Source organism: Streptomyces sp. RG80 (assembly GCF_040446465.1).
Taxonomy (GTDB): Bacteria; Actinomycetota; Actinomycetes; order Streptomycetales; family Streptomycetaceae; genus Streptomyces.
In genome coordinates this window covers 259711-371345 of the sequence record NZ_JBEAAJ010000010.1, presented here as the reverse complement: position 1 = coordinate 371345, position 111635 = coordinate 259711, and the positions used below count along the sequence as shown (strand labels likewise).

Sequence of the window (111635 nt, the reverse complement as noted above, 5' to 3'; positions counted from 1 at the left end):
CGTGCCTCACGGTCGGCCTGATCCGCCGGAACGGACCTGGTGGCGGTGCGGAACGCGGAGGCTCCGGTGCCCTCGGCCAGCACCCACAGCAGGTTGTCGATCACCGTGTTGCCGGTGGTGAACACCTGCTCCTCGGCGACGCCCTCCTCGGTCAGATGCCGGGCCGCGGCCTCGGTCGGGGCGAAGTGCCAGCGGGCGATACGGCCGATGAGGCTGCGGTTGAGCTCCTCCGGAAAGGGGTTGTCGATGACACCGGTACGCAGACCGGCCTCGACATGGGCGACCGGGATCTTCTCGTAGAAGGCGGCCAGCGCGCCGGCCAGCGCGGTCGTGGTGTCCCCCTGCACCACGACCAGGTCGGGGCGCTGCTCGCGCATGACCCCGCCGAGCTCCCGGACCAGCCGGGCGGTGAGGTCGGACAGCTGCTGCCGGCTGCGCATCACGTCGAGCGCGATCCGTACGTCGACGCACAGCATGCCGAGCATCTGGTGGAGCATCTCGCGGTGCTGGCCGGTGGTGACGACGATCGGTTCGAACTGCGGACCGGCGGCCATCGCACGGGCCACGGGGGCCAGTTTGATCGCTTCCGGCCGGGTGCCGAGCACCAGCATGGCGCGCACGGGCACGGCAGACGGGTGTGTGGACATGGGTGCCCCCCTTGGGCATGCGTGATCGACACGACGATCACGTGAGGGTGATGAGAGGTACTGCGGTGATGGGAGACGAGGACCCGCGCGGGGATCGGGCGCGGCCTGAATGTCCTCAGGTGCGAGCGGTCTTGAGCCAGCCCCGCTGGCCGGTGAGCAGCCGCCAGAATCCCCACCAGCCGGCGGCGAACCAGATGTAGCCGTAGAAGACGAAGACATGGGCGAGCAGCACCGAGCGCACCAGCCCCAGTTTCCGCTCGCGCTTGGCGTACACGAAGCCGTACGCGTAGGCGGCGGTGAACGAGAGCAGGTAGGGGCCGAGCAGCCACATGGGCGAGACGAGGGGCTGTCCGGCCTGGACGGAGGCCACGGTGGTGGCGCCGACGGCGACGAGGAAGGACAGCGGCAGCAGCGAGGTGAGCAGGATGAGCACCGGGCTGGAGAGGTGGTACAGCAGGTCGAGCGCGGCCCGGGTGGGCACGTCCCTGAGGATGAGCGGGACGAGACCGGCCGACTGGAGATGGCCCTGGAACCAGCGGGAGCGCTGGCGGATCAGCCGGCGCAGGCTGAGCACGGCCTGCTGGGAGACCGCGGCGGTGGTGCAGTGCTGGTTGGTCCAGCCCTTGGCGATCAGCCGTACCCCGAGGTCGAGGTCCTCGGTGAGGCTGTCGCTCCAAGGCCCGTCCCCGTCCAGGGTGTTGAGCGCCGACAGCCGCATGAACTGTCCGTTGCCGCCCATGCCCACGCTGCCGATGGAGCGGCGGGCGCTCTGGAAGACGTCGCCGTAGACCACGAACTCCATGTCCTGCATGCGGGCGAGCAGTCCGAGGTGCCGGTTGTACATCCGGACGCAGACCTGGACCGCGCCGGTGCGCGGGTCGTCGAAGTACGGGTCGACCGACTGCACGACGTGCGGGTCGAGCCGGCCGTCCGCGTCGACCACGCAGAGGACCACGTCCGCGGGGTCGTGGCCGGCCAGCAGACCGGATTCCCGCAGGTGCCGTACCCCGTCGTTGAGCGCGGCGCCTTTGCCTCTGCGGGCGTTCGGCGGAGTGCGCCGGTGCAACCTGACCAGGGTCGGGTGGGCGGCCAGGGCGATCTCGGAAGTTCGGTCGTCGGAGCCGTCGTCGATCACCAGTGCCATGAAATTCCGGGCGGGCAGCGAAGTGATCCGCGCGAGGCTTTCGGAAAGCACTTTCTCCTCATTGAGGCAGGCGAGGAGAAATACATAGAACCGGTCTCTCCGGTCTGTTCGGGAACGGCGAATTCTGCGCCTGGACAGCAGATAGAGGCTGGTGTTGTAGCAGCCCGCCATTATGATCAAGGTGACGCTCGACCACAGGAGCAGTTCAGTGATCATGGTTGCTCCCGGCGGTGGCCTGCGCCTTTTGGGCCTGGCGGCGCAGCTTTATCCGGGCGAGCAATATCAGACAGGCGGTCAGGCAATAGAGTATGAATCCGGCCCCGGCCGTCGCCTGCAGGGCTTTGGCCAAAGGTAGCCCGGGCACGGCTTCTGGCGCGGCCATCGCCCCTGCTAGAGGCAGTAGAGCCCCCAGGGCGGGTCGTCCGTACATTGTCCCCCCACACATTTCACAGCGCGTCCCCATCGCGCGAAGGTGAACGTAGCAGACGTCGAGGGCGAGTCTGAAGACTATTCGGAAAAAGGACATGTCCGATCTTCCAGTAGCGTCACCTGGTGCTCCGGGAATTCACCCTTCTGCCCATTGACACCCTTCGTGGCCGTCATAAGAATCGGTGACTTCCTGTTGTGAAAAACCTTTGCCAAGGATTGGCAAAGTGGGGGGAATGATCGTGAGACCAATGATCCGTCCTCGGAGACGAGGATTCCCGAAGTTTTCCGTGATCCTTCTTCTGGTCGCCGCCCTGCTGAGCGGCACTTTCCTGGCCGCGGGCGCCCAGGCCGCACCCGGCGGGGACCGGCCCGGCCACGAGAACGTCGGTGGGAAGTCCGGACTGAGCCGCGTCGACCTCAAGGGCTGGGCGAAGGCGCAGCTCAAGGCCGACCGGGCCCGGCACACCAAGCAGCGGCAGAAGGCGTCTCCGGCCACGTTGTCGGCCGCGTCCGCCTTCCCGGTCCAGACCGCGTCGGCCGTGACCCGGCAGGCCACCCTGCTCGGGGCCGCCGACGTCGCCGCCGCGGCCGACCCGGCCACGCTCGTGCTCTACGACACGGCGGGCCCCTACGGGCAGTTGGGCGAGCTGTACGCCATGGCTGCGGCCAACCTCGCGGGCCACTTCGGCACGGTGACCGCCAAGCCCGTCCAGCAGTACACCGCCGGCATGGTGAACTCGTACGCGGCCGTGATCTACATCGGCTCGACCTACTACTGCTGCGACACCCCGGACGCCGTCCCGGCCGCCTTCTACCAGGACGCCTCCACCACGACCAAGCCCGTGATCTGGATGGGTGCCAACATCTGGAACATGGCCAACTCCGTCGGCGTAGCCCAGTTCACACAGAAGTACGGCTGGGACCCGACGACGTCGTACTACGAGGACGGCGGTTCGATCGGCACCGTGACACAGGTGACGTACAAGAACCAGGCCCTCACCCGGAAGATCCCGGCGGGCCAGGACGGTGGCGTGCTCCGCCCCAACGTCCTCACCGGGCCCGGCTACCCCGCCGTCACCAGGCTCGCGGAGGGACTGGACACCTCCAACACGCACACCTTCGGATGGGCCGTGCGGTCGTCCAACCTCACGTACATCGGTGAGATCCCCTTCGCGTACGTCTCCGAGAGCGACCGGATCATCGTCCTGGAGGACCTCCTCTTCGACGCCCTCGCACCGGCCACCACGGAACGGCACCGCGCGCTGCTGCGCCTGGAGGACATCAGCCCCAACTCGGAACCCTCCGAACTGCGGGCCATGGCCGACCTGTTGCAGTCGGAGAACATCGCGTACGGCATCAACGTCATCCCCGTCTACACCGACCCCAACGGCACCTACAACAACGGCGTCCCGGAGACGGTGACGCTCGCGCAGCGGCCGCAGGTGGTCAACGCCCTGAAGTACATGCTGGCCCGGGGCGCGGTCCTGATGAACCACGGCTACACCCACCAGTACGGCAACGTCGCCAACCCCTACAACGGGGTCACCGGCGACGACTTCGAGTTCTACCGGGCCCACGTCGACGCCTCGGACAACGTCGTCTACGACGGCCCGGTCGCCGGGGACTCCACCGCCTGGGCGCAGGGCCGGGTGACCAGCGCGCTCGCCGGGTTCGCCGCCGCGGGCCTGCCGAAGCCGACCCTGTGGACCACCCCGCACTACGCGGCATCGGCCACCGACTACCAGGTGTTCGCCGCCAACTACGCGGCCCGTCTGGAGCGTTCGCTGTACTTCTCCGGAACGCTCAGCGGCAACTCCGCCGGACCCAACGTGTTCATCGGCCAGTTCTTCCCGTACGTGGTGAACGACGTGTACGGAACCAAGGTGCTGCCGGAGAACATCGGCAACTACGAGCCGGACGCGTACAACAACCATCCGCCACGGCTGCCGGCCGACCTCATCGCCTCGGCCAAGGCCAACCTGGCCGTCCGCGACGGGTTCGCCAGCTTCTTCTACCACCCGTACTTCCCGACCCAGCCGCTCAAGGAGACGATCGACGGCATCGAGGCCCTGGGCTACACCTTCGTCAGCCCGACGAGCCTGTGAGGGCAGCCGCCCCGAGGAGGAGGGTCGTCGCCGCAGCCGCGGTGGCGACCCTCCTCGCCGCCGGATGCACCACCGTCGGCACGGATCCCAAGCCCGGCGAGGGGTCTGCCGTCATGCGCGGCATCACCCTGCCCTCCTGGTACCGCAGCGACTACGACAGCCCGGCCGCCGACCGCTATCTGCGCGGTATCAGGGCCACCGGCGCCCGCTGGATCACCCTCACCCCGACCTGGTACCAGAACCGCCCGACCGACTCCGTCATGCACACCACCGAGGAGACCGCGAGCGACGCGAGCCTGCGCCGGATCGTGCGCCGCGCCCACGCCCTCGGCCTCAAGGTGATGCTCAAACCGCACATCGACCTGCCCGGCGACCAGGACCGCGCCGACATCCGGCCCCGGGACCGCCGTGCCTGGTTCACCGCGTACCGCCGCTTCATCACCCACTACGCCGACCTGGCCGCCGGCACCGGCGCCGAGCAGCTCGCGGTGGGCACCGAACTCGCCGGGGTCTCCGGCGACCACACCGCCTGGAAGGGTGTCATCGAGACGGTCCGCGACCACTACGACGGCCCCCTGACCTACGCCGCCAACTACGACGAGTACCGCGCGATCCGCTTCTGGAGGTCCCTCGACCTCATCGGCATCGACGCCTACTGGCCGCTGTCCGACACCCCCACCCAGGACGTCGGCCGGCTGCGCCGCGCCTGGCGGCAGATCCGCGAGGAACTCGCCGCGTACGCCCACGACCAGGGCCGCCGCATCCTGTTCACCGAGGCCGGCTACGTCAGCCAGCGCGGCTCGACGACCGCCCCCTACGCCTGGGACGTCAGCACCCGCCCCGCGCCCGCCGAACAGGCCGCCGCCTACCGGGCGTTGCTGGAGACCTTCACCGGCCGCCGCTGGTGGGCCGGGGTGTGCTGGTGGATGTGGGACGACTGGCCCGACAGCGGCGAGACCCCGGCGAGGCTGGCGTACACCCCGCACGGCAAGCCCGCGGAGGAGGTGCTGCGGGCGAAGTGGGGTGCCTCCGCTACGGCACCCTGAACGTCTCCCCGTACACCTGCCACGTCAGCGGCGTCTGAAGGTCCAGTTTCCCGTCGTACAGGAAGCGCCGCTGGGCCGTGTCGACGCGGGTGGTGTCGATGTCCGCCTTCCTGCTGCGCATGGCCTGCTCGCGGATGTCCAGGAAGATGTCGAGGTAGGCCTTCTCGGAGCCGCCCTCGGAGGGCAGGTCGGCCTCGTGGAGGGCGCGTTCGCGCAGGCCGTAGAAGCTGGTGGCGTTGGTGCCGGGGCCGTGGAAGACCATCGCGTCGTAGTAGACGAACTGACCGAGCGTGCCCAGGCCGTCGAGCTTGGCGAGGCGGACCGCCGGGTCGAAGTAGACGCGGTCGCGTTCGGCGTCCTGGGCCTCGCGGAAGGCCGCCACCCTGGCCTCCGCCTTCCAGGCCTTGGTGAAGCCCGGGCCCAGGCCCTCGTGGGAGTCCGTGCCGTCGACCTCGCGCAGGGCGGGGAGGTAGCGGGCGAGGCCGTTGCCGGGGTGGGCCTCGGTGTAGCGCTCGACGAGGGTGAGCAGGTCGTGGGTGCCGGTGCAGAAGCCGATGATGCCCGCGGTGTAGCCCTGACCGTCCCCGATGTCCTCGATGTAGCCGTAGGCGGAACGCCAGTCGAGGGTGGAGTTCTCGGCGCTCGCCACGATCTGCTGGGCCAGCTCCTTCTTGGCGGGCGCGGCGAGCCCGGCCGGCAGCGCGGCGAGCGCCTTGTCGTCCGCCGCCCGCTCCTCCTCGGCCCTGCTCTTGGCCTCCTCGCGGGCCGACTGGGAGGCGGACACCGTGGGCCGCGCCGGGGCGTCCGCGGAGTCCGTGGGGCCGAGGAGGTACACCGCGGCCGTGACGGTCACCGGAACGGCGGCCGCGTACAGCAGCACTCGCGCTCGTCTCACTGGGTCAGCTCCGAGATTCTCCACACCGACAGGGCCACGAGCACCGCCAGCAAGGCCACGCACGCGGCCGCCTGGAGCAGACCGCGCTTCGGTCCCCGGGGAGCGTACGCGTAGGCCAGCGTCACCGCGCCACCCGTGAGCAGGCCGCCGAGGTGACCCTGCCAGGAGGTGAGGCCGGCGGAGAGCAGCAGCCACAGGAGCAGGATCGCGATGAAGCGGTTGACCGCCCGCATGTCGGCGTCCATCCGCCGGGCCATGACGTAGTACGCGGCGCCCAGGCCGAAGATTGCCCCCGACGCGCCCAGGGACTCCGTCCCGGGGTCGGCGAGGAGCAGCTCGGCCACGGAACCGCCGACCGTCGCCAGCAGGTAGAGCGCCAGATAGCGGACCCGGCCCAGCGTCGGCTCCACCACCCGCCCGAGCTGCCACAGCGCCGCCATGTTCATCACGATGTGCAACAGGCCGAACGTTCCCTCGGTCGGCTCCAGATGCAGGAACCCACTGGTCAGCAGCCGCTCCCACTGCCCCGCCACCACGCCCTCGGCGTGGAAGTCGGACGGGTGGGAGGACTGGTAGACGTAGTGGAGGCCGTCCGGGCCCACCAGACCGGCGGCCAGCATCGCGAAACGGTCCACGATCTGCGGGCGGACCACCTCGGCGACGTACGCCAGGACATTGAGCCCGATCAGGACGTACGTCACCAGCGCCACCGCCGAGACCCGCCCGCCGACGACCGTACGGGCCTGGCGGACGGACCGCGCGCCCTCCTTCACGCACTCCGGGCACTGGTGGCCGACGGAGGCCTCGCGCATGCAGTTCGGGCAGATGTACCGGTCGCAGCGGGTGCAGCGGACATGGGACTCCACCTTGGGATGGCGATAACAGGTGGTGAGGGTGGACTCGGGTTCCACGGCCGCGGCTCCTCGGGAGATGAGACGATCTGTGAGCCGGTGGGGACGGCGGCGAACAAAATAGCGAACGGCTGTGAAGAGAGCGAAGGCGGGGGAACATGGCGGCGATCAGTCTGACCAAGGTCGAGGAGACGGCACCCGCGCTGGTCAGCCTCTACAAGAGCGCGGGAGTCTCACTGCGCAAGCACGGGCTCGACGGGCTGCGGGCCGCGGTCTACCTCGTCGTCGACTACTCCGGGTCGATGAAGCCGTACTACAAGGACGGCAGTGTGCAGGCCCTCGCCGACCGGGTGCTCGGGCTGTCCGCGCATCTCGACGACGACGGCACCGTGCCGGTGGTGTTCTTCTCCACCGACGTGGACGCCGAGACGGAGATCGCGCTCGCCGACCACCAGGGGCGAATCGACCGGATCGTGGCCGGGCTCGGGCACATGGGCAAGACCAGCTACCACCTGGCGATGGACGCGGTCATCGACCACTACCTGGACAGCGGCTCGCGGGAACCGGCGCTCGTGGTCTTCCAGACCGACGGCGGGCCGATCAACAAGCTCGCCGCGGAACGGTACCTGTGCAAGGCGGCGAAGCTCCCGCTGTTCTGGCAGTTCATCGGGTTCGGGGACACCCGGAGCAAGCAGTTCGACTATCTGCGCAAGCTCGACGAGCTGTCCGTGCCGGACAAGCGGGTCGTCGACAACGCCGGGTTCTTCCACGCGGGGGCGGAACCGCGGAAGGTGTCCGACGCGGAGCTGTACGACCGGATCGTGGGCGAGTTCCCGAAGTGGCTGGTGGCGGCGCGGGCGCAGGGGATCGTCCCGCCGGGCGTCTGAACCGGCGCCTGAATCGGCCTCCGAACCAGCGGCCGGGAAGCGGCCCTTCCCGTTGGCTTGGCCGCGTCGTCGTGCCACTCTGAAAGTGATCCGACGACGGAGGCGACGGCCCATGGACGGCGCGCGATCGGTGAACGGGACACGGGGGCGGACCCCCGCCAAGGGCGAGAAACTCGCCGACTGGGCGGACGGGCGGCTCGGTCTGTACGGGCTGGCCAAGGCCAACATGCGCAAGGTCTTTCCCGACCACTGGTCCTTCATGCTCGGCGAGGTCTGCCTCTACAGCTTCCTCGTCATCATCCTCACCGGCATCTACCTCACCCTGTTCTTCGAACCCAGCGGCGTCGAGGTCGTCTACAACGGCTCCTACGAGCCCCTCAACGGCATCGTGATGACCCGCGCGTTCGAGTCCACGCTCGACATCAGCTTCGACGTGCGCGGCGGACTGCTGATCCGGCAGATCCACCACTGGGCGGCGCTGGTCTTCGTCACCGGGATGCTGGTGCACATGATGCGGGTGTTCTTCACCGGCGCCTTCCGCAAGCCGCGCGAGGTCAACTGGGTGTTCGGCTGGACCCTGTTGATGCTCGGCATCCTCACCGGTCTGACCGGCTACTCCCTCCCCGACGACCTGCTCTCCGGCACCGGCATCCGCTTCGCGCAGGGCGCGATCCTGTCGGTCCCGATCATCGGGACGTATCTCTCCTTCTTCCTGTTCGACGGCGAGTTCCCGGGACACGACATCATCCCGAGGCTGTTCCCGATCCATGTACTGCTGCTGCCCGGGATCATGCTGGGCCTGGTGGTCGCGCATCTGATCCTGGTCTTCTACCACAAGCACACGCAGTACCCGGGGCCCGGCCGCGACGAGAAAACGGTCGTCGGGATGCCCTTCCTGCCGGTCTACACGGCCAAGGCGGGCGGCTTCTTCTTCCTCGTCTTCGGGGTGCTGGCGCTCATGGGCGGCCTCGCCCAGATCAATCCCGTGTGGGCGTTCGGCCCCTACCGGCCGGACCTGGTCACCACGGGCGCCCAGCCCGACTGGTACCTCGGCTTCTCCGAGGGCCTGATCCGGGTGATGCCGGGATGGGAGATCAGCGCCTGGGGCCACACCCTGGTGCTGGGTGTCCTCATCCCCTTCTCGCTCTTCCCGCTGATCCTGCTCGCCCTCGGCGTCTATCCCTTCGTCGAGGCGTGGATCACCGGCGACAAACGCGAGCACCACATCCTGGACCGGCCGCGCAACGTCCCCGTGCGCACGGGCCTGGGCGTGGCCTGGCTGAGCCTGTACGTGGTGCTGCTGATCGGCGGCGGCAACGACATCGTGGCCACCCATCTGCATCTGTCCATCAACGCCATCACCTGGTTCGTCCGGGTCTCCTTCTTCGTGGTGCCGGTGCTCGCGTTCCTCGTGACGAAGCGGATCTGTCTGGGACTTCAGCGCCGGGACCGGGACAAGGTGCTGCACGGCCGGGAGACGGGCGTCATCAAACGGCTGCCGCACGGGGAGTACGTCGAGGTCCATGAACCCCTCGCGCAGGAACAGCTGCACACCCTCACCCAGCACGAGCAGAACCCGCCGTACGAGATCGGCCCCCTGGTCGACAGGAACGGGGTGCGGCGGCCGGTGACGGTCTCCCAGCGGGTGCGGGCGCGGCTGGCGTACGTGATGTTCGGGCCTCAGACACGGATCGCGAAGCCGACGGCGGAGGAGTACCGGCAGCTCACCAGCGGCGACCACCACTGAGGAGGACGGCGGCCCGGCACTCGTCCGGGGTGCCCCAGGCGGTGCGCAGGGCGCGGGCCTTGGTCAGCCACAGCGACAGGTCGTACTCCGCGGTGTAGCCGATCGCGCCGTGCAGTTGGAGCGCGGTGCGGGCGGTCCGGTACGCCGCCTCGCACGCCGTGACCTTGGCCGCGGCGACGTCGCTCTCGGTCAGCGTGAGCGCGGCGCCGAGGACGAGGGGGCGGGCGAACTCCAGGGCGATCTTCGCGTCGGCCAGTTGGTGCTTGACGGTCTGGAACGAGCCTATGGGGGCGCCGAACTGGGTGCGCTGCTTCACATAGGCGACCGTTCTGTCGAGCAGGGCCAGGCCCACGCCGAGGGCCTGGGCGGCGGTGGTGAGACCGGCCAGGAGGAGGGCGGAGGCGAAGGGCGGGTCGACGGCGAGGAGTTCGCCGGTGCGGGGAGTCTCGTAGAGGCGCCGGGCGGAGTCGAGGGAGGGGTGCAGGGGGCCGGGCGGGGGAGCGAGGCGGAGTTCGGCGGGCGCCGGGTGGGGCGGGAGGGTGAGGGTCAGCCGTAGGTCCGCCACGTCCGCGTCCAGTGCGTACGGTCCGGTCGCCAGGGTCGCCGTCGACTCGCCCGACGCCAGCGCGGGCAGCAGGCGCTTGGCCGGGTCCTGGTCCTCCAGTCCGGCCAGCAGTGTCGCGACCGCGACCGTCTCCACCAGCGGGCCGGGCACCGCGTGCCGCCCCAACTCGATGAAGGACAGGGCGAGTTCCACAGGGCGGGGCCCCAATCCCCCGTGCGCCTCCGGCATCGCCAGCGCGAAGACGCCCGCCTCGGCGACACGGCGCCACAGCGCACGGCCGCTCCCGTGCTCGCCGCGGCTCCAGTCCCGGATCACCGACGGCGTGTCCGAGGACGTCAGGAGTGCGTCCAGCGAGGCGGCGAAGGCGCGTTGCTCGGCGTCGAGGAGGAACCGCATCACCGGCGTCCCTTCGGCAGACCGAGCAGGCGCTCGGCGATGATGTCGCGCTGGATCTCGTTGGTGCCCGCGTAGACGGGGCCGGCGAGGGCGAAGACGTAGCGCTCGGACCAGTCCGTGTCCGCCAACTCGCCCTCGGGGCCCAGGAGGTCGAGGGCCGTCTCGTGCAGCGCTATGTCGTACTCCGACCAGAACACCTTGTTCAGGCTGGACTCCGGGCCGAGCAACTCGCCGTCCAGGACGCGGGAGGCGGCGGCGTAGGTGTACAGCTCGTAGGCGCGGGCGCCGATCAGGGCGTCGGCGACGCGGGCGCCGGTGTCGTGGGGCCGGTCCTCGCCGATCCACAGCGCCGCGAGTCGGTTCGCCGCCGCCAGGAAACGGCCCGGTGAGCGCAGCTTCAGCCCCCGCTCGTTCCCCGTCGTCGACATCGCGATCCGCCAGCCCTGGCCCGGCTCGCCGATCACGTCCTCGTCCGGCACGAACACCTCGTCGAGGAAGAGCTCCGCGAAGGCCGGTTTGCCGTCCAGGCGGGCGATCGGGCGGACCGTGACACCGGGGGCGCGCAGGTCGAACATGAGGTACGTCAGGCCCTGGTGGGGCTTTTGGGTGTCCGGGTCGCTGCGGAACAGGCCGAACGCGCGGTCCGCGAAGGCCGCCCGGGACGACCACGTCTTCTGGCCGCTCACGAGCCAACCGCCGTCCGCGCGGATCGCCTTCGAACGCAGGGACGCCAGGTCCGAACCCGCCTCCGGCTCCGACCAGGCCTGCGCCCAGACCGCCTCGCCGCTGGCCATCGGCGGCAGCACACGCGCGCGTTGCTCCTCCGTGCCGTGGTCGAAGAGCGTCGGGGCGAGGAGGCTGACGCCGTTCTGGTTGACGCGGCCGGGGGCGCCCGCCGCGTAGTACTCCTCCTCGAAGAGCAGCCAGCGCACCAGCCCCGCGTCCCGCCCTCCGTACCGCGTCGGCCAGTCGACCACCGACCAGCGGTTCGCGGCCAGTTCGGCCTCCCACGCGCGGTGCGCCGCGAATCCCTCCTCGGTCTCCAGGGAGGGCAGTGGCTCCGGCGGCACACGGTCGGTGAGCCATGCGCGGGCCTCGGCCCGGAAGGCCTCCTCTTCCCGCGTGAAGGCGAGGTCCATCGGCGGCAGCCCTTCGACGATGCTTCCCTAACAAGTGTTTGGTAGGTTAGCGTGGCCCTATGACAGGCGTCGAGAGTCCGGCGTACGAGCCGGGGCGCGGGCTGCTGAGCGGGCGCACCGCCGTCATCACCGCGGCGGCCGGTGCCGGCATCGGCGGTGCCACCGCGCGGCGGTTCCTGGAGGAGGGCGCGCGGGTGCTGATCAGCGACGCGCACACACGCCGGCTCAAGGAGTACGAGGCCGAACTGGCGGCCGAGTTCGACGCGGGCTCGGTGACCGCGCTGCCCTGTGACGTGACCGACGAGACCCAGGTGCGGGCGCTGTTCGAGGCCGCCGTGGAGGAACACGGCCGACTGGACGTCGTCGTCAACAACGCGGGGCTCGGCGGGACCTCGGACCTCGTCGACATGACCGACGAACAGTGGTCCCGGGTCCTCGACGTCACACTGAACGGCACCTTCCGGTGCACCCGGGCCGCGCTGAGGTCGATGCGGGAGACCGGCGGCGGCGTGATCGTCAACAACGCCTCCGTCGTCGGCTGGCGCGCGCAGGCGGGACAGGCGCACTACGCCGCCGCGAAGGCCGGCGTCATGGCGCTGACCCGGTGTGCGGCGATGGAGGCCGCCGCGTACGGCGTGCGCGTCAACGCGGTCGCGCCGAGCCTCGCCATGCACCCGCACCTGGTGAAGGTGACCACTCCGGAACTGCTGGAGGAACTGACCGCGCGGGAGGCGTTCGGGCGGTACGCGCAACCCTGGGAGGTCGCCAACGTGATCGTGTTCCTGGCCTCCGGCTACTCGTCGTACATGACCGGTGAGGTCGTCGCCGTCAGCAGCCAACATGCCTAGGGCCAGAATGATGTCGTGCCGACCAAGAAGAAGCCGCAGGTGACCCCCGCCGCGCCCGCCCGTCGCCGGGAACTCCTCGACACCGCCGCCGAGGTCTTCGCCGAGCAGGGCTACAACGCCACCACCGTCCGGAAGATCGCGGACCACGCGGGCATGCTCGCGGGCAGCCTCTACTACCACTTCGACTCCAAGGAGTCGATGCTCGAGGAGATCCTGCGGACCTTCCTCGACGAGCTCTGGGACGGCTACGACGGCGTCCTCGCCGCCGAACTCGGGCCCCGCGAGACGCTGGAGGCCCTGGTCACCGAGTCGTTCCGGGAGATCGACCGGCACCGCGCCGCCGTCGCGATCTACCAGAAGGAGAGCAGACAGCTGGTCGCGCAGGAGCGGTTCGGCTTTCTCGCCGACTCGCAGCGCAAGTTCGAGAAGGCGTGGCTGTCCACGCTGGAGCGCGGGGTGGCCGCCGAGGTGTTCCGGGCCGACCTCGACGTCCGGCTCACCTACCGCTTCGTGCGCGACACGGTCTGGGTCGCCGCGTCCTGGTACCGGCCCGGTGGACAGCACAGCCCGGAGGAGATCGCCCGGCAGTACCTGTCGATGGTGCTGGACGGGATCGCCGTACGTGAATAGCCGTTGATGTGCCCTTAACCGCAAGGGAGTTGCTGCCATGGCCGAGGCCTACATCGTCGAAGCGGTCCGGACGCCCGTCGGGCGGCGCAAGGGAGGACTCAGCGGGGTACATCCCGCCGACCTCGGCGCGCATGTGCTCAAGGAACTGGTCGCGCGGGCGGGGATGGACCCGGCCGCCGTCGAGGACGTCGTCTTCGGCTGTCTCGACGCCGTCGGGCCGCAGGCCGGGGACATCGCGCGGACCTGCTGGCTGGCGGCCGGGCTGCCCGAGGAGGTGCCGGGCGTGACCGTGGACCGGCAGTGCGGCTCCTCGCAGCAGGCCGTGCACTTCGCGGCGCAGGGCGTGCTGTCCGGTACGCAGGACCTGGTGGTCGCCGGTGGTGTGCAGAACATGTCCCTGATACCGATCGCCTTCGCGACCCGGCAGGCCGCCGAGCCACTGGGGCTCACCCAGGGCCCGTTCGCCGGGAGCGAGGGCTGGCAGGCGCGGTACGGGGGCAAGCCGGTGAACCAGTTCGTCGGCGCCGAGATGATCGCCGCGAAGTGGGGGATCAGCCGGCAGGACCAGGAGGAGTTCGCGCTGCGGTCCCACCAGCGGGCGGTACGGGCGATCGACGAGGGGCGCTTCGGGCGGGAGACCGTGGCCTACGGGGACGTCACCGTCGACGAAGGGCCGCGCCGGGACACCTCGCTGGAGAAGATGGCCGCGCTGAAGCCGGTCGTGGAGGGCGGCACGGTCACCGCCGCGTGCTCCTCGCAGGTCTCCGACGGGGCGGCGGCCATGCTGCTGGCCTCGGAGCGGGCGGTGCGCGAGCACGGGCTCACTCCACGCGCGCGCGTGCACCACCTCTCCGTGCGGGGCGAGGACCCCATCCGGATGCTCACCGCGCCCATCCCCGCCACCGCCCACGCCCTGAAGAAGACCGGCCTGACCATCGACGACATCGACCTCGTCGAGATCAACGAGGCCTTCGCCCCGGTCGTCCTCGCCTGGCTCAAGGAGACCGGGGCTGACCCGGAGAAGGTCAACGTCAACGGGGGCGCGATCGCGCTGGGGCATCCGCTGGGCGCGACAGGGGTCAAGCTGATGACGACCCTGCTGCACGAACTGGAGCGCACGGGCGGGCGGTTCGGACTCCAGACGATGTGCGAGGGCGGGGGCCAGGCGAACGTGACGATCATCGAGCGGCTCTGAGGCTCTCCATCACCTCCTCCGCCTCCTTCATGATCCGCTCCACCAGCTCCGCGCACGACGGCAGGTCGTCGATCACCCCGGCGACCTGCCCGGAGGCCATGACCCCGAGATCCGTACGGCCGTCCACCATCGCCGACCTGAGCAGCATGGGCGTGTTCGCGGCGAGGAGGACCTGGCTCCAGGTGAGGTCCTTGCCGTGTCTGAGGGCGAGGCCGTCGCGGAGCATCCCGCGCCAGGTGAGTCCGGACAGACGCCGGAAGCCGGCCGCACGGCGGATCGCTCGCAGCAGGGACCTCGCGCGGCCGGAGCTCTCCAGCTCGGCCACCAGATCGGTGCGGAGCATGCGGTGCGGCAGCCCGTCGACCGCCCGGGTCACCGTCACGTCCCGCACCGTCGCCGCGAGGTAGCGCGCCTTCACCGCGTCCGGCACCGTCGAGTCCGACGTCAGCAGGAACCGCGTACCCATCGCGACCCCCGCCGCCCCGTACGCCAGCGCCGCGACCAGGCCCCGCCCGTCGAAGAAGCCCCCGGCGGCCACGACCGGGATGTCCACCGCGTCCACCACCTGCGGCAGCAGTACGGTCGTCGCCACCTCGCCGGTGTGCCCGCCGCCCTCTCCGCCCTGCACGATCACCGCGTCCGCCCCCCACGCCGCGACCTTCTCGGCGTGCCGGCGGGCCCCGACGGACGGGATCACGACGAGGCCCGCCTCCTTGAGCTCGGCGATCAGCTCGGCGGAGGGCGCGAGGGCGAAGGAGGCGACCCGTACGCCTTCCTCGATCATCAGGCGCACCCGGTCGCCGGCGTCCGTCGCGTCGGCGCGGAGATTGACCCCGAAGGGCGCCTCCGTACGGGACCTGACCTCGCGTACCGCCTCCCGCAGCTGGTCGAGGGTCATGGTCGCCGAGGCCAGGATGCCGAGCGCGCCCGCGTTCGCCGTGGCCGACACCAGACGGGGGCCCGCGACCCAGCCCATGCCGGTCTGTACGAGCGGATGGCGGACGCCGACCAGCCGGGTCAGTGCCGTGTCCATCAGACGGCGACCTCCCTGACGCGGACGCCGGCCGGGTCGAGCACCTCTCGGATCAACTTCAGCTCGTCCGTGCTCGGTTCACGGGTGTACGGCACCTCTTCCGGGACGGTCAGGGCGAAACCCGTGGCCTCCGCAACCTGTTCGACGCTCACCCCCGGGTGCAGCGAGGCCAGCCGCATCGAGTGGTCCGGCGTGGCGAAGTCGAAGACGCCGAGGTCGGAGACGACCCGGGGGATGCGGTGATGGCGGGCACCGATGCCGGCCGCGTGGTCGTAGCCGACCCCGCAGACCATGTCGACCTTCTCCACGAAGACCCGCCGGGAGTGCCGGGGCACCCAGTAACTCGTCGGGTTGTTGAGGGTGTTGACGGGTGCGCCCCGCACCCCGAGCAGCTGCCGCTTGGGCTGCGCCCAGTCGCCGATGCAGGAGATGTTCTGGTTGCCGTAGCGGTCGATCTGGCTCGCGCCCATCATCACGTGCCGCCGGCCGCGCGTGACCAGGGCCAGGTGCTGCCGGTAGGGCAGCCAGCCCTCCACGGTGCCGTCCGGGCGGACCAGCAGTGCCTCGCCGTCGGTCAGCAGCAGGTCCGGTGCGAAGGTGAGCCGGGCGAGGCGGGCCCCGACGGAGGGGATCAGGCCCATGGGGCTCGCCAGGATCTCGCCGCCGTCCCGCCAGGCCTCGGCGCAGGCGATCACGCAGTACTCGGCGCGGGTGGGCGCCGCAAGGGAAGCGGTCACGATCCCTCCTCCAGGTACCGCGCCGCGAACTCCGGCCACGGGGTGGTGGCATACGCCTTCTGTGCGGCCTCGTCCCGGCCGTAGTCCGGCGCGCAGGACGTGAAGTGCGCCCCGTTCGGCGCCTCCACGACTCCGGTGACGGTGTGCCGTTTGATCAGCAGGGACTGCGGTGCCGCCTCCTTCGTCAACTCGGCGGTGTCGACGAGCCGTTCGCACGAGACGTACGCCGTGTCCGCCGCCTCGCAGAAGAGGTCGTCGAAGTACGGGTCCGGGCCCAGGTACTGACCGTTGCCCAGCCGGTCGGCGCGGTTGACGTGGACCAGGGCCGCGTCCAGGCGCAGGGCGGGCATCGCCACGAAGGACTCCCCGTCGTCGTACGGCGAAGTCACCGTCCGCAGGCCGGGGTTGACCCGCATGACGTCCGAGCCGAGGCCCGCGCGCACCGGGAGGAAGGGCAGGCGGTGCGCGGCGGCCCGCAGCCCCCACATGAACATGGCCTCGTCGATCTCCGTCAGCTCGAAGTCGCCGCGCTCGCGGGCCGCGCGGTAGTGCGGCTCCAGGGGGATCGAGTCGAGGGTGACGAAGGCCGCCACCAGTTTCCGGATCCGTCCGGCGGCGGCGAGCATGCCGACGTCCGGGCCGCCGTACGAGACGATCGTGAGGTCGGTGATCTCCGACCGCAGCAGGGCCCTGACCAGGGCCATCGGCTTGCGGCGGGAGCCCCAGCCGCCGATGCCGAGGGTCATGCCGCTGTGCAGCCGGGACACGGCCTCCTGCGCGGTCATGGTCTTGTCGCCCATCTAACGGCCCTCCTTCCCGAACCTGTCGCGGATGCGGTCGGCCACCCCGGAGGTGCTCGCCTCGTAGGTGAAGCCCTGCTCGAAGCGGTAGCTGCGATGCACGTCGACCGGGTCGACGCCGTTGATGGCGGCCTTGGCGAGACGGAGCAGCTCTCCGTCCTTGGCGGCGATCTCGCGCGCCAACTCCAGTGCCGCCGCGTGCAGTTCGGTACGCGGTACCACCCGCCACACCGACCCGTGCGCGTGCAGCTCGGCCGCGGTCGCCGTGCGCGAGGTGAAGTACAGGGCCCGCATGAGGTGTTGGGGGACCAGTCGGGCCAGATGGGTGGCCGCGCCGAGCGCGCCCCGGTCCAGCTCGGGCAGTCCGAAGGTGGCGTCCTCGCTCGCCACGATCGCGTCCGCGTTGCCCACCAGGCCGATCCCGCCGCCCAGGCAGAAGCCCTGCACCGCGGCCACCACGGGTACCTCGCAGTCGTACACCGCCGAAAAGGCCGCGTAGCAGCCGCGGTTGGCGCCGACGAGAGCCGAAGGGCCCTGTGCCTGGATCTCCTTGATGTCCACGCCCGCGTTGAACCCCCGGCCCTCGGCGGCCAGCACCACGCACCGCACCCGAGGGTCACGGCCCGCCGAGCGCACGGCGTCGGCGAGGGCGAACCAGCCGTCCACCGGCAGGGCGTTCACCGGTGGGAAGTCGACCGTGACGACGGCGACGCCGTCCTTTTCGGACCCCTTTTCCGGGGACGAGGTGGAGACACTCATGGAAGCATCAGCTACCTTTCCACCAAACGTTTGTTAGGTGGAGGGTAGCGGCGAATGGAGCTCAAGGGGAAGGTCGCGGTCGTCACCGGCGGTACGCGGGGAGTGGGTGCCGGGATCGCGCGGGCGCTCGCGGGCGCGGGGGCGCAGGTCGTGGCGTGCGCGCGCCGGGCGCCCGAAGTGCCGCTCGACGGCGTTGAGTTCGCCCCGCTGGACGTGCGGGACCCGGCCGCCGTACGCGCCTTCTTCACCGCGCTGCCCCGCCTCGACGTCCTCGTCAACAACGCGGGCGGCGGACCGTACCGGCTCCTGGCGGACGCGGACGCCGAGCGGCACGCGCGGGTCGTCGAGCTCAACCTCCTCGCCCCGCTGACGGTCTCCCTCGCGGCGTACGAGCACCTGAGGCGGTCGACGGGCTCGGTCGTCATGATCGGCAGCGTCAGCGGCAGTCGTCCGTCGCCCGGATCGGCGGCGTACGGGGCGGCGAAGGCCGGACTGGAGAACCTCGCCCGGTCGATGGCGGTGGAGTGGGCGCCGGACATCCGCGTGAACACGCTGGTCGTCGGCATGGTGCGCACCGAGCTGGCGCACCTCCACTACGGCGGCGCGGACGGGGTCGCAGCCGTGGCGTCCACCGTCCCGCTCGGACGGCTGGCCGAGCCCTCCGACATCGGCGCCGCCGCCGTCTTCCTCGCCTCGGACGCCGCCGCGTACATCACCGGGTCCTCGCTGCTGGTGCACGGGGGCGGGGAACGGCCGCTGTTCCTGGACGCGGCAACTGCCAACAAGGAGACGTGAGATGAGCGGAATCTGCGACGGCCGGGTCGTCGTCGTCACCGGAGCGGGCCGGGGCCTCGGCCGGGCCCACGCGCTCGCCTTCGCGGCCGAGGGAGCGCGGGTCGTGGTCAACGACCTCGGAGTCGGACTGGACGGCTCACCCGGCGCCGACAGCCCCGCCGCCCAAGTGGCCGCCGAGATCCGGGCGGCGGGCGGCGAGGCCGTCACCCACGGCGGCGACATCGCCACGACGGAAGGGGCCCGCTCCCTGATCACCGCCGCCCTGGACACCTACGGCCGGCTCGACACCCTCGTCAACAACGCCGGATTCCTACGCGATCGGATGCTCGTCAACCTCGACGAGGAGGACTGGGACGCGGTGACGCGGGTCCACCTGAAGGGCCACTTCCTGCCGCTGAAGCACGCCGCCGCGTATTGGCGGGCCGAGGCGAAGGCGGGGCGCATGCCGGTGGCGCGTGTGGTCAACACCAGTAGCGGAGCAGGGCTGTTGGGGTCGGTCGGGCAGGGGAACTACAGCGCGGCCAAGGCGGGAATCGTGGGCTTGACGCTCGTCGCGGCCGCTGAGTTCGCGCGGTACGGCGTCCAGGTCAACGCCATCGCCCCGGCGGCCCGGACCCGGATGACGGAGCGGGCGTTCGCCGAGACCATGGCGGCCCCGGACTCGGGCTTCGACGCGATGTCCCCGGAGAACGTCTCGCCGCTGGTGGTGTGGCTGGGGTCGGAGGCGAGCGCGGGGGTGACGGGGAGGGTCTTCGAGACGGAGGGCGGCCGGATCACGGTCATGGAGGGGTGGAGGGCGGGACCGAGCGTGGACAAGGGGGCGAGGTGGACACCGGCGGAGGCGGGGGAGACGGCACGGGAACTGCTCGGCCGGGCGGAAGCGCCGGGACAGGTCTACGGGGCTTAGGGGGACTGACTCAGGGGCGCGGGGAACTGCGCGACCAGCCCCCACGAGCCCGCGGACAACGACGCACCTCTTACGTGTCGCACTCCAACACCGTCCGACACAACCCACACCGCGCCCGAACCCGCCCCCGCACCGGCACCCTGATCTTCTGATGACAGGTAGGACAGGGAAAGGAAACCCGCAACCCCCCGGCACCCCCGTCGGGCGTGAACGCATAGGACGCCCCGGACTGCGGAACATGAGCACGCCGATCCCGCGCATACCGCCGCCGCCCAGCCCAGCCGGCAGCGGTGAGCGGAGGCTGCTGCTCGTCCTCCCGCGCCTTCGCCATCCCCTTCACATACGCTGTGTAGGCCTGCGGACTGGTGAACCAGACCGACGGATCCTCGCCGAACACCAGCGCCCGCTTGGCCAGCACGTACCCGAACTCCTCCGGCGTCAGATACCCCAGCTTCTGCGAGGACGCCGAGTCCTCCCGGTACGCGTCCAGCAGCAGCCACCCGGCGCCCAGGTACGTCGTCGCCGTGTCCGTGAGGATCTCGTTCTCCGGGAGCCCCGGGAACGACAGTCCGAGCCGGTGGAGGTAGACATGCATGACCTCGTGCGCCAGCGCCGCCCCGATGTCCCGTCGATGGGTCCGGAAACGGTCGTTCAGCTCGACGAAGTACTCGGGCCCCGCGGCCAGTTCGACGTTGGCCGCGTGGGTCATCTCTCGGAAGCCGACGATCAGCCGGGCGTCGGGGAGCCGGTAGTGCCGCACCAGCTCGCGGGCGACGCGCTGTGCGCCCAGATGGAGATCGTCGGTGTCGCAGAAGGCCACGTCGGCGGGGGCCACGCTGGTCGAGAACGTCTGGACGGTGTCGTAGGACAGCCGTTTCCAGAGCGCGGTGATCGAGGCCCGCACCGTCTCCAGGTGCGGGTAGCCGTGCTCGACCGGTCCGTCGTTCGCCACGCCCGTACCCCCAAGACGCCCTGAACCCGCTTCCACTCTACGAGGGTGCGAGCGGATTTTCCCCGGTCGGACGGCCGGCCTGGCATACTCCCGGCCGTGATCATCGAACCCGGAGCTTCTTTGACGGTCGGCGGCAAGGACGATGCCCTGGAGCAGCGTCTCGACGACGAGCTGACCGCCTTCAACGCCGAGGCGACCGGTGCCGGGACCCCGGCGCCGCTCACCGTCCGGGTCAGCGACGCCGACGGGGAGCTGGTCGGAGGGCTCACCGCGTGGATCTGGGGTGCCTGCTGTGCCGTGGACATGCTCTGGGTGCGCACGGACCAGCGGCACGCCGGCTGGGGGAGTCGGCTCATGCGCGCCGCCGAGGAGGAGTCCGTGCGGCGTGGCTGCACCGAGATGATCGTCTCCTCCTTCACCTTCCAGGCCCCGGACTTCTACAAGGGGCTCGGTTTCCGCGAGACGGGCCGTACCGAGGGCATCCCCGGTGGGCACCAGGACGTGCATCTGCACAAGGTCATCGGCTCCTGAGGTACGGCGCTCGCGTGGCCGTTCCCGAGAGCTCCAGCACCCACACGTCGTTGCCGCCCTCTCGCAGCACCGGGCCGGGGACGTACAGCGTGTGCTGGGGGCCCATGGACCAGTAGCGGCCCAGGTTGAAGCCGTTGATCCAGACGAACCCCCGGGTCCAGCCCGGTAGTTCGAGCACCGCGTCACCCACGCCCCGCACGGTGAGGGTGCCGCGGTAGAGGCCGGGAGCGCCCTGACCGTCGTACGGCTGGAAGGGCACGCCCGAGATGTCCTCCAGCGCGTCCAGCCGCAGCCCACGCGCGCGTACCCCGTGCAGATACTGCCGTTCGTGCAGCAGGCCCCCGGTGATCCCCTTCGGCTCACCGGTCCGCGGGCCGTAGTTGACCCGCCCCAGGGACTCCACCCACAGCTCCACGCGCGCGTGCCCGGCGACGGGCTCCTCCAGCCGCTCGTCCTCCTCGGTGAGCACCCCGGCCCGCTTCCCGTCGACGTACACCACTGCCAGGTCGCGCAGCCCGCGTGCGATCAGCGGGTACGGCTGCCGGGGCCCCGGAACCGTCACCTCGTACCGCACCAGGCCCCGGTCCACGTCCAGTTCCTCGAAGGTGGGCGGCACGGGGGTCGTGGTCTCCGGGCCGCCGAGTGTCGCCAGTACGTCGGTCAGGGGGGCCCAGCCGGTCAGGTCCATCTCGGCCGGGGTACCCAACTGTGCGGGGGCCGGAGGGAGTTCCGGCAGTGGGTCGTCGGCGTACTCGGCGAGTACCTCACGAAAGCGCCGGAACTTGTCGGTGGGGAGGCCGAATTCGTCGATCGGCGCGTCGTAGTCGTACGACGTCACGTCCGGCTCCAGCGGGCCGTCGTGCAGATCACCGCCGCCCCGGTTCGCCCCCGCCCACCCCGCGAAGCTCGTCCCGCCGTGCGCCATGTAGAGGTTCACGGAGGCCCCGCACTCCAGGATCTCCCGCAGGGCCGCCGCCGCGTCCCCCGGATCCCGTACGACGTGCTCGGCGCCCCAGTGGTCGAACCAGCCGCACCAGAACTCCATGCACATCAGCGGGCCGTCCGGGCGGTGCCGGCGCAGGGTCTCGAAGGCCACGCGCGCGTGGGAGCCGAAGTTGACCGTGGCGAGGACACCCGGGAGCGAACCGCCGGTCAGCATGTGGTCCTCGGGGCCGTCGGAGGTGAAGAGCGCAGCCGTGACGCCCGCGTCCCGCAGGAGGTCGGCGAGCCATCGCAGATAGGCCGCGTCCGAGCCGTAGCTGCCGTACTCGTTCTCGACCTGGACCATGATCACCGGACCGTCGCGGTCGATCTGCCGGGCCACGACCTGGGGCAGCAGCCGGCGGAACCAGCGTTCGACGTGCCCCAGGTACTCCCGGTCGCCGGTGCGTGGCCGGCCCGTCAGCCAGTGCGGCAGGCCGCCGTTCTCCCACTCGGCGCAGATGTACGGCCCCGGCCGCACGATCGCCCACAGCCCCGCCTCCCGGGCCGCGTCCAGGAAACGACCGAGGGCCTCCACATCGTCGTAGGCGCCCGGTCGCGGCTCGTGCAGGTTCCACGGGACGTAGGTCTCCACGCAGTTGAGGCCCATCGCCCGCAGCATCGCCAGCCGGTGTCCCCACTGCGCCTCGTGCACCCGGAAGTAGTGCAGCGCGCCGGACAGCAGCCGCACCGGCCGCCCGTCCAGCAGGAAGTCCGTGTCCCCCACCGTGAACTCGCTCATACCCCTCACCCTCGCCTCTGGCGCAGGTCAGGGTCCATGGACAAAGATCGGCGCAGCTTGGACGGAAGGAAACGGAAGGGGGCCTTCGATGTATCAGACCTGGATGCGGTTCCTCACGCCCGGCCCCGCCCACCACCGCCTCGGCCTCGTCTGTCTCGGCGTGGGCCTCCAGTACGGCGCCCTGCCCACCGTGGGACCGCGCACCCTGGACCACCATGTCGCCGTCGTCATCAGCGCCGGCGGCGGCTGGTACGAGGACGCGCGCGGCCGGCGTACCACCGTGACCGCGCCCGCGCTGCTGTGGCTCACCCCCGGCGTCCCGCACCACTACGCGCCCGACCCCGGCACCGGCTGGGACGAGGGGTTCGTCGACTTCACCGGGCCCGCCACCGCCACGTACACCGAACTCGGCTACATCGAGCCCGACCGGCCCGTCGTGCCCCTCTCCGACGCCGCCGGACCGCGTGCCGTCATCGGCCGTATGGCCCGCGCCGCGCGCCGCGACAATCCCCTGCTGGAGGTCGAGACCGGCGCCGCCGTGCACGAACTCCTCGTGGCCCTGCGCCGCGCCCGCGCCGACCTCGCCCCCGACGGCCACCAGGTCCTCAAGGCCCTCGCCGACGACGCCTGCAAGCCGATGACGGTCGCCGACCACGCCGCCCGGCACGGCATGACCCTCGCCGAACTGCGCACCGCCGTCCGCCGCGGCGCCGGATGCAGCCCCAAGGACTACCTGCTCGGCATCCGCCTGGGCCGCGCCAAGGAACTCCTCGCCGCCACCGAACTCCCCGTCGCCGCCGTAGCCCGCCGCGTCGGCTACGACGACCCCGCCTACTTCTCCCGCCTGTTCACCCGCCGCGTCGGCACCGCCCCCGTCCGCTTCCGCGCCCAACAGGGCCGCACCGTCCCCGGTGGCTGGAGCGACCGGGTACCCGACCCCGACGATCCACCCCGGCTGCCCGGGACCGGTGCCCCGTGAGGGGCCCGCTGTCGGCTGTGCTGGTCCGGTGCGTGTTCGGGCCTGGTAGGGCCGAGCCGTGTCCGGGGGCGGTCGGAGTGGCCGGGCGCTGGCTCCGGGCAATTCGCCGCGGTTGCCGCCCAGGTGCGCTTCGCGTTCAAAGGCGGTGTCGTGTCCGGCGTCCGGAGCGACCGGGCCCCCGGCTCCGACGATCCGCCCAGGATCCCCCGCACCGGTCCACGTAGGCTGGTCCGCCATGACCACCAGCAACAACGGAACCGGTGACGTCGACCCCGCCGTGCGCGAGGAACTCGTCCGGCTGCGCGACAGCATCGACAACATCGACGCCGCCGTCGTCCACATGCTCGCCGAGCGCTTCAAGGCCACCCAGCAGGTCGGCCTCCTGAAGGCCAGACACCAGCTGCCGCCCGCCGACCCGGCCCGCGAGGCCCGGCAGATCGAGCGGCTGCGCAGCCTCGCCGAGAACGCCAAACTCGACCCGGCGTTCGCTGAGAAGTTCCTCAATTTCATCATCGCCGAGGTGATCAGGCATCACGAGCGGATCGCCGAGGACGCCGTCAACGGCGGCCCGTCACAAGGGGACTGACCTCGGTCGACGGCATGGGGGAGTGACAGGCGGGCCCGCGGGAGGCATGCTGCGCTGTGCACTCCTTGTCAGCTGGCGAGCACTCCCCGTCAGCTCTTCGGACATAAGCTGGTTGTCCCATGCGGGAGGGACGTCGGGCCATGCCGTCGGATGCCAAGATCCTCATCGTCGACGACCACGAGGACACGCTGTACGCGCTGGAGAGCGCCCTCGCCCCGCTGGGGTACCGGCTCAGCCGCGCCACCAGCGGCGACGAGGCGCTCAAGCAGGTGCTCCGCGGGCAGGTCGGCCTGCTCCTCCTCGACGTACGGATGCCCGGCGTCAGCGGCCTCGACGTGGTCCGCTACATGCGCCGCCTGGAACAGACCCAGCACATCCCCGTCATCCTGCTCACCGGCTTCGGGACCGACCACGAACTGACCTCCACCGCCTTCGGGCTCGGCGTCGCCGACCTGATCATGAAGCCCATCGACCCCTGGGCGCTGCGCACCAAGGTCCGCTACCTCTACGACGGCTACCGGCGACAGCTCGCCCTGGAGGAGGAGATCCGCGAACTGCGCGCCCTCGTCAAGGACCACGGCGAGGCCCACGACCGCCCCGTACGCCCCGCCCTGCCCCACCCGGACACAAGGGTCCCGCTCCAGCGCGCGGAAGGGGCGCGAGGGGGCAGTCTCGAACAGGACCGGACATAGGCCGCGTACCGATCCGCCCCTGTGCCCGACCGGTCCCATCAGGCAGCATGTCCTGCATGTCCGTACTGACGCGCGACGAAGCGCAGACCCGTGCCAAGCTCCTCGACGTCCACCGGTACACGATCGACCTCGATCTGACGACCGGGGACGAGACCTTCGACTCCCGCACCGTCATCCGCTTCACGGCGCGCACGGACGGGGACACCTTCGTCGAGCTCAAGCCCGCGGAGCTGCGTTCCGTCACCCTCGACGGACAGCCCCTCGACCCGGACAGCCTCGACGCCGAGCGGCTGCCCCTGAAGAACCTCACCGCCGGCGAACACGAACTCCGCATCGACGCCGCCATGCGCTACTCCCGCACCGGCGAGGGCATGCACCGCTTCACCGACCCCACCGACGGCGAGACCTACGTCTACAGCAACCTCTGCATGGACGACGCCCCGCGCGTCTTCCCGGCCTTCGACCAGCCCGACCTCAAGGCCGTCTTCGAGCTGACCGTGCAGGCCCCGGAGAACTGGACCGTCCTCGCCAACGGCATCGCCGAACACCTCGGCGAGGGCCGGTGGCGGACCGCACCCACCCCGCTGATCTCCACCTACCTCGTCGCCGCCGCGGCCGGCCCCTACCACTCCGTCACCACCGAACACCGCGGCCTGCCCTTCGGCCTGCACTGCCGCCGCTCGCTCGCCCCCTACCTCGACGCGGACGCCGACGAACTGTTCGAGGTCACCAAGCAGTGCTACGACCGCTACCACGAGAAGTTCGAGGAGCCCTACCCCTTCGACTCCTACGACCAGGCGTTCGTCCCCGAGTTCAACGCCGGCGCCATGGAGAACCCCGGACTGGTCACCTTCCGCGACGAGTTTGTCTTCCGCTCCGCCGTCACCGACACCGAGCGCCAGACCCGCGCCATGGTCATCGCCCACGAGATGGCCCACATGTGGTTCGGCGACCTCGTCACCCTGCGCTGGTGGGACGACATCTGGCTCAACGAGTCCTTCGCCGAGTACATGGGCTACCAGACCTGCGCCGAAGCCACCCGATTCGCCGACACCTGGACCGACTTCGGCGTGGCCCGCAAGGCCTGGGGCTACGAGGCCGACCAGCGCCCCTCCACCCACCCCGTCGCCCCGGACCCGGAGCTGGTGCCCGACACCGCGTCCGCGATGCTCAACTTCGACGGCATCTCCTACGCCAAGGGCGCCTCCGCGCTACGGCAGTTGGTGGCCTGGCTCGGCGAGAAGGACTTCCTCGCCGGCATCAACACCCACTTCGCCCGGCACCGGTTCGCCAACGCCACCCTCGCCGACTTCATCGACTCCCTCGCGAGCAGCACCGAACGCGACGTCCACGCCTGGGCGGAGACCTGGCTGCGCACCACCGGAGTCGACACCCTCAAGCCCGAGGTGACCCGCGGCGACGAAGGCGTCCACACGCTCCGCGTCGAGCACCGCGGCAGCCGCCCGCACCGCATCGCCGTCGGCCTCTACGACCAGGACGTCACCGACGAGGACCGCCGGCTCGTCCTGCGCGAACGCCTCGACCTCGACATCCCGCAGAGCGCACCCCAGCCCATCGGCAAGCGCCCGGCCCTCCTGCTCCTCAACGACGGCGACCTCAGCTACGCCAAGGTCCGCTTCGACGCCGGCTCCTTCGACACCGTCCGCGCGAGCCTGTCCGGGCTGCCCGACCCGCTCACCCGGGCCGTCGTCTGGAACGCCCTGCGCGACTCGGTCCGGGACGGCGAACTGGCGCCCACCGCCTACCTGGAGGCCGCCCGCACCCACCTCCCGCACGAGACCGACCTCGCCGTCGTCCAGGGCGTCCTCGCCTTCGCCGCCGTGCAGGTCGCCGGGCGCTATGTGACCGCCGAGGAGCGCCCCGCCGCCCTCACCACCCTGACCGGCCTGTGCCGCGACCTGATCCGCCGCACCGAGGACGGCGACAACCCCGGCCTGCGCCTGATCGCCGTACGCCACTTCATCGACGTCGCCGCCCACCCCGACACCATCGCCGCCTGGCTCGCCGACGGCACCGTGCCCGGCGGCCCCGAGCTCGACCCCGAGCTGCGCTGGCGCGTCCTGGCCCGGCTCGCCGTCCTCGACGCCACCGACGAGACGGCCATCGCCGCCGAACTCGACCGCGACCCGTCCGCCACCGGCCAGGAGGGCGCCACCCGCTGCCGGGCCGCGCTGCCCGACGCGGCCGCCAAGCGCACCGCTTGGGAGGCCATGTTCGCCCGCGACGACCTGTCCAACTACCTGTTCATCGCCACCGCGCAGGGCTTCTGGCAGCCCGAACAGGCCGAACTCCTCCAGGAGTACGTCCCGCGCTACTTCGAGGACGCCGTCGCCCTCGCCGCCCGTCGCGGCCCCGCCATCGCCGACGCCGCCGGCCGCTGGGCGTTCCCCGCGCACGCCGTCGACGCCGACACCCTGAGCCACGGCGAACGGTGCCTGCGCGACGCCGAGCCCATCCCGGCCCTGCGCCGCAAGCTCGCCGACCAACTCGACGACCTGGCACGGGCCCTGCGGGTACGGGAGGCCTAGGACCTCAGACGTAGGCCGTGGTTGCTCCCGGGAGACGACGCGGGAAGGTGATCGTCCGTTCTAGGCTCGAAGGGCCAAGGACGACCAACCCTGGGAGACAGACCCGTGATCTTAGTCACCGGCGCCACCGGAAACGTCGGCCGTGTCCTCGTCGACCGGCTCCTCGCCGCAGGCCGACCCGTACGCGCCCTCACCCGCGACCCGCAGCGGGCCGCACTGCCCGACGGGGTGGAGGTCCAGCGCCTCCACCCCGACGCGTCCGCCTTCGAAGGCGCCACCAAGCTCTTCCTCTACGTCCAGGCGGCGAACGCCGACCTCCTCGCCGCGGCCCGCACGGCCGGCGTCCGGCACGTCGTGCTCCTGTCCGCCGGATACGTCAAGGAGGGCGCCGACGACCACAACCCGCTGCGGATCATGCACGCCGACGCCGAACAGACGGTCCGCGACAGCGGCCTGGACTGGACCTTCCTGCGCCCCCACGCCTTCGCCCTCAACGCCCTCCAGTGGGCCGGCCAGATCCGCGCCGGCGACACCGTCCGCGGGGTCTACCCCGGCGCGATGAGCGCGCCCATCCACGAGGACGACATCGCCGCCGTCGCCGAACGCGCCCTCCTCGACCTCGGCCACGAAGGCGCCGCCCACGTCCTGACCGGACCCGGGGCGACCAGCAACACCGACCAGATCGCCGCGCTCGGCCGCGCCCTCGGACGCGACCTGGAGTACGCCGAGGTCCCGCCGGAGCGAGCCGGCGCCGAGCTGTTCCCGCACATGCCACCGCAGCTGCTCCAGTTCCTGCTGAAGAGCTGGGACGCCTCCGTCGGCCGGGCCCCCGAGATCACCGACACCGTCGAGAAGATCACCGGCGCCCCCGCCCGCACCTTCGAGCAGTGGGCCCGGGACCACGCCGCGGCCTTCCAGGGCTGATCTCCAATACGTTTTCCCCGCACGGAAGTACCCCCTTTCGGGTCTGGTTCGTTGAACTTTTCGGGCGCGCCCACGCAACCGCGTACAAGCTGGGACCATGCGCACTCCGCCACTGGCCTCAGGCCCCGAAGGCCCCCGCGCCCTGCACCCGTTGCTCGCGACCGTCCTCGACGCGTTGCACGACGGCGCGCGCGAGCGCGGGGGCCCACTGCCGTCGGGAGGCCCGCAGGCGGTCGCGGAACGGGTCCGGGCCGCGGTCGGCGAGGTACTGCCCGACGAGGGCGACCCGGAGGCGCTACGACACCTGGTGCGGACCCTGGCGGCAGGCTCCGCCGACCCGGCGGACCCCTTGTGCGCCGCCCACCTCCACTGCCCACCCTTGGCGGTAGCGGCGGCAGCCGACCTGGCGGCGAGCGTCCTCAACCCTTCCCTGGACTCCTGGGACCAGGCCCCGGCGGCCTCGGAGCTGGAGCAACTGCTGACACGGGCACTGGCGAACGAGGTCTACACGGACGTTCCTAGGGGCGCGGGGAACTGCGCGACAAGCCCCCACCGGCCCGCAGCCGACAACGCACCGGACGCCGTGGCAACAACCGGCGGCACGGAAGCAAACCAACTCGCCCTCCTCCTGGCCCGAGAAGCCCTGGGCGCCGGCACCCGCCTGATCTGCGGATCCAACGCCCACCACTCCCTGCCCCGAGCCGCCTGGCTACTGGGCCTCCCCGACCCGGTGACCGTCCCCGCCCCCACCGGCACCCTCGACCCCGCCGCCCTGGACACCGCACTCACCGACCTCCCGGGCCCCCACCTCGTCGCCGCCACCGCGGGCACCACAGACGCCGGCCTCATCGACCCCCTCCCCGACATCGCCGCCCTCTGCCGAACCCACCGCGCCCGCCTGCACATCGACGCGGCCTACGGCGGGGGACTCCTCTTCAGCGACCGCCACCGGGACAAGCTCACCGGCCTCGACGCCGCAGACACCGTGACTCTCGACCTGCACAAACTCGGCTGGCAACCGGTCGCCGCCGGACTCCTCGCCGTAAAGGACCCCCGCGACCTCGCCGCCCTCACCTACCGCGCCGACTACCTCAACGCCGACGACGACACCGAGGCCGGCCTCCCCGACCTCCTCGGCCGCTCCCTGCGCACCACCCGACGCCCCGACGTCCTCAAGATCGCCGTCACCCTGAAAACCCTCGGTCGCACGGGACTCGGCCGACTCGTCGACCAAGTCTGCGCCCGGGCACAGGAGTTCGCCGGCCTCGTCGCGGACCACCCCCGCTTCGAGCTCCACGACGCGCCCACCATCAGCACGGTCCTGTTCCGGCCCGTCCCCGCCACCGACGACGACATCGCCGCCGTACGCCGAGAACTCCTCACCGACGGCCGCGCCGTCCTCGGCCGGGCCCGACTCGACGGCCGGCTCTGGCTCAAGGTCACCCTCCTCAACCCCCACACCCGGCCCGACGACCTGGCCGCACTCCTGAAGATCGTGGAAGGAACCCCCCACCGATGACCCCCACCCCTCCCCACCACGAGCCCGACGCACCCCGCGACCTGGTCGGCATCGGCATCGGGCCCTTCAACCTCTCCCTCGCCGCGCTCGCCCACCCCCTCGCCGAGCTGGACACGGTCTTCTACGAACAGCGGTCCGCCTTCGACTGGCACCCGGGCCTCCTCATCGACGGCGCCCGCATCCAAGTGCCCTTCCTGGCCGACCTGGTGACCCTCGCCGACCCCGCCAGCCCCTGGACCTTCCTCAACTACCTCAAGAGCCGCGAGCGGCTCTTCCCCTTCTACTTCGCCGAGCGCTTCCACATCCAGCGCGCCGAGTACGACGCCTACTGCCGCTGGGTCGCCGAGAACCTCCCCGGCCTGCACTTCGACCACCAGGTCGACGCCGTCCGCTGGAACCCCGAACGCGACGTCTTCGAGGTCGACTTCACCCAGCTCGACGCCGACGGAGAGGCCGAAGCCCTCGGCCGGACGTACACGAGGAACATCGTGCTCGGTGTCGGCACCGAGCCCTACGTCCCGGAACCGCTCAAGCCCCTCGTCGAAGCCGCCGGCGTGCCCGTCATCCACGCCGCCGACTACCTCGCCCACCGCGACGCCTTCCTGCGCGCCGAGCACGTCACCGTGGTCGGCACCGGACAGTCGGGCGCCGAGGTCTTCCTCGACCTGCTGCGCACCCGCCCCGCGGGCCGGGAGGGCCTGCACTGGCTCGGCCGCACCGAGGCGTTCGCCCCCATGGAGTACTCCAAGCTAGGCCTGGAACACTTCACGCCCGACTACACCCGCTACTTCCACGCCCTGCCCGAGGCCGAGCGCGACCGGCTCGTCGCCTCCCAGTGGCAGCTCCACAAGGGCATCGACGCCGACACCATCGCCGCCATCCACGACGAGCTGTACCGGCGCACCCTGCACGGCGGCTGGCCCGACACCGTGCTCACCCCCGGCGTCCGCGTCCGCACCGCGGGCCGGGTCGCCACCACCAAGGTCGAACTCCACCTCGAACACATCGAGCAGAACACCCGCTCCCGGCTCACCACCGACGCCGTGGTCCTCGCCACCGGCTACCGGGAACGCCCCCTGGACCGCATCCTCGCCGGACTCGACCCCTATCTGCGCCGCGACAGCCGTGAACGCCCCCGCGTCGACGAACAGTTCAGACTCGTCCTCGACCCCTCCGTCACGGGCGCCCTCTACGTGCAGAACGCCGAACGCCACACCCACGGCGTCGGCACCCCCGACCTCGGCCTCGCCGCCTGGCGCAGCGCCACCATCCTCAACTCCCTGACGGAGAAGGACCCTTACCCGCTGCCCGGCCGAACGGCCTTCACCACCTTCGGACTCGACCAGCAGCCCCGGGTCCCGGCCGCCCGCCAGGCCCCGGCACTGCTCGCCCCACTGTCCGAAGGACGCTGAACACACCGCCGGCGCCGGTGCGTTGGATCTCACACCGGCGCCGGCGACCCACCCCTGTCGGCCCTAGAAGACCGGCGTGCCGTTCCGCGTGAGCTTCCAGTCCGCCGACGCGAAGTCGGCCGGATTCAGCACACCCTTCGCGGTCACCCACTCCGCGATCCGGGTGCGGATCTCGGTCGACTCCGCCCACAGCTCGGTCGCCGAGGCCACGTGCGGGAACGCGCCGCCGCCGTTGGCACGGTAGTTGTTCACCGCGAACACGAACTTCTGGGCCTCGTCCAGCGCGGCACCGTTGTAGGTGAGGTTCTTGATCCGCGAACCCGCCGCCTGCGCGATGTCGATGTCGTACGAAAGGCCCGACACGTAGTCGTAGTTGTAGTCCGGCCGGCCGCCCGCGTTCGTGAGCTTCTCCACGTCGATCGCGGCGTCCGCCGCGGTCTGCACGAAGTACTCCGCCGAATACTCCAGGTACGCCTTGAGCTGTGCGCCCGTCATCAACTTGGCGACCAGCGTGTTGTCGAACACGTACAGGCTGGAGAGATCCCGGATCGTCACGTCGCCGGCCGGGATCTCCGAGGTGCGGGAGAACGGCGAGGCCTGCGCGATGACCGGCAGCGAGGCGTACTCGGTGCTCGCCAGGGCCGCCTTGACCACGTCCTCCTGGACCTTGGTGATCAGGTCGATGATCGGGGCGTCCTTGTACCGGGCCTCGACCGTGGTCAGGGTGTCGGTGGCCGTACCGACGACCTGGTTGACGTACTCCACGACGATGTCGTGGTCGTCCTTCAGCAGCTTGGTGATCTTCGGGTCGTCCGCGACCGTCCTGGAGTCCCGCACGGTCGCCTTGACCGACTCGACCGTCCAGCGGCCCTTGGCGAAGACCAGCTCGAAGTCGAAGAGGGACAGGCGCTGCGCGTAGCAGAGCGGCTCGGACAGGACGACCGTCTTGCCCGTCTTCTCGTTGGTGACCAGCAGCTCGGCGATCTCGGTGTGCGCGTGGCCGACCAGGATCGCGTCGATGCCGGGCACCTGCTGGGCCACCAGCGCCGCGGAGTTCTCGATGTACGGCAGCTGGTCACCGTAGGAGGAGGTGCCCGAGGAGCCGGAGTGCGCCGAGACGACGACCACGTCCGCGCCCATCGACCGCAGCTTCGGCACCCACTTCGCGGCCTGCTCCTCCAGGCCGGGGAAGACCAGCTTGCCCTCGACGTACGCCTTGTCCCAGATCGCGATGCCGGGGTTGGTCAGGCCGAGGACCGCGACCTTGACCGGCGGGAGGCCGGGCGGGCAGATCTTCTTGATGAAGTAGGGCGGGAAGGCCGGCTTGAGGGTCTTGGCGTCCAGCGCGTTCGCGCCCAGCAGCGGGAAGTCGCACTGGTCCTCGAACTTGCGGAGCGTCTCGATGCCGTAGTTGAACTCGTGGTTGCCCAGCGCCACGGCGTCGTAGCCGATGGCGTTCATCGCCGCGGCCATCGGGTGGACCGGGCCGCCGGGGGCGGTGATCGGGTCGACCTTCGCGTAGTAGTACGTCAGCGGGGTGCCCTGGATCGTGTCGCCCGCGTCGATGAGCAGCGTGTTGCGGCGGCCCTTCTCCGCACGGACCTGGTTCACCAGGGTCGAGACCCGGGACAGGCCCTTCGCGTTGCCCTTGGCGTCCGTGTACTCGGCGTCCTTGAAGTAGTCCCAGTTGAAGATGTTGCCGTGCAGGTCGGTGGTGCCCATCACCGTCAGGGAGTACCGCTTCGCGGGCTTCGGCTTCCTGGCGGCCGACGCCTCCGCGGCCTCGGCCGCCGGAGCACCCACGGCACCGGCCAGCGCGACGCCCGCACCGGTCACGGCGGACTTCTCCAGGAACTTCCTGCGGTTCAACGGCATGTCTTGATCTCCTCGGGGAACGGTCAACGACGCGCGTAGATTCTGACCCGCGCACGGCGAGCGGCAACACCCCCTCCAGGTTTCGATCTGATGACCCGGACTGTGACTTTTCCCGCCGTCAACCAGTCAAGAAGTGACAGAGTGGGTCGTATGACCACCCCTTCAGCGGACGACCCTCAACCCTTCGTGCCCTACGGCACCCCCGACGCCCCCCGCATCGCCGTCCGCGGCGAGGCCCACCTCGAAGTCGACCCCGAGATCGCCCGCATCGGCGTCGGCATCACCGCCCGCGGCAAGGACCGCCGCGCCGCCCTCGACGACCTCGCCCGCCGCAACACCACCGTCCTCGACCTCATCAAGACCTACGGCGACGCCGTGGAGCGGCTGGAGACCGGCGCCTTCTCCATCACGCCCGAGCTGAAGGAGAAGGGCCGCGGTGAACGCGTCCACGCCTACCACGGCCACGTCCATGTCACCGCGGAACTCACGGACTTCGCGGCCCTCGGGGAACTCACCACACGACTGGCCGACCTCGACCTGACCCGTGTCGACGGACCCTGGTGGGCGCTGCGCACCGATTCCCCGGTCTACGGCCAGGCGCGCCGGCAAGCGGTTCGGGAAGCGGTACAGCGGGCGCGGGAGTACGCGGAGGCGCTGGGTACGTCACTGGCGGCACTGCTGGAACTGGCCGACACCGACGTGGGGGACGCCCGACCGGGCTCGCGGCCGGGCCGGGTGCGCCGCTTCTCCCTGCTCGGCGCCGAAGAGGACGACACCGCGGCGCCCCTGGACCTGGAACCCCAGCGCCAGTACGTCCGCGCCCAGGTCACCGCCCGCTTCACCATGGCGCCGCCGCGGCTGTGACAGCACCCCGAGACAGCACCCCGAATTCGCGAACGGGAACGCTCATCGGAGCACCCCGCCGCACAATTCAACCCTTGTCAACAGCCTTTCACTCAAAGGTTGTTGAGTAGTCACCCCCGACCAAATCGCTACCCGTCGGTAAGGCCTAGGGTCGAATCATGCGCCGAGCAAAGATCGTCTGCACCCTGGGCCCCGCCACCGACTCGTACGACCAGATCAAGGCACTGGTCGAAGCCGGAATGGACGTGGCCCGCTTCAACCTCAGCCACGGCGGTCACGCCGAGCACGAGGAGCGCTACCAGCGCGTCCGCAAGGCCTCCGACGAGACCGGCCGCAGCGTCGGGCTCCTCGCCGACCTTCAAGGCCCGAAGATCCGCCTCGGCCGCTTCACCGAAGGACCCGTACTCCTTGAACGCGGCGACACCTTCACCATCACCGTGGAGGAGGGCGCGGAGGGCGACCAGCGCCAGTGCGGGACGACGTACGCCGGACTCGCCGAGGACGTGAGCGCCGGCGAGCGCATCCTCGTGGACGACGGCAAGGTCTGCCTGGAGGTCACCGCCGTCGACGGACCCCGGGTCCGCACCGCGGTCGTCGAGGGCGGCATGGTCTCCGACCACAAGGGCCTCAACCTGCCGGGCGTGGCGGTCTCGGTGCCCGCCCTGTCGGACAAGGACGAGGCGGACCTGCGCTGGGCCCTGCGCACGGGCTTCGACGTGATCGCGCTGTCGTTCGTGCGCAGCGGCCGGGACATCGAGGACGTCCACCGCATCATGGACGAGGAGGGCCGCCGTCTCCCCGTCATCGCCAAGGTGGAGAAGCCGCAGGCCGTCGACGCGATCGAGGACATCGTCGCGGCCTTCGACGGCATCATGGTCGCCCGCGGCGACCTCGGCGTGGAGATGCCGCTGGAGCAGGTCCCGATCGTCCAGAAGCGCGCGATCAAGCTCGCCAAGCGCAACGCCAAGCCGGTCATCGTCGCCACCCAGATGCTCGACTCGATGATCGAGAACTCCCGCCCGACGCGCGCGGAGGCCTCGGACGTGGCGAACGCGGTCATCGACGGCACGGACGCGGTGATGCTGTCCGGCGAGACCAGCGTCGGCAAGTACGCGATCGAGACGGTCCGCACGATGGCGAGGATCGTCACGGCCGCCGAGGAGGACATCCTCGCCAAGGGCCTGCCGCCCCTGACCGAACGCAACAAGCCCCGCACCCAGGGCGGCGCGGTCGCCCGCGCGGCGGCGGACATGGGCGACTTCCTGGGCGCGAGGTTCCTCGTGGCCTTCACCCAGTCGGGGGACACCGTGCGCAGGCTGTCGCGCTACCGCTCGCCCATCCCGCTCCTGGCCTTCACCCCCGAGCCGGCCACCCGTTCCCAGCTCAATCTGACCTGGGGAGTGGAGACCTTCCTGGGCCCCAGTGTCGACTCCACGGACGCCATGGTCGACCAGGTGGACGAACTCCTGCTGAAGTACGGCCGTTGCCAGAAGGGCGACATCGTGGTCATCACGGCGGGATCGCCGCCCGGGATCCCCGGGGCGACGAACCTCGTCCGCGTCCACCACATCGGAGTGGACGACAAGTAGTCCTACGGCGTCACGATGGCGAAGTCCGCCGTGGGCGTCACCACCACCGACAACAACTTGGTGAGCAGCGTGACGTCCCCGGACGTCCGGATCGTGCCCAGCCCCTTCCCCGCGAGCAGTTGCAGCAGCTGGACCTTGTCCATGGTGAGCGTCAGCTCGGCCGAGGGGGAGGGGGCCGCGTCGACGGTGTAGGTCAACACCCCGTGCCTCAGCCGGAGATGCCAGTACTTGCCCTGGCCGGGCAGGTGCCAGTCGACGGCGACGTCCAGATCCCAGGCCCTCGGCCCGTCGATCCGCACGGACATGGCGTCGATGAGCTGATCGACGGACAGGGCGGCTTTGACGTCCGTGCTGTCGGAGGTGGTCTCGGGAGCCCTGACGCCTTCGCGCAGTTCCATGGCTCCCGTGAGGTAGAAGTTCCGCCACACCGCGTTCTCGGTCGCGTGGGCGAGCTTCTCGTAGACCTCGGCGAGGAGCCGCTTCGCCTTGCGCTGCCCGGGGTCGGCGAAGACACAGTGGTTGAGGAGCGTGGCGGCGAACCGCAGATCGCCGTCGCGGACGAACGAACGGGCGGCGGAGAGCGCCCGCGTCATGCCGCCGAGCGCCTTGACGTACCGCTTGGCCTCGGCGACCGGCGGATGCTCCCACAGATGGGCCGGGTTGGCGTCGAACCACCCCATGTACCGCTGGTAGATGCCCTTGACGTTGTGACTGACCGATCCGTAGTACCCGCGGTTGGCCCACACCTCGGCGAGCGCGGGCGGCAGCCGGAACTCCTCGGCGATCTCGCGGCCGGTCATCCCCGCGTTGATCATGCGCAGGGTCTGGTCGTGCAGATAGGCGTACAGATCGCGCTGTGCTTCGAGAAGGGCGACGATCTCGTCGTTCCCCCAGGTCGGCCAGTGGTGCGAGGCGAAGGCGACGTCGGCGCGACCGGCGTAGAGCCCGATCGACTCGGTGAGATAGCCGGCCCACTGCTTGGCGTCGCGGACCTGGGCGCCGCGCAGGGTGATGATGTTGTGCATGGTGTGGGTGGCGTTCTCGGCCATGCACACGGCGCGGAGTTCGGGGAAGAGGAAGTTCATCTCGGCCGGGGCCTCGGTGCCGGGGGTCATCTGGAACTCGATGACGACACCGTCGACGGTCTCGCGCTGCCCGGTCGTGGAGATGTAGGTGGTGGGTTCGAGCAGCCCGACGGTTCCGGTGGAGATGTTCTGCCCGAGACCGCAGCCGATCTGCCCGGCCGGGCCCGTGTCGAGGTGGGCGCCGTACATGTAGATGGAACGGCGGGTCATCGCGGTTCCGGCGAAGACGTTCTCGGAGACGGCGTGCTCCATGAACCCGGCGGGGGCGAGGATCGGCACGTCGCCGGCGCCGTCGGGGAGGACCCCTCGGCAGCCGCCGTAGTGGTCGACGTGGGGGTGGGTGTAGACGAGCCCGGTGACGGGCTTGTCGGCGACGTGGTCGCGGTAGAGCTTGAGCGCGGCGGCGGCGGTCTCGGCGGAGATGAGGGGATCGATGACGATGACACCGGTGTCGCCCTCGATGATCGTCATGTTGGACAGGTCGAGTCCGCGGACCTGGTAGATCCGGTCGGTGACCTTGTACAGCCCCTGCTTCCGGGCGAGTTGGGACTGCCGCCAGAGGCTGGGGTCGGCCGTTTTCGGCGCGGGCCCTTCGAGGAAGTCGTAAGCGTCGTTGTCCCAGACGACTTTCCCGGCGGAGTTCTTGACGACCCCCGGCGTCAACGCGGCGACGAATCCCCTGTCGGCCGCCTTGAAATCACCGTCGTCCGAGAAGTCCAACCCGTCGATATCCATCGCACTGTTTCCCCTCGCTCCCGCGTCCCGCCCGAAAGCGACCGCGGATTCCGGACTCAGGGCAACGGCAGCGGCGGCGGCACCGGTGGCCGCGGCGATGAGACCGCGTCGGTTCATAGGAGTCATGCGGCCGAACATCGCTGGCCGGGTCGAGGCCGGTCAATGGATGCCCGGGGATTTGGGGCAGGTCCCAGTGGGGCGGGGTCCGGGTTGTGACGCGTCACGTTGCGGGGGCAGTGTTGAAGAGTGATCGCCGAGACACGCAGCAAAAAGCGGATGCTCACGAGAACGCGAACAACCGCCGGGAAAAGGCGACCTTGGAATGGGAGGAAAAGTACCCCGGGTCGGATTCGAACCGACGCTGGATGGTGTTTGAGACCATTGCCTCTACCGCTGGGCTACCGGGGCGCCCTTTAAAATAAAGGTAGACGGTCACCCGCCGTGCCCCCACCTTACCGCAGCTGGGTACGCTCTTGTCAGCAGCACCCCTGCCCCGATCAAGGAGCCCCCGTGACCGCCCCCGAGTCGCCCCAGCCCGTAGACGCGCCCGACGACGACAAGTCGCACGTGCCTCCGCTGACGACCCGTGTCGTCATCGCCGAGGACGAGGCCCTGATCCGGCTCGACCTCAAAGAGATGCTGGAGGAGGAGGGCTACAACGTCGTCGGCGAGGCCGGCGACGGTGAGCAGGCCATCGAACTGGCCCGTGAGCACAAGCCGGACCTCGTGATCCTCGATGTGAAGATGCCCAAGATGGACGGCATCTCCGCGGCCGAGAAGATCGCCGAGGAGCGGATCGCCCCCGTCCTCATGCTCACCGCCTTCTCCCAGCGCGACCTCGTCGAGCGCGCCCGGGACGCCGGTGCCATGGCCTACCTCGTCAAGCCGTTCAGCAAGAGCGACGTCGTGCCGGCCATCGAGATGGCCGTGTCCCGGTTCACCGAGCTGAAGGAGCTGGAGGCCGAGGTCGCCGACCTCACCCTGCGCCTGGAGACCCGCAAGCTCGTCGACCGCGCGAAGTCGATCCTCCAGACCGAGTACGGCCTGACCGAGCCGGCCGCGTTCCGCTGGATCCAGAAGACCTCCATGGACCGCCGGATGTCGATGCAGCAGGTCGCCGAGGCCGTCATCCAGGACGCCGACGAGAAGAAGTCCGGCAAGAGCTGACCCGCCGGGCACCCCAAGCGTGAGGCCCGCGCCCCCAGCAGGGGGCGCGGGCCTCGTCGTATCACCGCGAGGAGCTAGTCCTCGCCGAGGTACGCCTTGCGGACCGACTCGTCGTGCAGCAGGTCCTGGCCGGTGCCCGAGAGCACGATGTTGCCGACCTCCATCACATGGCCGTGGTTGGCCAGCGACAGTGCCGCCTGGGCGTTCTGCTCGACGAGGAGGATCGTCGTGCCCTGCGACTTCAGCTCGGAGATGGTCGCCATGATCTTCTGCATCATGATCGGGGACAGCCCCATCGACGGCTCGTCCAGCATCAGCAGCTTCGGCTGGGACATCAGGGCCCGGCCCATCGCCAGCATCTGCTGCTCACCGCCGGACAGGGTTCCCGCGGCCTGCTTCCTGCGCTCTCCCAGGATCGGGAACAGGTCGTAGGCGCGCTGGATGTCCTTCTCGATCCCCGCCTTGTCGTTGCGGAGGAAGGCGCCCAGCCGCAGGTTGTCCTCGATGGTCATGCGGGGGAAGATGTGCCGGCCCTCGGGGGAGTGGGCGAGCCCCAGGGAGACGATCTCGTGGGCCGGGGTCTTCTTCAGCGACTTGCCGTCGAACTTGATCTGCCCGCCGACCGGCTTGAGCAGACCCGACAGCGTGCGCAGCGTCGTCGTCTTGCCGGCGCCGTTGGTGCCGATGAGGGTGACGACCTCGCCGGCCTCGACCTTGAACGAGATGCCCTTGACGGCCTCGATCTTGCCGTAGGCGACCCGGAGGTCCTCGACTTCGAGCAGTGCGGTCATCGGTCGTTCTCCTTGCCGGGCGCGGCGTCCGACGGGGCGTTGGCCTCCGCCGCCTCGACTTCCGCGACTTCCTCGTCGCCGGGGGCGTCCTCGAAGGGTTCGCCGAGGTAGGCGGCGATCACGCGCTCGTCGCCCTGGACGGTGGCGCTGTCGCCCTCGACGAGCTTCTCGCCCTGGACCAGCACGGCCACGCGGTCGCAGAGGTTGAAGATGAACCGCATGTCGTGCTCGATGACGAGGACGGCGATGCCCCGGTCCCGGATGGCGAAGACCAGTTCCTCGGTCGCCCGCGTCTCCTGGGGGTTCATACCGGCCGTGGGCTCGTCGAGCAGGAGCAGACCCGGCTCGCTGGCCAGCGCCCGCGCGATCTCCAGCTTGCGCTGCTCGCCGTAGGGCAGGTTGCGGGCCAGGTGCTCGGCCTTGTTCGCGAGGCCGACGAACTCCAGGAGTTCCATGGCGCGTTCGCGTGAGGCCTTCTCGGCCTTGTGGAAGCCGGGGCCGCGCAGCAGCGCGGACCACAGGCCTTCCTTCGTCCGGGTGTGGCGGCCGACGAGCACGTTCTCCAGGACCGTCATGTTGGCGAACAGACGGATGTTCTGGAAGGTGCGGGCGATGCCGGCGGCGGTCACCTTGAACGACTTCGGCGGCAGGACCGTGCCCTTGTAGCGGACCTCGCCCTCGGTGGGGATGTAGAGGCCCGTCAGGCAGTTGAAGAAGGTCGTCTTGCCGGCGCCGTTGGGGCCGATGAGGCCGACGATCTCGCCGCTGTTGACCTGGAGGTCGACGTTGCGTACGGCCGTGAGGCCGCCGAAGCGCATCGTGACTCCGCGGGCGTCGAGGACGGTCGTCCCGGTGACGGTGGTGGTGTCGGTGGTCATGTGTCAGGCCCCTGTCTTGCCGAGGACTGCGGGCGCTTCGGCCTCTTCGTGGAATTCGAGCTGGCGGCGCCGGTTCGGGATGAGGCCCTCGGGGCGGAAACGCATCAGGAGGATGAGGGCGACACCGAAGGCGAAGAGCTGGTAGTTGGCCATGAACTGAAGTTTGGCCGGGATGAGGTAGAGCAGGGAGGCGCCGACGAGGGGGCCGGCGATGGTGCCCATGCCGCCGAGGACGACGGCGGCGAGGAGGAACGCCGAGTTGGGTGGGACGGGTCCGGCGAACTGGTACTGCTCGGGGGTCACGGTGTAGGTGACGTGGGCCTGGACGGTGCCGGCGAGGCCGGCGAGGGTGGCGCCGAGGGCGAAGGCGATGAGCTTGACGCGGAAGCCGTTGATGCCCATGGCGAGGGCGGCCGTTTCGTCCTCGCGGATGGCGATCCAGGCGCGGCCGATGCGGGAGTCGCTGCTGCGTCGGAAGACCACGACGACGACGAGGGTGATGAGCAGCATCAGCAGGAAGTAGTTGGCGAAGCGCGCGATGCTGAAGCCGGCGATGTCGTGGGTCTGGCCGAAGTCGAAGCCGAGGATGTTGAGGTTCGGGATCGAGGCGATGCCGTTGGAGCCGTTGGTGACGTCGGGGCCGGAGGTGCCGTCCATGTTGAGGACGGTGATGCGGAAGATCTCTCCGAAGCCGAGGGTCACAATGGCGAGGTAGTCGCCGCGCAGTCGCAGGGTGGGGGCGCCGATGAGGACGCCGAAGACCATGGCGACGGCCGCGCCGAGGAGAGCGGAGGCCCAGAAGGGCCATTGGACGCCGAGCGGTGAGGTGGGGGAGCCGGAGACCAGGGCCGCGGTGTAGGCGCCGACGCCGAGGAAGGCGACGTATCCGAGGTCGAGGAGGCCGGCGAGGCCGACGACGATGTTCAGGCCGAGGGCGACGGTGGCGAAGATGAGGATGTAGACGCCGAGGGTCGCGTAACGGTCGTCGGACTGGGTGAAGGGAAAGGCCGCGGCGGCGACGAACGCACCGATCATGGTGACGTTGCGGTGCTTCGCGGTGATCCCCGAGACCCGGGCCACGAGCCCGGCCTTGGAGACGGCGGCGAAGAGGAAGCCGACGGTGATGAGGAAGCCGATGAAGAGTTCGTCGTACTCGGTGCCGATGCCGTAGGTGAAGACGGTGAGGCCGACGGCGAGGGCGGCGACGATGATCAGGATCTCGGCGTAGGCCGGGAGCTGGGGTGCCTTGCCGGGGGTGCCGGAGGCGATCGAGGCCTTGAAGACGGACCAGTTGTGGCGTCCGCCGTGCTTGAACTGCTCCCAGCCGGTGTCGTCCGGGTCGATCGGGTCGGGCTCCGGGCGGGTGAAGGGCAGGGAGAAGGCGCCGAGGACTGCGGCGAGCGTGGCGATGGCGACGATGTAGCCGCCGGGCTCCAGGTTGACGACGCCGCCGAGGTCGGTGCTGATCGCGATGACCGTGTACCAGGCGGTGGCGAAGGTGCCGAGCGCGGAGAGCTTGATGGCGCTGTCGGCGCCGGCGGGGGTGAGCCAGCCCAGGCCCGGGACGCCGTAGGAGGCGAGGCCGAAGAGCGTGGTGAGGGCGCCGCCGATGAGGACGAGGATCTGGAGGCCGCCGGGGTAGCCGTAGACGGTGAGGTCGCCGGGGAACTCCGAGGTCCAGGTCCAGGCCATGAAGGTGGAGATGACGGCGAGGGCGCCGCCCGCGGTGGCGAGGGCGCGGCCGATGTTCTCCGGGAGGCCGATGAGGCCGCTGGTGTTGCCGTCCTTGCTGACGGGGGCACCGGTGGTTTTGGTGGTCTGTGTGGTCATCGGTGTCACGCCCTGTCAGCGACGCGCTCGCCGAGCAGGCCCTGGGGCCTGAACAGGAGTACGAGGATGAGGAGTACGAAGGCCCAGACGTCGGCCCAGGACTGGCCGCCGAGCTTGTCGAAGCCGGGGACGTCGGCGATGTAGGCGGTGGCCAGGGTTTCGGCGAGGCCGAGGACGACGCCGCCGATCATGGCGCCGTAGATGTTGCCGATGCCGCCGAGGACGGCCGCGGTGAAGGCCTTGAGGCCGAGGATGAAGCCCATCATGAAGTCGACCTGGCCGTACTTGAGGCCGTAGGCGACGGCTCCGACGGCGGCGAAGGCGGCGCCGAGGGCGAAGGCGATCACGATGATGCGGTCGGTGTTGACGCCCATGAGCTTGGCGGTGTCGGGGTCCTGGGCGGTGGCCTGCATGCCGCGTCCGGTGCGGGTGCGCATCACGAAGTAGGCGAGGATGCCCATGCTGATGGGGGCGGCGATGAACAGGAAGATGTCACCGGTCTGGATGGTGACGTTGCCGATCTCGAAGGGGCCGCCGTCAATCTGGGGGAACGTGATGGGTGACTTGGCGTCGGGGTACCAGGCCCAGACCGCCTGCTGGAGGGCCAGGGAAAGGCCGATGGCGGTGATGAGGGGCGCGAGGCGTGGGGCGGTGCGCAGGGGGCGGTAGGCGAACCGTTCCGCTCCTACGGCGACGGTGACCGAGACGATGATGGCGCCCATGAGCATCAGGGGCAGGGCGATCGCCATCGAGGTGCCGTCGGGCAGCACGTACAGGTAGACGGTGACGGCACCGAATCCACCGGTCATGAAGATCTCGCCGTGGGCGAAGTTGATGAGCTGGACGATGCCGTAGACCATTGTGTAGCCGATGGCGACGAGCCCGTACATTGCTCCTAGTAGCAGGCCGTTGACCAGCTGCTGCGGCAGTTCGTTCACCGCATGTCCTCCGAGACTTCGGATGTTCGACGGATGTGTGGCCGGGTGTGTGGCCGGATGGGGCCGGATGCGAGTCCGCGCGGGGCGCCAGTGGAACAGCGCCCCGCGCGGCTCGATCAGTTGGTGCTGCGGGTCTCTATCAGCCTGTGTAGGTGCCGGACTTGACGGCCTTCCAGGCGCCGTTCTCGACGGCGTAGACGGTGAGCTGCTTGTTGGTGGCGTCACCGTACTCGTCGAAGGAGACCTTGCCGGTCACACCGTCGAAGGAGACGTTCTGGACGGCCGCGGTGATCTTGGCGCGGGCGTCGGACGGGAGCTTGCCGTCGTTGTCCTCGACGACCTTCTTCACGGCGAGGATGATCGACCAGGCGGCGTCGTAGGAGTAACCGCCGTAGGCCGCGTACTCCTCCTTGTAGCCGCCGGCCTTGTAGTCGGCGACGAACTGCTTGGCGGAGTCGAGCTCCTCGACGGGGGCGCCGACGGAGGTGGCGAGGTCGCCGGTGCTGTCGGCGCCGGCCAGCTCGATGAAGGTCGGGTCGTAGATGCCGTCACCGCCGACGAGCGGGACCTTGGCGCCCGCGGCCTTGATCTGCTTGCTGAGCGGGCCGGCCTGCGGGTACTCGCCGCCGTAGTAGACCACGTCCGCGCCGGAGCTCTTCACCTGGGTGGCGACGGCGGAGAAGTCCTTGCTGGCGGGGTTGATGTGCTGGGTGCCGACGACCTTGCCGCCGAGCTTCTTGAACTCTGCGGTGAAGGTGGAGGCGAGACCGGCGCCGTAGGTCTTCTTGTCGTCGATGACGAAGACCTTGGTCTTCTTGGCGTCGTTGTAGACGTACTGCGCGGCGAACGGGCCCTGGATGGCGTCCGTGGTCGAGGTGCGGAAGTACGACTTGTAGGTGCGGACCTTCTTGTTCTGCCAGTCGGCGCCCTGGGTGAGGCCCGGGCCGGTGTTGGCCGGGGAGACCTCGACGAGGCCGGCGTCGTCGAAGACCTTCTGCATCGACTCGGCGACTGAGGAGTTCAGCGGGCCGACGACGCCCATGACGGACTTGTCCGCGACGAGCGTGGAGGCGTTGGCCTGGCCCGAGGAGGGCTGGGCCTGGTCGTCGAGGGCCTTGATCTCGAAGGTGACGCCGTCGACGAGCTTCTGCTTGTTGGCGGTCTTCGCGGCGAGGTCGACCGAGTTCTTGATGCCGAGACCCAGCGCGGACAGGTCGCCCGTGAGGGGGGCGTCGACGCCGATGACGACCTTGGTGCCGCCCCCGGAGTCCGAGCCGCCGCCGTCGTCGTCACGCGAGCCGCAGGCGGTGAGGGTGAGTGCTCCCGCCGCCAGCGCGGCGGTGATGCTGATGAGCGAACGTTGACGCACGATTCGTCCTTTCACTGGCGGCGCTTCCCCCTGGAAGCGGCCGAGTCGTTGCGCTGGCCCGAGGTGACAGTCCGATGGCGCGGTGACTGGGCGTGACTCTAAGCGTGTGCAGGGAGCGTGGAGGAGGGTCTGGCCGAGGCTGTGACGCTCTTGTTATGACACGTCGTAATGCAGAGCGGTACTGAGTGGGTGGAACAGTGGAATTCAGCCTGATTCGCCCGGTCCGCATTGTGAGAACCCGCAGGATCCGACCAGGTTCGTTCAGGCGTCTCGGGGGTTTTGGTAATTACCTAAAACCGTTGCTGCAGGCGACTTGTAAGGCCTCTGAGAGCTGCTGGGCATAGCGCTGCCCGAGGATGAAACTGTGAACTTCTATTGCGCGCGTATTACGTAGAGTTACGTCGAGGAAAGGCAGCCCGGCGTTCCACGGCACTTTCCTGCACTGGGTCACATGCATCGTGACGATGATCTTGCGGCTCGATCCCGCAGGGGTCCGGAAAGGGGCCGCCGGGGCCGACTTCACGGACAGACCGGCGTACGGCTGGGATATTCGGGTCACGCTGACCGGGGGGCCCGCCAGGACGTTCAGCTCCACCCCGAAGCTGAAGCTCCGCTCCGGCGCGCCCTCGGGCGTGGGCTCCCAGCTCAGGTAGTGCAGGTCGGTGACCTGGGAGGGGTAGGGCGGTGGGAGCGGCGCGGGCGGCTGGGGGCGGGTGGCGTACAGATAGCCGCCGCCCGCGAAGAGGACGGCGGCCGCCAGGGTGGCGAGGACCGCGCGCCGGTGCCGCTCGTGGAACTCGGCGAGGCGGCCTCGCGGACGGTCGGGGAGCGGGGCGTCGAGGACGTCCCACGCGTGCGTGCCGTCACCCGGCTCCACCGGGCCCACGCCGCTCACGGCCCGGTCCCCGCGCGGTCGTACGGTGAGCGCCTGGTGCCGGCGCCCGGCAGGCCCGCACCGCCCCGGAGCGCCGGGGCTCCTCCCGTTCCCATGCCTCGACGCTAGGCCCAGGGGGAGGCCTCGGGCCAGAGGCCGTCACGGCGTGGCGTCACGTTCAGCCGGTCGCCGCGACATGGGCGCCGTCGCCGGGGTTCACGTCCCGCAACAGACACGTCAGCCGGGCGGTGCACACCCGCCGCCCCTCCTCGTCACTGATCACGATCTCGTACGTCGCCGTCGAGCGCCCCCGGTGCACGGGCGTGGCCACGCCGGTCACCAGGCCCGAGCGCGCCCCGCGGTGGTGCGTGCAGTTGAGGTCCACACCCACGGCGATCTTGGAGCTGCCGCCGTGCAGCATCGAGCCGACCGAGCCGAGCGTCTCGGCGAGGACGGCGGACGCGCCGCCGTGCAGCAGCCCGTACGGCTGGGTGTTGCCCTCCACCGGCATCGTGCCGACGACCCGGTCCGAGGACGCCTCCACGATCTCCACGCCCATGCGAGTGCCGAGGTGCCCCGCGGAGAACAGCGCCGGCAGGTCTACGCCGAGCGCGGCGTACTCGTCGATGACCTCTTGCGGGAACTTCACGTGCTGCTGCTCGCCCATGGGGCCCGGCTCCGTTTCGTCGGGATCGCTCGCTCGACTGAGCAAACGCTCAGTCGGTCGCCGATTGTTCCAGACGGACCACGACGGACTTGCTGGCCGGGGTGTTGCTGGTGTCGGCGGTGGCGTCCAGCGGCACCAGGACATTGGTCTCGGGGTAGTAGGCGGCCGCGCAGCCCCGTGCCGTCGGGTAGTGCACGACCCGGAAACCGGGCGCCCGGCGCTCCACGCCGTCCTTCCACTCGCTGACCAGGTCCACGTACGAGCCGTCGGCGAGCTTCAGCTTCCGCGCGTCCTCGGGGTTGACCAGGACCACCCGGCGGCCGTTCCGGATGCCGCGGTAGCGGTCGTCCAGGCCGTAGATCGTGGTGTTGTACTGGTCGTGCGAGCGCAGCGTCTGGAGCAGCAGGCGGCCCTCCGGCAGCTCCGGGTACTCCACCGGCGCGGCGGTGAAGTTGGCCTTGCCGGTGGCCGTCGGGAAGCGGCGCTCGTCGCGCGGGGCGTGCGGGAGCGTGAAGCCGCCCGGGTGGGCCACGCGCGCGTTGAAGTCCTCGAAGCCGGGGACCACGCGCGCGATGCGGTCACGGATCGTGGCGTAGTCCTTCTCGAACTCCTCCCACGGGGTGCGGGAGTCGGAGCCCAGCACCCGCCGCGCGAGACGGGCCACGATGGCCGGCTCGGACAGCAACTGCGTGCTCGCGGGCTCCAGCCGGCCGCGGGAGGCGTGCACCATGCCCATGGAGTCCTCGACGGTCACGAACTGCTCGCCGCCGCCCTGGAGATCGCGCTCGGTGCGGCCCAGGGTGGGCAGGATCAGGGCACGCGCGCCCGTGACCGCGTGCGAGCGGTTGAGCTTCGTCGACACGTGCACGGTGAGCCGGGCCCGCCGCATGGCCGCCTCGGTGACCTCGGTGTCGGGCGAGGCGGAGACGAAGTTGCCGCCCATCGCGAAGAACACCTTCGCCTCGCCGTCCCGCAGCGCCTGGATGGCCCGTACGACGTCATAGCCGTGCTCGCGCGGCGGCGCGAAGCCGAACTCCTTCTCCAGGGCGTCCAGGAAGGCGGGCGCGGGACGCTCGAAGATGCCCATCGTGCGGTCGCCCTGCACGTTGGAGTGACCGCGGACCGGGCACACGCCCGCGCCCGGGCGGCCGATGTTGCCGCGCAGCAGAAGGAAGTTGACCACCTCGCGGATGGTCGGCACGGAGTGCTTGTGCTGGGTGAGACCCATCGCCCAGCAGACGATGGTGCGCTTCGAGTCGAGCACCATGGCGAGGGCCTGCTCGATCTCCGCGCGCGTGAGGCCGGTCGCGGTGAGCGTCTCGTCCCAGTCGGCGGCGCGGGCCGCCTCGGCGAACTCCTCGTAGCCGTGCGTGTGCTCGTCGACGAAGGACCGGTCGACCGCGCCCTCCGTCTCCAGGATCAGCTTGTTGAGGAGGCGGAAGAGCGCCTGGTCGCCGCCGATCCGGATCTGGAGGAACAGATCGGTCAGGGCGGTGCCCTTGAGCATGCCCTGCGCGGTCTGCGGGTCCTTGAAGCGCTCCAGGCCCGCCTCGGGCAGCGGGTTGACGCTGATGATCTTCGCGCCGTTCGCCTTGGCCCGGTCCAGGGCGGAGAGCATCCGGGGGTGGTTGGTGCCGGGGTTCTGGCCGGCGACGATGATCAGGTCCGCCTTGTAGAGGTCCTCCAGCAGGACGCTGCCCTTGCCGACGCCGATGGTCTCCGACAGGGCCGAGCCGGAGGACTCGTGGCACATGTTGGAGCAGTCCGGCAGGTTGTTGGTGCCCAGCTCGCGCGCGAACAGCTGGTAGAGGAAGGCGGCCTCGTTGCTGGTACGGCCCGAGGTGTAGAAGAGGGCCTCGTCGGGGGAGCCGAGGGCGGCGATCTCCTCGGCGACGATGTCGAAGGCACGCTCCCAGGTCACCGGCTCGTAGTGGGTGCCGCCTTCGGGGAGGTACATGGGGTGCGTGAGCCGCCCCTGCTGTCCCAGCCAGTAGCCGCTGCGGGTCGCGAGGTCGGCGACCGGGTGCGCGGCGAAGAACTCCGGGGTGACCCGGCGCAGGGTGGCCTCCTCGGCGACCGCCTTCGCGCCGTTCTCGCAGAACTCCGCCTTGTGCCGGTGGTCCGGCTCCGGCCAGGCACAGCCCGGGCAGTCGAAGCCGTCCTTCTGGTTCACCCGCAGCAGGGTGAGCGCGGTGCGCCTGACGCCCATCTGCTGCTGCGCCATCCGCAACGTGTGCCCGATGGCGGGCAGCCCCGCCGCCGCGTGCTTCGGCTCGGCGACCTCCGGAGCGTCCTGAACGGGATCACCCTTGGGCGGCTTCGTGGCCATCGCACACTCTCCTTCGCACACACATGTGAGGTACGTCTCCGATCCTCGCACGCGGCGGTGACAACGGCGTTCGCCGGGAGTGGGGGAGGCCGAGGGGGTGGGCTCGGGTCGAGAGCCGGCGAAAAGGGTGCGGGCTCGGTCGGGAGCCGGGGAGAAGGGGTGCGGGCTCGGTCGGGAGCCGGCGAGCCGACCTTTCGGTGAACACGGTCTGCCGACGGCCGGCCTCGGAGGGTCACACAGGTGCCCAACTCCTCGGCCCGGTCGAGCTTTCGCCGTGGCCGCCGGCGAGGCCGCGCCGGCGCGAGGGCGGTGCCGAACCGACCTGAGCCCCGGATGGCGGCCGACTGTCAGTGCGGCGTGGCAGGATCGGGGTCGTGGCAGAGACAGCAGCGAAGCAGACCGACAACAGCCCCGGCGGCACCCGCCCGCGCCTGATGCTCATGGACGGGCACTCGCTGGCCTACCGCGCGTTCTTCGCGCTGCCCGCGGAGAACTTCACGACCGCGACGGGCCAGCCGACGAACGCGATCTACGGCTTCGCCTCGATGCTGGCCAACACCCTGCGCGACGAGTCGCCCACCCACTTCGCGGTGGCCTTCGACGTGTCCCGCAAGACCTGGCGCTCCGAGGAGTTCACGGAGTACAAGGCCAACCGCTCCAAGACCCCGGACGAGTTCAAGGGCCAGGTCGAGCTGATCGGCGAGCTGCTGGACGCGATGCACGTGTCGCGGTTCGCGGTCGACGGCTTCGAGGCCGACGACGTCATCGCCACGCTCGCCACCCAGGCCGAGGCTGCGGGCTTCGACGTGCTGATCGTCACCGGCGACCGGGACTCCTTCCAGCTGGTCTCCGAGCACACCACCGTGCTGTACCCCACGAAGGGTGTCTCGGAGCTGACCCGGTTCACCCCGGAGAAGGTGTTCGAGAAGTACGGCCTGACGCCCGCCCAGTACCCCGACTTCGCGGCCCTGCGCGGTGACCCGTCCGACAACCTGCCGGGCATCCCCGGCGTCGGCGAGAAGACCGCCGCGAAGTGGATCAACCAGTTCGGCTCGTTCGCGGACCTCGTGGAGCGCGTCGAGGAGGTCAAGGGCAAGGCCGGCCAGAACCTCCGCGACCACCTGGAGGCGGTCAAGCTCAACCGCCGCCTCACCGAGATGGTCCGCACCGTCGAGCTGCCGAAGACGGTCACCGAGCTGGAGCGCGCGCCGTACGACCGCAAGACCCTCGCGATGATCCTCGACACCCTCGAGATCAGGAACCCCTCACTGCGCGAGCGGCTGCTGGCCGTCGACCCGGGCGCCGAGGAGGCCGAGCCGACCCCGGCCGCGACGGCCGGCGTGGAGCTCGACGGCACCGTGCTCGGCACCGGTGAGCTGGCCGGCTGGCTCGCCGAGCGCAGCACCGGCACCCTCGGCGTCGCCACGGTCGACACCTGGGCGCTGGGCGCCGGCTCGGTCGCCGAGATCGCCCTCGCGGCGCCCGGCGGAGCGGCCGCATGGTTCGACCCCACCCAGCTCGACGAGGCCGACGAGACGGCGCTCGCCGGCTGGCTGGCCGACGCCGAGAGGCCCAAGGTCTTCCACAACGCCAAGGCCGCGATGCGGGTCTTCGCCGAGCACGGCTGGAGCATCGCCGGCGTCTCCATGGACACCGCGCTCGCCGCGTACCTCGTCAAGCCGGGGCGCCGCTCCTTCGACCTGGACGCCCTCTCCCTCGAGTACCTGCACCGGGAGCTGGCTCCCGCCGCCACCGCCGACGGCCAGCTCGCCTTCGGCGCGGACGACGGCGCCGAGGCCGAGGCCCTCATGGTGCAGGCCCAGGCCATCCTCGACCTCGGCGAGGCCTTCGAGGCCCGCCTCCAGGAGGTCGGCGCCGCGGATCTGCTGCGCGACATGGAGCTGCCCACCTCCGCCCTGCTGGCCCGTCTCGAGCGGCATGGCATCGCCGCCGACCGGGCGCACCTGGAGGCCATGGAACAGATGTTCGCCGGAGCCGTCCAGCAGGCCGTGAAGGAGGCCCACGCGGCCGCCGGACACGAGTTCAACCTGGGCTCGCCCAAGCAGCTCCAGGAGGTCCTCTTCGGTGAGCTGGGCCTGCCCAAGACGAAGAAGACGAAGACCGGTTACACGACGGACGCCGACGCCCTCGCCTGGCTGGCCACCCAGACGGACAACGAACTGCCGGTGATCATGCTCCGGCACCGTGAGCAGGCCAAGCTCCGCGTCACCGTCGAGGGCCTGATCAAGACGGTCGCCGCGGACGGCCGTATCCACACCACCTTCAACCAGACGGTCGCCGCGACCGGCCGTCTGTCGTCCACGGACCCCAACCTCCAGAACATCCCGGTCCGCACCGATGAGGGCCGCGCGATCCGGCGCGGCTTCGTGGTGGGCGAGGGCTTCGAATCCCTGATGACCGCGGACTACAGCCAGATCGAACTGCGCGTGATGGCCCACCTGTCCGAGGACGAGGGCCTCATCGAGGCGTTCACCTCCGGCGAGGACCTGCACACCACGGTCGCCTCGCAGGTGTTCGCCGTCGAGCGGGACGCCGTCGACGCGGAGATGCGCCGCAAGATCAAGGCGATGTCGTACGGCCTGGCGTACGGGCTGTCCGCCTTCGGCCTCTCCCAGCAGCTGAACATCGAGGCGGGCGAGGCGCGTGCCCTGATGGACACCTACTTCGAGCGCTTCGGCGGCGTCCAGGACTATCTGCGCCGCGCGGTGGACGAGGCGAGGGCGACGGGCTACACGGCGACCCTCTTCGGCCGCCGCCGCTACCTCCCGGACCTCAACAGCGACAACCGCCAGCGCCGCGAGGCCGCCGAGCGGATGGCCCTCAACGCGCCCATCCAGGGCACGGCGGCCGACATCGTCAAGATCGCCATGCTCGACGTCGACAAGGCCCTGCGGGCGGCGGACCTGTCCTCCCGCATGCTGCTCCAGGTCCACGACGAAATCGTCCTGGAGATCGCCCCGGGCGAGCGCGATGCGGTCGAGGAGCTCGTCCGCCGAGAAATGGCGAACGCGGTCCACCTGCGAGCCCCGCTCGACGTCTCGGTGGGCGTGGGCCCGGACTGGGAGTCGGCAGCGCACTAGCCCGCGGCGCGGGCGCGGCGAGCCCCACGGTCCGCGGTGGAGCCCGCTCACCAGGCCCGCTCCACCGCGACCGGCCGCAGGGGTCGAAGGGGGCGGAGCCCCCTGGGGATGGGACGGGTAGGGGCGGCGGGGGCGAGAACTCCACCGCCGCCCCCCGTCACCCACGTGGTCCCCGACAACACGCCCCCCGTCCCCCCGGCCCGTAAAGATGCCGACATGGGTATACGCACGCTCCACCGCCAGACGGCTCCGGCGCAGGCGACCACCGATGCGACCGCGTCCACCGCACCCCCGTCGGTCCCGTCCTTCTCGGCAGCGGCCAGTACCGCCCGCATCCCGACCGACCTGGTGACCGCACTGCGCGGCACCGCGGCGGGCCTGCGCCGACGGCTCACCCGGCGGCCGGACTGGCGCCGCTGCGCCGAGCAGGCCCGCGGTTATCTGGCGCTGCTCCTCACCGCACTGCCGCGCTCCCGCCAGGTCCGGACCATCACCGTGTTCATCGCGACCGCGGCGACCGTCACCGACCGCCTCGACGGCTCAGCTCCCGGCCAGGACCGGGCAGCGGGACCGGACGCCACACCCTGACGCCCACGGCGTACACCAGCACCCCCAGCACCAGCCCGGCGCCCACTCCGAAGCACAGCGTCGGGATCAGCTCCCACGGCTTCGCGGTGGACCCCCAGTAGTCCCACCACCGCGAGGCCCGCTGCACCGCCCCGACCAGCGCACAGCCACCGATCACGACAGCGGCCCACAGGCGGTCCCGCCCGGACAGCGAGGGCACCCCCACCGGCTCGCCGGAGGGCGCCCGGCGCAGCGCGTACGCCACGAAGGCGCCGATCACGACCGCGGCCGCCGCCGAACTGCCGTACTGGAGGTACCAGTACAGCGGCGAGCCCGCGATCGTGTCGCCCAGGACGGGGAACAACCGCATCCCCCACCGGTCGTGGTGCGTGAACGCGTCCCACACGACGTGCGTCAGCGCGCCGAGCGCCGCCGACACGTACCAGCGCAGTACAAGCGACAGCCGGACACGCGCGCGTGGCGCCCCGCAGCGCAGCAGGCCGGCCACCCGTCCCTGTCGCCGCGTCGGCAGCAGGGCCACCAGGGGTTCGCGGATCAGGAGCCACAGCCCCACCAGCGCCCACGCGACGAGCACGTCGACCGTGAAAACGCCCGGGAACGAGTGGGTGAACGCTCCGAACTCCATCGCCCCGGACAGGGCACTCGCCGCGAAATAGGTCATGTCGGGTGCGAAGGAACCCGCCACCAACACCGACGGAACGAGCGAGCTCCGGCCGGTTCCGTCGGTGCGTAAAGCGGGCAGTACTGCGGCCGCGTGGCTCAGCGTGAACGGCAAGAAGGCCCCCGGTTTCGGTCTGGTCGGACCGGCCCAGTATGGCCAACCGGTGAAAACCGGGCGCGAACAGGTGCCCGCGCAAAGCAAGTTGTCGTAGGGTCGCCTGGGTCACCGCGCGGGGAGCGCGGTCGAACAGCGGAACCGAACTGAAGTACACGGCACTGAATAGCTCCACGAGGGCAACCCGCACCGCGGGTCGATCGTCACACCATGGCGAGCACGTCGGTCGGAGACGGGCGCTCGGGCGTCCACGGGAGGGGTTCACTTTATGTCGGCGCAATTCGGCAGGAGGCTGCGCAAGGGAGCGGTGGCCACCACCGTCGCCGCGGCGGCCGTCGCGGCACTGTCAGCGTCCCAGGCGCCCGGAGTGACGGTCGACGGCGACGGCAGATCGACCACCGCCGACTCCCAGCCCACCCCCGACGGGGATCCCACCGAGAGCGCGACCGGCAACTCCCGGTACTACACGGACCTGCCGCCGCTCGACAGCCCGAAGCCCTCGCCGACCATCGGCACCCCCGCCGCCTCGGGCGCGACCGAGGCCGGCATACCCGCGACCGTCCTCGCCGCCTACAAGCAGGCCGCGTCCTCGCTCCAGGCGTCCAAGCCCGGCTGCAACCTGCCCTGGGAACTCCTCGCCGCCATCGGCAAGGTGGAGTCCGGCCAGGCCCGCGGCGGCCGCGTCGACGCGGACGGCAACACCATCGGCAAGATCCTGGGCCCGAAGCTGAACGGCAACGGCTTCGCGCACATCAGCGACACCGACGACGGCGCGTACGACGGCGACAGCGTCTACGACCGGGCCGTGGGCCCGATGCAGTTCATCCCGTCCACCTGGGAGTGGGCCGGCCGCGACGGCAACGGCGACGGCAAGAAGGACCCCAACAACATCTACGACGCGGCGCTCGCGGCCGGCCACTACCTGTGCCGCTTCGGCTGGGACCTGTCCACCCAGGCCGACCTCAACCGCGCGATCCTCAGCTACAACAACTCGCAGGATTACCTGAACACGGTCCTGTCGTGGCTGGAGTACTACCGCAAGGGCACGCACGAGATCCCCGACGGCACGGGCACCCTGCCCACCACCCCCAGCGACGACAACAGCGGCGCGAGCCCCACGCCGTCGCCCCAGGACCCGTCGACGCCCAGCTCACCCAGCACGCCCGGCAGCAACACCCCGAGCCCCACCCCGCCGCCGTCGGAGAGCCCGACCCCGCCGAGCACGCCCACCCCGACGCCCACGCCGACGGACACGGTGCACCACCTCGAGGACGCGGGCACCGCGAAGCTCACCGCGGAGGCCGGGGACACCTTCACCAAGCGGATCAGCACCCGCGCCGAGACCTCGGCCGGCAAGGCCGTCGGAAAGGTCCGGATCCGGTTCACGATCGTCGGCGACACCGACACCACGTTCACGGGCGGTGAGAGCGTCGCCACGGTGGTCACCAACAGCTCCGGCGTGGCCGTCGCGCCCACCCTGAAGGCGGGGGAGGAGACGGGCGAGTTCACCGTCCGCGCCACCGTCGTCGGTCGCTCGGTCACCGGCCTCGACTACACGGCGACCGTCACCGAGCGCGTCGCCGACACCCTGGTGCGCACCAGCGACACCGCGCTCACCTGTGTCCCGGGCGGCGAGTTCGCCGACCAGGTCGAGGTGAAGGCGACCGACAACGGCGCCGTCGCGGACGGCGTCGCCGCCACCGCCACCCTGATCACCTCGGCGGACGACGCGACCGAGAACACCAAGGGCCCCTACTTCAAGGACGCGGACGGCAAGACCGTACGCACCCTCAAGGGCCTGGAGACGGACGCGAACGGCCTGCTCAAGCTGCCGAAGCTCTACTCGGACGACACGACCGGCACGTTCCTGCTCCGCATCAACACCGCCGGCGGCGCGACCCTCACCGTCGAACTGACCGTGGCGGCCGCCGAGACCTCGGCCTCCCCGAGCCCGTCGGCCAGCCCCAGCGCGTAGCACTTCGCACGTCCCGTACTGCCCGCACTGTGCGCATTTCTCGTACGACCACGGCGGCGCCCTTCCACGGAGGGGCGCCGCCGTCGTGTGCGACGTGTTCTCATCTCGCCCACCCGTTGCTACGGTGCCGGACCTGACGACCTATCAGTTCCTGTCCGTCGGGAGGCCCGCATGCGTGCCCTGATCGCCGCCGCGATCGGCCTGGCCGTCGCGCTCGCCCTGGTCCTCACGATCACCGCGATGGGCTCGCCGACCGGCAAGACGTCCCCGAAGCCGCTGCTGACGACGGTGCCGTCACACCCGTGACCGCCCGGGAGGGAGGCCGAGATGCGCCGTAAGGCCAGCCTGATCCTGCTCGCCCTCGCCGTGTTCTTCGCCGCACTGTCCCCGATGCTGCGCTGGTACGCCTTCCCGCGCCTGGCCAAGATCCCGCCGGGCCAGTACCAGGACATGGTCCTGGAGGCCAAGGACGCGACCCTCATGGACAACTCCATGCAGGTCAAGAAGGTCTCCAAGGTCACCATCGTGCAGACCCTCAAGGGCAACGTCGAGGCCTCCGAGAAGATCGAGAAGTCCCTCGGCCGGGACGTCGTCGTCTGGGACGGCCTGTCCTACGCCCAGGGGCCCGACGGCCAACAGGTCGCCTACATTCCCGAGCGGTACATCTTCGACGCCCACACCCAGGAACCGATCCACGCCACCGGCGAGATGGTCGACGGTGACCCGGTCAAACGCGAGGGCCTCGAGTTCAAGTGGCCGTTCCTGACCGAGAAACGGGACTACGAGTACTTCGACGCCCAGACCCGCACCTCCAGCCCCATCCACTACAAGGGCACCCAGGACTTCCGCGGCCTGGAGGTCTACTACTTCGAGCAGACCATCCCCTGGACCCAGGTCAAGTGGCCCAAGAAGCTGCCCATCGCGGGCGTCACCCCCGAGCAGCTCGCCAAGACCGGCACCACCCGCTGGTACACCACGGTCCGCAAGTTCTGGGTCGAACCCGTCACCGGCGCCCCGGTCTACGGCGAGGAGATCCACCGGGAGGAACTCCGCGGCGGCACCCTCCTCGGCGACCGCGACAAGGTGACGGCCTTCGCCGGCCACGTGAAGATGCGCGAGGACTACATCGAGCACACCGTCGACCTCGTCAAGTCCAACCGCACGCTGGTGCTGCTGATGACCTCCTATCTCCCCTGGGGCTTCGCGACCCTGGGCGTCCTCCTGCTCGCCCTGTCGCTGTACCTGGAGGCACGCAGCCGCCGCCCGGACGAACCCGAACCCGCCACCGACTCCGAACCCGAACCGGTCACCGCCTGAGCCGCGCGTTGGTGTGCCGCGTCGGCTCGGCGCTCGCCGGGTCCTCGGGCCAAGGGTGCTTCGGATACCGGCCGCGCAGCTCCGCCCGTACGCCCTTGTAGCCGTCCTTCCAGAAGGACGCCAGATCGGCGGTGACGGCGACGGGGCGTCCGGCGGGGGAGAGCAGATGGACGAGCAGCGGCACCCCCGCGACCTCGGGCGAGGCGTGCAGCCCGAACATCTCCTGCAACTTCACCGCGAGAACGGGCCGTTCGGGGTCCGCGTAGTCGATCCGGATTCTGGACCCACTGGGTACGGTGATCCGCTCGGGGGCGAGTTCGTCGAGCCGCGCCGCCTCGCCCGCGGCCCACGGCAGCAGCCGTCCCAGCGCGTCCCCCGCGTGGATCCGCGCCAGGTCGGCCCGCCTCCGCGCGCGGCTCAGCTCCGGCTCCAACCACTCGTCCACGCGCGCGTGGAGCGACACGTCGGAGACATCCGGCCACGGCTCACCGACCCGCAACCGCAAGAACGCCAGCCGCTGCCGCAGCACCTCGGCCTCGGGCGACCAGCGCAACAGCCCGAACCCTTCCTGCCGCAACCCTTCGACAAGAGCGTCGCGTACGAGAACGGGGTCCGCGTCCTTGAGCGGCCGCACCGTCAGCTCGATCGCCCCCAGCCGCTCAGCCCGCCGCGCGACGACGTCCCCGTCGGCCCAGTGGACCTCGTCCCGCTCGTCGAGCAGCGCCTGTGCCGCGCGCCGCGCGGTGCCCTCGTCCACCACCGCGCCGAGTTGCACGCGCGCGTGCCCCTTCCCGACGGGCCGGTCGGCGACGGCGACGGCGATCCAGGGGGTGCCGCGCAGTGCGCTGCCGTCACGCACCTCCGCGCGCGTGCCGGACACCATGAGATGCGAGCCGCCGTCGGCCTTGGCGACCCGCTCGGGGAAGGCGAGGGCGGCGACGAGCCCGGCGAGGGCGTCATCGGGGAGAGAGGACGAGCGGTCCGACTCGGGCGCGAGGGCCTGAAGGCGCCGTACCTCCGTCCGCCAGCGCCCCGCGTAGGCGTCATTTCCACGCCGGGCCGTCCGTACGGCGGCGGCCAGATCGTCCCCGTACTCCCGCGGCGGCTCCTCACTCAGCAGGGCGACCACCTCGGCCGCCGCACGGGACGCGCCCGCGTCCAGCAGGGCCCGCCCCAGCCGCGGGTGCACCCCGAGCCGGGCCAGCCGTGTCCCTCGCTCCGTGGCCCGCCCGGTGCCGTCCACCGCGCCGATCGCCGAGAGCACACTCCGCGCGGCAGCCATCGCACCGGCCGGCGGCGGATCCAGCAGCGCCAGCCCGTCGGCGTCGGGATCGCCCCAGCAGGCCGTCTGGAGGGCGAACGCCGTCAGGTCGGCCACCTTGATCTCCGGGGCCGGGAACAGCGGCAGACGGGCGTCCTCCGCCTCCGCCCAGCACCGGTACACCGCCCCGGGCGCCTCCCGCCCGGCCCGTCCCGCCCGCTGCCGGCCCGCCGCCCGCGAGGCCCGTACCGTCGTCAGCGCGCTCAACCCACGCGCGTGGTCGACGCGCGGCTCCCGCGCCAGCCCCGCGTCCACGACCACCCGTACCCCGGGGACCGTCAGCGAGGACTCGGCCACCGCCGTCGCCAGCACCACCCGGCGCCCCGCCCCGGGCGCCAGTACCGCGTCCTGCACGGCCGCCGGAGCCCGCCCGTGCACCTGGAGCAGTTCGACGTCACCGAGGCCGCCGAGCTGCCCGGCGACCCGCGCGATCTCGCCCACACCGGGCAGGAAACACAACACGTCCCCCTCCCGTTCGGCCAGCGCCCGCCGCACCACCGACGCCACATGCGTCAGCAGCACTGGATCCACCCGCATCCCGTGCGGCGGCCGCACCGGCCGTACCGGGGGAGCCCAGACCACCTCCACCGGATGAGAGACGCCCGCCGCCTCGACCACCGGAGCTCCGCCCAGCAGCCGCGACCAGCCCTCCGCGTCGGTCGTCGCCGACGCGGCCACCAGCCGCAACTCCGGCCGTAGCGCCTGCCGTACGTCCCACAGGAAGGCCGCTGCGGTGTCCGCGTCCAGATGCCGCTCGTGACACTCGTCCAGGACCACCACGTCGACGCCCGCGAGCTCCGGGTCGCGCTGAAGGCGCTGGAGCAGCACACCGGTCGTGACGACCTCCACGCGCGTGTGCCGCCCGACGACCCGCTCCCCGCGCACGGTGTACCCGACGCTCGCGCCGACCTTCTCGCCCAGCAGCCACGCCATCCGCCGGGCCGCCGCGCGCGCCGCGATCCGCCGGGGCTCGGCCACGACGACCCGCCGCGCGGGTGCGCCGGCCTCCAGAAGACCCGCCAGGGCGAGCGGCACGAGGGTCGTCTTGCCGGTTCCCGGCGGCGCGACGAGGACCGCCGTGCCGTGCCCCTCCAGGGCGTCGGCCAGCCCGGGCAGGGCACCGCGGACCGGAAGGGCGTCCAGAGCGTCGTAACGGATCACATGCTCAGTCTCGTACGCACACGAAGATCGCCGAGCCCGGGATCAGATTCCCGCGCAGCGGCGACCAGCCGCCCCACTCCGAGGTGTTCCAGACCGGCCACTCCGGCTCGACCAGGTCCACGAGGCGCAGGCCCGCGGCCACCACGTCCCGCACCCGGTCGCCGACCGTCCTGTGGTGCTCGACGTACACGGCCCGGCCCTCCTCGTCCTGCTCGACGTAGGGCGTGCGGTCGAAGTACGAGGCGGAGACGGACAGCCCCTCCGGGCCGGGCTCGTCCGGGAAGGCCCAGCGGATGGGGTGGGTCACCGAGAAGACGAAACGGCCGCCCGGCCGCAGCACCCGGCGCACCTCCTTAAGGACCAGCACCGGGTCCGCCACGAACGGCAGCGCCCCGTACGCCGAGCACGCCAGGTCGAAGGAGGAGTCCGCGAAGGGGAGGGCGCCGGCGTCGGCGCACACCAGAGGGAACGATCCTCCGATACGCAGGGCGTGCTGGAGCTGGCGGTGCGAGATGTCGAGCGCGACCGGGCGGGCGCCCTGGGCGGCCAGCCACCGGGAGCACTGGGCCGCCCCGGCGCCGATCTCCAGGACGTCCCGGCCCTTCAGCTCCTCCGCCGGGCCGAGCAGCTCGGCCTCCACCTCGTCCAGGCCCTCGGGACCCCATACGAAGCGGTCGTCGCCGAGGAACGTGCCGTGCTCGATCTGGTACTCGTCCGCGTTGCGGTCCCACCAGCCCCGGTTGGCCCGGGAGCTTTCCGTGACGTTCGCCTCACGCCGGACGGCTTCCGGCTCGTCATCGTGCGGGGACTGCGGCTCGGGCGATACGGGCTCTTGGATGATCGGCTCCCTCGTCGTACTCTTCCGTCCAACCCGTCGCGGCGACCGTCACGAAAGGGACGCCATCGCGCCCGCGTGGCCTCGTGAGACAGGTTTTGTGCCGGGTATGCGGCGATCCGCCCCGGGTGTGCGCCTTCGCGCATTGACCCTGTCCGGCTGCCCCCGTATGCTACAAGTTGCGCTGCGGGCCTGCGCACCTCAGACGTAGCAGGCTGCGCTCGCATCTGTTGTATGTCCCCTCGGTTCTCGAGGCGTCATCACCAGTTCGCTGGTGGGACGCTTCCTTGGCTGTCCGGCTTCTTCAGAGCGATACGGGCTCCCGGCGTAGCAGTACCTACGACCTTCTGTCCGTAACCGGAGCCCTTTCCCACATGACGAGCAGCACCGAGACCACCGCCACCACCCCGCAGGTTGCGGTCAACGACATCGGTAACGAGGAAGCCTTCCTCGCCGCGATCGACGAAACGATCAAGTACTTCAACGACGGCGACATCGTCGACGGCGTCATCGTGAAGGTCGACCGGGACGAGGTCCTGCTCGACATCGGTTACAAGACCGAAGGCGTTATCCCGAGCCGCGAACTCTCCATCAAGCACGACGTCGACCCCAACGAGGTCGTCGCCGTGGGCGATGAGATCGAGGCCCTTGTCCTCCAGAAGGAGGACAAGGAAGGCCGTCTCATCCTGTCCAAGAAGCGCGCTCAGTACGAGCGTGCCTGGGGCACGATCGAGAAGATCAAGGAAGAGGACGGGATCGTCACCGGTACCGTCATCGAGGTCGTCAAGGGTGGTCTCATCCTCGACATCGGCCTCCGCGGCTTCCTTCCGGCCTCCCTGGTCGAGATGCGCCGTGTCCGCGACCTCCAGCCCTACGTGGGCAAGGAGCTCGAGGCGAAGATCATCGAGCTGGACAAGAACCGCAACAACGTGGTCCTGTCCCGCCGTGCCTGGCTGGAGCAGACCCAGTCCGAGGTCCGCCAGACGTTCCTCACGACCCTCCAGAAGGGTCAGGTCCGCTCCGGTGTGGTCTCCTCGATCGTCAACTTCGGTGCCTTCGTGGACCTGGGTGGCGTCGACGGTCTGGTCCACGTCTCCGAGCTGTCCTGGAAGCACATCGACCACCCCTCCGAGGTTGTCGAGGTCGGCCAGGAAGTCACCGTCGAGGTCCTCGACGTCGACATGGACCGCGAGCGCGTCTCCCTGTCGCTGAAGGCGACCCAGGAAGACCCGTGGCAGCAGTTCGCCCGCACGCACCAGATCGGTCAGGTCGTGCCCGGCAAGGTCACGAAGCTGGTTCCGTTCGGTGCGTTCGTCCGCGTGGACGAGGGCATCGAGGGTCTGGTCCACATCTCCGAGCTGGCCGAGCGCCACGTGGAGATCCCGGAGCAGGTCGTCCAGGTCAACGACGAGATCTTCGTCAAGGTCATCGACATCGACCTCGAGCGTCGCCGGATCTCGCTGTCGCTGAAGCAGGCCAACGAGTCCTTCGGTTCCGACCCGGCCTCGGTCGAGTTCGACCCGACCCTCTACGGCATGGCCGCGTCGTACGACGACCAGGGCAACTACATCTACCCCGAGGGCTTCGACCCCGAGACCAACGACTGGCTCGAGGGCTTCGAGTCCCAGCGTGAGGTGTGGGAGAACCAGTACGCCGAGGCGCAGACCCGCTTCGAGCAGCACCAGCAGCAGGTCATCAAGAGCCGCGAGGCCGACGCTGCCGCCGCTGCCGAGGGTGGCGACGCTGCCGGCGCGGCTCCGGCCGCGGGTGGCGGTGGCGGTTCGTACTCCTCCGAGGGTGCGGACACCTCTGGTGCCCTCGCTTCGGACGAGGCGCTTGCCGCCCTGCGCGAGAAGCTGGCCGGCGGCCAGAGCTGATCGCCCACTGAGCACCAGCTCCTGACTGAGGGGCCGTACCTTTCGAGGTGCGGCCCCTCAGCCGTGTCCGCCCGCGCCGACAGGCTGCTCACGCGTGCGACCGGCGCCCACCGGGTACGTATCCAGCACGGCCGTACGAGCACGGCCGCACCGAAGGCCGTCGACGCCGACCGCGCCCTCGCTGCCCCCGCCCGACATCCCCTCGACGGCCGGAACCCCCTCCCCTCTCACGCCATCCGCCCGCCCACGCGCGCGTGCCGTTCTCGTGACGCGGTGGAGCGAGTCATGAGAACCCAGTAAGAGGTGCCTGATCAGAGCCGTGGGCGGGAATGCCCACGTCTCAGGGCGCGTTGTGCAGTACGAACACGAGGAGGAGCGGTCACTGTGCTTGATCCGCAGGGTTTGTACGCATGGGAGCCGAAGGGCCTGGCAGTCGTCGACGTGGCGCTCGCCCAGGAGTCGGCCGGCCTTGTCATGCTCTACCACTTCGACGGATACATCGACGCGGGCGAGACCGGCGACCAGATCGTCGACCGGCTGCTCGACTCGCTGCCCCACCAGGTCGTCGCCCGGTTCGACCACGACCGGCTCGTGGACTACCGCGCCCGCCGCCCGCTGCTCACCTTCAAGCGCGACAGCTGGACGGAGTACGAAGAGCCCACCATCGAGGTGCGGCTCGTCCAGGACGCCACCGGAGCGCCCTTCCTGCTGCTGTCCGGACCCGAGCCGGACGTGGAGTGGGAGCGCTTCGCCGCGGCCGTCCAGCAGATCGTGGAGCGGCTCGGCGTCCGCCTGTCCGTGAACTTCCACGGCATCCCCATGGGCGTCCCGCACACCCGTCCCGTCGGCCTCACCCCGCACGGCAGCCGCACCGACCTGGTGCCGGGCCACCGCAGCCCCTTCGACGAGGCGCAGGTCCCCGGCAGCGCCGAGGCGCTCGTCGAGTACCGCCTCATGGAGGCCGGCCACGACGTCCTGGGCGTCGCCGCGCACGTGCCGCACTACATCGCCCGCTCCCCGTACCCGGACGCGGCGCTGACCGTGGTGGAGGCCATCACGGCGGCGACCGGCCTGGTCCTGCCGGGTATCGCGCACGGCCTGCGCACGGACGCCCATCGCACCCAGACCGAGATCGACCGCCAGATCCAGGAGGGCGACGAGGACCTGGTCGCCCTCGTCCAGGGTCTCGAGCACCAGTACGACGCGGCGGCGGGCGCCGAGACCCGGGGCAACATGCTCGCCGAGCCGGCCGACATCCCGTCGGCGGACGAGATCGGACGGGAGTTCGAGAAGTTCCTGGCGGAGCGGGAGGGCGACAGCTGAACCCTGTGGGGCGCCGGCACCGGCACCCCTGGGGCCCGCCCGGCGGATCAGGCCGACCGGACAGGCCCTAAGCTGCGGCTCATGCTGAAGGTGGGCCTGACCGGCGGGATCGGCGCCGGCAAGAGCGAGGTGTCCCGGCTGCTCGTGGAGCACGGGGCGGTGCTGATCGACGCGGACCGTATCGCGCGCGAGGTCGTCGAGCCCGGTACGCCCGGGCTGGCGGCGGTCGTGGAGGCGTTCGGCCGGGAGGTGCTCGCCGCCGACGGCGGCCTGGACCGGCCGAAACTCGGCTCGATCGTCTTCGCCGACCCCGAGAAGCTCGCCGTACTGAACGCGATCGTGCACCCCCTGGTCGGCGCCCGCTCCCGTGAGCTCGAATCGGCCGCCGCCCCGGACGCCGTCGTCGTCCACGACGTCCCGCTGCTCACCGAGAACAGCCTCGCGCCGCTCTACGACGTCGTGATCGTCGTCGACGCGAGCCCCGATACCCAGCTCGACCGCCTGGTCAACCTGCGTGGCATGACCGACGAGGACGCACGCGCGCGGATGGCCGCCCAGGCGACGCGCGAGAAGCGCCTGGAGATCGCGGACATCGTCATCGACAACGACGTACCCCTGGACGACCTGCGGCGCCGCGTGACGGGCGTATGGGCCGATCTCGTACGACGAGCCCGCGCGTCGCAGGACGCGTCCCGCACGTCTCAGGAATAGCAGCCCCCCGTCCGGGCGTTGAACCCTTCCAGTGAGGGAAGGACTCTGCCGTGCCCCAGACCAGCGGTTCGACCGGACGTACCCCGGAGACGCATGTCATCGACTTCCGCGCCGCCGAGCAACTGCTCGCCGCGCGGGATCCGCAGGGCGCGGTGAAACTGCTCGACCAGGTCATCGCCGCGCACCCCGAGAACACCGCCGCCCGCCTGCTGCGCGCGCGTGCCTTCTTCGCGGCCGCGCAACTGCGGCCCGCCGAACTGGAGTTCACCATCGTCCTGGAGCGCGAGCCGGACAACGCGTTCGCGCACTTCGCGCTCGCCCGCACCTACGAGCGGCAGGCCCGCCCCGACCAGGCCAAACGCCACTTCCGGCTGGCCGCCGCGCTGGACCCGAACCCGCAGTACCTGAAGGCCGCGCGGTTCGAGTCCTGAGGCGCTTTCGGGGCTACCGGTTCTCCGGCGGCCGATAGGGCGGGATGCCGGGGCCCGGCTGGTAGTGCGGGCCCTGGCGGATGTGCCGCAGGATCAGCGTGAGATCCACGGTGATCACCAGCCACAGCACCCCGCAGGCGACGGCCCACCCGGGGCGCCCAGCGAGCGCGAACGCCGCCGTGCCGAAGACCGCCCAGACCAGCCCCCACACGCTCAGCCAGAAGCGCGCCCGCAGTGCACTGCGCGCGGTCGTCGGCTCACTGCCCGTACGCATCGGGATCACCACTCCTTCTTGAAACGTACTCTTCGGTGCGACGTTCACCAAAAGCCCCGACCCGGGGGAGGGCCCTGTGATTCCGGACGCCTACGAGCTCGCGGAGGTGCTCCTCGACCTCGCGGTACCCCACGCGGACATCGACGAACTGATCACCCTGCGCCGCACCCTGGCGGCGGACGCCGGGCTGATGCGGCTCCTGGAGGAGTGCGCCGGGGAACTCGTGCGTGACATCGGGGAGATCGTCGAGTACGGCGACGGGCTCCAGCTGGGCCAGCGGCTGGAAGAGGTACCGGAGGAGCTGCGCCGGTTCTTCGCCGCGTACGTGTTCGTCGCGGCCCTTCCGCACACGCGCGCGTACCACCACGCACGCGGGATCCCCGCCGACGTCTCCCGGCGGACCCTCACCGACCTCGGACGGAACATGGCCGTCCACCGCAGACGACACGGCACGGGAGGAGTGCAGTCGCCGCAGTGGCTCACGCTCCATTTCCGCGGTGAGCTCTACCAGTTGGGGCGGTTGCAGTTCCAGCGGACGAACCTCTGGCAGCGCGCGGCATCGGTGCTTGAGACGGCGGGTTTCGACGGGGCCCCCGGCATGCCCTGCCTGGACATTCACATCCCCGGGTTCCTCGGTCCGCTCACCCCGGCGGCCTGCGACGACTCCCTGGCGCTGGTCCGCGCGTTCTTCGCCGCACACCACCCCGAGGAGCCGTACCGGGCGGCGATGTGCCACTCCTGGCTGCTCGACCCGCAGCTGCGGTGGTATCTGCCCGCCGACTCCAACATCGTCCGCTTCCAGAAGCGGTTCCGGATCGCTCACCAGGACCCCGAGCCGGCCGACACGGAACCGGTCCAGTTCGTCTTCGGGGACCCGGGACTCCCGGTGGCGGGGCTGCCGCGGCGCACATCGGTGGAACGGGCCGTCGGAGACCATCTGCGGGGCGGCGGCCACTGGTACATCGGGCACGGGTGGCTGCCGTTGTAGCTCGGTGGTGGCTCGCATGTAGCTCGTACGGGCGAAGGTGTTCGGTCGGGGAACGGCCGTGCGGATGCGGGCCGTTGGACGGGCATGGAGATGAAGATGCGTGAGGGGTACGAGGGGACCGGACCGGGCGCCATCACTCCCGACGGCTGCGCGGTGGAGCTGTACGCGCGGCTGCCGGTGCGCGACGAGCCGGACATCATCGCCGCGGCCGTGCCGGCGGGGGCGCACATCCTGGAGCTGGGCTGTGGTGTGGGGCGGATGACCCACCCGCTGCTGGAGCGGGGCTTCACGGTGACCGCGGTGGACGAGTCGCCGCAGATGCTGGAGCGCGTCCGCGGGGCCCGCACGATATGCGGCCCGGTCGAAGGGCTCGACCTGGGCGAGACGTTCGACGTGGTGATGCTCGCGTCGTTCTTGGTGCACGCCGGCGACATCGAGGTGCGGCGGGGGATGCTGCGGGCCTGTGCCCGGCATGTCGCGGAGGGCGGGTGCGTGCTGATCCAGCGGGAGGGCGCGGACTACCACACGAACCTGCCGCGCGAGCGGATCGATCCCAGCGGCTACACCGTCCGGATGCTGTCGGCGGAGCCGGTCGGCGACGGGGTGAACTCGGTCCGCGCGGAGTACGAGTTCCCGGACGCGGTGTGGACACAGACGTTCCTGGCACGGCCGTTGACGAAGGAGCAGTTCGAGGAGGCGCTGGAGGAGGCGGGGCTGCGGGTGGACAAGTACCTGACGGAGGACGGAACTTGGGTCCGGGCGGTGCCGGTGGGGGTGGCGGTGGCCGGGGCGATGGACAAGGCGTAGATTCGCGATCCGCTCGGCGATGAGTTCTGGCGTGGGGGTCGGTCTACCTCTGTGAAAGCACTACGGACCGCTTCCCACAGGAGACCCTGATGTCCGAGACCACCCTCCCCGCCACCACCGCCGCCGCATCCGCCCAGTCCGGCACCGTGGTCGCCGAGTCGGCCACCGCCCGTGGTCGCCGGGCCCGGATCGCACTGCGCGCCCTTCAGATCGTGCTCGCCCTGTTCTACGCCGTCGCCAGCGCGCTGCCCAAGCTCATCGCGCACCCCTCGGCCTCCGAGGGCTTCGCCGAGATGGGCTGGGGGGACGCCGGGATGTACACCATCGGCGCGCTTGAACTGGCTGGTGCCGTCGCGCTGTTGATCCCGCTGCTCCAGTCGGTCGCCGCGGTGGCGCTGAGCGCGCTGATGGTGGGCGCGTTCGTCGTCCAGGTCTCCGTCTTCGACGGGGAGAACGCCGCGACCCCGCTGATCCTCATCGTGCCGCTGGCCCTGATCGCCCGGGCTCGCCGGGAACACAACGCACGGCTGCTGGGGCTGGTGCGAGGGCGCGCCTGACCGGGAGGTCGGCATCGACGCACAGGGCGATGGCGTCCGGAGGGCCTGAGGGCCTTGCCCGGACGTCGTCGCCGTGTGCGTGGGATGTGCGAGGGGCGGGTGGGGGCGTCCGTGGAGCGCCGAGTGCCCGGTCAGTGTCCGGCGGAGGGTCCGCCGAACCCCCGCAGGCGTTCCATGTCCCGGCGGTCGCGCTTGGTGGGGCGGCCCGTGCCGCGGTCGCGGATGCCGGCGGGGGCGATGTTCTCGCGGGGCGGGGGCGGGGGGCTGTTGTCGATGTAGCACTGGGCGGCCACCGGGGCGCCCACGCGCTTGCGGATGAGGCGCTTGACGACGACGATCCGCTCGCGGCCCTCGTGCACCAGGCGGACCTCGTCGCCGACGCGGAGGGAGTGGGCCGGCTTGACCCGGTCGCCGTTCACCCGGACATGACCGCCCTTGCAGGCGGCGGAGCCGACGGAGCGGGTCTTGACCAGGCGTACGGACCAGATCCAGCTGTCGACGCGGACGCTCTCGCCGTGCTGCGGCCCGGCGGCCTCGGCGGCGGCGACCGCGGCGGCCGTGGCCTTGGCCTCCGGGTTGGCAGCCGTGGTCTCGGCCTCCGGGTTGTCGCGTACGTCGGTCTCCGGACCCGTCGCACGGGTGCCGGGCAGGTGTGTCGCGTCGGTGTCCGCGCCGTCAGCAGCCATGACCCGACCTTAGCCCTTCGTGCAGAGCCGCCCCGACGGAATTTCGCCCCGCCCGGGCCGCCCCGGACGCGCTCCCGAGACTGTTGCCCCGGGACCGCGGGGCGGGTCGAGGAACGGCGAGGGAGTCGGCCTCGCCGGGGCGGCGGGGACGTGGGCCGGGGCGGCGGGGGCGTGGGCCGAAGCGGTCCGGGCAGGGTCGTACGGTGGTGGCATGGACGCTCTCGCCGACCTCGACCGGCGTATCGCGGGCTGTCGTGCCTGCCCCCGGCTGGTGGACTGGCGGGAGGAGGTCGCGCGGACCAAGCGGGCGGCCTTCGCCGACGAGACGTACTGGGGCCGGCCCGTGCCCGGTTTCGGGCCGGCTGATGCCCGGGTGCTGATCGTCGGGCTCGCCCCGGCCGCGCACGGCGGCAATCGCACCGGCCGGATGTTCACCGGCGACCGGTCCGGGGACGTGCTGTACCAGGCGCTGTACGACATCGGCCTCGCCTCGCAGCCGACCGCCACCGGCCTGGGCGACGGCCTGGAGCTGCACGGCGTACGCGTGACCTCACCCGTGCACTGCGCACCGCCCGCCAACAAGCCCACGCCGGGGGAGCGGGACACCTGTCGTCCCTGGCTGGTCCAGGAGCTGAGGCTGCTGCGGCCGACCCTGCGGTCCGTGGTGGTGCTCGGCGGCTTCGGCTGGCAGGCGACTCTGCCCGCGCTGGCGGAGGCCGGGTGGAGCGTGCCCCGGCCGCGGCCCGCGTTCGGGCACGGGGCGCGGGTGCCGCTCGACGGCATCGAGCTCTTCGGGTGCTTCCACGTCAGCCAGCGCAACACCTTCACCGGCCGGCTGACCCCGCGGATGCTGCGGGACGTGCTGGGTGCGGCGGCGGGCCTGCGGTAGGGGCCGGAATTGAGGGGACCGGGCCGTCGCGGGGGAGTTAGGGTCGCTGGATGCCTCTCTACCCGGACATCGAACCGTACGACCACGGCATGCTCGACGTCGGTGACGGCAACCGCGTCTACTGGGAGACCTGCGGGAACCCGCGGGGCAAGCCCGCGGTGGTGCTGCACGGCGGGCCCGGGTCCGGCAGCGGGCCGTACTTCCGGCGGCTCTTCGACCCGGCCGCCTACCGGATCGTCCTGCTCGACCAGCGCGGTGCCGGGCGTTCGACGCCGCCGGCGAGCGCCCACGACACCGACATGAGCGTCAATACGACCCCGCACCTCATCGCCGACCTGGAGCTGCTGCGGGAACACCTCGGGATCGAGCGGTGGCTGGTGTGGGGGGTGTCGTTCGGATCGGTGCTGGGGCTGCGATACGCGCAGACGCGTCCGGCGGCCGTGTCCGAGCTGGTGCTGACCGGGGTCGCGACCGGTTCGGATGCCGAAGTCGCCCTGCTGACCAGGGGACTTGGGCAGATCTTCCCGGACGCCTTCGAGCGGTTCGTCGGTGAGTTGCCCGCCCGTGAGCGGTCCGGGAACCTCGCGGCCGCCTACAACCGGCTGCTGGAGTCGGCCGATTCCGAGGTGCGGGCGCGGGCGGCGCGGGCCTGGACCGACTGGGAGACGGCGACCATTCCGGCGCCGCCCAGGTCCGTCGAGCGCTTCGAGGACCCCGGGTTCCGGATGGGCTTCGCCCGCACGGTCACCCACTACTGGGGCAACGGCCACTTCCTGGACGAGGACGGTGCCGTCCTGCGCGACGCGCCCCTGCTCAAGGGAGTGCCCGGCACGCTGGTGCAGGGCAGCCTCGACTTCGGCAACCTCGCCGGAATCGTCTGGCGGCTCCATCACGCCTGGCCGGGCAGCGAGTTGGTGGTGATCGACGAGGTCGGGCACAACGCGGGGGCGCCGGGGGTGGCCGAGGCGATGGTGGCGGCGACGGACAAGTACGCACGCCTTTAAGGGAGACGGACAAGTACGGGCGCCTTTAAGGGAGTTGGTCTTCCCCGAACAGCTGCCGCACCGTCGACTCGTAGTTGGTCCGCACGTGCGCGAGGGCGTGCGCGCGGGCCCGCTCCGGATCGCCGGACGCGATCGCCTCGTACAACTCGCGGTGCTCGACGAGGAGTTGGGGCCACTCCTCGTTCCGCCGGGTCAGCCAGCGCAGTCGGCCTGCGACCGGTTCGAGGGCCTCTATCAGCAGGCTGTTGCCCGCCATGGCCACGATGCGGTCGTGCAGTCGGCTGTTGACGTCGGTGATCGTCTCCGCGTCGCCCGCCTCGGTCGCCGTGGCCGCCCGGTCGAGGAGCTGCTCGACCTCGGCCAGGTCCTCAGGGGTCGCGCGGGCCGCGGCCAGGGCGGCGGCGTACACCTCCAGCGCCTCGCGCAGCTCGAAGAGCTCCTTGACGTCCTTCGGGGTCAGCCGCCGTACGACCGTGCGGCGCGGCGTCTCGAAGTGGACGAACCCCTCGGCGACCAGCGCCCGGATCGCCTCACGGACCGGCACCCGGGAGACCCCGAACCGCTCGGCCAGCTCCCGCTCGACCAGTCGGTCGCCCGGCCGGAGCCCGCCGGCGATGATCTCCTGTCGCAGAGTGGCCAGGACGCGTTCGCGGACGGCGCCCAGAGGTTCGATCTTCGTCGTGGAGCTCATGGGGCAATCTTCGCCGACTCCGGAAGTGTTTTACGGAGCGTTAACGAACACGACATCGGTCAGAACGCTTGACGAGAGGACTATGACCGCAGTTTGGTATACCAAACGGCCGTCATCCTCCTCCGTCCCCGTTCCTGGAGGCCCCCGTGTCCCTTGCCGACCACGCCGAAGCCACCGGCGCGCCAGCGTTCGTCCCCGATCCCCGCCTCACCAACGAAGACCTCGCGCCCGCCGACAAGCGGAACTGGAAGGTCTTCGACCTCTTCGCCATGTGGATGTCCGACGTCCACAACCTGGGCAACTACACGTTCGCGGCGGGCCTGCTCGTCCTCGGCATGAACGTGTGGCAGGTCTTCACCTCGCTGCTCGTCGGCTTCGTGATCATCTACGTCGGCATGAACTGGATGGGCAAGATCGGCCAGCGCCACGGTGTGCCGTTCCCCGTCATCAGCCGCATCAGCTTCGGCGTCTGGGGCGCGAACATCCCGGCCCTCATCCGGGCCGTGATCGCCATCATGTGGTACGGCATCCAGACCTACCTGGCCTCCGTGGCCGTGAACGTGATGCTGCTGGCCGCCTGGCCGGGCCTGGAGTCCTGGACCCACAGCTCCTTCCTCGGACTGGACGCGCTGGGCTGGGTCTCCTTCCTCTCGCTGTGGCTGATCCAGGCGCTGATCATCAGCCAGGGCATGGAGTCGGTACGGAAGTTCCAGGACTTCTGCGGACCCGCGATCTGGATCGTGATGATCGCGCTGGCGGTGTGGGTGCTTTCGAAGGCCGGTTGGACCATCTCCCTCACTTCCACGCCGCACCCGGTCTCCGTCGGCGAGCAGTGGCGGCAGTGGTTCGGCGCGATCGGGCTGATCCTCGCCACGTACGGCACGCTGATGCTCAACTTCTGCGACTTCTCGCGCTTCGCCCCGGACTACAAGACGGTCCGCCGCGGCAACTTCTGGGGCCTGCCCATCAACTCCACCGCCTTCGTGGTCGTCTCGGTGATCGTCACGGCCGGTTCCCTGGAGGTGTTCGGCGAGGCCATCACCGACCCGGCGGAGCTGGTCGCCAAGGTCGGCAACACCTGGATCCTCGTCCTCGGCGCACTGACCTTCGCCATCGCCACCATGGGCGTCAACATCGTCGCCAACTTCGTCTCCCCGGCGTACGACCTCGCCAACGTCTGGCCGCAGAAGATCACTTTCAAGGTCGGCGGCATGATCAGCACGGTCGCCGCGCTGCTGGTGACCCCCTGGAACCTCTTCTCCAACCCCACGGTCGTCAACTACTTCCTCGGCGGCCTCGGCGCCTTCCTGGGCCCGTTGTTCGGCGTGATCATGCTCGACTACTACTGGGTCAAGAAGGGCCGCGTGAACGTGAACGAACTGTTCGACGCCACGCCCGGCTCCCGCTACTACTACCGCAAGGGCGTCAACCCCAAGGCCCTGTGGGCGTTCCTGCCGGCGGCGGGCGTCTCGGCGGTCCTGGCCCTGGTGAAGACGTTCAGCGACGTGGCCCCGTACTCCTGGTTCATCGGCACCGCCCTGGCGGCCGGCCTGTACGCGGTCCTGTGCCGGAGCGAGCGAACGGCTCCCGAAGCGGTGGAGGTCTGATCGGAGTGCGGATCGTCGTCACCAACTGCAACACCACGCAGGAGATGACCGAGGAGATCGTACGAGGTGCCCGGGCCGCCGCAGGCCCGGGCACCACCGTGACCGGGCTGACGCCGAGGTGGGGGCCCGAGTCGGCCGAGGGCTGGCTCGACAGCTACCTCTCGGCGGCCGCGGTCATCGACCTCCTGCGCACCTACGAGGGTCCCGACTACGACGCCGTCGTCATGGCGGGCTTCGGTGAGCACGGCCGGGAGGGCGTCCGGGAGCTGCTGGACGTCCCCGTCGTCGACATCACCGAGGCGGCGGCCCATCTGGCGTGTCTGCTGGGCAGGCGGTACGGGGTGGTCACCACCCTGGAGCGCTCGTGCGGCCAGATCGAGGACAGCCTGGAGCTGGCGGGCGTGGGCCGGAACTGCGCCGCCGTCGTCGGCACCGGCCTGAGCGTCCTCGACCTCGGCGACACGGACCGCACCGAGGCGGCGTTCCTCACGGCCGCCGAACGGGCCCGCGCCGCCGGTGCCGAGGTGCTGGTGCTGGGTTGCGCCGGGATGACCGGGCTCCAGCGGGTGGTCGGCGAGAAGCTCGGGCTGCCGGTGGTCGACGGGGTGGGCGCCGCCGTGAAGCTCGCCGAGTCACTGGTGGGGCTGGGGCTGCGGACCAGCAAGGCGGGCGGATATGCGCAGCCGCTGCCTAAGGGGAGGGCTTGGGGGAGAGGGGTGGAGTGAGGGGAGGGGGTGGGGCGAGAGGGAGTGAGGTGAGAGATGTGGGGCTGGGGCGAGGGGTCTGAGGCGAGACGGGTGGCGTGAGTGGCTCGTGGCGGTCGCCGTCCGGCTCGGGGTCCGCCCGGCTTCGGCCGCCGCACGACTTCGGCCTCGGCCCGGCTTCGGCTTCCGCCCGGCTTCGGCCGCCGTCAGGGTGATCCTGGGGCGACCTGTCCGGTGGTGCGTTCGGTCGGGGGTGGTGCGGTCGGAGACTCCCGTCAGGACGAGTCGCCTCACGGCGGGAACGGAGTCGCCCCATGGTGTTGACCTGGCTGTCCACGGTCCGGGCCTCCCGAAGATCCGGAGCGACGGCCCGCACACTCCTCGCCGCCCTGCTCACCGGCCTGTGCTGCACGGGTGCGTCGAGTGACCTGCCCGAGCCGTTCTGGACCGACCCCGACTCCCGGGCCGCTCAGCAGGCGGCCGAGTGGCGGCGCGAAGGGCGGGCCGTGGACGCCGCGCTGATGGACCGGATCGCCGCACGGCCCCAGGCGGAGTGGCTGCACGGACCCGGCCCCGGCCCCCTGGTCCGCGCCCGCACCACGGCAGCCGCGCAGGCCGGCAGCGTCGCCGTACTGGTGGCCTACTACATCCCCCACCGTGACTGCGGCCAGTACTCCAGCGGCGGTGCCCCGAGCGCCGCCGCCTACCGTGCCTGGGTCGACGAGTTCGCCGCCGCCCTGGGCGACCGGGGCGCCTACGTGATCGTCGAACCGGACGCCGTCGCCCAGGCCGTGGCCGGCTGCGCCGGAGTGGTGGCGAGCGACCGCCACGCCCTGCTCGCCTACGCCGTCGACCGCTTCACCCGCAGCCCGCACACCCGGGTGTACCTCGACGCCGGGAACTCCGGCTGGATCCCGGAGGCCTGGCGCCTGGTCACCGCCCTGCGCGCATCGGGCGTCGCCGGGGCCGACGGCGTCGCGCTCAACGTCTCCAACTTCCAGACGAACCAGGCCAGTTCGACGTACGGGGACGAACTGTCGCAGTACCTCGGCGGCAAGCACTACGTCATCGACACCAGCCGCAACGGCAACGGCCCGTACACCGAGGCCGACGCCGAGTCCTGGTGCAACCCACCCGGCCGCGCCCTCGGCGAGCCGCCGACGACGGACACCGGCAACCCACTCCTCGACGCCTACCTGTGGATCAAACGGCCCGGCGAGTCGGACGGAACGTGCCGGGGCGGCCCACCGGCAGGCCAGTGGTGGCCGTCGTACGCACTGGAGTTGGCCCGCAACGCCCGTGCCTGAAGCCGCCCCTGTCCTACGGCCGCCAGACGTATCGCACGTCCGGCTCCCGCTCCTCGTTGCCACTGCCGTCCGTGCGCTCGACGGCGACGAAGCCGTGCCGCTCGTAGAAGCGGTGGGCGGGCTTGTTGACCTGGAAGGTCCACAGGTGCAGGCCTTGTGGGCTGCGTTCCTTCGCGAGGGTGACGAAGCGGTCGCCGAGGCCGCGGCCGCGCCAGTCGGGGGCGAGATAGAGCTGGGAGAGGAGGTCGTCGTTCAGCACCATCACCCCGACGATCCCGTCCGCGTCCGCGACCCAGGTCTCCCGCAGCGGCACGACCACCTCTCGGAAGTAGTCCCGTACCTCGTCGTCGGAGCGCGGTCGGACGACCGTCGGCAGCGCGGCGTCGAAGGAACGCAGCCAGACGTCGGCCGCCGCCGCGGCGTCAGGGGCGGTGGCGCGGCGCAGCGTGACCCCTCCCGATCCGGTCTTCATCGCGCCTCCTCCGGGACCACGGCCGTCGCTGTGATCTCCACCAGTTGCCCGGAGTACCCGAGGCAGGCCACCCCGAGCAGCGTCGAGGAGTGCGGCCCCGTGCTGAGTCCGGACGCCTCCACGACCTCCCAGACGGCGGAGAGCACCGAGGTCTCACTGCTCACGACGTACACGTCGGTGTACAGGACGTGCGCCAAGTCGCTGCCGATCGCCCGCAGTTGCTCCTGAAGGTTCGCCAGCACCTGCTCCGCCTGCCGCACCGGGTCCCCCTCGCCGACGATCCTGCCCTCGGCGTCGAGCGGTACGGAACCGGCGAGGAACGCGAGCTTCGTGCCGGCCTCCACCACGGAGGCGTGGGAGTAGGTGGGCGGTGGGAAGAGGGCCGGGGAGGTGACACGGCGGATCACGAGGACTCCAGTGCTGGACGGGCGACGCGACGGACAACCTCGCGATCATCCAAGCCGCTCTCCCGGGCCGCCACCCGATTTTCCTCCCGGCGGCTTCTCCACCTCACGACTCCTCCCTCTCCGCCGCGTCGCCGTCTCTCGCAGGCCGGACCGGTCCGGCCGTAGCTCTCCGGCCGGACCGGAACTCATGGCTCTGCTCGGCCGCCTCCACCCGCTCGAGTCGGTAGAGCCGCACCGGCGGCGCGGCGCGGGCGCGCGGATCGACGCTCAGTCGGTCCGGTGGCCCGAGCAGCCGGTGCACCAGGCCCCCGGTCGTCCACCCCCGCAGCCGCAGGCCGGCCAGGGAGACATACCGTCGCCCGTCCTCCTCGTACTCCCCGCGAACCGTCATCGCTGCCTCCCCCGTGATGGCACTCCATGACTTTCTGTCATGACCTTCTGCCATGACTCTCTGTGACGACGTATCCCATTGAAGCGCGACCCACTGACAATGGCCCACGACGGACGGGGCCTGTGGATAACCACTCGACAGCGCGGCCCCGTGGGTGTCAGCCTCACGCCATGCGCGACAAACATCTGGGACGTTTCACCGCGGCGGACTTCTAGCGCCGCACCGGACACTCCGGTGGGCCGCGGAAGGTCTGCCATGTCACGCACCGTTCATCACGTCCCCAACAGCCGCCGCACCCTGCCCGCACGCTGGCCGCTCGGCCTGCACGGCCCTTGGACGGGCCATACCGTCACCGAACTCCGCTATTCCGGAGCAGAGTTGGCCCGTTCCGCGCGCGAGGGCCGCCGTCCGGCGCCGAGGTTCGCCAGGCGGAGCTTCACCTCGTACACGTACTCCCGCGCCGTGAACGAACGCCGGTACAGCCCCTACGAGCGTCAGGCCAGGGCCGCCCTCCAGGGCTTCCGCACGGCTGCCCGACGGCACCTGCGGGCGGCTCCTTCGGGCGAGCTGCTGTCGTGGGCCGAGGGTCTGGACCATCCGCCGACCCGCCACCGGCATCGCGATCTGTGGGAGGCCTGACCGTCGTAGGGGTGAGCGACCTGCTCGCCGGCGAGAGCCGCTTCAGTCCCGGGTGCTCTCAGGGCTGAAGCGGTCCCGTGGGGGTGGCCGCCATCGGGGAGCGTGGTGCCGGGAGGTTGATCAGGTCGCTGACGTCCGCCACCTCCTGGAGGGTTCGCGCCAGCGAGACGAGGGTTCGGCGTACCTCGCCGATGCGCTCGCGGAGTGCGTCCGCATGCTCCCACTGCTGCTCCCACGCCACCGGGTCCTGCCCTTCCGGCCGTTGGGACTCGTACGCCGTCAGCCGCGGATGCCAGGTGGCGAGCAGCGGACGCAGTACGCGGTTGAGGACCGTGACGGCGAGGACGCCGAAGCTGACGTGGCCGGGGGCCAGGGGAGGGGCGACCTCGGGGCCGTAGCGGCGCAGGATCTCGCGGGTGGTCTGGAAGAAGGAGTAGAGGGACGACAGCGCTTCGCGCAGGAAGCCTTCTTCGGGATCGAGCTCCTCGACCGACACGCGGGTGACGAGCTCCAGGTACAACTCCCAGGCCGCGCTGCGCTCCGCGTCGGCCGGTTCCCAGGTGCCGGTGATGTCACCGACGAACGGGATCGCCAGCCTGGCCGTGACCTGCGTCGGACCGCTCGGTCGACGCCGCTTGCGCTGCCTGAATGCCATGATCACTCTCCTGGGTACCCACAGTAGGGCAAGTCGGCTTGGGGGACGACCGGTTCGGATGCCACGGCGATGTGGAGAGGGTTTGTTGGCGCGTCGAGCCCCAATCCGAAAGCGAGTTCAGTCGGTGGGAGTCGACGACTGTCTGTCCGGCGGGACTTCGGGTGTGATCCGCGGACGCGTGTCACGTCGTCCAAGCCGCGAGCCGGGCGCCTTCATGTCCACTCCGTCGACTGCCAGAAGATCGCAGGGGTGTCACGGGACCGTGTAGCGGCGGGTGTGCCCGTCTGTGAGCGCGTAGGTCGTCGTGAGGTATGGGGTCAGACCGCCGAGCAGCTGCGCGGCGGCCAGGGTGGGCCTCGCGACGTACTCCTTCGCCCCCGGGTTGTTGTCCAGGTCAACCGTATAGCGGGCCCCTGACAGCGTCTGCCGAATGCCGGCTCACATGAGCGGGCCAGGCCATGGCCGAATCGCGCTCTTTCGTCACAGAGAGTCCCGCTGCACCCTTCGACCAGGGGCGATACGGCGATTCAGCGGGGTCTAGGGGGAGCCGCGATGGTCGAGCCGATCTACATGCCTGTTCTGCCGATGCGGCGAGACGCCTGGAACGCCTATGCGCAACTGGACTTCCGATTACGGCGACGGATCGCGCCCTTGTGGACGCTCGTCCCGCACTCCGGTCGGGAGCGCACCCGGGGCGAGCCGTCCTCGCCGGACTGGGACAGCGACCAGAGCGCACTCGACCGCTGGCTCACTCTGCGTACGGACCAGCTGATCGAGGCCATGGACGGCAGGTTCGGCTGGGTGGACGCCACTCATGTCGAAGGCAGCATCCACGGATCCGCGGCGAGCCTGTGGCGGCTGATGACCCGCAGTCGACTGAGGCTGGTGACCGGCCCCGAACGGGACCCACAACTCCAGCGCTACGCCGCCGATCTCGCCTTCCTGAGCGGCCGAGGCATGGGCATACGCCTCCTGGTCGACGCCCCACCGGACGAACTCCGCGCGGCAGAGCTGCTGAGCCTGATCAACCGGCTGTGCCTCCCCCCGTCGGCGGTCGACCTGATCCTCGACCTCGGAGCAGTCCCGGACGCCGCGGAGTCGGGCAAGACGGCCATCGCGGCTCTCGATGTGCTGGGTGCGCCGGCCCCCTGGCGTACGGTCGTTCTGACGTCCGGCGCCTTTCCCCGCGTGCACGACCTCCCGGGCGCCGAAACCGCCTACGTCGCCCAGCGCCATGACCGGCACGTCTACGGGGCGGTGCGTGCGGCCCGACCCGAGTTCCCGAGAACCGTGGTCTATGGGGACTATTCGGTCGAGCATGCGTTCAGCGCGAACATTCCCCATGTACGGGCGCCAGGCCCTCCGTGGGGCGTGATGCGCTACACGGCGCCGGACGGTTTCATGATCGGCCGGGTCCCCACCCGGGGCAACGAGCGCGTCGACCGTGTCCGGGCCATGGCGCGCTGGATCACGGAGTCCGAAGCGTTCCGCGGCGCCGACTACGGCGACGGCGAGGACTGGTTGCACGAGTGCGCCCAGGGAGAGGGCTCCAAGGGCTCAGGGAATGCGGAGACTTGGATCAAGGTCGGGCACCTTCAGCACATGAACTTTGTGATGAACCAGCTCATCGCTGCGGGGTAGTCGCCGACGACGGGAACGCTGCACTCCCGGCGTCACGCGGCATGACCAGCTGCCTGGCCGAATCGGCCCTGTTTTCGGGCTTGTTCGGTCCGGAGACACTCACGGAATGGTGTACCGATGCCGTGCCCAGAAGCCCGACGGCAGGCTGTGCAAGAACCGGGTCTCGGGCCCGGACGTACGCTGCCGTTTTCACGTAGGTCTACCGGCGGGGCGAGTGACTTCACCCCCGCGCTCCCGTCGGTCGGGGCGCGCACCTCGACCAGCACCCGCCCGTACCCGTCGAAGCACACCCAGGCGTAGGACGCCACGGGTGGCGACGGTTTCTCGTCCGCGACGCGCGACCCCCGCACCCCCACCGCCATCGCGTGAGCGCCGCCGCCTGGAAGAAGTAGCCGGCTTCTGCGCGGACACCCTTAAGGACGGTGGCGCAGCGGCCATCGCGGACCGCGCCTCCGCTTACGTCTCTGATGCGACCTGGAAGGCGCTCGTCAAGAAACACCGAAGGAAGGGATGTGACGACCTCGCGGAACTGGCGCGGGCCATCCTCAAGGGCAAGGAACAGCTGCACGACGCCGTGGCCCGGACGGCCGGCGGCCTTCTGGGGCTGCTGAGTCGCCCTCGCATCGAGCGGGTCTTCGCCCAAGAGCTCGCACGTCGCATTCCCCTCCCTTGGGACGCCCAACTCGCCGCCGCGGCACGCGGTCTGCAGATCGCCGGGATCTACGTCTGCCTTGTGGGAAACCGGGACCTCACCGACTGCGCCTGTCTGCGCGACGTGCTCAAAGCTGAGGGGAAGGAGCGGGTCAAGAAGCTGGTCCAGGCGGGTGTGGAGGACTGGAGGTCGTTGCCCGCCAGGATGTCGGATGCGGTGGGTGAGGGGTGATCGCTGTTCGGGTGGCAGGCGAGTCGGTAACTCATCAGTGGGGTATGAGGGTTGGGATAGGGTGTCCGTCGCGCTCTGTCGACACCGCTGGGTCGGAGCAGGTGACTCGGCGTGGTGGAATCCGGAAGCTCGGGGGCATCCATGGATCCGTTTCTCCTCACCTTGGCCGGGACGGCAGGGACGACCGTCGTCACTCTTTTTGTCGGCGAGGGCTGGCAGCAGGCACGTGACGGGGTGGTGGCGGTCTGGCGCAGATTCCGTCCGGAGGCCGCCGGTGACGTGGAGCGGGAGCTTGAGGCCTCCCGGCTCGCCGCGTTGGAAGGCGACAGCCCGGAGACCGCGAACCGCCTCGAAGGCCACTGGATCGGACGGTTCGCCGGACTGCTCGGAGAGCATCCCGAAGCGGCCGATGAGCTGCAAAGGCTGCTGGACCGGCTGAGTGAGGGCTCGGGCGGTCAGGCGATCACCGGAGGCGTACACATGCAGGCACGGGCCGACGGCAGCAGCCGTATCTACCAGTCGGCCCGGGACCAGCACATCACCGAGCGATGAGCGGACTGGAGAACCGGGGCGGCGACGGCCGCGGAAAAGCTGATGCCTGGGCACGCGCGTCGGAGAACGGCCAGGTGTATCAGTCCGGCCGGGACCAGCATGTGACGCACATCTACATCACGCCGGAAGCCCGGGGACAGGCCGCGCACGAGGCACGCGAGCGTGCCGACGGCGTGGTCCAGGTGCTGACCCGCACGGTGGGAGAATGGGCGGCCCGTTGCGCGGAGTTGGAAGAACAGGTCGAGAGGGCGAGGGCCGAAGGACGGGCCGAGGCCCAGACCGAGTTCGCCGGACGGTTGAAGGACGCCGAGCTGCGCGTCATGCGGGCCCAGCGGGTGATGCGCGAGGCGGAGGAGGCACGAGCGCAGGCCGAGGTCCACCTGGCCCAGGCACAGCAGGAGCTGGCGCTTCAACGCCGGGCCGCGGAGCGGGAAAGCACCACAAGTGTGCCGATCCCGTCATCCGAGGTGGTGGGGGAGGACCAGGAGACAGAGCAGTTCGCCCAGCTCATGGAACAGGCGGAGCTTCAGCTGGGGGCAGTCCGGGACGAACTGCGGTTGCTGAGCGACGAGGTGCAGTCGCGCGGAGCGGATGGTCAACCGACCGTCCTGGTGGGGGAGGCCGTGGAGAGCGGCGTCACGGAGGAGGGCGCCGAGTCGGCCACGGGCGGGATCGAAGCCGACGGCGCGGCAAGTCGTCCGGCGCGAAGGCGTTCAGTACGTCCCCGGGGGGAGCCCCGCACCCTCCGGGTCAGGCTCGTGGGCGTCGTGGGCTACTTCGCCATCGCGCTTCCGCTGCCGATCGCGGGATCCGCGATTCACCTCATTCACTCGGCGGAGAAGCCCCCAGCGGTCGTGTGGAGCGTCGGATTCGATGTGAGCGTCGTGGTGATCAGCCTGCTGATTTCTGCCACCCTGTTCGTCGTTCTGACACAGGCGCAGGGCTGGTCGGATGTCGCTGTGTTCCTGGCGTTTGTCGTACACGCCACGGCGGGGGTCGTTCTCTTTGTCAGTGCCACTGTGATGGATCCGGACACTTTGCCGCCGCTGACGGCGGTCGGCCGTTTCGTTGCGGAGTACTTGGGCCCACTGTGACCGAGAGGCCACGACGTTCATCGCGCCCTGCGCGGCACCCCGTCGGCCGGCCGCTCCGGCCGGCATACCCGACGCGGATCCTGCCCGCTTCCGTGATCAGCCGGAAGTGGATGCGTCCGGGACTGGGCTGGTAGCGGACATGCAGGGCTGCCGTGTTGAGGCGTAGCAGCTCGGCGCGCGAGCCGAGGAAGCCGCGGCCGATCGTCTGGTGGTGCGAACGGGGATCTCCGTGGCGAGCCACGGCTGCTCGGCCTCGGCGTCCGCGTCGAGGAACGCGGCGACCGCGGACCCCAGATGGTCTTGAGGACCTCGATCTCCTGAGCGAAACGCAGCCGGTCTCGTAGTCGACCACCGAGGGCTTGATGACCTTGACGGCCGCCGGCTCCCCGCCCGGGGACTCCCCGAGATGGACCTGGCCCATTCCGCCATGGCCGATCCGGCCGAGGGGAGTGGCGGCTCGGATAAATATGTCGCCGTGCGGCCGGTGCCCGCGTACGCTCCCGGCGGCTTCCAGAACCCACCCGACTCGTTGAAGGGACCGACGTGCCCGCCCTCCCCGACCCCGCCCTCCCTGACTCCGTCTTCCTCGACGCCACCGCCGACCGCCTCGCCGCGCTCCCCACGGTCCAGGCAGTGGCCCTCGGCGGCTCCCGAGCTCAGGGAACACACAGGCCCGACAGTGACTGGGACCTGGCCGTCTACTACCGGGGTGTCTTCGACCCAGCCGACCTGCGTGCCGTCGGCTGGGAGGGCGAGGTGTCTGAGGTCGGTGGCTGGGGTGGCGGCGTGTTCAACGGCGGCGCGTGGCTGACGATCGACGGGCGACGCGTCGACGTGCACTACCGCGATCTCGACGTCGTGGAGCACGAGTTGACGGAGGCGGAGGAGGGACGCTTCCGGGTGGAGCCACTGATGTTCCATCTGGCCGGCATCCCCAGCTACCTGGTGGTGGCGGAGCTGGCGATCAACCGAGTGCTGCGCGGAGAGTTGGCGCGCCCGGCGGTATACCCGGAGAAGCTGCGCCAGGCCGCCCCCGAGCGCTGGCTGGGTACCGCCCGCGCCACTCTCGCCTACGCCAAGGCCGCGCATGCCCCCGCCGGACGCGTCACCGAGGTCGCCGGCGCCGTCGCCACGGCCGCGGTCCAGTCGGCCCACGGTGTGCTGGCGGCGCGGGGGGAATGGGTGACCAACGAGAAGCGGTTGCTGGAGCGGGCGGGGCTACGGGACATCGACGCGGTCGTAAGGAAGTTGAGCGTCGATCCTGAGGAGCTGACCGCGGCCGTCGCCGAGGCGGAGGCACTGCTCGTCGCCGCGTGATCAGTCAGCCGCTGCCCTTCCCCAGCACCAGCCACACGGTCGTCGTCAGCGTGCAGACGAGCGCGACGACCGTGCCGAGCGTCGCCAGGCCCGTCTTCTTGTCCGGAAAGAGCTCACGCCCTGTCCGACGCAGGCTCGGCCGTACGGCGAGAGAGCGGACGCGCTGCCACTTGTGCTGCTCGTAGTGGCAACCGCGCGGCAGACCACGGGCGTTGTTCCGGCAGGTCTGGCCCTCCTTGCGGATCTTGGCGCCGCAGGGGACCGGAGCCTGGAAGAGGAACCAGAAGAGGCTGAGCCCGAAGAGAACGGTCAGGCCGATCGGGCCGATGTCGGTCGACACCCAGGCGGTGATTGCCACGACCAGGGTGGCGAGGCCCCAATAGGGCAGAACCCTGTGCCAGGTCATGCCGTGAAGGTATGCCTGGACGGCGGTCGTGGACAGGCGCGGGTTGCGCCATGTGGGAATACTTCCACGCTCATGTCGGCGGCCGGACGCGAATAATCCTTCGAAATGCGACCGTTGTCGCTGCTACCGTCCCTGACGTGGCGAAACTCAATCAGATCATCGCAGTAGAGAAAGGCGTCAAGTCCAAGGCGCACCAGGACCTGACGGCCGCTCACCACGGGCTGCAGAAGCCCGCGTTGCTGGCCGGTATCTCCCGTACCTACCAGCCGAAGGACGAGGAGGGCGAGCAGTTGCCGCCCGAGTCGACCCGGGTGCAGGTGAAGGCCGAGGACGTGTTGCGGGAGACCGCGGCGACGCTGACGCGGCTCTTCGATGTGACCGCCACCAAGGACTGGGCCAACTGCGCCGCACGCGCGGACGTGAAGGTGGACGGGCGGGTGCTCGTCGCCGACGTGCCGGTGTCGTACCTGCTCTTCCTGGAGAAGCAGCTCGTCGATCTCAACACGTTCGTACGGAAGTTGCCCGTGCTCGACGCCTCCGAGGGGTGGGTGCAGGACCCTTCCACGGACTCCTGGAAGACCGAGCCGGTGCGGACCCTTCGTACGAAGAAGGTCCCCCGCAACCATGTGAAGGCCGAGGCGACCGAGAAGCACCCCGCTCAGGTCGAGGTCTACTACGAGGACATTCCCATCGGATACTGGACCACCGTGAAGTTCTCCGGTGCGCTTCCGGCGCGGCGGGTCAATGAACTCCTCGACCGGGTCGAGAAGTTGCAGCAGGCCGTGAAGTTCGCCCGTGAGGAGGCGAACGGCGTGGACGTCGTCGACCAGCGGGTCGGGGACGCCGTGTTCGGTTACCTCTTCGGGTAATCTCAGAGAATCCCCGGTCCTTTGCGGCCGGGGTGCGCGAGGAGCGCAAGCTGAAACTGAAGCTTGTCGTGACTGCGCGGTTCCAGTGGAGGTTCGAGCCCTCCCCGCGGCACTCAATTACACGCCGCGGTAGCCCAATTGGCAGAGGCAGACCGCGATCAATCTCAGACTCTTGCTCCAGATTCAGTATTCGCCGTCGATCGCCGGATCGACCGGGCCCAGGCCCAGGGCGTCGAGATGCTGGTTCAAGTCCAGTCCGCACAGCTCGATGTGCGGTGGTCCAAAGGCAGGACGCGACGACATTACGACTGATCTGGGTTCTCAAGTGTGCCGGCGTGCGAAATGGACGGCATTCACAGGGCCCGGGGGCAGGCTACGCCCTCGGGCCCGCTCCTTTTTTCCGGAGGCCCGCCGCGAGTTGCGTTCATAAAGAACTCGCCTCTCCGGCCAACCGTCACATCCCCGAAATACAACGGCCCCATCTCCTCCAACACCCCCCTCTACCGTGGACCCCGACAGCCCGGCCACCGTCGCCCGAAGGCTTACCCCGCCCTCGTCCAGTCGACAGGAGCCCTGTGTCCCGCGTTCTCGCTCTGCCGCCCTGGCTCGCTCATGCCCTTCGTGCTCAGCGTGGTCCCGTGCCCTGGAGTGCCGTGGCTCGGGGGGCGCTGGCTGCCGGGCCTCTGTTGGGTGTGGCCGTGGCCGGGGGGTGGGTCTCGCTCGGGGTGGTTGCCGCCATCGCGGCCATGCTCGCCGGGATCAACGACCGGCCGGGCGGTCGGCGGGTGTCCGTCAAGCGGATCGGGGTGCCCGCGCTCGCCGGGGCGGGTGGGCTGTTGCTGGGGACGTACGCCGGGGGGTCGCTCGAGGCAGTTGCCCTCACCCTCGTACTCACCGGGCTCGGTCTGGTCGCAGGTGGCATGAGTGCGGTCGGGCCCGTCGCCTCCGCGGCCGGTACGCAGGTGCTCGTCGCCGCCGCGATCGGGGCCGGGATGCCGTTGCCGGAACCGGGGTGGCAGCGGGCGCTCGCCTATCTCGCCGGTGCCGTGTGGCTGCTGGCGTTGCGGCTGGTCCTGCCCACTCCGGGCTCGCTCGCCGGGGACTTCCGGTTCGACGGGGAACGGGAGGCGGTGGCCGCGGTCTACGACGCCGTCGCCGCACTTCTCGACGCCGTCGGCACCGCGCACGCCACCACTCGGCGTGCCGCGCTCACCGCCGCCCTCGACCATGCCCAGGACGCCCTCGCCGGGCCCCGGTTGCGCCGGTACGCCAGCTCCGCGGCCGAGCGGCGGCTGCACGCGCAGTACGCGGCCGCGCTGCCGCTCGGCGAGGCCGCCACCGCCCTCGCCTGGGCGGAGGAGGCGGTGCCGGCGAGGGCGGCGGAGGGACCCCGGCGCCTCGCCGCCGCCGTACGCGAGAACTCGCACACCGGGCCGCTGCCCGCGCCCTCGCGGTCGGCCCCCGCGCTGCGCGCCCTCGACGACGCGCTGCTGCATGCCGCGGAGGCCTTCGACCAGGCCGAGGGGAGCGATCTGCACACCCGCAGGCGCACCGGACGGGATCTGCTCCGCGCCGTCCTCGGGGTCGGCGGGCGGGAGTACGGGCTGCGGGTCGCCCTCTGCTTCGGGGCCAGCGCCGCCATCGCCCAGGCCCTGCACCACTCCCACTGGTACGGGGAGCACGAGCACTGGTACTGGCTGCCCGCCACCGCCGTCTTCCTCGTCAAGCCCGACCTCGGACCGCTCGCGTCGAGGGTGCTGTGCAGGGCGGCCGGGACCGTGCTCGGGGCGCTGGTGTTCGCCGCCTTCGCCGCCGTACTGCCCCGTCCCGAAGGGCTCATCGCGCTCGTCGCCGTCAGCGGGGCGCTCATCCCCGTCGCCACCCGGCACTTCGCCGCCCAGACCGCCGTCGTCACCGTCCTCGTGCTGGCCCTGGTCATGGTCGGCGGCGAACCGCAGGCCTCCGCCGGACGGATCGGCGAGACCCTGCTGGCCTGCGCGCTCGTCCTCCTCGTCGGCCATCTGCCGATGCCGGGGCAGCGGGCCGGGGGAGTGCGGGCGAGGCTCGCGGCGGCGAGCGGCGCCGCGCAGGCGTACCTCGACCACGTACTGAGCGGCTCCGACGACCGTGCCGCGCGCTGGACCCTGCGCCGCGAGGCGTACCGCACGCTCGCCGAGGCCCGTACCGCCATCGCCGTCGCCGCCGCCGAACTCCCCGCGCTCGCCCGGCACTCGGAGGGCACGGGCGACATCGTCGTCACCCTCGAACAGCTCGTCGACACCACCACCGCATGTGCCGTCCACCTCGACGACTCGGGCCGCATCGACTCCCGCTACACCCGCAGGCTCGCGGAGTTGGCGGAGGAGCTCGCGAAGGGGCGCGAACACGCGCGGATACGCCTCCCTGAGCTGCCCCTCGCCGGCTGAGTCGCCGTTCCGGCCGAGTCAGCGTCCTAGTCGAGCCGTACCCACACCGGCGCGTGGTCCGACCCAGCCGCCCCCTGCCGCTCCGCCGGATCGGCCCCCACCGACGGCAGCCGTGGCGCGTGCTCGTCCGGCAGGCCCGTGCCCGCGGCGGTCACCCGGTGGACCGTCCGGTGGCTCAGCAGGATGTGGTCGATCAGTTCGCGGCGCCCGGAGTTGACGCGGGAGAAGCGGTGTTCGGCGGGGATCCTCGGGGCCACGTTCCACAGCCGTGCCGCGTCGCCGCCGTCCGGCCGGTCGAAGGCCGGAGTGCCGAGCTCTGAGCCGGGCGGGCCGAGGAGGAGCTGGGTGGTCGCCGCCTGCACCTCGTCGTTGAGGTCGCCCAGGACGACGACGTCCCGCGCGCGGCCGTCACCCTCCAGCAGTTCATCGGCCAGCGCGCGCAGTGCCGTCGCCTCGGCCGCCCGCCGGTACAGCGCGTACGCGCCGAACCGGGCCCGCTCGCCCTCGTCGCGCGGCTGGAAGCGGCCGCCGGGGTACGACAGCAGCTTGGACTTGAGATGGCACGCGGCCGCGCGCAGCGGACCGCCCGCCGTCGCCGCCTCCACCGCCAGGAAGCCACGGCCCGCCTCCGACACCGTGAGCTCCTTGTCGTCCGCCTGCACCGGGCGCAGCTTCGCCGGGAACCCCTTCGTGTCGTGCAGCACCTCCAGCGGCGCCCGGCTGAGGAAACCGACCCGGATGCCCCGGCCGTCCGCGTGCCGCGAGAGCGCGGTGTGCCAGTCGCCGCCCAGCATGCCGACCAGGTCCCGCAGCGCCTCCGGCTCCCCGACCTCCTGCACGGCGAGGAGCGCCGGGTCGAGTGCCGAGATCACGGTGGCGAGGGCGGCCAGCTTCGTCTCGTACGCCGCCTTGTCCTTGGGGCCGAACGGGCCTCCCGGCCGGTACAGGTTCTCCAGGTTCCAGGTGCCGATGAGCATGCCGGGCCCCCTTCCGGACGCGGTGGTGAGGTCAGCGTGCTCGTCCGGCCGGTCTCGCGACAGAGTCGGGACCGGATGCGCGGTTCGGCTCACGCGGTGCGACGACACCGTCGTACGTTGGCGGGATGACCGTCCCTCCCAACGGCCCCTCACCGACCGGCCTTCCGCCCGCCGACCTCGTCATCACCGGATGCACCGCTCTCGTGCACGACGATCAGGAGCGCATCGGGTTCGAGGAGAACGCCACCATCGTCATACGAGACGGAGTCATCGAGTCCGTCGCCGCCACCCCCGCGCCCGCGCCCGTGGAAGGACGGCAGCACATCGACGCCCGTGGCCAGGTCGCCCTCCCCGGTCTCGTCAACTGCCACACCCACGCCCCGATGGTCGCGCTGCGCGGTGTCGCCGAGGATATGCCCACCGAGGAGTGGTTCAACGACGTCGTGTGGCCGATCGAGTCCAACCTCACTGCGAAGGATGTGGAGTTGGGCGCGCGGCTCGCCTGCGCCGAGATGATCCGCGCCGGTGTCACCTGCTTCGCCGACCACTACTTCTCGATGGACGCCGTCGCCCCAGTCGTCGAGGAGTGCGGGCTGCGCGCCCATCTCGGCGAGGCCTACTTCTCCTCCCAGGGTCCCCAAGGCCGGGAGAAGTCACTGGAGTTCGCGCTACGACACCGGGGCGCCGCCGGTGGCCGCATCACCACGGCCCTCGCCCCGCACGCCCCGTACACCGTCGACGAGGCCGACCTCGCCGCCACCGCCGAACTCGCCCGCGAACACGGCCTGCCCGTCCATCTGCACGCCTCCGAGAACCGCGACCAGGCCGAGGTCAGCCTCGAACGGCACGGCGTCACCCCCATCGAGGTCCTGGTCCGCACGGGCATCCTCGACACCGACGTCCTGATCGCCCACGGCACCGGCATCCTCGACCGTGACCTGCCCGTTCTCGCGGGCGCCGCGGGCCGGGTCGCCGTCGCCACCGCGCCCCGCGGCTACCTCAAGTTCGGCTGGCCCTCCACCACCCCCGTACGGGCCCTGCACGACATCGGAGTCCCCGTCGGCCTCGCCACGGACGGCGCCGCCTCCAACAACTCCCTCGACGTATGGGAGTCCATGGCGCTCACCGCGCTCATCCAGAAGTCCACGACCGGCGACCCCCGCTGGCTGACCTCCCGCCAGGCCCTGCACCACGCCACACTCCAGAGCGCCCGCGCGGTCGGCCTCGGGGACAGCGTCGGCACCCTCGCACCCGGCCGCCGCGCCGACCTCGTCCTCGTCGACCTCACCGGCCCGCACACCCAGCCGGTCCACGACCTCGCCGCCACTCTCGTGCACAGCGCCCGCTCCTCCGACGTCCGCACCACGATCGTCGACGGCCGGATCCTGATGCGCGACCGCGAACTGCTGACCATCGACGTGGCCGAGGTCGTCGGGGAGTTGGGGGAGCGCATGCCCGCACTCCTCGACCGGAGCCACGGCAAGCGCATCCAGGACTACGACACCTAGAGCCCGACCCGGGCCGGAGAAGTTTCCCGAGCCGCCGATGAGTTTCGCCCGCGACACCGGTCATTACCCCGAACGGACCGTCGCAGCAGGAGGGGTCATGTCGCTTCCGGAGATCGTCTCGCGTGCACAGTGGCGCGCGGCGCGCGGGGAACTGCTGGTCAAGGAGAAGGCGGCGACGCGGGCGCGGGACGCGCTCAACGCGGAGCGGCGCGGGCTGCCCATGGTGGAGGTGGACACGGAGTACGTCTTCGAGGGCGGCGACGGGAAGGCCACGCTGCTCGACTTGTTCCAGGGGCGGGCCCAACTCGTCGTATACCACTTCATGTTCGCGCCCGAGTGGGACGCGGGCTGCCGCAGCTGTTCGGCGTTCCTGGACCAGATCGGGCATCTCGCGCACCTGAAGGCACGCGGGACGACGTTCGCGGCCGTGTCCAGGGCGCCGTACACGAAGATCCTGCCGTTCAAGGCGCGGATGGGCTGGACCCTGCCCTGGTACTCGTCGTACGGCGGCGACTTCAACCATGACTTCGAGGCGACCCTGGAGCAGGAGGGGGAGCTCTTCGAGCGGCCCGGCGTCAGCTGCTTCCTGCGGGACCGCGACCGGGTCTTCCACACCTACTCGACGTACGAACGAGGTCTCGACGGGCTCGGCTCCACCACCAGCCTCCTGGACCTCACCGCGCTGGGCCGGCAGGAGGAGTGGGAGGAGCCCAAGGGGCGCGCGTCGACGCTGGGGGCGCCTGCGGGGAGTGAGCGTGTCCGGTATCACGACGAGTACGAGGACTGACACGGAAGGTAGCGAAAGTGACCGGTAAGTAACCGGATTCTCACGCTTCGCGCCGAACCCGTGTCAGCTACGTCTCAGTCCCGCAACTGAGCGAGGCGTTCACCCTCCCCAGAGCGTTAACTCCTACAAGTACGACGCTTTCTGGAGGTGCAGGATGGTGAACGGGCGAACCGTGCTCGAACGCTTTCCCGCCGGTGGGCCGCGCGGATCGTGGCCCGCGGAGGAGTTCGCACACGCACGACGCGCAGAGGGCCTGAACGCCGAGGTCGTGATGGACCTGGCGACGGACGCGTTCCTGGTCATCGTGCGGGGTGACGCGGCCGCCGACGTGGTCGCCTGAGCACCCCGCCCAGATCGCCCAGCCCTGATCACCCCGCCCTGGGGACCTCGGCCGTGAACTGGCGCGCCTGGAGCGAGTACAGCTCGGCGTAGACGCCACCGGTGGCCAGCAGTTCCTCGGGCGTGCCGGACTCCACGAGACGGCCCTGCTCCAGGACGTGGACCAGGTCCGCGTGGCGCACGGACGCCAGCCGGTGGGTGATCAGGACCACCGTCTGACCGGTGCCCGCCAGGGCCCGGATCTTCTCGAAGACCTCCAGCTCGGCCCGGGCGTCCAGGGCCGCCGTCGGCTCGTCCACGATCAGGATGCGGCCGCGGCGGTACGCGGCCCGCGCGATACCGAGGCGCTGCCACTGCCCGCCGGACAGCTCGTGCCCACCGCTGAAGTGGCGGGCCAGCAGGGTGTCCAGGCCGTGCGGCAGATCGGCCACCACCTCCTGCGCCCCGGCCTCGGTGACCGAGGCGCTCATGCGCTCCTCGGTCAGGGGCGCGGCCGAGCGGCCGATCGCCACGTTGACCTTGGCGGTGAACGGCCACCGTTTGAAGTCCTGCGCGACCATCGCGATCCGCTCGGCGAGCAGCCGCCGGTCCGCGCCCGCCGCGTCCACTCCGTCCCACAGGATCCGGCCCCGGTCGGGCTTGTAGAGGCCCGCGAGCAGCTTCACCAGGGTGGTCTTGCCGGAGCCGTTCTCGCCGACCAGCGCCACGATCCGGCCCAGCGGGAGAGCCAGCGACACATCGTCCAGGGCGGGCCGCGTCGACTCGCCCGGGTAGCTGAACGTGACGTTCTCGAAGCGGATCTCCGCCGGGTCCTCGGGCAGCTCCCGCCCGCCGACCGGGATGGCCCGCTTCTCCGCCTCGACGTACAGCCGCTGGAGGTCTCCGACGAACAACGCCTCCTGGTGGAGCTGGTTCACCTCCAGGACCAGGCTGTCGAGGCTGCCGGAGCCCGAGCGGATCGCGATCACCGCCGTACCCGCCACCGACAGCGCCATCGCACCGGAGAGCAGCAGACCACCGAGTGTCGCGTACGTCGCCACCGTCGCCAGGCCCGTCCAGCACGCCGCGAACAGCCCGGTACGGGCCGCGAGCCGGGCCAGGCGCTCCTGCTCGGCCTCCGCGACCTCCGACATCGCCCGGAAGTGGTGCAGCAGGAAGGGGCCGACCCCGTGCACCCGGATCTCCGGCGCCGACTCCGGCTCGATGAGCAGATCGCTGAGGAGATGACCGGCCCGGGCGTGCTGCACCCAGGTGTGGAAGGACTCGTACCGTCTGCGGGCGTTGGTCAGGGCGCTCCACGCGCTCGGCAGGGTCATCGTGACCAGCAGCGGGAGCAGGGCCGGGTGCAGCACGGTCAGGACACCGGCCGCCGCGATCAGCGAGATCGCCGCGTTCATGACCCGGGTGGCGTAGGCGATCATGCGGCGCGCGGACGTGGCGCCGTACTGCGCGGTGTCGAGCAGCTTGTGGAAGGCGTGGTCCTCGATCGCGGCCAGCTCCACGGCGGCCGCCCGCTCCAGATAGCGCTCCCTCGCCACCCGCTCCACCTTGGGCTCCAGCCGGCCGGTGGCGTACGTCGACGCGGCGCGCAGCAGCGCGGAGACCAGCATGACCGAGGCCATGGCGACGAGGGCGGGGACGGCACCGCGCAACCGCTCCTCGATCGGACCGCCGGCGATCAGCCGCCCCAGCACGCTGTTCACGGCCAGCAGACTCACCGCCTGCGCCAGACCCCGGCCCGTCTCGGCGCCGAGCACGACCCGCGCGGCCTTGCGGTCCGCCTGCCAGGCCAGCCGGAAGCTGAGCGCTAGCAGTGCGGGAAGCTGCCGCAGCATGGCCCGGAAGCTCAGCTGGAGCCGGGCCTTGGAGTGGCTGTTCCAGCCCGCGTCGTAGCGCAGGGGGCCGCCGAAGAGCAGCTGCTCGGACTCGGAGACCTCGGGCCCCCCGACGTCCCGTTTCTTCCTCACCGTCGGCCTCCCCCGCTCGTGGACGCTCGTGGACGGAGGGCCACTATCGCGGGAGGGGGGTGCGGGGGGCAGGGCGCAGACGGATATGCCGGGACGCGCGGGCGTACGCCGTGGGCGGTGCGGGACGGGTTACGCGCTGATGGGGCGTGACCAGGTCGGGGTCGTCCCCGTCACCCGGCACAACGCCAGGTACAGCGGGATCGGCGGGGTGTACGGGAGCTCCCCGTCGGGGCGGTGGATCAGGTCGGGGGCCACCGGCGCGTCCGGAACGATCGCGCCGGTGGCGTACTGGGCGGGGGCGGGCCACTCCAGGGCGTAGTCCGAGTCGGACGGGACCAGCCACCACCAGTGCGTCTCATCGGCGTAGACGCACCCCACTCTGGGCAGCCGGGGCATGACCAGCGGGCCGAAGCGGGCGGGGATGGCGACCGCGTCGCAGCCCAGCGGGGCCGTCATGCCCTCGGGGACGGGAAGGCGGCGGGGTGCGGCCGGGGCGCGCAGGTCACGCCGGAGGCGGAGCAGCGTGTCCAGGGTCAGTACCTTGCCGCCGGCCACGGGCCTCACAGCCATGGGCCCCCCGTCCCGTGGCGCCGGGCTGTTCCGTGGTGTCGCTCCGGGTCGTGCAGGCGGGCCAGGTCGTGGTGGCACGCGGTGGTGTCGTCGTGGGGCCGGGTGGTTTCGGGGGCCCGTGCCGTGTCGTGGGGCCGGGCGGTTTCGGAGGTCCGTGCCGTGTCGTGGGCCCGTGGCGTGTCGTGCGGTCGCTCGGTGTGGTGGCCGCGAGTGTCCGCCTCGATGTGGTGGCCGCGCGTGTCCGGCTCGCCTTGGTGGTGGGCGTCGGCTTCGCCGTGGTGGCGTATGTCCGCCTCGCCGTGGTGGGCGGCCTCTTCGTGCCGAGTCGTTCCGTCGTGCCGGGAGGCGACTCCGTCGTGCGGGGCGTCAGTCCCGTGGTGGGGGGTGTCTGTGTCGTGCCGAGCCGTCCCGTCGTGCCGGGCGGTAGCTCCCTCGTGCGGGGCGGCAAGCCCTCCGTGCCGGGCGTCCGCCTCGTCGCCCTGGTCTTCCGAGCCGCCGGCCGGGCCGGGCTTCGGGCGGGCTCCCCAGCCGAGGTCGTTGCAGGGGCCGCAGTCGTGGCGGGGGGCGTCGGCCTTGCGTGGCAGTTCCGCCCAGACCAGCAGGCCGAAGCCGTGTTCATGGGCGCCCCAGGCGTGACAGAGGGCGTCGACGAGAAGCAGTCCCCTCCCGTGCTCCTCTTCACCGCGCTGCGTCGACGGGCGGGGTTCACCCGGCGCGCAACCCTCGTCACGCACGGCTATTCGCACCAGCTCGTCGCCGTCGTGCAGCTCGCAGACTATGTGGCTGCTCGCCGTGTGCACGATCGCGTTGGTGACCAGCTCGGTGACCACCAGGGCCGCCGAATCGCAGATGTCCTCGCAGACCGACCAGCCGTTCAGCCGAGCCCGCGTCAACCGTCTCGCCTGGGCCGGCGAACCCGGATGTGCGGCCAGCTCGAACCGGAATCGGCGCTCGGCAGCGGCCCCACCAGGAGTTACTCCCTCGGCGGCACCGAGGCTGTGGGGGCCTGCGGCGGCGTCTGTTCCTAAGGGCGCGGACGGAATCACGCTTGCCACTATCGCCCCGCCGTGAACACTTGGCAAGTGTCACTCTGAAAATTGCAGAGTGCTGTGTGACGGTCTGGAAGGCCGTGGCACACTGCTCGCAACAGCATGTCGAGCGGCGCCAGTTGAGATCACCGGAGATCCGACCAGGTCTTCGAATAGGTCTTCGAATGGCGCCGTCCGGCTGCCAGGATTCTTTTGCACAGGTTTTTACGGGTCCCCGGGCCCCGGGACGTCCAGGAGGTGGAGGGTGAGCGAGCCGCGGTCCGCGCCGACGGTCGGCCAGGTCGTCCTCGGCAGGCGCCTGCTGGACCTGCGCGAGCGCGCCGGTCTCAAGCGCGAGGAGGCCGCCAAGGTCCTGCGCGTCGCCCCCGCCACGGTCCGCCGGATGGAGATGGCCGAGGTCGGCCTCAAGATCCCGTACCTCCAGCTGCTCCTGAAGTCCTACGGCGTCTCCGAGGAGGAGGCCGACGCCTTCGTCGAGCTGGCCGAGGAGGCCAACAAGCCCGGCTGGTGGCAGCGGTTCCACGACATCCTGCCGGGCTGGTTCTCGATGTACGTCAGCCTCGAGGGCGCCGCCGGCCTCATCCGGTCGTACGACCCCCACTTCCTGCCCGGGCTGCTGCAGACCGAGGACTACGCCCGCGGTGTCCTGAAGTCCGGGGCGATCGGCCAGACCAGCCCGGAAGACATCGAACGGCACGTCGCACTGCGAGTACAACGCCAGGAACTGCTCACCCGTCCCGACGCGCCGCGGTTCTGGGCCGTGGTGGACGAGACCGCGCTGCGCCGCCCCGTCGGCGGCCCGGAGGTGATGCGTGCCCAGATCGACAAGCTGCTCGAGGCCACGAAGCTGCCCAACGTGACGCTGCAGATCGCCCCGTTCGCAAACGGGCCGCACCCCGGCACGTACGGGCCCTTCGTGCTGTTCCGATTCGCCGTGCCGGAGCTTCCGGACATGGTTTACAGCGAGTACCTGACCGGCGCCGTCTATCTCGACGCGCGCCCCGAGGTGGCGACCCATCTCGAGGTCATGGACCGCATGGCGGCGCAGGCCGCTACGGCACATCGCACGAAGGAGATCCTCCGGGATCTCCGCAAGGAGCTGTGAATGGATCGCATCAAGCCGCGCATACCCGTCTACAACGGCATGCCCGCACGGGAGTTGGGCAGTGAGGGCTGGCACAAGCCCTGGAGCGGCGGCAACGGAGGCAACTGCCTGGAGGCCATGAAGCTCGCCGACGGACGGATCGCCGTCCGTCAGTCCACCGACCCCGACGGCCCGGCGCTGATCTACACCACCGACGAGATGACGGCCTTCATCGAGGGCGCGAAGGCGGGGGAGGCGGACTTCCTGCTGTCGTGACGTGTTGGTCCGACGCCGCTCTGAACTTCCTTGTCGTAGTGCTTAATTGATGGATACTCGACCGATGGTCGATATCGACACGAGCAGGCCCCACCCCGCCCGGATGTACGACTGGTATCTCGGCGGCAAGGACAACTTCCCCGTGGACGAGGCGATGGGCCGGCAGATGCTGGCCCTCGATCCCAGGGTCCCGGTCATGGCCAAGGTCAACCGGGCCTTCATGCACCGGGCCACCCGATGGCTCGCCGGACACGGCATCCGCCAGTTCCTCGACATCGGCACCGGCATACCCACCGAACCCAACCTCCATCAGGTCGCCCAGGAGATCGCGCCCGACGCGCGCGTGGTCTACAGCGACAACGACCCGATCGTCCTCTCCCACGCCTCGGCCCTGCTCACCGGCACGGCCGAGGGGGCGACGGAGTACCTCCAGGCCGACTTCCGGGACGCGGCGGCGATCGTGGCGGGTGCGCGGAAGATCCTGGACTTCGAACGTCCCGTCGCGCTCTCGCTCGTTGCCCTGCTGCACTTCGTGTCCGACGAGGACGGCGCGCACGAGCTGGTCGGCCGGCTCCTGGCCGAACTGCCGCCCGGCAGCTACCTGGTGGCCAGCCACGCCACCGCCGACTTCACCCCCGAGGAGTCGAAGGCGGCCACCGAGAAGCTCAAGGCCGCCGGTGTCACCCTCGCCCTGCGCTCCCGCGCGGAGTTCGCCCGCTTCTTCGACGGCCTGGAACTGGTCGAACCGGGCGTGGAGGTACCCCAGTTGTGGCATCCCGAACTGGGGGATCCGGTACCGGGGCAGGACGACGGGGTGATCCCGGGGTACGGGGCGGTGGGGCGCAAGACCTGACCTGTGCCAGGGCAGTTCATTTCATTTCAGGTCGGATCGGGTCGGGGTGCTCAGAACCAGGAGGCGATGCGGCGCGGCGCGTCCACCACGCGGCTGACGACCACGACGGGCAGCGGCGGTTGTTCGGCCTTCGCGGGGCTCAGGTTCAGCCCGTACCAGATCTGCTCGATCGACGGCGGCCCGACCGCGAGGTTGCGCCGTACCGCCGCCGCGGACGACTCCTCGCCGGTGTGCACGAGATACGCCGCCGCCATCGCTCCCGTACGGCCGACTCCGGCACCGCAGTGCACGAACACGGGTCCGGACGACCGGGCGACGACATCGAGGAACCGCTGCACCTGCGCGGGCGTCGGGGTCTGCCCGTCACGGATGGGCAGTCGTACGACGTTCAGGCCGGCGTTCTTCGGGTTGGCGAGCTGGGAGGCGCTCAGGTCCTCGGCGCGGAGGTCGACGACGGTGGTGATGCCCATGCCGGCCAGTGCGCGGTAACCGGCGGGGGAGGGGGCGGAGCCGCGCCAGAGGCGGCCCTGGGTGTCGACCGGCTGGAAGTGGTTCACCCCCTGCACCGTGCGGGTCCCGGCCGGTGCCGGGGTGTCCTCGCGCATCAGGAAGGAGAGGGCCAGGATGCCTCCCGCGCCTACCGCCCAGAGGGCGAGGTAGCCGACGACGATGCCGACGAGGATCCGGCGGACGCGCCGCTGGAGCGAGCGGTCGGGGAGGGCGGGGCGGGGCAGGGTGGTGGTGATGACAGCCATGGGCGACCCGGGGGACTAGGGGACGTGGGCGCTTTGGCAAGGTAACACGTCACCCGATTGGCCGTCTTGTCCGTGTACGCTCGTAAATGTTGCCTTTATGTCCGCTTGGTCCCTCTCTTCGGACCCTTTCTCCGGTCTCTTTCTCCGGACCCTCTCTTCGGCCCCTTTCTTCGTGCTCCCTTCGGCCTTTCCTGGCGTCCTCCTCGTCGCCGATCAGTCGTCGTCGTCGGCGTCCGCGTCGCCGATGCCGACCACCGTGAGATGAGCGCGCTCCAGGGTCGCGTCCTCCAGGCAGCCGCGCAGCCGCATCCGGTCGTGATCGGTGAGCGCGGGCCGTACGACTCCCGCGTACAGACCGTCGCCCAGATCACCGAGCGTCGCGTGCCGCAGCGGTACGGACGTGGAGTCCCGACAGCGCTCCCAGACCTGCTCAGCGGCCAGCGACCGCCGCTGCTCCGTCGTGTCCGGGCCGCGCATCTCGACCTTGACGACCACCGAGGTCGCCGCGCTGTCGTTGGCGCCCTCGTCCCGGGTCTGGGTGAGGTCCGCGAGCCCCACGACGAGCCCGCCGAGCAGGGCGACACCGGCCACGCCGACCGCGGCCACCCGCACGGTCCGGGCCCTCGGCGGCGCGGCGGCCGGTGAGGGCAGGTCCTCCAGGTCGTCCGGTGCGGCCGGATCGGGTGCGGTGAGCACGGCCAGCCGCCCGGCGAGTCGCCGCTCGGCGGGCCGGGCCGTGGCCGAGGCGACGCGCTGCACCACCCAGGCCAGCCCGGACAGCAGTACGCCGGTGACCATGAGGACCGGCACGAAGACGTACGCCCGGTCCGCCGGGTCCTCCAGCCACCGGAACCGGGTCTCCTCCCGCTCCACGGCCGGCTGCCGGAGCCGGGCGAGCGCGTCCTCCTGGCGTGCCGCCTGCTCCTGCTGCCGCTGGTCGGACGCGCTCAGCCGCTCCTCGATACGGCTCAGCCGACCCAGCATCACGATGCCGAGCAGCATGACCTCGACGACCAGCAGCAGGACGCCGCACAGCATGGCCCGCTGCCACTGCCACCGGTACAGATAGACGACGAGATACGTCCCGGCCCCGGCCGCGGCCAGGCCTCCGAAGACGTACGCGACCCTCCTCATGGCGCGTCTCCCGGCCGTACGTCTCCCGGCCGTACGTCTCCCGGCCGTACGTCTCCCGGCCGTACGTCTCCCGGCCGTACGTCCTCCAGTCGTACGTCCCCGGCGGTCCCGTCGACGGTGAGACGGGAGCCGACCGGGAAGCGGTGCACGGCGTCGGCCGCCCCGACGACGGCGGGGACCTCGAACTCCCGTGCCAGCACCGCGAGATGGGACAGGGGGCTGCCGGTCTGGGCGACCAGCCCGGTGAGTCCGGGCAGCAGCGGGGCCAGCGCGGGATCCAGGGTCCGTACGACGAGCACGGGGTCCCGCGGCCGGGGACCCGCCCCGTCCCACACGGTCCCGACGGCCCGCCCGCCGGACACGCCTCGCATCCCGTCGCGGCCGTCGCCCGTCCGCTCGGCAACGACGACTCCGCCCTCCGTCAGCCGGAACGCGTCCGGCAACGGCGGCGACTCACCCTGCGGCTCCCGTGCCCCGAGATCGCCGGGCAGCGCCGCACCGTGCAGCACGGCGGCCAACTCCCGCCACCGCAGCAACCCGACCCGCTCCACGTCCAGCCCGACCCGCCGGGCCGCCTCCCGCACTAGCCGCACCTGGAGCTCCTGCACCCAGCGGATACGGAGGCGGAGGGCTTCGCGGGGTGGGAGGGGGGTGGTGGGGGGTGCGGGGGCGCTCTCGGTGGCGGCCGGGGCGCCTGACCCCGCCTGCGCCGCCTCGGCCTCGGGGCCCGCCGGCGCCGCCTCGACACCGAGGGTCGTCGGCTCCGGCAGGCGTCCGCGTCCGTGCAGGCTCGGTGAGGTGAGGGCCAGGATCACCGGGTTCTCGGCGATCGCCCGGTCGTCGGGAACGCCACGCGCGCGTGCCGTTTCCAGGGCGGCCAGTGCCGTGCCCGCTCCGGTCCGGCTCTTCGGTGGCTCGCTCAGCAGGGCTCCCGCGAGGGCCTCCTGGGCGTGCAGGGAGACCAGGGTCCTGCGGGTCCAGCGGACCTCCGCGACCAGGGCGGAGGCGGGGAGCGTGGACAGCCGTGGTATCTCCGCGAGGCGCCGGTCGACGTCCGCCATCAGGTCCGTCGCCAGACCCGGCAGCGCCGCGGAGAGGCGGCCCACCCGCCACGCCGCGCCCAGCTTGCGCGCCCCCGGCGCCGGGTTGAGCAGCGCCAGCCACCGGTGCCGCGGGCCGACGGCGCCGAGGAGACGCAGATCGGCGGCGGCCCGGCCACCGACCGTCGTGACCACCGGTACCGTCCGCAGCAGCCGGCGCGGCGCACTCCCGCCGATGTCGAGCGCGGCGGCGAGTCCACGGGTCATCGGCGCCACCCACAGGTCCTCCTCCAACGGCGCCAACTGCTCGGGCAGCGTCTCCGCCACCGGGCCGGGCCCGAGCAGCCGCGCCCCGTGCGGGGGCCGCGCCGCCATCGCCGTGATCGGGCGGCTCTGGAACAGCCACAGCCGACCGTCCGCGTCGAAGCCGAACTCGATGTCCTGCGGTCCGCCGAAGATCCGCCGGGCCCGCCGCGCGAGCCGCGCCAGCCGGACCAACTCGGAGCGGGTCAGGAGCGCGCCGCCCTCCGCGGGCTCCGTCCGCAGCAGCCGTCCCCGTCCGCTCAGCAAGTAGTCGGTGCCCGCCTGCTCCCCGCTGACCAGACTGTCCGGCCCGCCCCGCACAGCGCTCACCAGCATCCGGTCGGACCGGCCCTCGACGGGATCGGCGCCGAACATCACCCCGCCGACCCGCGCCGCGAGCATCGGCTGCACCAGCACCGCCATCGGTGCCGTGGAGCCGTCGGGCCGCGCCGCGGAGTCGAGCACGGTCCGCACCGCCGTAAGGAAGTCACGCCAGCCGCGTACATCGAGGACGGAGGCGAACTGGCCCGCCAGGGACGACTCCTCCGTGTCCTCCTGGGGCGAGGAGGAGCGGACCACGAGCGGGCGGGAGCCGCCCTCGGAGAGCTCGTCCCAGGCGCGCCGCAGGGCGACCGGGTCACCGCCGCCGTGGTGAGGGATCACGAAGCCGGGGAGCACGGGCAGCCCCGCACCGGCCGCGCGCGCGAGGTTCGCGGCCTTGGACCCGGCGCTGCCGGGCACCGCCGCGCCGGGTCGGTCGAGTGGGACGGCGGCCAAGGCAGGGGCGTCGACCAGACCGAGGGCCACCTCGCCCCGGGGCCTGTCCCCGTCTCGCGCACCTTCTCCGTGACGTTCGTCGAGCGTCGTCATCGCTCACCCTCCAGGACCGGCCGCCAACAGGGGGGACGCGCGGGGGTGGCCCTGCGCCTGACGGCGGAACGAAGGATGGGGCGAACCGCTGCCGGCCCCGCACCGGGCCCGACGGCAGCACACCTCCTGCTGCAATGATCCCACCGCAGCCGGGTTCCATGTCGGTCGGAACCCCACTTTTCGGGCGCTCGGAGAAGAATTACGAGCACCGGAGGAGCGCGCTCGGGGCGCGCTCCTGCGCAGGCAGTACGCCGAGGCTCCTCCGAGGGGAGGAGGCGGGGAGGAGACGGCGGAAAGACGGGAGGAGACGGCGAGGAGACCCCTCAGCCGGCCTCGGGGGGCAGCGCCCGGCACAGCGCGTCCAGCGCCGCCCCGTACGCGTGCTCCGAGGGCGTCGCGTAGCCGACGACCAGCCCGTCGTGCGCCGCCGTGCCGGTCCCCGGTGCCTCCCGCGCCGCCGTGCCGACCTCCGCCGTCCCCCGTGCCGCGTCCGGGTGCCGGAATTCGGCGAGGCCGTCCAGGGCGACGCCCGCCCAGGTGGCGGCCTTCACCGCGGACCGTTCGGTGCCCGGTGGCAGCCGCAGCACCGCGTGCAGCCCGGCCGCGACCCCGGTGACCTCGATGTGCGGCGCGTGCTCGGCGAGCGCGGCGACGAGCCGGTCCCGGCGGCTCCGGTACCGCTGCCGCATGCGCCGCACATGACGGTCGTACGACCCCGAGGTGAGGAAGTCGGCGAGGCTCAGCTGGTCGAGGACGCTCGCCCAGGCCTCCCGCTCGCCCTTGGCCGCGAGCACGCCGTCGACGTACCGCTCCGGCAGCACCATCCAGCCCAGCCGTACCGCGGGCGACAGGCTCTTGCTGACCGAGCCGACGTAGACGACCCGCTCCGGGTCGAGCCCCTGCACGGCGCCGACGGGCTTGCGGTCGTACCGGAACTCGCCGTCGTAGTCGTCCTCCAGCACCACTCCGTCACGCGCGCGTGCCCAGTCGACGACGGCCGTCCGCCGCTCGGCGTGCAGTGGCCCGCCGGTGGGGAACTGGTGCGCCGGCGTGAGCAGCACGGCCCGCTCCCGCGCCAACCGGCCCACGTCGGCGCCGTGTTCGTCCAGCGGCAGCGGTACGGTCCGGACGCCCGCGGCGGCGAGCAGTTCGCGGTGGAAGGGCAGGCTGTACTCCTCCACGGCCAACGGGCCGCGCAGGACCGGTGGGTGCGCGTCGAAGAGCAGCCGCAGGGCGTGTGCGAAGCCGGAGCAGATCACGATCCGGCCGGGCTCGGTACGCACGCCACGCGCGCGTGCCAGGTACTCGGCGAGTGCCTCCCGCAGCTCGATCCGACCGGCCGGATCGCCGGGGCCGAACACCTCGTTGGGCGCCTGCTGCAGGGCCCGCCGATAGGACGCCAGCCACGTCGCACGCGGGAACGTCGACGCGTCCGGGGTGCCCTGCCGCAGGTCGTGCCGCGGGCCACGCGCGCGTGGCGGCGTTCTGACGGGTACGCGCGCGTGGCCGCGCGATGGCTCCGCCCGTTCCGCGACCCGGGTGCCTGAGCCCTGACGGGCGGTGAGCCAGCCTTCCGCGACGAGTTCGGCGTACGCGTCCGCCACCGTGTTGCGGGCGACCCCGAGGTCGGCGGCGAGCGAACGGTACGGCGGCAGCCGGGTGCCGGGCGCGAGCCGTCCGCCGCGCACGGCCTCGCGGAGGGCGTCGATGAGGGCGGCCCGTCTGCTGCCCGGTCCGGAGAGCTCCAGGTGCAGGTCGGAGCCGATCCGCTCCGCGGAATTGACCCACGATTTCGCCATGGGAATGCACCCTACAGGGGGTCTTTCGCGCCCGTAGGTTAAGGGACATGACGACGAACACGAACACGAACACGACCGCGAACCCGAGTACCGCCGCCCGCCTGAACTTCGCGAAGAGCGCCCCCAAGGTCTTCCGCGCCCTCATCGGCTTCGACGCCGCCGCCCGCGCCGGTCTCGATCCGTCCCTGGTGGAACTGATCCAGATCCGCGCCTCCCACCTCAACCACTGCGCCTACTGCCTCCACATGCACACCAACGACGCCCGCAAGGCCGGCGAGAGCGAGGACCGGCTCCACATGGTCTCGGTGTGGCGCGAGGCCCGTCACTTCTTCACGGAACGGGAGCAGGCGGCGCTGGCCCTCACGGAGGCCGTGACGCTGGTGGCCGACGCAGGCGTCCCCGACGACGTCTACGCCGACGCGGCGGCCGTGTTCGAGGAGCAGGAACTGGCCCAGGTGCTCGCCCTCATCCTCACGATCAACACCTGGAACAGGGTGGCACTGGCGACGAAGAAGGTGGCGGGGACGGACGAGCGGGTCTGAGACCCGGTGAGACCGTCATCGGCGGGCACACCGTCGTCGGTCCCTCACACCGTCATCGGTCGGTCGAACGGGCCGATCGGAGCCGGGAGTTGTGAGTTCCCCGTCAGGTAGCGGTCGACGGCCGCGGCAACCGCCCGCCCCTCCGCGATCGCCCACACGATGAGGGACTGCCCGCGGGCGGCGTCCCCGGCGGCGAACACGCCCGAGGCACTCGTCGCGAACCCGGCGTCCCGGGTGATCGTGCCGCGCGGTTCCATCGCCAGCCCCAGCTGGTCGACGAGCCCGTCGTCCCGGTCCGGCCCGGAGAAGCCGAGGGCGAGCAGGACGAGGTCGGCGGGGAGCGTCCGCCCGGTGCCCGGGACCGGCCGCCGCGCCGCGTCGACCTCGGTCAGATGCAGCGACCGCACCTGCCCGTCGGCGTCACCGGTGAAGCGCAGCGTGGACGCCGCGAACAGCCGCGCGTCCGCGTCCGCCGCCGGGGCGGTCCGCAGGTCGCCGGCCTCCTGGTGCGCCGCCGACAGCCGGTAGATCTTCGGATACGTCGGCCAGGGCTCGGCGTCCTCGTCACGCTCGGCGCCCGGCTGGGCGTAGATGTCCAACTGCGTGACGGACGCGGCGCCTTCCCGCACCGCGGTGCCGAGACAGTCGGCCCCCGTGTCACCGCCGCCGACGATGACGACATGCTTCCCGGCGGCGGACATCGGGGAGCTCTCCAAGTCCCCTTCGCACACCCGGTTCGCCAGGGGCAGATACTCCATCGCCTGGTGGATCCCGGCCAACTCCCTTCCGGGCACGGTCAGTTCCCGCCAGGCCGTGGCTCCCGTCGCGACCACCACCGCGTCGTACCGCGTCCGCAGTTCCGCCGCCCCGACGTCCCGCCCGACCGCCGTCGACGTACGGAACTTCGTGCCCTCGGCCCGCATCTGCTCGATCCGCCGCTGGAGATGGTGCTTCTCCATCTTGAACTCGGGGATGCCGTACCGCATCAGCCCGCCGAGCCGGTCGTCCTTCTCGTACACCGCGACCGTGTGCCCGGCCCGGGTCAACTGCTGGGCCGCGGCGAGCCCGGTCGGCCCCGACCCGATCACCGCGACCGTACGTCCCGACAGCCGGTCCGGCGGGCGCGGCGGCGCGAGGCCCAGTTCCCAGGCCCGGTCGGCGATGGCGACCTCGACGTTCTTGATGGTGACCGCGGGCTGGTTGATGGCGAGCACACACCCGGCCTCGCAGGGCGCCGGGCACAACCGGCCGGTGAACTCGGGGAAGTTGTTGGTCGCGTGCAGCCGGTCCGCCGCCTGCCGCCAGTCGTCCCGGCTGACCAGGTCGTTCCACTCCGGGATCAGGTTCCCCAGCGGACAGGCGTCGTGGCAGAACGGGACCCCGCAGTCCATGCACCGGTCCGCCTGCTTGTTGATGATGGGCAGCAGCGCCCCGGGGACGTACACCTCGTCCCAGTCCCGGACCCGCTCCTCGACCGGCCGACGAGGCCAGTCCTGGCGAGGGGTGGTCATGAATCCCTTGGGATCGGCCATGGCCGTCTTCCTTGCGTGGGCATCCACGGGCCGTGCGTCATCGGCCCGCCGGCGGCACTCTTCCGGCCACGATACGTCCGGTCGACCGCTCGCGCAGAGTGGGGGACAGCGCTTTCCGGCGGCTCCGCGAGCCTCTCCCGGGCCCGTGCCGTGGCTACGTGCGGGGGGCTAGGTGAGAGCGAGCACGTACGACAGCGCCGCCGCACCCGAGGCGACCGTGCGGACGTGGTTCCAGTTCGTCCACTCGCGCACATACGTCGGCCAGTACGCAGCCGCTTCGGACGTCCCCGCGTCCAGCCTCATCAGGGTGTCGTTGCGCGGCACGTTCGCGACCATGGTCACGCCGAACGAGCCGAACAGATACAGCGCGCTGCCCAGCAGCAGCTCCACCGTCCCCTCGTCCGGCCACAGCACGAACGTCACCACGGCGATCACCGCGCACAGCACCGCCGACCCGGCGAACACGAGCATGAACGCGGGCCGCAACGCGGTCACGTTGATCGCCTTCATCGCGGCGACGCCCTGCGCCGGCGGCAGCTCGGCGAGCCCCTTCATCACGAAGGTCGAGAAGCCGCAGAAAACCCCGGCCACCAGACCGGTCCCGAGCACACCCAGCACCGTCAGTACGAAGTACGGTCCCTCGATCATGTCGTCAACTCCCGCATCGAGCCGAGATCCTGCCCGGCACCTACCGTCACCACAAGTGAATTCCCGTACGGGGAGGGTCACCATGGCCGAAGACCGCGGGCCCATACGCGAGCGTCCACAGTGCGCAGTCCTCGACCGACCGCCCCTCAGACCATCGACGCCCCCGCTCCGTCACGACGACGCTCCGCCACGACGACGCCGGCCAGAGGGCGCGGCATGGCCGTACACCACGGCGGAGCGGCTCGGTGGCGTGGCCCAGTTGGGCGGCTCGACGGCGTCCTGGTCGTGCGGCTCGGCGGCTCGGCTGGCAGGTACGGCTCGGTTGTGGTGCCGTACGGCCTCAACCGGCCTCGGCCCCCGTCGCCCGCCAGCCGCCCAGCACCGCCTCCACGGTCGGCGCGATGCGTCTCCGCGCCTCGGCGCGAGGCACCCCGCTCATCAGCAACTGGTCGTACGGCGTGTCCAGGTGCCGTACGGACGCCGCCACCGCCGAGACCACCGCCCCCTCGGACAACGCCCGCCCCGCCGCACTCCGCCCCACCCGCCCACTGCCCCGCACCGACGCATGCGCCGCGACGCCCAGCGCCCGCTCGACCGGACACCCCGGAAACAGCCGCCGTATCTCCGCCGCGAACGCGTCCGTGAACCGCACGTCCTCCGCCGCCCGCCGCCGGGCGTCCCGTACCCGGCGCCTTCGTCGTGCCTCGGCGTCCGCGAGACACCGCGCCTCGGCCCGGGCCAGCGCCGCCTCCTCGACGAGTACGCCCTGCCGCTCGTAGCGTGCCTTGCGCCGGTTGAACCGTACGACCACCGCCGACAGCGCGCTCTCCTCCCGTGCCCTGCGCGTCAGCGCCGTGTCCCCGCGGGCCAGGAACACCAGATGCCCGAGGTCGGCGCAGTCCAGACACCGCGGCGCCCCTTCCTCCAGCGCCAGCAGCGGCAACGGCCCGACCCGGCACTCGGCGCACTGCTTCCGTCTGAGGGGCTGGACGACGAGAAGCCCGGTGCGGTGCGGGGGAGTTGCGAGGCGAGCCATACGGCATTCATTCCCCTGAGCGAGCGGTCAACCACGGCCCCGCTCTGCTCGACACCGACCACCCATGCCCTTCCTCGACGCCGCCCGCGTCCGGCACGAGGCCCGCAACCCGGGTCTCTTCGCCGCCGTCGCGCCCACAGGCGGCCCCCGTCCTGTTCGGCGACTGACGCATCATGGGCCGTGTGCGACTCGAAGCGATCACCTGGGAGCGGCTCGGCGACGCGCTGGCCGATCGACTGCTCGACCTGAAGCCGGCCGACGCCGGCCCCTGGCCCCGCATCGCCTTCGACGGTGCCCCCGCGGCCCGCCCGCAGGATCTCGCCGAGCGTGTCTCCGAGGCGCTGCGGACACGCGGCCGCCCCTCGCTCGTCGTCGGCACCGAAGGCTTCCTGCGCCCCGCCTCGCTCCGCCTGGAGTACGGCCGCGAGGACGTGGAGGCTTACTACAACGGCTGGTTCGACACCGGTGCCCTGTGGCGCGAGGTCTTCGGCCCCCTCGAACCGGGCGGCGACGGCCGGGTCCTGCCCGACCTGTGGGACCCAGACACCGACCGCGCCACCCGCAGCCCTTATGTCCAACTCCCGCCCGGAGGCTTTCTGTTGCTGCACGGGCCCCTCCTGCTGCGGCACTGGTTCCCCTTCGACCTGAGCGTTCACGTCCTCCTTTCCCCGGGCGCCCTGCGCCGCCGCACCCCCGAGGCCGACCAGTGGACCCTGGAGGCCTTCGAGCGCTACGCGGACGAGACCGACCCCGCCGGGACCGCCGACGTGCTGGTGCGGGCCGACGACCCCCGGCACCCGGCGTGGAGCGGCTGATCCGGAGACCGCGCCGGAGAAGATCCATCAAACCGCTTTTATATGCGCGTGCATCTAACTAGGGTGGGTCGCATGACGACTCCCACGAGTGATCACCTCTCCTTCGACGACTCGGTCCGCACTCTCCTCGACGGCAAGAACTTCGCCAGCGTCGCCACCCTCGGCCCCGACGGCGCTCCGCAGAACTCGGTGGTCTGGGTCAAACGCGAGGGCGACGCCCTCCTCTTCTCCTCCATCGACAACCGCCAGAAGGTACGCAACCTCCGCCGCGACCCCCGGATCAGCGTCTCCGTCTACGACCTGGCCAACCCCTACACCTCGGTCGAGATCCGCGGCACCGCCGAGATCCTCCCGGACCCGGACAAGCGCCTCCCGTACGACCTCGCGCACAAGTACCTCGGCATCGATCCGCCCGCCGAGAAGGAGGACGAGGTCCGGGTGATCATCCGCGTCGTGCCTCGGAAGATCGTCGGTTTCTCGGCCTGAGCGACCGCGCGGTTCCGGGTGCGGGCGCCCGGCGGCGCGGCGAGAATGTAGGGCGCCGGGACCAGCGGCGCGCCCCCGCGCCGCGCCGGCCGTCCGGCACCGGGAGGTACTTCATGACCACCGCCGGAGACATCATGCACCGCGGCGCCCAGTGGATCCCCGCCCACGAGACCCTGGACCGGGCCGCCCAGCTGATGCGCGAGCTCAATGTCGGAGCCCTGCCCATCAGCGACGAGAACGAACGGCTCTGCGGCATCCTCACCGACCGCGACATCGTCGTCGGCTGCGTTGCCATGGGACACGACCCCGCCACCATCACGGCCGGCGAGATGGCCCAGGGAACCCCGCGCTGGATCGACGCGGACGCCGACGTCGGCGAGGTGCTCCGCGAGATGCAGGACCACCAGATCCGCCGGCTCCCCGTCATCGAGAACAAGCGCCTGGTCGGCATGATCAGCGAGGCCGACCTCGCCCGGCATCTGACGGAGGACCAGATCGCCACCTGGGCGGAGAGCGTCTACGCGAAGAGCTCCACGCGCTGACCCACGAGGGCCCTACGGGGGTGGGCGGAAGCCTGCCCCCGGCCCTTGCCTCGCCTCACCGTCGGCTCAGAGCAAGCCGTCGGCTCAGAGCCAGCCGTTGCGCCGGAAGCCGCGGTACAGCGTCAGACAGGCCACGGCTATGACGCCGAGGACCAGGGGGTAGCCGAACGTCCAGCGCAGCTCCGGCATGTGCTCGAAGTTCATGCCGTACACCCCGCAGACCATCGTCGGCACCGCGACGATCGCGGCCCAGGCGGTGATCTTCCGCATGTCCTCGTTCTGCGCGACCGAGACCTGGGCGAGGTGTGCCTGAAGGATGGAGTTGAGCAGTTCGTCGAAGGCGGCGATCTGCTCCTTGGCGCGCAGCAGATGGTCCGAGACGTCGCGGAAGTAGGCCTGTATCTCCGGGGCGACCGCTCGTATCGGCCGCGTGGAGAGCTCCTCGATCGGCCGGGCGAGCGGGGCCACGGCCCGCTTCAGCTCGAGCAGTTCACGCTTGAGCTGGTAGATGCGTCCCGGGTCGAGCCGTGCGCCGTTCGGAGAGAAGACGTCCGACTCGACCTGGTCGATGTCGGCCTGCACCAGGTCGGTGACGTGCAGATAGTCGTCGACCACATGGTCCGCGACCGCGTGCAGCACCGCGGCCGGCCCCTTGGCCAGCTGCTGCGGGTCGGCCTCCAGTTCCTCCCGCAGCGGGCCCAGCGAGCCATGCATGCCGTGCCGGACCGTGATCACGAAGTCCTCGCCGACGAACACCATGATCTCGCCGGTGTTCACGACCTCGCTCGTCGCCGTGAGTTCCTCGTGCTCGACGTAGCAGACGGTCTTGAACACCGCGAACAGCACGTCGTCGTACCGCTCGAGCTTCGGCCGCTGATGCGCCTCGATCGCGTCCTCCACGGCCAGCGGATGCAGCTCGAAGAGTTCGGCGATGCCCGCGAACTCCTGGTCCGTCGGTTCATGGAGGCCCAGCCAGACGAAACCGTCACCGTGCTTGCGCACCTGCTCCACGGTGTCGACCAGATCGCTGCCGCCCGGGACGCGACCGCCGTCCCGGTAGGTCACGCAGTTCACCACGGAGGAGCCCAGGGGTGACCGGGCCGGGTGGCTCAGGTCGACGCGTCGGCGTCGCCGCGCCAGCCGCGCCACCCTGCGGAGGCCACCGACCGTGCCGAGGCTCGTGACCTTCCGCAGATTCCCTGCCATGGACATCTGGATCTCCTTGCGTGGATCCCCGCTCACCGCATCTCTGCGCCCTGGCCGGCCAGTCTGCCAGGTCGGGGTGAGAGGCGTGTAAGCCTGTGGGAGCAGGACGTTCCGCTTTGTTCCCGCCTGTGGATGAAGGGCCTCGGCCGGTGTGACGGCGTGGTGGGCGGGGCCGGTTCCGTTCCGACGGGTCGGCGTTCCGGCGTTCCGGCGAGTCTGCGAGCTGGCGAGTCGGCGGGGGTCGTCAGGTCTCGGCGCGCCCGCCGTACCGTTGCGTCGTGGCACCGGAGCGTCGACCGCTACGGACAAGACGGACAACTGGGATGATCGCGGCATGATGCGAACCGACGGGTACCTCCTCGACAACCAGCAGGCTGAGGCCGCAGAGCGCTTCAACGCGTTCGCCGCCCTCTTCGACCCCACGACGTTCCGGCACCTCGAGGCGTTCGGTATCGGACCCGGCTGGCGCTGCTGGGAGGTCGGCGCGGGCGGTACGTCCGTCGTGTCCTGGCTGGCCAAGAAGGTCGGTCCGACCGGACGGGTCGTCGCGACCGACATCGACACCTCGCGGCTCGCCCCGGCCGCCCGCCCGCCGGTCGAGGTCCGCGTCCACGACGTGGGTACGGACGCGGCGCCGGGGGAGGGCTTCGACCTCGTCCACGCCCGGCTCGTCCTCGTCCATGTCCCGGACCGGGAGCGGGCGTTGCGGTCGATGGTCGAGTCGCTGCGTCCTGGGGGACGGCTTCTGATCGAGGATGCCGATCCCGCCCTCCAGCCCCTGACCTGTCCTGACGACCACGGCCCCGCCGAACAGCTGGCGAACCGGCTGCGCCAGGGCTTCCGCCGGCTCCTCGCCGACCGCGGCGCCGACCTCTCCTACGGCCGTCGACTCCCACGCCTGCTGCGCGAGGCGGGCCTGCGCCGCGTGGAGGCCGACGCGTACTTCCCGCTCACCTCGCCCGCCTGCGCGGCCCTCGAGTCCGCCACGATCCGCCAGATCCGCGACCAACTGGTCACCGCGGGCCTCGCCACGGACGCCGACATCGACCAGCACCTGTCGAACGTCGCGACGGGTTCCATGGACCTGGCCACGGCGCCGATGATCTCGGCGTGGGGGCGCAAGGCGTAGGGCGTAGACGCGAGACGTCGGGCGGCGCCCGGCAGCTGGGCGCGGGTGCCGGGCGGACGCGGCCTACGGGCGGTAGTTGCAACGAGCGATACCCGGTACGTGGCACCTGGCCCAGGCGTCAGCCGGACACGGTCGGTGGCCTCCCTCCCACCCGTTCCACCGCCATCGCCCCTGCCCGGCACCCCTCCCGTGCCGCCTCCTCCGGCTCCGCGCCCGTGAGGAGCGCGGCGAGGAAGGCCCCCGTGAACGCGTCGCCCGCGCCCGTGGTATCTCTGGGCGTCGCCGGTAGGGCCGGGACATGGGCGAGCACGGTGCCCGAGCGGGCCACCAGCGCACCCTCAGCCCCCAACTTGGCGACCACCAGCGGGACGTGGCGGCTCAACTTGGCCGCCGCGTCCGCCGCATCGGGCAACCCCGTCAGCAGACATGCCTCGTCACGGCTGGGCAGCAGGACGTCGACCCCTTCCACCAGCGTGAGGAAGCGGTCCACACCCAGGTCCACCAGGAACCCGGCCGACGCCGGATCCAGGCTCACCGGCACCCCACGCGCGCGTGCCGACACCAGGGCGGCCTCCACCAGGGCGCGGCTGGGTTCGGAGAACAGCAGGTAGCCCGACAGATGCAGCCGGGCCACTCCGTCGAGCAGCGTGTCCGACCAGTTGTCCGGCCCCAGCCGCAAGGCCGCGCCGCTGTCCGTGAGGAACGACCGCTCGGCGGCGGCACCGGTGTCCACAAGGCAGATCACCGTCCCGGTGGCCGCCTCCGGGTCGACGACGAGAAGGGGCCGTACTCCACAGACGGCCAGCTCCCGCTCGTGCCAGGCCGCCGCGTCCGTACCCACCCGCCCGAGCATCCGGACCTCGGCGCCGCCCCGATGTGCTGCCCAGCAGGCCACGTTGGCCCCCGCCCCGCCCGGCAGCGTCCGAATCGTGGCGACCGTGTCGGTGCCGGCGGCGAGCGGCCCCCGATGCCGGGCGACCACGTCCGTGACGACGTCACCGACGACCAGCAGCGCACCACCCGGGGCCGTTACGCCGCTGGGCTCAGCGGCCGCGATTCCGCCTCCAAGCCCTTGGGCGGCCCCTCCGCCTCCAGGCCGGCTGGCCGCAACGCCTTCCCCGGGCCCTGTGGCCACAACTCCGTCCCCGGGCCCCTCGGCCGCCGTTCCGCTCACGCCTCGGCCCAGGCCGCCGCGATCCGCCCCGCCAGTCGTACGTTGCCCCGTACCGCCGCAAGGTTGGCGCTCAGGGATGCGCCGTCGGTGTGCCGGACCAGGTAGTCGAGAAGGAACGGCGTGACCCCCTGACCGGAGACGCCCGCGTCCTCGGCCGCCCGCAACGCGTCCGCGAGCACGCGCGCGTGCAGTTCGGGATCCAACTGCTCGCTCTCGGGAACGGGGTTGGCCACGATCAGAGCCGACCCGGGCCCGTCGATGGCGTCCTGAGCCCGCATCACCTTGGCCACCTGTGACGGGCTGTCCAGCGTCCAGTCCACCGGATGCCCCGAGTCGGACAGGTAGAAGCCGGGGAAGCGATCGGTGCCGTACCCGGCCACCGCCACGCCCAGCGTCTCCAGCCGCTGCAGGGTCGCCGGCACGTCGAGGATCGATTTCACGCCCGCGCAGACCACCGTGATCCGCGTCCGCGCCAGCAGCCCCAGGTCCGCCGACTCGTCCTGCGTCACCGTCCACTCCCGGTGCACCCCGCCGAGCCCACCGGTCGCGAACACCCGTACGCCCGCCAGCGCCGCCAGCTGCGCCGTCGCCGAGACCGTGGTCGCCCCGCTCGCGCCCGCGGCGACCGCCAGCGGCAGATCACGGTGGCCCAGCTTGCGGATCCCGTCCTCGTTCGCGACCCGCTCCAACTGCTCCTTGTCCAGGCCGACATGAGGACGACCGTCCAGCACCGCGATGGTCGCGGGAACGGCGCCCTCCTGCCGTACGACGTCCTCCAGCTCCAGCGCCACCTGCAGATTCCGCGGCCGCGGCAACCCGTGCGCGATGATCGTGGACTCCAGGGCCACCACGGGTCGACGCGCGTCGACCGCTGCGCGCACTTCCTCCGACAACACCAGCACCACGCGCTTGCCTCCTGTCGATCGGTTCTCCCTGATCTCTGGCGGTCGGCACACCCGGCCAAACCCTTGCGGGCTGTGGGGGAGGACACCAGCCTGGGGACATGACGGACAACAGGACACGTCTCGACCATGTCGTCCTCTGGGTGCAGGACCCGGTGGCATCGGCCGCCTTCTACGAGAAGGCGGTCGGCATGACACCCCTGAGGCTGACCGACTACGCCGCGGGCGCGGAGCCCTTCCCCTCCGTACGGCTCAACGACGAGACCATCTTCGACCTCATGCCGTTCACCATGGCGGAACGCATGAAGATGCTCCCCGGCGCCACCGAGAGCTCGGGCCACCCCGTCAACCACGTCTGCCTGGCCCTGCCCGGCGACGACTTCCAGGCACTCCGCGTCCGCCTGGAGGAACAGGCGGTCCCCGTCTCGGACTTCTCCTACGACTCCTTCGGTGCCCGCGGCATGGCCCGCCGCAGCTTCTACTTCCGCGACCCCGACGGAAACGTGTTCGAGGCCCGGCACTACGACTAGCGGGGCGGGCGGTGCGGCGAGGGGGCCACACGCGCGTGGCCCCCTCCTCAGGCGTCAGACCGGGCGTACGCCGGCCAGCGCCCCGTGCGGGTCGAGCACGTACTTGCGGCTGGCGCCCTGGTCGAACTCGGCGTAGCCGCGTGGTGCGTCGTCGAGGCCGATCACGGTCGCGTTGACCGCCTTGGCGATGTGCACCCGCTCGTGCAGGATCGCCCGCATCAGGTTCCGGTGGTACGTCATCACCGGGCACTGTCCGGTGGTGAAGCGGTGACTCTTGGCCCAGCCGAGCCCGAGCCGCACCTTCAGCGTCCCGGCCTTCGCGTCCTCGTCGATCCCGCCCGGGTCGTCCGTGACGTACAGGCCGGGAATGCCGAGGGCGCCGCCCGCGCGCGTGATGCCCATCAGCGAGTTGAGGACCGTCGCGGGTGCCTCCGGGGCGTCCGGGCCGTGGGCCCGTGCCTCGAAGCCGACCGCGTCGACGGCGGCGTCCACCTCGGGCTCTCCGAGGATCTGCGCGATCTGCTCGTCCACGCCGCCTTGCGAGACGTCGACGGTCTCGCAGCCGAAGCTGCGCGCCTGGGCGAGCCGCTCGGGGTTGAGGTCGCCGACGATGACGACCGCGGCGCCCAGTAGCTGCGCGGACGCGGCCGCCGCCAGGCCCACCGGCCCCGCGCCGGCGACGTACACC

Annotated in this window: 106 protein-coding genes, 1 tRNA gene and 1 pseudogene (2 of these 108 only partly in view); 59 read left to right on the top strand and 49 right to left on the bottom strand. The window is 71.0% G+C overall.

The window, feature by feature from the left end:
• On the bottom strand, positions 1 to 647 hold the 5' portion of the coding sequence (wecB, locus tag ABKA17_RS34045) for a non-hydrolyzing UDP-N-acetylglucosamine 2-epimerase (RefSeq protein ID WP_353696177.1). The gene continues 604 nt to the left of window position 1, outside the view; only the first 647 of its 1251 coding nucleotides appear in the window; the start codon lies at positions 645 to 647; its stop codon lies beyond the left edge, outside the window.
• 115 nt (positions 648 to 762) lie between these two features.
• On the bottom strand, positions 763 to 1962 hold the full coding sequence (locus tag ABKA17_RS34040; protein WP_353696176.1) for a glycosyltransferase family 2 protein: 1200 nt from the start codon (positions 1960 to 1962) through the stop codon (positions 763 to 765).
• A gap of 1 nt (position 1963) precedes the next feature.
• Between ABKA17_RS34040 and ABKA17_RS34035 the strand changes: the two genes are divergently transcribed.
• From ABKA17_RS34035 to ABKA17_RS34025, 3 genes are all read left to right on the top strand, one after another.
• Positions 1964 to 2146 (top strand): hypothetical protein, encoded by a 183-nt coding sequence (locus ABKA17_RS34035; RefSeq protein WP_353696175.1) that lies wholly within the window; start codon positions 1964 to 1966, stop codon positions 2144 to 2146.
• 361 nt (positions 2147 to 2507) lie between these two features.
• The gene (locus ABKA17_RS34030; protein WP_353696174.1) at positions 2508 to 4325 is read left to right on the top strand and encodes a DUF2334 domain-containing protein; all 1818 of its coding nucleotides are present in this window, start codon (positions 2508 to 2510) and stop codon (positions 4323 to 4325) included.
• Positions 4322 to 5371 carry a glycoside hydrolase family 113 gene (locus ABKA17_RS34025; RefSeq protein WP_353696173.1) on the top strand — a complete coding sequence of 350 codons (1050 nt, stop codon included), beginning with the start codon at positions 4322 to 4324 and terminating at the stop codon, positions 5369 to 5371. Before ABKA17_RS34030 ends, ABKA17_RS34025 begins: the two co-directional genes overlap by 4 nt.
• Here the strand turns inward: ABKA17_RS34025 and ABKA17_RS34020 are convergent.
• Both ABKA17_RS34020 and ABKA17_RS34015 read right to left on the bottom strand, forming a co-directional pair.
• Positions 5358 to 6266: a chitosanase gene (locus ABKA17_RS34020; RefSeq protein ID WP_353696172.1), complete on the bottom strand. Its 909-nt coding sequence runs from the start codon at positions 6264 to 6266 to the stop codon at positions 5358 to 5360. The two genes, ABKA17_RS34025 and ABKA17_RS34020, sit on opposite strands and share 14 nt — an antisense overlap.
• Positions 6263 to 7177, bottom strand: a complete 915-nt coding sequence (locus ABKA17_RS34015) for a rhomboid family intramembrane serine protease (RefSeq protein WP_353696171.1) — start codon at positions 7175 to 7177, stop codon at positions 6263 to 6265. Before ABKA17_RS34015 ends, ABKA17_RS34020 begins: the two co-directional genes overlap by 4 nt.
• 98 nt (positions 7178 to 7275) lie before the next feature.
• On the opposite strand from ABKA17_RS34015, the gene ABKA17_RS34010 reads away from it, so the two are divergent.
• Positions 7276 to 8004 carry a vWA domain-containing protein gene (locus tag ABKA17_RS34010; protein WP_353696170.1) on the top strand — a complete coding sequence of 243 codons (729 nt, stop codon included), beginning with the start codon at positions 7276 to 7278 and terminating at the stop codon, positions 8002 to 8004.
• Positions 8005 to 8116: 112 nt separating this feature from the next.
• Positions 8117 to 9751, top strand: coding sequence for a cytochrome bc1 complex cytochrome b subunit (gene qcrB / locus ABKA17_RS34005; protein WP_353696169.1), 1635 nt, complete (start codon positions 8117 to 8119; stop codon positions 9749 to 9751).
• Here qcrB and ABKA17_RS34000 read toward each other — a convergent pair.
• Together ABKA17_RS34000 and ABKA17_RS33995 are read right to left on the bottom strand one after the other, a co-directional pair.
• Positions 9729 to 10712, bottom strand: coding sequence for an acyl-CoA dehydrogenase family protein (locus tag ABKA17_RS34000; RefSeq protein ID WP_353696168.1), 984 nt, complete (start codon positions 10710 to 10712; stop codon positions 9729 to 9731). The genes qcrB and ABKA17_RS34000 overlap by 23 nt on opposite strands.
• Positions 10712 to 11851, bottom strand: coding sequence for an acyl-CoA dehydrogenase family protein (locus ABKA17_RS33995; protein ID WP_353696167.1), 1140 nt, complete (start codon positions 11849 to 11851; stop codon positions 10712 to 10714). The genes ABKA17_RS34000 and ABKA17_RS33995 overlap by 1 nt, the downstream gene beginning before the upstream one ends.
• Positions 11852 to 11910: 59 nt before the next feature.
• Here ABKA17_RS33995 and ABKA17_RS33990 point away from each other — a divergent pair, with 59 nt between their 5' ends.
• The 3 genes from ABKA17_RS33990 to ABKA17_RS33980 are packed head-to-tail and all read left to right on the top strand — an operon-like array spanning position 11911 to position 14524.
• A complete protein-coding gene (locus ABKA17_RS33990) occupies positions 11911 to 12699 on the top strand; it encodes an SDR family oxidoreductase (RefSeq protein ID WP_353696166.1) in 789 nt (262 codons plus the stop codon).
• A 15-nt stretch (positions 12700 to 12714) separates the two neighbouring features.
• Complete coding sequence (locus tag ABKA17_RS33985) at positions 12715 to 13329, top strand: TetR/AcrR family transcriptional regulator (protein ID WP_353696165.1); 615 nt, start codon at positions 12715 to 12717, stop codon at positions 13327 to 13329.
• Between the two features lie 37 nt (positions 13330 to 13366).
• Positions 13367 to 14524, top strand: a complete 1158-nt coding sequence (locus ABKA17_RS33980) for an acetyl-CoA C-acetyltransferase (RefSeq protein WP_353696164.1) — start codon at positions 13367 to 13369, stop codon at positions 14522 to 14524.
• Here ABKA17_RS33980 and ABKA17_RS33975 read toward each other — a convergent pair.
• The 4 genes from ABKA17_RS33975 to ABKA17_RS33960 are packed head-to-tail and all read right to left on the bottom strand — an operon-like array spanning position 14508 to position 17853.
• Complete coding sequence (locus ABKA17_RS33975; protein ID WP_353696163.1) at positions 14508 to 15557, bottom strand: NAD(P)H-dependent flavin oxidoreductase; 1050 nt, start codon at positions 15555 to 15557, stop codon at positions 14508 to 14510. The two genes, ABKA17_RS33980 and ABKA17_RS33975, sit on opposite strands and share 17 nt — an antisense overlap.
• On the bottom strand, positions 15557 to 16294 hold the full coding sequence (locus ABKA17_RS33970; RefSeq protein WP_353696162.1) for a CoA-transferase subunit beta: 738 nt from the start codon (positions 16292 to 16294) through the stop codon (positions 15557 to 15559). Before ABKA17_RS33970 ends, ABKA17_RS33975 begins: the two co-directional genes overlap by 1 nt.
• Positions 16291 to 17094, bottom strand: a complete 804-nt coding sequence (locus ABKA17_RS33965; protein WP_353696161.1) for a CoA transferase subunit A — start codon at positions 17092 to 17094, stop codon at positions 16291 to 16293. Before ABKA17_RS33965 ends, ABKA17_RS33970 begins: the two co-directional genes overlap by 4 nt.
• A complete protein-coding gene (locus ABKA17_RS33960; protein WP_353696160.1) occupies positions 17095 to 17853 on the bottom strand; it encodes an enoyl-CoA hydratase family protein in 759 nt (252 codons plus the stop codon).
• Between the two features lie 54 nt (positions 17854 to 17907).
• Here ABKA17_RS33960 and ABKA17_RS33955 point away from each other — a divergent pair, with 54 nt between their 5' ends.
• Both ABKA17_RS33955 and ABKA17_RS33950 read left to right on the top strand, forming a co-directional pair.
• Positions 17908 to 18648, top strand: coding sequence for an SDR family oxidoreductase (locus ABKA17_RS33955; protein WP_353696159.1), 741 nt, complete (start codon positions 17908 to 17910; stop codon positions 18646 to 18648).
• 1 nt (position 18649) lies between these two features.
• Complete coding sequence (locus ABKA17_RS33950) at positions 18650 to 19555, top strand: SDR family oxidoreductase (RefSeq protein WP_353696158.1); 906 nt, start codon at positions 18650 to 18652, stop codon at positions 19553 to 19555.
• A gap of 70 nt (positions 19556 to 19625) precedes the next feature.
• Here the strand turns inward: ABKA17_RS33950 and ABKA17_RS33945 are convergent, their stop codons facing one another.
• Positions 19626 to 20507, bottom strand: coding sequence for a hypothetical protein (locus ABKA17_RS33945; protein WP_353696157.1), 882 nt, complete (start codon positions 20505 to 20507; stop codon positions 19626 to 19628).
• Between the two features lie 96 nt (positions 20508 to 20603).
• On the opposite strand from ABKA17_RS33945, the gene ABKA17_RS33940 reads away from it, so the two are divergent.
• Complete coding sequence (locus tag ABKA17_RS33940) at positions 20604 to 21038, top strand: GNAT family N-acetyltransferase (RefSeq protein ID WP_353696156.1); 435 nt, start codon at positions 20604 to 20606, stop codon at positions 21036 to 21038.
• Here the strand turns inward: ABKA17_RS33940 and ABKA17_RS33935 are convergent.
• Positions 21025 to 22761: a glycoside hydrolase family 35 protein gene (locus tag ABKA17_RS33935; RefSeq protein ID WP_353696155.1), complete on the bottom strand. Its 1737-nt coding sequence runs from the start codon at positions 22759 to 22761 to the stop codon at positions 21025 to 21027. The two genes, ABKA17_RS33940 and ABKA17_RS33935, sit on opposite strands and share 14 nt — an antisense overlap.
• Positions 22762 to 22849: 88 nt before the next feature.
• Here ABKA17_RS33935 and ABKA17_RS33930 point away from each other — a divergent pair, with 88 nt between their 5' ends.
• The 7 genes from ABKA17_RS33930 to ABKA17_RS33900 all read left to right on the top strand — a co-directional run bounded on the left by ABKA17_RS33930 (position 22850) and on the right by ABKA17_RS33900 (position 31422).
• Positions 22850 to 23740 (top strand): helix-turn-helix domain-containing protein, encoded by an 891-nt coding sequence (locus tag ABKA17_RS33930; protein WP_353696154.1) that lies wholly within the window; start codon positions 22850 to 22852, stop codon positions 23738 to 23740.
• Between the two features lie 235 nt (positions 23741 to 23975).
• Positions 23976 to 24326: a chorismate mutase gene (locus tag ABKA17_RS33925; protein WP_353696153.1), complete on the top strand. Its 351-nt coding sequence runs from the start codon at positions 23976 to 23978 to the stop codon at positions 24324 to 24326.
• Positions 24327 to 24466: 140 nt separating this feature from the next.
• Positions 24467 to 25018 (top strand): response regulator, encoded by a 552-nt coding sequence (locus ABKA17_RS33920; RefSeq protein WP_353696152.1) that lies wholly within the window; start codon positions 24467 to 24469, stop codon positions 25016 to 25018.
• A 56-nt stretch (positions 25019 to 25074) separates the two neighbouring features.
• Positions 25075 to 27567, top strand: coding sequence for an aminopeptidase N (gene pepN, locus ABKA17_RS33915; RefSeq protein ID WP_353696151.1), 2493 nt, complete (start codon positions 25075 to 25077; stop codon positions 27565 to 27567).
• A 105-nt stretch (positions 27568 to 27672) separates the two neighbouring features.
• A complete protein-coding gene (locus ABKA17_RS33910) occupies positions 27673 to 28491 on the top strand; it encodes an NAD(P)H-binding protein (protein WP_353696150.1) in 819 nt (272 codons plus the stop codon).
• A gap of 97 nt (positions 28492 to 28588) precedes the next feature.
• On the top strand, positions 28589 to 30010 hold the full coding sequence (locus tag ABKA17_RS33905; protein ID WP_353696149.1) for a pyridoxal phosphate-dependent decarboxylase family protein: 1422 nt from the start codon (positions 28589 to 28591) through the stop codon (positions 30008 to 30010).
• Positions 30007 to 31422 carry a lysine N(6)-hydroxylase/L-ornithine N(5)-oxygenase family protein gene (locus ABKA17_RS33900; RefSeq protein ID WP_353696148.1) on the top strand — a complete coding sequence of 472 codons (1416 nt, stop codon included), beginning with the start codon at positions 30007 to 30009 and terminating at the stop codon, positions 31420 to 31422. The genes ABKA17_RS33905 and ABKA17_RS33900 overlap by 4 nt, the downstream gene beginning before the upstream one ends.
• A 63-nt stretch (positions 31423 to 31485) precedes the next feature.
• Here ABKA17_RS33900 and ABKA17_RS33895 read toward each other — a convergent pair whose 3' ends face one another.
• Complete coding sequence (locus ABKA17_RS33895; RefSeq protein ID WP_353696147.1) at positions 31486 to 33297, bottom strand: bifunctional metallophosphatase/5'-nucleotidase; 1812 nt, start codon at positions 33295 to 33297, stop codon at positions 31486 to 31488.
• Positions 33298 to 33447: 150 nt separating this feature from the next.
• Between ABKA17_RS33895 and ABKA17_RS33890 the strand changes: the two genes are divergently transcribed.
• Both ABKA17_RS33890 and pyk read left to right on the top strand, forming a co-directional pair.
• Complete coding sequence (locus ABKA17_RS33890; RefSeq protein WP_353696146.1) at positions 33448 to 34161, top strand: SIMPL domain-containing protein; 714 nt, start codon at positions 33448 to 33450, stop codon at positions 34159 to 34161.
• Between the two features lie 158 nt (positions 34162 to 34319).
• Positions 34320 to 35750 (top strand): pyruvate kinase, encoded by a 1431-nt coding sequence (gene pyk / locus ABKA17_RS33885; protein WP_353696145.1) that lies wholly within the window; start codon positions 34320 to 34322, stop codon positions 35748 to 35750.
• Positions 35751 to 35752: 2 nt separating this feature from the next.
• On the opposite strand, the gene ABKA17_RS33880 is transcribed toward pyk, so the two are convergent.
• The gene (locus ABKA17_RS33880) at positions 35753 to 37696 is read right to left on the bottom strand and encodes an alkyl/aryl-sulfatase (RefSeq protein WP_353696144.1); all 1944 of its coding nucleotides are present in this window, start codon (positions 37694 to 37696) and stop codon (positions 35753 to 35755) included.
• 209 nt (positions 37697 to 37905) lie between these two features.
• A tRNA-Leu gene (locus ABKA17_RS33875) sits at positions 37906 to 37978 on the bottom strand.
• Between the two features lie 102 nt (positions 37979 to 38080).
• Between ABKA17_RS33875 and ABKA17_RS33870 the strand changes: the two genes are divergently transcribed.
• Positions 38081 to 38737 carry an ANTAR domain-containing response regulator gene (locus ABKA17_RS33870; protein WP_353696143.1) on the top strand — a complete coding sequence of 219 codons (657 nt, stop codon included), beginning with the start codon at positions 38081 to 38083 and terminating at the stop codon, positions 38735 to 38737.
• A 74-nt stretch (positions 38738 to 38811) separates the two neighbouring features.
• On the opposite strand, the gene ABKA17_RS33865 is transcribed toward ABKA17_RS33870, so the two are convergent.
• From ABKA17_RS33865 to ABKA17_RS33830, 8 genes are all read right to left on the bottom strand, one after another.
• Positions 38812 to 39528: an ABC transporter ATP-binding protein gene (locus ABKA17_RS33865; protein ID WP_353696142.1), complete on the bottom strand. Its 717-nt coding sequence runs from the start codon at positions 39526 to 39528 to the stop codon at positions 38812 to 38814.
• Positions 39525 to 40406: an ABC transporter ATP-binding protein gene (locus ABKA17_RS33860; RefSeq protein ID WP_353696141.1), complete on the bottom strand. Its 882-nt coding sequence runs from the start codon at positions 40404 to 40406 to the stop codon at positions 39525 to 39527. Before ABKA17_RS33860 ends, ABKA17_RS33865 begins: the two co-directional genes overlap by 4 nt.
• Before the next feature lie 3 nt (positions 40407 to 40409).
• Complete coding sequence (locus ABKA17_RS33855) at positions 40410 to 42236, bottom strand: branched-chain amino acid ABC transporter permease (protein ID WP_353696140.1); 1827 nt, start codon at positions 42234 to 42236, stop codon at positions 40410 to 40412.
• 5 nt (positions 42237 to 42241) lie between these two features.
• Positions 42242 to 43174: a branched-chain amino acid ABC transporter permease gene (locus tag ABKA17_RS33850; protein WP_353696139.1), complete on the bottom strand. Its 933-nt coding sequence runs from the start codon at positions 43172 to 43174 to the stop codon at positions 42242 to 42244.
• 139 nt (positions 43175 to 43313) lie between these two features.
• A complete protein-coding gene (locus tag ABKA17_RS33845; RefSeq protein ID WP_353696138.1) occupies positions 43314 to 44543 on the bottom strand; it encodes a branched-chain amino acid ABC transporter substrate-binding protein in 1230 nt (409 codons plus the stop codon).
• Positions 44544 to 44829: 286 nt separating this feature from the next.
• Entirely contained in the window at positions 44830 to 45438 is a 609-nt protein-coding gene (locus tag ABKA17_RS33840; RefSeq protein WP_353696137.1) for a Tat pathway signal sequence domain protein, read from the bottom strand.
• Positions 45439 to 45595: 157 nt separating this feature from the next.
• A complete protein-coding gene (locus ABKA17_RS33835; protein WP_353696136.1) occupies positions 45596 to 46084 on the bottom strand; it encodes a PaaI family thioesterase in 489 nt (162 codons plus the stop codon).
• Between the two features lie 49 nt (positions 46085 to 46133).
• The gene (locus ABKA17_RS33830) at positions 46134 to 48413 is read right to left on the bottom strand and encodes an FdhF/YdeP family oxidoreductase (protein WP_353696135.1); all 2280 of its coding nucleotides are present in this window, start codon (positions 48411 to 48413) and stop codon (positions 46134 to 46136) included.
• A gap of 374 nt (positions 48414 to 48787) precedes the next feature.
• Between ABKA17_RS33830 and polA the strand changes: the two genes are divergently transcribed.
• Both polA and ABKA17_RS33820 read left to right on the top strand, forming a co-directional pair.
• Positions 48788 to 51514, top strand: a complete 2727-nt coding sequence (gene polA, locus ABKA17_RS33825) for a DNA polymerase I (RefSeq protein WP_353696134.1) — start codon at positions 48788 to 48790, stop codon at positions 51512 to 51514.
• 216 nt (positions 51515 to 51730) lie between these two features.
• Positions 51731 to 52102, top strand: coding sequence for a hypothetical protein (locus tag ABKA17_RS33820; RefSeq protein ID WP_353696133.1), 372 nt, complete (start codon positions 51731 to 51733; stop codon positions 52100 to 52102).
• On the opposite strand, the gene ABKA17_RS33815 is transcribed toward ABKA17_RS33820, so the two are convergent.
• Entirely contained in the window at positions 52035 to 52865 is an 831-nt protein-coding gene (locus ABKA17_RS33815; protein WP_353696310.1) for a DUF4184 family protein, read from the bottom strand. The genes ABKA17_RS33820 and ABKA17_RS33815 overlap by 68 nt on opposite strands.
• Here ABKA17_RS33815 and ABKA17_RS33810 point away from each other — a divergent pair.
• The 4 genes from ABKA17_RS33810 to pgfA all read left to right on the top strand — a co-directional run bounded on the left by ABKA17_RS33810 (position 52762) and on the right by pgfA (position 56169).
• Positions 52762 to 52974 carry a hypothetical protein gene (locus tag ABKA17_RS33810; protein ID WP_353696319.1) on the top strand — a complete coding sequence of 71 codons (213 nt, stop codon included), beginning with the start codon at positions 52762 to 52764 and terminating at the stop codon, positions 52972 to 52974. The genes ABKA17_RS33815 and ABKA17_RS33810 overlap by 104 nt on opposite strands.
• 171 nt (positions 52975 to 53145) lie before the next feature.
• Positions 53146 to 54852 (top strand): lytic transglycosylase domain-containing protein, encoded by a 1707-nt coding sequence (locus tag ABKA17_RS33805; protein ID WP_353696132.1) that lies wholly within the window; start codon positions 53146 to 53148, stop codon positions 54850 to 54852.
• Between the two features lie 171 nt (positions 54853 to 55023).
• Entirely contained in the window at positions 55024 to 55158 is a 135-nt protein-coding gene (locus ABKA17_RS33800; RefSeq protein ID WP_171147828.1) for an SPW_0924 family protein, read from the top strand.
• Between the two features lie 21 nt (positions 55159 to 55179).
• Entirely contained in the window at positions 55180 to 56169 is a 990-nt protein-coding gene (pgfA, locus tag ABKA17_RS33795) for a cell envelope lipid trafficking protein PgfA (RefSeq protein WP_353696131.1), read from the top strand.
• Here pgfA and hrpB read toward each other — a convergent pair.
• On the bottom strand, positions 56159 to 58651 hold the full coding sequence (gene hrpB / locus ABKA17_RS33790) for an ATP-dependent helicase HrpB (RefSeq protein WP_353696130.1): 2493 nt from the start codon (positions 58649 to 58651) through the stop codon (positions 56159 to 56161). The genes pgfA and hrpB overlap by 11 nt on opposite strands.
• Before the next feature lie 4 nt (positions 58652 to 58655).
• The gene (locus tag ABKA17_RS33785; RefSeq protein WP_353696309.1) at positions 58656 to 59492 is read right to left on the bottom strand and encodes a class I SAM-dependent methyltransferase; all 837 of its coding nucleotides are present in this window, start codon (positions 59490 to 59492) and stop codon (positions 58656 to 58658) included.
• A 368-nt stretch (positions 59493 to 59860) separates the two neighbouring features.
• On the opposite strand from ABKA17_RS33785, the gene rpsA reads away from it, so the two are divergent.
• The 4 genes from rpsA (at position 59861) to ABKA17_RS33765 (ending at position 63828) form a co-directional block, all read left to right on the top strand.
• Complete coding sequence (rpsA, locus tag ABKA17_RS33780) at positions 59861 to 61363, top strand: 30S ribosomal protein S1 (protein ID WP_353696129.1); 1503 nt, start codon at positions 59861 to 59863, stop codon at positions 61361 to 61363.
• A 384-nt stretch (positions 61364 to 61747) separates the two neighbouring features.
• The gene (locus ABKA17_RS33775) at positions 61748 to 62686 is read left to right on the top strand and encodes a PAC2 family protein (protein ID WP_353696128.1); all 939 of its coding nucleotides are present in this window, start codon (positions 61748 to 61750) and stop codon (positions 62684 to 62686) included.
• An 81-nt stretch (positions 62687 to 62767) separates the two neighbouring features.
• Entirely contained in the window at positions 62768 to 63397 is a 630-nt protein-coding gene (coaE, locus tag ABKA17_RS33770; RefSeq protein ID WP_353696127.1) for a dephospho-CoA kinase, read from the top strand.
• 50 nt (positions 63398 to 63447) lie between these two features.
• The gene (locus tag ABKA17_RS33765) at positions 63448 to 63828 is read left to right on the top strand and encodes a tetratricopeptide repeat protein (protein ID WP_046263552.1); all 381 of its coding nucleotides are present in this window, start codon (positions 63448 to 63450) and stop codon (positions 63826 to 63828) included.
• Positions 63829 to 63841: 13 nt separating this feature from the next.
• Here ABKA17_RS33765 and ABKA17_RS33760 read toward each other — a convergent pair whose 3' ends face one another.
• The gene (locus tag ABKA17_RS33760) at positions 63842 to 64102 is read right to left on the bottom strand and encodes a DUF6343 family protein (protein ID WP_353696126.1); all 261 of its coding nucleotides are present in this window, start codon (positions 64100 to 64102) and stop codon (positions 63842 to 63844) included.
• Between the two features lie 76 nt (positions 64103 to 64178).
• Between ABKA17_RS33760 and ABKA17_RS33755 the strand changes: the two genes are divergently transcribed.
• From ABKA17_RS33755 to ABKA17_RS33745, 3 genes are all read left to right on the top strand, one after another.
• Entirely contained in the window at positions 64179 to 65090 is a 912-nt protein-coding gene (locus ABKA17_RS33755; RefSeq protein WP_353696125.1) for an acyltransferase domain-containing protein, read from the top strand.
• A gap of 96 nt (positions 65091 to 65186) precedes the next feature.
• Positions 65187 to 65897, top strand: coding sequence for a class I SAM-dependent methyltransferase (locus ABKA17_RS33750; RefSeq protein ID WP_353696124.1), 711 nt, complete (start codon positions 65187 to 65189; stop codon positions 65895 to 65897).
• Positions 65898 to 65986: 89 nt separating this feature from the next.
• Positions 65987 to 66454 carry a DoxX family protein gene (locus ABKA17_RS33745; RefSeq protein ID WP_353696123.1) on the top strand — a complete coding sequence of 156 codons (468 nt, stop codon included), beginning with the start codon at positions 65987 to 65989 and terminating at the stop codon, positions 66452 to 66454.
• Positions 66455 to 66585: 131 nt separating this feature from the next.
• On the opposite strand, the gene ABKA17_RS33740 is transcribed toward ABKA17_RS33745, so the two are convergent.
• Complete coding sequence (locus tag ABKA17_RS33740; RefSeq protein WP_353696122.1) at positions 66586 to 67140, bottom strand: RNA-binding S4 domain-containing protein; 555 nt, start codon at positions 67138 to 67140, stop codon at positions 66586 to 66588.
• A gap of 211 nt (positions 67141 to 67351) precedes the next feature.
• Here ABKA17_RS33740 and ABKA17_RS33735 point away from each other — a divergent pair, with 211 nt between their 5' ends.
• Positions 67352 to 68029 (top strand): uracil-DNA glycosylase, encoded by a 678-nt coding sequence (locus ABKA17_RS33735; protein ID WP_353696121.1) that lies wholly within the window; start codon positions 67352 to 67354, stop codon positions 68027 to 68029.
• A gap of 50 nt (positions 68030 to 68079) precedes the next feature.
• Complete coding sequence (gene pip, locus ABKA17_RS33730) at positions 68080 to 69033, top strand: prolyl aminopeptidase (RefSeq protein ID WP_353696120.1); 954 nt, start codon at positions 68080 to 68082, stop codon at positions 69031 to 69033.
• 25 nt (positions 69034 to 69058) lie between these two features.
• On the opposite strand, the gene ABKA17_RS33725 is transcribed toward pip, so the two are convergent.
• A complete protein-coding gene (locus ABKA17_RS33725; protein WP_353696119.1) occupies positions 69059 to 69724 on the bottom strand; it encodes a GntR family transcriptional regulator in 666 nt (221 codons plus the stop codon).
• Positions 69725 to 69870: 146 nt separating this feature from the next.
• Between ABKA17_RS33725 and ABKA17_RS33720 the strand changes: the two genes are divergently transcribed.
• From ABKA17_RS33720 to ABKA17_RS33710, 3 genes are all read left to right on the top strand, one after another.
• Positions 69871 to 71331, top strand: coding sequence for an NCS1 family nucleobase:cation symporter-1 (locus ABKA17_RS33720; protein WP_353696118.1), 1461 nt, complete (start codon positions 69871 to 69873; stop codon positions 71329 to 71331).
• Positions 71332 to 71336: 5 nt separating this feature from the next.
• Positions 71337 to 72056, top strand: a complete 720-nt coding sequence (locus tag ABKA17_RS33715) for an aspartate/glutamate racemase family protein (protein ID WP_353696117.1) — start codon at positions 71337 to 71339, stop codon at positions 72054 to 72056.
• Between the two features lie 293 nt (positions 72057 to 72349).
• Complete coding sequence (locus ABKA17_RS33710) at positions 72350 to 73342, top strand: glycoside hydrolase family 6 protein (RefSeq protein WP_353696116.1); 993 nt, start codon at positions 72350 to 72352, stop codon at positions 73340 to 73342.
• 13 nt (positions 73343 to 73355) lie between these two features.
• On the opposite strand, the gene ABKA17_RS33705 is transcribed toward ABKA17_RS33710, so the two are convergent.
• From ABKA17_RS33705 to ABKA17_RS33695, 3 genes are all read right to left on the bottom strand, one after another.
• Positions 73356 to 73814, bottom strand: coding sequence for a GNAT family N-acetyltransferase (locus ABKA17_RS33705; RefSeq protein WP_353696115.1), 459 nt, complete (start codon positions 73812 to 73814; stop codon positions 73356 to 73358).
• On the bottom strand, positions 73811 to 74221 hold the full coding sequence (locus tag ABKA17_RS33700) for a RidA family protein (protein WP_353696114.1): 411 nt from the start codon (positions 74219 to 74221) through the stop codon (positions 73811 to 73813). Before ABKA17_RS33700 ends, ABKA17_RS33705 begins: the two co-directional genes overlap by 4 nt.
• Before the next feature lie 103 nt (positions 74222 to 74324).
• Positions 74325 to 74612 carry a hypothetical protein gene (locus tag ABKA17_RS33695; RefSeq protein ID WP_353696113.1) on the bottom strand — a complete coding sequence of 96 codons (288 nt, stop codon included), beginning with the start codon at positions 74610 to 74612 and terminating at the stop codon, positions 74325 to 74327.
• A gap of 255 nt (positions 74613 to 74867) precedes the next feature.
• Here ABKA17_RS33695 and ABKA17_RS33690 point away from each other — a divergent pair, with 255 nt between their 5' ends.
• Complete coding sequence (locus ABKA17_RS33690; protein ID WP_353696112.1) at positions 74868 to 75251, top strand: hypothetical protein; 384 nt, start codon at positions 74868 to 74870, stop codon at positions 75249 to 75251.
• A gap of 58 nt (positions 75252 to 75309) precedes the next feature.
• Here the strand turns inward: ABKA17_RS33690 and ABKA17_RS33685 are convergent, their stop codons facing one another.
• Positions 75310 to 75906 (bottom strand): hypothetical protein, encoded by a 597-nt coding sequence (locus ABKA17_RS33685; RefSeq protein ID WP_353696111.1) that lies wholly within the window; start codon positions 75904 to 75906, stop codon positions 75310 to 75312.
• A 552-nt stretch (positions 75907 to 76458) separates the two neighbouring features.
• On the opposite strand from ABKA17_RS33685, the gene ABKA17_RS33680 reads away from it, so the two are divergent.
• The 5 genes from ABKA17_RS33680 (at position 76459) to ABKA17_RS33660 (ending at position 81393) form a co-directional block, all read left to right on the top strand.
• On the top strand, positions 76459 to 77547 hold the full coding sequence (locus ABKA17_RS33680; RefSeq protein ID WP_353696110.1) for a beta family protein: 1089 nt from the start codon (positions 76459 to 76461) through the stop codon (positions 77545 to 77547).
• 310 nt (positions 77548 to 77857) lie between these two features.
• Entirely contained in the window at positions 77858 to 78430 is a 573-nt protein-coding gene (locus tag ABKA17_RS33675) for a hypothetical protein (protein ID WP_353696109.1), read from the top strand.
• A 141-nt stretch (positions 78431 to 78571) separates the two neighbouring features.
• Complete coding sequence (locus ABKA17_RS33670; RefSeq protein ID WP_353696108.1) at positions 78572 to 78982, top strand: hypothetical protein; 411 nt, start codon at positions 78572 to 78574, stop codon at positions 78980 to 78982.
• On the top strand, positions 78979 to 80076 hold the full coding sequence (locus tag ABKA17_RS33665) for a hypothetical protein (protein WP_353696107.1): 1098 nt from the start codon (positions 78979 to 78981) through the stop codon (positions 80074 to 80076). The genes ABKA17_RS33670 and ABKA17_RS33665 overlap by 4 nt, the downstream gene beginning before the upstream one ends.
• A gap of 543 nt (positions 80077 to 80619) precedes the next feature.
• On the top strand, positions 80620 to 81393 hold the full coding sequence (locus ABKA17_RS33660; RefSeq protein ID WP_353696106.1) for a nucleotidyltransferase domain-containing protein: 774 nt from the start codon (positions 80620 to 80622) through the stop codon (positions 81391 to 81393).
• 4 nt (positions 81394 to 81397) lie between these two features.
• On the opposite strand, the gene ABKA17_RS33655 is transcribed toward ABKA17_RS33660, so the two are convergent.
• Positions 81398 to 81799, bottom strand: a complete 402-nt coding sequence (locus tag ABKA17_RS33655; RefSeq protein ID WP_353696105.1) for a hypothetical protein — start codon at positions 81797 to 81799, stop codon at positions 81398 to 81400.
• Positions 81800 to 81936: 137 nt separating this feature from the next.
• Here ABKA17_RS33655 and ABKA17_RS33650 point away from each other — a divergent pair, with 137 nt between their 5' ends.
• Both ABKA17_RS33650 and ABKA17_RS33645 read left to right on the top strand, forming a co-directional pair.
• Positions 81937 to 82668, top strand: a complete 732-nt coding sequence (locus tag ABKA17_RS33650; protein WP_171145679.1) for a DUF7873 family protein — start codon at positions 81937 to 81939, stop codon at positions 82666 to 82668.
• A 698-nt stretch (positions 82669 to 83366) separates the two neighbouring features.
• Positions 83367 to 85094, top strand: a complete 1728-nt coding sequence (locus ABKA17_RS33645) for an FUSC family protein (protein ID WP_353696104.1) — start codon at positions 83367 to 83369, stop codon at positions 85092 to 85094.
• Positions 85095 to 85120: 26 nt separating this feature from the next.
• On the opposite strand, the gene ABKA17_RS33640 is transcribed toward ABKA17_RS33645, so the two are convergent.
• On the bottom strand, positions 85121 to 86071 hold the full coding sequence (locus ABKA17_RS33640; protein ID WP_353696103.1) for an endonuclease/exonuclease/phosphatase family protein: 951 nt from the start codon (positions 86069 to 86071) through the stop codon (positions 85121 to 85123).
• Positions 86072 to 86196: 125 nt separating this feature from the next.
• Between ABKA17_RS33640 and ABKA17_RS33635 the strand changes: the two genes are divergently transcribed.
• From ABKA17_RS33635 to ABKA17_RS33625, 3 genes are all read left to right on the top strand, one after another.
• On the top strand, positions 86197 to 87579 hold the full coding sequence (locus ABKA17_RS33635; RefSeq protein ID WP_353696102.1) for an amidohydrolase: 1383 nt from the start codon (positions 86197 to 86199) through the stop codon (positions 87577 to 87579).
• Positions 87580 to 87676: 97 nt separating this feature from the next.
• Positions 87677 to 88366 carry a DUF899 domain-containing protein gene (locus tag ABKA17_RS33630; protein ID WP_353696101.1) on the top strand — a complete coding sequence of 230 codons (690 nt, stop codon included), beginning with the start codon at positions 87677 to 87679 and terminating at the stop codon, positions 88364 to 88366.
• A 154-nt stretch (positions 88367 to 88520) separates the two neighbouring features.
• Positions 88521 to 88706: a DUF8839 family protein gene (locus ABKA17_RS33625; protein WP_353696100.1), complete on the top strand. Its 186-nt coding sequence runs from the start codon at positions 88521 to 88523 to the stop codon at positions 88704 to 88706.
• A 28-nt stretch (positions 88707 to 88734) separates the two neighbouring features.
• Here ABKA17_RS33625 and ABKA17_RS33620 read toward each other — a convergent pair whose 3' ends face one another.
• The 3 genes and pseudogenes from ABKA17_RS33620 to ABKA17_RS33610 all read right to left on the bottom strand — a co-directional run.
• On the bottom strand, positions 88735 to 90672 hold the full coding sequence (locus ABKA17_RS33620; RefSeq protein WP_353696099.1) for an ABC transporter ATP-binding protein: 1938 nt from the start codon (positions 90670 to 90672) through the stop codon (positions 88735 to 88737).
• Between the two features lie 129 nt (positions 90673 to 90801).
• Positions 90802 to 91242 carry a hypothetical protein gene (locus tag ABKA17_RS33615; protein WP_353696098.1) on the bottom strand — a complete coding sequence of 147 codons (441 nt, stop codon included), beginning with the start codon at positions 91240 to 91242 and terminating at the stop codon, positions 90802 to 90804.
• A 458-nt stretch (positions 91243 to 91700) separates the two neighbouring features.
• Positions 91701 to 92297, bottom strand: a pseudogene (locus ABKA17_RS33610) (ATP-binding protein); the annotation flags it as partial.
• Between the two features lie 238 nt (positions 92298 to 92535).
• On the opposite strand from ABKA17_RS33610, the gene ABKA17_RS33605 reads away from it, so the two are divergent.
• From ABKA17_RS33605 to ABKA17_RS33595, 3 genes are all read left to right on the top strand, one after another.
• Positions 92536 to 93396 (top strand): Sco1979 family transcriptional regulator, encoded by an 861-nt coding sequence (locus ABKA17_RS33605; RefSeq protein ID WP_353696097.1) that lies wholly within the window; start codon positions 92536 to 92538, stop codon positions 93394 to 93396.
• Positions 93397 to 93651, top strand: coding sequence for a DUF397 domain-containing protein (locus ABKA17_RS33600; protein WP_059197394.1), 255 nt, complete (start codon positions 93397 to 93399; stop codon positions 93649 to 93651).
• A gap of 64 nt (positions 93652 to 93715) precedes the next feature.
• Positions 93716 to 94504 (top strand): SAM-dependent methyltransferase, encoded by a 789-nt coding sequence (locus tag ABKA17_RS33595; protein ID WP_353696096.1) that lies wholly within the window; start codon positions 93716 to 93718, stop codon positions 94502 to 94504.
• A 50-nt stretch (positions 94505 to 94554) separates the two neighbouring features.
• On the opposite strand, the gene ABKA17_RS33590 is transcribed toward ABKA17_RS33595, so the two are convergent.
• The 4 genes from ABKA17_RS33590 to pdxR all read right to left on the bottom strand — a co-directional run bounded on the left by ABKA17_RS33590 (position 94555) and on the right by pdxR (position 100405).
• Complete coding sequence (locus ABKA17_RS33590; protein WP_353696095.1) at positions 94555 to 95259, bottom strand: protein-tyrosine phosphatase family protein; 705 nt, start codon at positions 95257 to 95259, stop codon at positions 94555 to 94557.
• A gap of 213 nt (positions 95260 to 95472) precedes the next feature.
• Entirely contained in the window at positions 95473 to 96393 is a 921-nt protein-coding gene (locus ABKA17_RS33585; protein WP_353696094.1) for a hypothetical protein, read from the bottom strand.
• The gene (locus ABKA17_RS33580) at positions 96390 to 98606 is read right to left on the bottom strand and encodes a PEP/pyruvate-binding domain-containing protein (protein ID WP_353696093.1); all 2217 of its coding nucleotides are present in this window, start codon (positions 98604 to 98606) and stop codon (positions 96390 to 96392) included. The genes ABKA17_RS33585 and ABKA17_RS33580 overlap by 4 nt, the downstream gene beginning before the upstream one ends.
• Positions 98607 to 98929: 323 nt before the next feature.
• Entirely contained in the window at positions 98930 to 100405 is a 1476-nt protein-coding gene (pdxR, locus tag ABKA17_RS33575) for a MocR-like pyridoxine biosynthesis transcription factor PdxR (protein ID WP_353696092.1), read from the bottom strand.
• Positions 100406 to 100452: 47 nt separating this feature from the next.
• Between pdxR and ABKA17_RS33570 the strand changes: the two genes are divergently transcribed.
• Positions 100453 to 100947, top strand: a complete 495-nt coding sequence (locus ABKA17_RS33570) for a carboxymuconolactone decarboxylase family protein (RefSeq protein WP_353696091.1) — start codon at positions 100453 to 100455, stop codon at positions 100945 to 100947.
• Positions 100948 to 100991: 44 nt separating this feature from the next.
• Here the strand turns inward: ABKA17_RS33570 and ABKA17_RS33565 are convergent, their stop codons facing one another.
• The 3 genes from ABKA17_RS33565 to ABKA17_RS33555 form a co-directional block, all read right to left on the bottom strand.
• Positions 100992 to 102479, bottom strand: a complete 1488-nt coding sequence (locus tag ABKA17_RS33565; protein ID WP_353696090.1) for a glutamate synthase subunit beta — start codon at positions 102477 to 102479, stop codon at positions 100992 to 100994.
• 168 nt (positions 102480 to 102647) lie between these two features.
• Positions 102648 to 103127, bottom strand: coding sequence for an anthrone oxygenase family protein (locus ABKA17_RS33560; RefSeq protein WP_353696089.1), 480 nt, complete (start codon positions 103125 to 103127; stop codon positions 102648 to 102650).
• Positions 103128 to 103467: 340 nt separating this feature from the next.
• Complete coding sequence (locus ABKA17_RS33555; protein ID WP_353696088.1) at positions 103468 to 104163, bottom strand: DUF2293 domain-containing protein; 696 nt, start codon at positions 104161 to 104163, stop codon at positions 103468 to 103470.
• A 173-nt stretch (positions 104164 to 104336) separates the two neighbouring features.
• Here ABKA17_RS33555 and ABKA17_RS33550 point away from each other — a divergent pair, with 173 nt between their 5' ends.
• The 3 genes from ABKA17_RS33550 (at position 104337) to ABKA17_RS33540 (ending at position 106006) form a co-directional block, all read left to right on the top strand.
• On the top strand, positions 104337 to 104978 hold the full coding sequence (locus ABKA17_RS33550; protein WP_353696087.1) for a nucleoside/nucleotide kinase family protein: 642 nt from the start codon (positions 104337 to 104339) through the stop codon (positions 104976 to 104978).
• A gap of 72 nt (positions 104979 to 105050) precedes the next feature.
• Positions 105051 to 105464: a PPOX class F420-dependent oxidoreductase gene (locus tag ABKA17_RS33545; protein ID WP_353696086.1), complete on the top strand. Its 414-nt coding sequence runs from the start codon at positions 105051 to 105053 to the stop codon at positions 105462 to 105464.
• A gap of 113 nt (positions 105465 to 105577) precedes the next feature.
• Positions 105578 to 106006: a CBS domain-containing protein gene (locus ABKA17_RS33540; protein WP_353696085.1), complete on the top strand. Its 429-nt coding sequence runs from the start codon at positions 105578 to 105580 to the stop codon at positions 106004 to 106006.
• 84 nt (positions 106007 to 106090) lie between these two features.
• Here the strand turns inward: ABKA17_RS33540 and ABKA17_RS33535 are convergent, their stop codons facing one another.
• Complete coding sequence (locus tag ABKA17_RS33535) at positions 106091 to 107218, bottom strand: magnesium and cobalt transport protein CorA (protein ID WP_353696084.1); 1128 nt, start codon at positions 107216 to 107218, stop codon at positions 106091 to 106093.
• Positions 107219 to 107546: 328 nt separating this feature from the next.
• On the opposite strand from ABKA17_RS33535, the gene ABKA17_RS33530 reads away from it, so the two are divergent.
• The gene (locus ABKA17_RS33530) at positions 107547 to 108341 is read left to right on the top strand and encodes a methyltransferase domain-containing protein (RefSeq protein ID WP_353696083.1); all 795 of its coding nucleotides are present in this window, start codon (positions 107547 to 107549) and stop codon (positions 108339 to 108341) included.
• Between the two features lie 118 nt (positions 108342 to 108459).
• Here the strand turns inward: ABKA17_RS33530 and ABKA17_RS33525 are convergent, their stop codons facing one another.
• A complete protein-coding gene (locus ABKA17_RS33525) occupies positions 108460 to 109398 on the bottom strand; it encodes a carbohydrate kinase family protein (protein ID WP_353696308.1) in 939 nt (312 codons plus the stop codon).
• A 113-nt stretch (positions 109399 to 109511) separates the two neighbouring features.
• Positions 109512 to 110420 (bottom strand): pseudouridine-5'-phosphate glycosidase, encoded by a 909-nt coding sequence (locus ABKA17_RS33520; protein ID WP_353696082.1) that lies wholly within the window; start codon positions 110418 to 110420, stop codon positions 109512 to 109514.
• Positions 110421 to 110518: 98 nt separating this feature from the next.
• On the opposite strand from ABKA17_RS33520, the gene ABKA17_RS33515 reads away from it, so the two are divergent.
• Positions 110519 to 110947, top strand: coding sequence for a VOC family protein (locus ABKA17_RS33515; RefSeq protein ID WP_353696081.1), 429 nt, complete (start codon positions 110519 to 110521; stop codon positions 110945 to 110947).
• Positions 110948 to 111001: 54 nt separating this feature from the next.
• Here ABKA17_RS33515 and fdhA read toward each other — a convergent pair whose 3' ends face one another.
• Positions 111002 to 111635, bottom strand: partial view of a formaldehyde dehydrogenase, glutathione-independent gene (gene fdhA / locus ABKA17_RS33510; protein ID WP_353696080.1) — the 3' portion only. It continues 599 nt past the right edge of the window; 634 of the gene's 1233 nt are visible here — the last part of the coding sequence; its start codon lies beyond the right edge, outside the window — the gene reads right to left on this strand; its stop codon occupies positions 111002 to 111004.

What these genes read in the sequence shown, in the direction of transcription:
- ABKA17_RS34040 (WP_353696176.1), bottom strand. Translation starts at nt 1,962, where the DNA reads ATGGCGGGCTGCTACAACACCAGCCTCTATCTGCTGTCCAGGCGCAGA.
- ABKA17_RS34035 (WP_353696175.1), top strand. Translation starts at nt 1,964, where the DNA reads ATGATCAAGGTGACGCTCGACCACAGGAGCAGTTCAGTGATCATGGTT.
- ABKA17_RS34010 (WP_353696170.1), top strand. Translation starts at nt 7,276, where the DNA reads ATGGCGGCGATCAGTCTGACCAAGGTCGAGGAGACGGCACCCGCGCTG.
- qcrB (WP_353696169.1), top strand. Translation starts at nt 8,117, where the DNA reads ATGGACGGCGCGCGATCGGTGAACGGGACACGGGGGCGGACCCCCGCC.
- ABKA17_RS34000 (WP_353696168.1), bottom strand. Translation starts at nt 10,712, where the DNA reads ATGCGGTTCCTCCTCGACGCCGAGCAACGCGCCTTCGCCGCCTCGCTG.
- ABKA17_RS33995 (WP_353696167.1), bottom strand. Translation starts at nt 11,851, where the DNA reads ATGGACCTCGCCTTCACGCGGGAAGAGGAGGCCTTCCGGGCCGAGGCC.
- ABKA17_RS33990 (WP_353696166.1), top strand. Translation starts at nt 11,911, where the DNA reads ATGACAGGCGTCGAGAGTCCGGCGTACGAGCCGGGGCGCGGGCTGCTG.
- ABKA17_RS33980 (WP_353696164.1), top strand. Translation starts at nt 13,367, where the DNA reads ATGGCCGAGGCCTACATCGTCGAAGCGGTCCGGACGCCCGTCGGGCGG.
- ABKA17_RS33975 (WP_353696163.1), bottom strand. Translation starts at nt 15,557, where the DNA reads ATGGACACGGCACTGACCCGGCTGGTCGGCGTCCGCCATCCGCTCGTA.
- ABKA17_RS33965 (WP_353696161.1), bottom strand. Translation starts at nt 17,094, where the DNA reads ATGGGCGACAAGACCATGACCGCGCAGGAGGCCGTGTCCCGGCTGCAC.
- ABKA17_RS33960 (WP_353696160.1), bottom strand. Translation starts at nt 17,853, where the DNA reads ATGAGTGTCTCCACCTCGTCCCCGGAAAAGGGGTCCGAAAAGGACGGC.
- ABKA17_RS33955 (WP_353696159.1), top strand. Translation starts at nt 17,908, where the DNA reads ATGGAGCTCAAGGGGAAGGTCGCGGTCGTCACCGGCGGTACGCGGGGA.
- ABKA17_RS33950 (WP_353696158.1), top strand. Translation starts at nt 18,650, where the DNA reads ATGAGCGGAATCTGCGACGGCCGGGTCGTCGTCGTCACCGGAGCGGGC.
- ABKA17_RS33935 (WP_353696155.1), bottom strand. Translation starts at nt 22,761, where the DNA reads ATGAGCGAGTTCACGGTGGGGGACACGGACTTCCTGCTGGACGGGCGG.
- ABKA17_RS33930 (WP_353696154.1), top strand. Translation starts at nt 22,850, where the DNA reads ATGTATCAGACCTGGATGCGGTTCCTCACGCCCGGCCCCGCCCACCAC.
- ABKA17_RS33925 (WP_353696153.1), top strand. Translation starts at nt 23,976, where the DNA reads ATGACCACCAGCAACAACGGAACCGGTGACGTCGACCCCGCCGTGCGC.
- ABKA17_RS33920 (WP_353696152.1), top strand. Translation starts at nt 24,467, where the DNA reads ATGCCGTCGGATGCCAAGATCCTCATCGTCGACGACCACGAGGACACG.
- pepN (WP_353696151.1), top strand. Translation starts at nt 25,075, where the DNA reads ATGTCCGTACTGACGCGCGACGAAGCGCAGACCCGTGCCAAGCTCCTC.
- ABKA17_RS33905 (WP_353696149.1), top strand. Translation starts at nt 28,589, where the DNA reads ATGCGCACTCCGCCACTGGCCTCAGGCCCCGAAGGCCCCCGCGCCCTG.
- ABKA17_RS33900 (WP_353696148.1), top strand. Translation starts at nt 30,007, where the DNA reads ATGACCCCCACCCCTCCCCACCACGAGCCCGACGCACCCCGCGACCTG.
- ABKA17_RS33895 (WP_353696147.1), bottom strand. Translation starts at nt 33,297, where the DNA reads ATGCCGTTGAACCGCAGGAAGTTCCTGGAGAAGTCCGCCGTGACCGGT.
- ABKA17_RS33890 (WP_353696146.1), top strand. Translation starts at nt 33,448, where the DNA reads ATGACCACCCCTTCAGCGGACGACCCTCAACCCTTCGTGCCCTACGGC.
- pyk (WP_353696145.1), top strand. Translation starts at nt 34,320, where the DNA reads ATGCGCCGAGCAAAGATCGTCTGCACCCTGGGCCCCGCCACCGACTCG.
- ABKA17_RS33880 (WP_353696144.1), bottom strand. Translation starts at nt 37,696, where the DNA reads ATGACTCCTATGAACCGACGCGGTCTCATCGCCGCGGCCACCGGTGCC.
- ABKA17_RS33865 (WP_353696142.1), bottom strand. Translation starts at nt 39,528, where the DNA reads ATGACCGCACTGCTCGAAGTCGAGGACCTCCGGGTCGCCTACGGCAAG.
- ABKA17_RS33860 (WP_353696141.1), bottom strand. Translation starts at nt 40,406, where the DNA reads ATGACCACCGACACCACCACCGTCACCGGGACGACCGTCCTCGACGCC.
- ABKA17_RS33855 (WP_353696140.1), bottom strand. Translation starts at nt 42,236, where the DNA reads ATGACCACACAGACCACCAAAACCACCGGTGCCCCCGTCAGCAAGGAC.
- ABKA17_RS33835 (WP_353696136.1), bottom strand. Translation starts at nt 46,084, where the DNA reads ATGGGCGAGCAGCAGCACGTGAAGTTCCCGCAAGAGGTCATCGACGAG.
- ABKA17_RS33830 (WP_353696135.1), bottom strand. Translation starts at nt 48,413, where the DNA reads ATGGCCACGAAGCCGCCCAAGGGTGATCCCGTTCAGGACGCTCCGGAG.
- ABKA17_RS33820 (WP_353696133.1), top strand. Translation starts at nt 51,731, where the DNA reads ATGGGTATACGCACGCTCCACCGCCAGACGGCTCCGGCGCAGGCGACC.
- ABKA17_RS33810 (WP_353696319.1), top strand. Translation starts at nt 52,762, where the DNA reads ATGTCGGGTGCGAAGGAACCCGCCACCAACACCGACGGAACGAGCGAG.
- ABKA17_RS33805 (WP_353696132.1), top strand. Translation starts at nt 53,146, where the DNA reads ATGTCGGCGCAATTCGGCAGGAGGCTGCGCAAGGGAGCGGTGGCCACC.
- ABKA17_RS33800 (WP_171147828.1), top strand. Translation starts at nt 55,024, where the DNA reads ATGCGTGCCCTGATCGCCGCCGCGATCGGCCTGGCCGTCGCGCTCGCC.
- pgfA (WP_353696131.1), top strand. Translation starts at nt 55,180, where the DNA reads ATGCGCCGTAAGGCCAGCCTGATCCTGCTCGCCCTCGCCGTGTTCTTC.
- rpsA (WP_353696129.1), top strand. Translation starts at nt 59,861, where the DNA reads ATGACGAGCAGCACCGAGACCACCGCCACCACCCCGCAGGTTGCGGTC.
- coaE (WP_353696127.1), top strand. Translation starts at nt 62,768, where the DNA reads ATGCTGAAGGTGGGCCTGACCGGCGGGATCGGCGCCGGCAAGAGCGAG.
- ABKA17_RS33760 (WP_353696126.1), bottom strand. Translation starts at nt 64,102, where the DNA reads ATGCGTACGGGCAGTGAGCCGACGACCGCGCGCAGTGCACTGCGGGCG.
- ABKA17_RS33750 (WP_353696124.1), top strand. Translation starts at nt 65,187, where the DNA reads ATGCGTGAGGGGTACGAGGGGACCGGACCGGGCGCCATCACTCCCGAC.
- ABKA17_RS33745 (WP_353696123.1), top strand. Translation starts at nt 65,987, where the DNA reads ATGTCCGAGACCACCCTCCCCGCCACCACCGCCGCCGCATCCGCCCAG.
- ABKA17_RS33740 (WP_353696122.1), bottom strand. Translation starts at nt 67,140, where the DNA reads ATGGCTGCTGACGGCGCGGACACCGACGCGACACACCTGCCCGGCACC.
- ABKA17_RS33735 (WP_353696121.1), top strand. Translation starts at nt 67,352, where the DNA reads ATGGACGCTCTCGCCGACCTCGACCGGCGTATCGCGGGCTGTCGTGCC.
- pip (WP_353696120.1), top strand. Translation starts at nt 68,080, where the DNA reads ATGCCTCTCTACCCGGACATCGAACCGTACGACCACGGCATGCTCGAC.
- ABKA17_RS33725 (WP_353696119.1), bottom strand. Translation starts at nt 69,724, where the DNA reads ATGAGCTCCACGACGAAGATCGAACCTCTGGGCGCCGTCCGCGAACGC.
- ABKA17_RS33710 (WP_353696116.1), top strand. Translation starts at nt 72,350, where the DNA reads ATGGTGTTGACCTGGCTGTCCACGGTCCGGGCCTCCCGAAGATCCGGA.
- ABKA17_RS33705 (WP_353696115.1), bottom strand. Translation starts at nt 73,814, where the DNA reads ATGAAGACCGGATCGGGAGGGGTCACGCTGCGCCGCGCCACCGCCCCT.
- ABKA17_RS33695 (WP_353696113.1), bottom strand. Translation starts at nt 74,612, where the DNA reads ATGACGGTTCGCGGGGAGTACGAGGAGGACGGGCGACGGTATGTCTCC.
- ABKA17_RS33690 (WP_353696112.1), top strand. Translation starts at nt 74,868, where the DNA reads ATGTCACGCACCGTTCATCACGTCCCCAACAGCCGCCGCACCCTGCCC.
- ABKA17_RS33685 (WP_353696111.1), bottom strand. Translation starts at nt 75,906, where the DNA reads ATGGCATTCAGGCAGCGCAAGCGGCGTCGACCGAGCGGTCCGACGCAG.
- ABKA17_RS33680 (WP_353696110.1), top strand. Translation starts at nt 76,459, where the DNA reads ATGGTCGAGCCGATCTACATGCCTGTTCTGCCGATGCGGCGAGACGCC.
- ABKA17_RS33670 (WP_353696108.1), top strand. Translation starts at nt 78,572, where the DNA reads ATGGATCCGTTTCTCCTCACCTTGGCCGGGACGGCAGGGACGACCGTC.
- ABKA17_RS33665 (WP_353696107.1), top strand. Translation starts at nt 78,979, where the DNA reads ATGAGCGGACTGGAGAACCGGGGCGGCGACGGCCGCGGAAAAGCTGAT.
- ABKA17_RS33655 (WP_353696105.1), bottom strand. Translation starts at nt 81,799, where the DNA reads ATGACCTGGCACAGGGTTCTGCCCTATTGGGGCCTCGCCACCCTGGTC.
- ABKA17_RS33640 (WP_353696103.1), bottom strand. Translation starts at nt 86,071, where the DNA reads ATGCTCATCGGCACCTGGAACCTGGAGAACCTGTACCGGCCGGGAGGC.
- ABKA17_RS33635 (WP_353696102.1), top strand. Translation starts at nt 86,197, where the DNA reads ATGACCGTCCCTCCCAACGGCCCCTCACCGACCGGCCTTCCGCCCGCC.
- ABKA17_RS33630 (WP_353696101.1), top strand. Translation starts at nt 87,677, where the DNA reads ATGTCGCTTCCGGAGATCGTCTCGCGTGCACAGTGGCGCGCGGCGCGC.
- ABKA17_RS33625 (WP_353696100.1), top strand. Translation starts at nt 88,521, where the DNA reads ATGGTGAACGGGCGAACCGTGCTCGAACGCTTTCCCGCCGGTGGGCCG.
- ABKA17_RS33615 (WP_353696098.1), bottom strand. Translation starts at nt 91,242, where the DNA reads ATGGCTGTGAGGCCCGTGGCCGGCGGCAAGGTACTGACCCTGGACACG.
- ABKA17_RS33600 (WP_059197394.1), top strand. Translation starts at nt 93,397, where the DNA reads ATGGATCGCATCAAGCCGCGCATACCCGTCTACAACGGCATGCCCGCA.
- ABKA17_RS33595 (WP_353696096.1), top strand. Translation starts at nt 93,716, where the DNA reads ATGGTCGATATCGACACGAGCAGGCCCCACCCCGCCCGGATGTACGAC.
- ABKA17_RS33590 (WP_353696095.1), bottom strand. Translation starts at nt 95,259, where the DNA reads ATGGCTGTCATCACCACCACCCTGCCCCGCCCCGCCCTCCCCGACCGC.
- ABKA17_RS33585 (WP_353696094.1), bottom strand. Translation starts at nt 96,393, where the DNA reads ATGAGGAGGGTCGCGTACGTCTTCGGAGGCCTGGCCGCGGCCGGGGCC.
- ABKA17_RS33580 (WP_353696093.1), bottom strand. Translation starts at nt 98,606, where the DNA reads ATGACGACGCTCGACGAACGTCACGGAGAAGGTGCGCGAGACGGGGAC.
- pdxR (WP_353696092.1), bottom strand. Translation starts at nt 100,405, where the DNA reads ATGGCGAAATCGTGGGTCAATTCCGCGGAGCGGATCGGCTCCGACCTG.
- ABKA17_RS33570 (WP_353696091.1), top strand. Translation starts at nt 100,453, where the DNA reads ATGACGACGAACACGAACACGAACACGACCGCGAACCCGAGTACCGCC.
- ABKA17_RS33565 (WP_353696090.1), bottom strand. Translation starts at nt 102,479, where the DNA reads ATGGCCGATCCCAAGGGATTCATGACCACCCCTCGCCAGGACTGGCCT.
- ABKA17_RS33560 (WP_353696089.1), bottom strand. Translation starts at nt 103,127, where the DNA reads ATGATCGAGGGACCGTACTTCGTACTGACGGTGCTGGGTGTGCTCGGG.
- ABKA17_RS33555 (WP_353696088.1), bottom strand. Translation starts at nt 104,163, where the DNA reads ATGGCTCGCCTCGCAACTCCCCCGCACCGCACCGGGCTTCTCGTCGTC.
- ABKA17_RS33550 (WP_353696087.1), top strand. Translation starts at nt 104,337, where the DNA reads ATGGGCCGTGTGCGACTCGAAGCGATCACCTGGGAGCGGCTCGGCGAC.
- ABKA17_RS33545 (WP_353696086.1), top strand. Translation starts at nt 105,051, where the DNA reads ATGACGACTCCCACGAGTGATCACCTCTCCTTCGACGACTCGGTCCGC.
- ABKA17_RS33540 (WP_353696085.1), top strand. Translation starts at nt 105,578, where the DNA reads ATGACCACCGCCGGAGACATCATGCACCGCGGCGCCCAGTGGATCCCC.
- ABKA17_RS33535 (WP_353696084.1), bottom strand. Translation starts at nt 107,218, where the DNA reads ATGTCCATGGCAGGGAATCTGCGGAAGGTCACGAGCCTCGGCACGGTC.
- ABKA17_RS33530 (WP_353696083.1), top strand. Translation starts at nt 107,547, where the DNA reads ATGATGCGAACCGACGGGTACCTCCTCGACAACCAGCAGGCTGAGGCC.
- ABKA17_RS33515 (WP_353696081.1), top strand. Translation starts at nt 110,519, where the DNA reads ATGACGGACAACAGGACACGTCTCGACCATGTCGTCCTCTGGGTGCAG.